Raw genomic sequence first — 115,343 nt, 5'->3', positions numbered from 1 at the left:
ATTTATTTGACTATTACTATTAAAAACTGGTATTATACTTATTGGACTAAATTTTGATACACTAGGAATTGTGTATATAATTAATTCTTTAAAATCATAAAGGAGGCTAACGATTAATGCCAACAATGAACCAACTATTACGTAAAGGACGTACAGATAAAAAATACAAATCTAAATCACCAGCGTTAAATGTTTCATATAATTCATTAACAAAAACAACTTCTTCAATTAGCAGTCCGCAAAAAAAAGGTGTAGCGCTTGTAGTTACTACAAGAACACCAAAAAAACCTAACTCAGCTTTAAGAAAAATTGTTCGTGCTCGTTTAACTAACGGTATGGAAGTTACTGCTTATATTTCTGGAGAAGGTCATAATTTGCAAGAACATGCTATTGTTGGAATCCGTGGTGGAAGAGTTAAAGACTTACCTGGAGTTAGATACCATGTTATTCGTGGGTATTCTGATACTGCCGGAGTAGTAAATCGTAATCAAGGTCGTTCTAAATACGGAACTAAAAAACCAAAAGATAAGAAATAAGGAGGTAAAACTAAATGCGTAAAAATCAAGCTATTAAAAGAGAATTAGTTGCTGATCCAATTTATGATTCAAAAATTGTTACTCAATTAATTAACGCCATTATGATTGATGGTAAAAAAAGTGTAGCTCAAAAAATTGTTTATAATTCTTTTAAAATTGTTGGAGAAAAAACCCAACAAGTACCATTAGAAGTATTTGAAAAGGCAATTGCTAATATTACACCACAATTAGAAATTAAAACTCGAAGAATTGGTGGTGCAAACTATCAAGTTCCTATTGAAGTTAGTGCTACTCGTAAGATAACTTTAGCAATTCGTTGATTAGTTTCTTATTCACAAGCAAGATATGGTAATAGTATGCAAGATAAACTTGCAGCTGAGATTATGGATGCTGCTACTGGTAATGGTTCATCAATTAAAAAACGTGATGAAATTCATCGTATGGCTGAAGCTAATAAAGCCTTTGCTCACTATAAATGATAATAAAGGAGAGAGAAAATGGCAGAAAAATCAGGTCGAGAATATTCACTAGCAAATACTAGAAATATTGGAATTATGGCTCATATTGATGCTGGTAAAACTACAACAACAGAAAGAGTTTTATATCATACTGGTAAAATTCATAAAATTGGTGAGGTACATGAAGGTGCCGCAACTATGGACTGAATGGAACAAGAACAAGAACGTGGTATTACTATTACTTCAGCTGCAACAACTGCTGTTTGAAGAAATAATCGAATAAATATTATTGATACTCCGGGTCACGTTGATTTTACTGTTGAAGTTGAACGCTCATTAAGAGTTTTAGACGGAGCAGTTGCTGTATTAGACGCGCAAACTGGAGTTGAACCACAAACCGAAACTGTTTGAAATCAAGCAACTAGGTATAATGTACCAAGAATTGTTTTTGCAAATAAAATGGATAAAATTGGGGCTGACTTTGCTCATTCAATTCAAACATTAAAAGATCGTCTTGGTGCTAATGCTCATTCAATTCAATGACCAATTGGTGCAGAAGATGCTTTTGATGGAATTATTGATATAATTGAGATGAAAGCATACCATTTTGATGGTAAACCAAATGAGGATTATAAAGAAATTGCAATTCCTGAAGAACTTAAAGATGTTATTGCAAGTAGACGTGAGGAATTATTAGAAGCACTTTCTCACTTTGATGATGATTTCTTTATGAAATATGCTGAAGGAGAAGTAACTGTTGCTGAAATTAAGACAGTAATTCGTAAAGCAACAATTGCTGCTGAGTTTTTCCCAGTATTATGTGGTAGTGCCTTTAAAAATAAAGGTGTTAAATTAATGTTAGATGCAGTTATTGATTACTTGCCTTCACCATTAGATGTACCTGCAATTAAAGGAATATTACCTGTTTCATCAAAAGAAGTAGAACGTCATTCTAGTGATGAAGAACCTTTCTCAGCGTTAGCATTTAAGATCATGACTGACCCTTTTGTTGGAAGATTAACTTTTTTTAGAGTATATTCGGGAACATTAGAATCTGGTAGTTATGTATTAAACTCAACTAAAGAAAAAAAAGAGCGTGTTGGTCGAATTTTACAAATGCATGCCAATAGTCGTGCCGAAATTAAAAAGGTTTATGCTGGTGACATTGCTGCTATTGTTGGTTTAAAAGATACAACTACTGGTGATACATTATGTGATGAAAAACATGAAGTTATTTTAGAAAAAATGGTATTTCCAGAACCAGTTATTTCATTAGCGCTTGAACCTAAAACAAAAGCTGATCAAGAAAAAATGAGTTTAGGTTTACAAAAACTTGCAGAAGAAGATCCAACATTCCGTGTTTCATCAGACAAAGAAACAGGACAGACAATTATTTCAGGAATGGGAGAACTGCATTTAGACATCTTAACTGATCGTTTAAAACGTGAATTTAAAGTAGCAACTAACATTGGAAATCCACAAGTTGCTTATCGTGAAACAATTAAAGCAGTTTGTGAACGCGCTGAGGGTAAATATATTCATCAATCAGGTGGTCGCGGCCAATATGGACATGTTATTATTAAATTTGAACCAAATCCAGATAAAGGATTCGAGTTTGTTGATAAAATTGTTGGTGGTAAAGTGCCACGTGAATACATTAAACCAGTACAAGAAGGATTAATTGAATCATTAGCTAATGGTTTAATTGCAGGATATCCAGTTATTGACGTTAAAGCAACATTATATGATGGTTCATTCCACCCTGTTGACTCTTCAGAACGTGCCTTTAATATTGCAGCTTCTAAATCTTTACAAGATAATAAAGATTTATTAAAACCAGTATTATTAGAACCAATTATGAATGTTGAAGTTATTATTCCAGATGAATATTATGGTTCTATTGTTGGTAAAATTTCTGGTAAAAGAGGTACTATCGAAGCAGATGAAATGCGTGGTAATAGTAAAGTTGTTAAAGCTAAAGTGCCTTTATCTGAAATGTTTGGTTATGCTACTGAATTACGTTCAATGACCCAAGGACGCGGAACATATACAATGTCTTTTTCACACTATGAAGAAGCACCAAAATCAGTTGCTGAAGCAGTTGCTGGTAAATATCAAAAAGGAAGAATTACTAAAAAATAAAATAATTTAATTGAAAGTATAATAACTTTACTTTAAAATTATCTTAGTGTTTAATTTAATTAAATAAAAATAAGTATTAATTATTTCCAAGGAGGAAACAAAAATGGCAGAAAAAGAAGTAAAAAAATCAAAGCCTGTATCAACAGGCCCAAAACAAAAATTTGAACGTACAAAACCGCACGTTAATGTTGGAACAATTGGTCACGTTGATCACGGAAAAACAACATTAACTGCTGCAATTACTAGTTATTGTTCAAAACATGAAGCAGATGGATATAAAGGTATGTTTAAGGACTATGCTTCTATCGATGCTGCTCCAGAAGAAAAAGCACGTGGTATTACTATTAATACAGCTCACGTTGAATATGAAACACCAACTCGTCACTATGCACACGTTGACTGTCCAGGTCACGCTGACTACATTAAAAATATGATTACAGGTGCAGCTCAAATGGATGGTTCAGTGTTAGTTGTTTCTGCAACTGATGGTCCAATGCCACAAACACGTGAACACATTCTATTGGCACGTCAAGTTGGAGTTAAAAAAATTGTTGTATTCTTAAATAAGTGTGATATGGAAAGTGTAGACGATGACGTATTAGAACTTGTTGAAATGGAAATTCGTGAATTACTAACTAAGTATGAATTTGAAGGTGATGATACACCAATTATTCGTGGTTCTGCAAGAGGAGCATTAGATGGTAAAAAAGAATGAGAAGCAAAAATTAAAGAATTATTAACAGCAATGGATGAATGAATCCCAACACCAAAAAGAGAAGTTGATAAACCAGTATTATTAGCTGTTGAAGATGTTTTCACTATTACTGGACGTGGAACAGTAGCTACTGGAAGAATTGAACGTGGAACTTTAAAAGTTAATGATGAAATTGATATTATTGGTATTAACAAAGGTCTTAAAAAAGTTGTTGTTACTGGTATTGAAATGTTCAGAAAATTATTAGATGAAGCACAAGCTGGTGATAACGTTGGAGTATTATTACGTGGAGTTAAACGTGAAGATATTCAACGTGGACAAGTTATTGCTAAACCAGGATCAGTTACTCCACATACTAAATTTAAAGGTGAAGTTTATATTCTAACTAAAGAAGAAGGTGGACGTCATACTTCATTTAATCCGGGATATCGACCACAATTTTATTTCCGTACAACTGATGTTACAGGAAGTATGGGAAACTTTATTAATAAAGGTGAAAAATCGGAATTAATTATGCCAGGTGATAACGTTACTATTACTGTTGAATTAATTCACCCAGTTGCCCTTGAGAAAGGTACTCAATTCTCAATCCGTGAAGGCGGAAGAACTGTTGGAGCCGGACAAGTTACTGAGGTTATTGAATAATCACATTAAATCAAAAATCTTTATTCTCAAAAGAGAATAAAGATTTTTGATTAAAAATATTTTAGTAGTAAAATTAATTTATAGAAAAGAGATGACAAATCAATGCCTTATGTTAAAGAACTGGAAAGTCTAATTTTAAATCGTAAATCAATTCGTAATTATGATCCTAGTAAAGTTATTAGTGATAGTAAAATTAACGATATTCTTAACTATGTGCGTCATACCCCATCTTCATATGGTTTAGAACCATGAAAAATTTTAGTTATTAGTAATTCTAAAATTAAAGCACAATTGCAACCAATCATAAATAATCAACAACAAGTTAGTACTTGTTCACATTTATTTATTTTATTAAGTTATAGTGGTGAAAATTTCAATACTAGTAATCAATGATTTGTTGATACTGTTATGAAAAGACGTAATTTAACAAAACCACAATACGAAATTTATAAATCAACATTTAATAATTTCTTTGATCATGACAAAAAAACACAAATAAATCATTGGGCACAATGTCAAACTTTTATTTTATTACAAAACCTTTTATTATTATTAACTGCTCATGAAATTGATAATGTTGTATTAGGTGGTTTTAATGAACAACAATTATTAACTTACTTAGAATCAAATAAGATTATTGAACCTAATAAGTATCATGTTACAATTTTAGTGTCTGCTGGTTATGGTTATCCATCAAAAACTAAAATTATTAAAAATGAAGTTAGTGAAATCAGTACGCTTATCAAATAAATGTATTAGAAAAGGTATTGCAATGGAAAAATTAAAAATAAATAACTTAGATATTGAATTAAATATTAATGTTATTGGTAAATTTTTAGATAAGATTGAATATCCAATTCTTATTTTTGATTTTGAGACTTTTCGTAATTTATTACATAAAAAAAAGAACAATTCGTATGCTCATGATTTTGAAAAAATTTTTTCAATTGCATTATTAATTATTAATAAAAAAGAAGATTTAAGTGTTAGTAATTTACAAAATAAAAAGTTACATTTATTCGTTAAAACTGTTATTCCACAACCAAATATTTTAAATGAAGATTTAAAACTTGTTAAACATCAACAACAGTTTTTTAAATTTTTAACTAATAAGTTATTAAAATATAACATTAAATCTTTGATTTTACTTGGTGCCAGAACTGAAATATTAATGTTAAAAAACTATTTGAGTTATCATAATGATGAAAGTAAATTCAAAAATAAAGTTAGTTATTTTTTTCAAAAACATAAAATTTTTGATTTATATGATATTTGAAATAATGATCAAGTTTTAAATTTACCTTTATATAAAAAAGGTTTACATCTTGATGTTGGTGCTACTAAAAAAACTTCAATACTAATTAAAAATAATAATGATTATTGTAAAATATTAAAAGAACAATTTTCATTAACAAATAATAATATTGGAAGAATTATTGATCAATTTTTTTTTAATAATATTTGTTTATTACCTAGTTTTACTACGCAAGTAGCAAATCATAATCAAAATGATGTTTTAATTGGTGCTGCAATCTTATCATTACTTTATACTTTTTGTGATAAATATTAAGAAAATAAAAAATATTAATTTAAATAATTAATATTTTTTATTACATTTTATTTTTTTAGTTCAAATTTTTTGGTATTTGTGAATTATATATTGTTGTATTTGTTGATAAAGGCATTAAATTATTAATTTCATTAACATTCAATCTTGTTTCACTATTTGAACTTACATCTTGAGTTTCTAAATTATCATTATTATTTGTTAATTTAAGTAAATTTTGAAATTGTTTTTCAAGTTCTGTTTTAGATTGACTAATTAAATAAGTATTTTCAAACACTAATTTTTTGCAAGGATATCAATATCCATCTTCATCTCAAATTAAAACATCTTCTTTAGTATATTTTACTTCTTTTTTAGTACCATTTGGACCCCAAGGTAGTGATAATTCTCTGCTTTTATTATCTTTATTAAGATTAACTATTTTTATTTTAGAATCGGGATTTGCTCAAGCTTCCCCCTTACTTATATTATTAATAACTGGAATATAAGTAGTTTTAAATTTTTTTTGTTTAACAACTCAATGTTCACCAATAACTCCTGTAATAATATAATAACCGCGATGACAAGTTACTGTTACTTTTTCTAGTGTTTCAATTTCTAATGGGTTATTATCTTGATGTAATTGAAATTCATATTTTACAGTAGGATTTTTAATACAAAATGTAACATTTGAATTTTCTGTATTTTCTTTAAATAACATATTTTCTCCTTCATCTTTTTGTTTTTTGAATAAATACTTTATTTTAAAAATAAACATATAGTAAATTTTAAATTTCAATATTTATCTTTATTTTTTTTAAAATAATTTAATAAAATTAAAAAAACTAATATAGATAAAAATATCTATATTAGTAATGAACATTTAATAAATTATTATTAATAATATCATTTTTTTATCTTTTTTAAAAATATTTTTGTAATTAAATTATTATATATAATTGTAAAATTATAAGTAAAAGTAGCAATATTATAAATTAAAATCATAATTTTATGATTTACTAACACCCAAACTAATACCTAATATAAGGTGTACTTATGTTATAATTACTATAGTATATTGTTGACTCTTCGTTAAAATTAAGTTTGAAAAGGAGTACTAACTATGAAAATTGGAATTATTGGAGCATCAGGAAAATCAGGACTTGCCTTAACTAAAGAAGCTTTAAAACAGGGATATCAAGTTGTTGCCATTACTAGAAATCCTATTAAAATGCCAATTCTTAATAATGATAATCGATTGACCATTAAAAAAGCTGATCTTACTCATAAAAGTAGTATTAAAGCGGTTGTTAATGATGTTGATATTTTAATTAGTGCTTACGGCCCTACTATTGATAATCCCCAAAATATTCATCAGCAAGTTTCTAAAAACTTAATTACTATCATGCATGAATGTCAAAATATTAAAAGGTTATTAATTGTTGGTGGTGCTGGTAGTTTGTTAAATGATAAGAATGAAATATTAGTAGAAACAATTGCATTTCCTGAAGCATGAAAAGAGCATGTACAACAACAAGTTCAAGCATTAGATACTTATCGTAGCAGTGACATTAATTGAACATATTTTAGCCCTTCTTTATACTATGACCCAGAATTACCAACTTTAGGCAAATTTAAAATTGGTAACAATCACTTAATTGTTAATAAAGAAGGAAAAAGTGAAATTAGTTATGGTGATGCTGCAATTGCTATTATTAATGAGATTAAAGAACAAAAATTTATTAAAAAACGTTTTACAGCGGGTTATAATTAATATTTTGTTTGAAAGGATATTAGACAAATGTTAAAACTTACAAAAGAACAAATTTTACAAAAAACGATAACTTTAAATAATGGTGTCAAAATTCCTCAATTTGGATTAGGTACATATTTAATGGTTGATAGTAAATCTATTTATAATTCAGTAATTTGTGCTTTGCAAAATGGTTATCGTCATATTGATACTGCAGAATATTATAAAAACGAGGAGATAATTGGTAATGCAATTAAAGATTTTTTAGCAGAAAATCCAGAAGTTAAAAGGGAATATTTATTTATTACTTCTAAAATTTGAAATGACAATCATGAATATGAACTTACTAAAGATGCTTTGCGTGGTATCCTGAATCGTTTAAAACTAGATTATTTAGATTTATGTTTAATTAATTGACCAACTAAACAAAGTTTTGAATGTTGAAGAGCCTTAGAAGAATTTTATGAATATGGTAAAGTTAGGGCAATTGGTGTTTCAAATTTTAATAGTTCACAATTGAAAGATTTTTTAAAAAAAATAAAAATAAAACCAGCAATTAATCAAATTGAAACACATCCTGGTTTTAATCAAAAAAACACAATAGATTTTTGTTACGAGAATAATATTGCTGTTACTTCATGAAGAACAATGCTAGGTGGTAGAGCAGATGAAATACCATTATTACAAGAATTAGCAAATAAATACAAGGTTACTACTAGTCACATTGCTTTAAGATGAGCTTGACAATTGGGTCAAGTAGTTATTCCTAAATCAACTAATCCAGAGCTAATTATTAGTAATCCCGATATTGGGGGTTTTCAACTAACAGAAGAAGAGATGTTAAAAATCCAAAAATTACCACAAACTGCTTTAGGGCCACAATCTAATGATAAAAAATTTTGAAAAGGAATTATGATGGATTAAATTAAAAAGGGGGTTAAATAATTGTGATTTGAAATGATTCAACTAAGGAATTAGCAAAAAAATTAAATACTAATTTTGTTACAGGTTTAACTGAAGAAGCCGCAGCTCAATTGCTAATAGAAATAGGACCTAATCAATTACCAGTTACGAAAAAAAAACCAATTTGAAAAATAGTTTTAGCACATTTTATTGAACCATTTGTTTTAGTATTAATTGCATTAGCAATTATTGCTACTGTTATTGGTCAATGACAAGAAGCATTAGTTGTTTTTTTAATTGTAATTGTTGATGCTACTTTGGCTACTTATCAAGAAGTAAAAGCTGCAGCTTCTTTGGACTCTTTAAAGAAATTAGTTTCTTCACAAGCAGTAGTAATTCGTAATGGTAATAAATACGATATTGATGCTAAAGATTTAGTGGTAGGTGATTTGGTTTATTTAGATGCGGGAATGTTTGTACCTGCTGATCTGCGTATTATTCAGTCTTATAATTTACGTACTAATGAATCACTTTTAACTGGTGAATCAACCTTAATTAGTAAAACTACTGAAGCATTAACTGAAGAAAAATTATCAATTGGTGAAAGAACTAATCTTGCTTTTATGTCTACTTCTATTGCGACAGGTAGTGGTCTTGGTTTAGTTTATGCAACAGCAAAAACTTCTGAAATTGGAAAAATAACTAAGTTATTACAAGAAGAAAAAGAACCTAAATCACCATTAACGCGACAAATGTCTTTTTTAATTAGAATAATTTCGGTTTTTGCTTTATTATTAGGTTTAGCTATGTTTTTATTACAATTTTTCTTAATTAAAGTACCTGCTATTAATTCTTTAATTTTTGGAATTGCTTTAACAATAGCAGTAATACCTGAAGGTTTGCAAGTTATTGTTACCGTTTCATTATCACTGGGAAGTTCAAGAATGGCAAAAAAACATGCTATTGTTAAACATTTACCTGCTGTTGAAACATTAGGTCAAGTTGATATTATTTGTTCTGATAAAACCGGAACTTTAACACAAAATAAAATGACTGTTAAAAAATATTATTTAACAAAATCAGTTAATGATAGTAATGACTTTAAAAAGAAAACTAAGCAAGAACAATTATTTTTAGATTGTTTAGTATTATGTAATAATAGTGAAGTTAGTAAAAATAAAACTATTGGTGATCCAACGGAAGCAGCACTTATTAATTGATCAGAAACATTAAAGTTTCCAACAAAGGCACTTAGTGATAAACATACTCGAGTTCATGAAATACCTTTTGATTCCAATCGTAAATTAATGTCAACAATTAATGAATACGATAAAGAAACTTATGTTTTTGTTAAAGGTGCGGTTGATAATATGATTAATATTTGTACTCATGCGCTTATTAATAACGAAAGGGTAGTATTAACTGCACAAATTAAAAAAGAAATAATTGCAAGTATGGAAGAAATGTCAAATTCAGCATTACGTGTTTTGGGAGCAAGTTATAAAACTGTTAATAATACGAAAGATTATAGTAATATTAGTGAAATTGAAAGTAATTTAACTTTTTTAGGATTAGTTGGAATGATTGATCCACCAAGAAACGAAGTTAAAGATTCTTTAGTTAAAACTAAAAAAGCAGGTATTGATACAATTATGATTACTGGTGATCATTTAAATACTGCTGTTGCTATTGGTCAAGAATTAGGTTTGATTGAAAATAAAACACAAGCACTTAGTGGTAATACGATTGATGATATTCCAGAAGAATCATTTAATGCTAATATTAATCAATATCGAGTTTTTGCTCGTGTTTCTCCTGAACATAAAGTTAAGATTGTTAAAGCATTGCAGAGTCATAATAAGGTTGTTTCGATGACTGGTGATGGTGTTAATGATGCTCCTAGTTTAAAAGCGGCAGATATTGGAGTAGCGATGGGTATTACGGGAACTGATGTTGCTAAAGAATCTTCACAAATAGTATTAACTGATGATAATTTTGCTACTATTGTTGATGCTATTGAAGAAGGACGCAATATTTACAGTAAAATTAAAAGAATTGTTATTTTTATTTTAATTACTAATATGGCCCAAGTATTTTCAATTGTTATTGGTGCTATTTTTGGATGAAATGAATTATTGCAACCAATTCAAATTTTATGAATTAATTTAATTGTTGAATCTGTTATTGCAATTCCAATGTCAATGGGACCTAATAACCCTGATTTAATGCTTAGAAAACCAACGAAACGGAATGATAGAATTCTTACTGGTAGTTGAGGATTTATTGGTATTGTTAGTATAATATTAAGTACCTTATTACTATTAGCTTTTCATTTTTTACCTCAAATTTTACGTGAAAATAATAGTGAAGGTTTTGTTTTTGTTATAATGACTAATGCTCCTGTTTTTTATGCATTTTCTTTTGTTTCAGGTGCTAATACAAGTATTTTTAATAAGATTACTTGAAAAAATAAATATATTTGAGTTGCGGCGATTAGTGCTTTTGCTATTAATACTTTTATTATTTTTACACCTGTTGTTAGCAATGCTTTTGGTATTGGTGCTGGTTTTCGGGCAGTTGATTGATTACTTTGTATTGCTTTATCAACAATACCAATGTGATTATTAGAAGTGTATAAAGGAATTAGACTTTTAGTTAATAAATTAATTAAAAAAGAACAAAATAAAGTAAAAGTTAAATAATATAGAATGGAAAATTAATAATGAGAATTATTCCGTATGAATTATTTAGTTATACACCAGATATGAGTTTAACTGCATTGCGTAAAGAACTACTAATGTATGATCATTGTTTAAATAAAAAAATTACAAATATGGCAATGCAACCATTTTTAGACTTGGAACGCAACTATTTTAATTTACTTTTATGTAAATGAGAATTAGAAATGAAAAAACGAAATCATTATGTTAATTCATTATTTAAATGTTATACTAAATACAATGATTTTGAATTTGTTGCAACTCTTGATTTTTTAATTATTGAATGTTGTATACAATGAGATTTAAAAGGTTTTCAACCATATAAATGTAATTTAAATTGATATGAAATTATGATGATGACAATTAAAAATAAAGATAAAATAAATAAAGATTTTTATGAACAACTTTCTTTGTGGTATAAAGAAATGTTTATGAAAATTAATGATAATGGTTCTTTTAAACCTAAGAAATTAAATATGAATGTTGTTTTTGAAAAAATAAGTAATTTTTTATTAACAGCATAATAGTTTTTGAAAAAAATTTTGATTTTATTTTATAATTTAATTATAAAAAACTCTAATAGAATGGAAATTTTATTTTTGAAATTAAACTAAATATGTTGTTGAATTGTTTCTATTTTAATTACCCTTTTTAAACAATTAACCCATTTACTTTGGTATAAAAGTAATGGGTTAAAATTATATATTGGATAGCAACTATATGTTATTAAATTTTGTGTATTTTCAATAGACTTCTTTCATCTTTGATTTAAAATTTACATTAGTTAATAATTTTAATAGCTTTTGGTAAAGTGACAGATATTAAATTAGTCATTCCAACAAAATCAATTGAATTTCATTGAGCAGTAATTTTAACTTTGACTATCTTACTAGTAGTTGATAAATCAATAGTAGTAATTCTATTAATACAATCTTCATCTATTATATCATATACATAATCAAGGTTTTTGATGACAATATCGCCATAACATATTTTTTGTACAGAATTATTGATGATTGAATCTAATGCATTTTCTATTTCTTCTTTTGTAACAGCATTTGGGTAAATAGCCTCAATTTGACTTGGACTATCAATATTAGTAATTTCGTTTAAATCATTTCATCATTGTAATAAGCAATAACTAATTGTAATATTATTTTTTTCTCCTTTAAATTTGGCTCCATTTTTAGCAACAATTTTAATATTTAAATTTAAAGTTAAAAAATCATTTGGTTTAAAAATATCAATAAAGTATAAATCTTTAAAGTAAAAATATTTTTCAAAAATTTTTATATAAACATCATAGTCATCACTTGTAATAGTTTTTAAACCTGATATTGCTACTAATTTTGCTTGTAATTTATTTAAAAATTCAGATTTTATATTTTTTTTAAATTTTAATGTATCTAAATTTATATTATTAGGAATTTTTGTTGAAATATCAATTTTTGTATCTTTTTTTTGAGTCTGGTGTATCGCAAGCAACTACAGTTAATGGTATTGGTGTTGATATTGCTAAAATTGATAATAATTTTAATAAATTTTTCATTTTATTTTTCTCCTTTAAATTCATTTACCTTCATATAAATTATATAAAATAAAACTTAAATACCATTATATAATATTATTCACGGCAATAAATAAGAATGACAAAAAATTTCTAAAATAAAGTGTAAAAATAATTAGTAGTTTTAATGATAAAAGTTATCAAAGTTCAATAATTATTGATATAACTAAACAAACAAATATTTCAGATATTTATATGCAAAATTATTTTGCAGAGAAAACTAAACCAGTAACATCAGATAAACAGCAGGCAATTGCAAATGTTACAGATAGTTTAAAGAAAATTCAAAAAAATGAATATCTTACTAAGTCAATTAGAAGTATGTATAAAGAAAAAAATGATTTTAATCAAAGTATAATGATTATACATTAAGATTTGGTAAGAGTCCTTTAATAAAAGGTATTATTGAAGGTAGAAATGTATTAGCGCATCAATTAATTTTTATTAGTCCATATCAAAAAATTAGTTATTTTCCTCACTTAATTTCTACTATATATTTAGTTTTGTGATATCTTTATGAAATAGATTACTAAAAATTTATTTAGATAATAATTGGAAATTAGATATCTTTACCACTTTTAATTGTTTTAATATCTTTTTTTAACTGCTCTTTTAAAAATTTAATATCATTCTCACTATTTTTTACTTTTTTTAATGCTTCAATTTTAACTTTAGTATCTTTTTTTAATGCTTGAATCTTATCATTTTTTTCAGATCTAATTAACAATTTGGCTCCAACTTTCTTTGTTAAAATGTGTAAACCCATAAAAGGGTATTTTTTTAATAAAAGTTTTTCATCTTCAATTAATTCTTGATTGCGAGAAGCAATAACAGTAGCTTGTAAACCACCAGAAATATTAACTGCAGTTCTGCCCATATCAAATAAACCATCTAAAGCACCAATAATACCATAAACAGCAGCATAATAGCTACCAAAACCAAGACCACCTAAAACACCAGCTGTTACAACAGCAGCAGTTCCTGGTACTCCCGCAATTCCTAATGAAGCAACTAATGTTACAATTAAGCTATTAATAAATAAAATAGCAATTGTTCAGTTGGGGAAATTACCAGGAAGGATAACACTAAATCATAAGAAAGATAAAATAATGCCAGCTTGCACTCCAGCACAGCCACTTAAACCTATTGTTGTTGAAAGTGGCATTACTGTAGTATCACTACCCTCTTCTTTCACTTTTAAATCTTCTTTTAAGGTATTCATAGCAATTGGTAAAGCGGCATTAGAAGACTGAGTTGTAAAACCAGCAATAATTGGTTTCTGTGCTTTTAATAATCAACGATAAGGATTAATACCAAATAAATATAATGATAATAAATGTCATAAGAAAGTAATAAGTAGTGCTAAATAAGCGACTCCAATAATAATGCCAATATTAGCAAGTGCACCAATTGGTTGATTAATAATTGCTGTTGCTAGCATACTCATAACAGCAAATGGCATAGTTTTAATAAACATCATTAATATTAAAATAATAATTTTTCACATTGTTTCTAAAGTGTTTCTTGCTTTGTCCATTCGTTCTTCATTATGCTTAGTTAGTTTTTTAATTGCAAATCCAATTAAAGCACCAAGGACAATGATTGGAATAATTAATGTTTGAGTAAAAACACCAATTAAGCTGCTAGGAACGTAACTAATAATAATTTCGGGAATTGTTTTGGCAGTAGTTTTATCGTAACTACCACCATCAGTTAAATTAAAACCTTGGCCAATTTTAAAAGCAATTCCTAGTCCAAAGGAATAGTAAAAGCAATAGCCACATTTATTAATAAAATAGTAATACCAACTCCTGAAACTTTAGTTATTGTTTTTGAGTTACTATTTTTTTTACTAGTAATTCTAGCAATAGCTAAAAATACTAATGGAATAGTTAACATAGTAATACCAATAATAAAAATAGTTTTTAATAATTCAATTCAGTGTACAATTTCTGCAACTCAGGATATATAGTCAGGATTAGGTTTTATTGGTGTTCCAGGTAAGTTAGGATAAGTAATGTTATGATTATTAAAACCAGTAATAACTTGGATAATAATACCAAAAATTAGTCCTAATCCCATTCCAGTAAAAATACGAATTGGAAATTTAGGTTTAGTTTTTTAATAAAAATAGAAAGTGCTAGGATAATACTAAAAAAGACAATTATCCCGATTAGAGTTTGTCAGTGTGAAATACCAACAAAGTCTCTTAATAAGTTAATATTGTCATTACTAAGAGTTGTCATAGTTGCTACCTCATTCTTTTTATTTTTTATAGGTTATGACGATGTTACTTTTCTGCTTGCTATATGAATAATATCACTAGTACGAGCAAAAGGAGGTGAATAAACTAAATCTAAATTTTGTAAATCACGGATGTCCATTTTATTTCAAATGGCAGTAGCAAGAGCATTAATTCTTAATGTGGCATGATTATAGCCTGCCATTTGTGCTGCCAGTAATTGGAAATTTGTTTTATCATAAAATAGTTTCAAGTATAAAGGACGAGATTGTTTTAAGTATCTTGGTAGATCATAATCTTTAATATAAACACTACCAATTTTATTTTTATCAATCGTATCAAAACTACCAGTTTTTGTTATTTCTAAATTACCAACACGTAAAATACTTGATCCTAAAGTTCCTGGATATTTATGTTCTGGGTTTTTAATATTATCAGCAATAATACGTGCCATTTTATTAGCATTAGTTGCCAAGGGAACATATATTGATGATTTATCAAATTGACTATATATTTGTGCACAATCACCACCACTATACATATTTGAAAACTTTTTTGTAACATTTTCTTTAGAAGGAATTTGACAGAATTCGTTAATAATAATTGCTTTATTTTTATTTAATTCAATGTTGCTATTTTGTAAAAAATTCGTATTTGGTTCAAAACCAACTGCTAGTATTACTAAGTCACAAGGTATTGTTTTTCCATTTTTTTTATCACTTACACTTCTTAAACGCAAATCATTAACATTATTATGAGTCATCATTAGTTCTTCAACTTGATAGTTTAGTAAAATAGTGGCATCGTTTTTTGATTTAGTTTTATGATTAATATTTTTTTTGGTTAGTTCATCATAAATTAATTGGCTAAATTCTTTATCAACAGCGTCTGCCATTAATCGATCTTTCATTTCAACGATTGTGACATCTTTTTTTTGTTTTAAGCATGCTTCTGCCATTTCCATGCCAATGAATCCACCGCCAATAATAACTATTTTTTTAGCATTTTTCATTGCTTTTTTTAGATTTATGGCATCTTCTTTAGTAAAAACATTATAAACATTATGTGGCAAAATACCATGACTAAAAGGTGGCGGAATTTTTGGTTTGGCTCCTGTTGCAATAACTAAGGCATGATAAGATACAACTTTTGCTTTAGTTTTATCGTCTGTTGTTTTTTTGACATGAATTTCTTGTTTTGCTGTATCGACTTTAATAACATTTTGATTTAAATGAATTTTAATTTTATTTTTATTATTAGTTTTTTCTGAAAAATCTTTTTTTGTACGATCATTTAAAAGTTTTTTATCTTTAAATTCATTAGCAATATAATAAGGAATACCACAAGCACCAAGTGAAATATAGTTTTTTTCTTGATAAACATGGATATCAAAATTTTTATCACTATTTTTTTCACTACGTAATAATTTACTCGCAACTCCCATCCCAGTCGCGCCAGCACCAATAATAATAACTTTAATTTTCATTTTTATAATCGCTCCACTCTCATTAATTATAATATATATTTAATAAAAATATCAATTAATAGTGTTTATCTTAAGTATTGATTCATTTTTGAACAAATTCTAAAGTAGTGTCACTAATACCTTTATCAGTTACTAAATTATATTCATTAACAACTGTGTGGTCTAAATCACCAATTAAAAAACTTTGACCGTGGTTAGCATCAAGGATAGTGTATAATGAACTTTTTTTTGGTATTTCATATCGAATTTTTTCTTGAAATAATTCGTTAGCATTAGTGTAGTTAATAAAGTGATCATTTTGACCATGAAGAAATAACATTGGCATATCAGGTATTAATTTTAAATATTTAATTGGTTGTATTTCTTGTAAACCATCGACACCAAATGTTTTTTGTGCTTTTTTCCGACTTAATTTCAGCATTAAATTAGTAGGTAAGAAAGCATAATTGTATAGTTTTTCACTATACGTACGATCTAAGCGACTAAATGTACAATCAGAAATAATGAATTTTACTTTTTGATTAATTTTATGTTTTGCATATAAATCGCTTCACATTACTACTGTTGCGCCACCTAATGAAAAACCATATAATCCTAAAGCAGTAGTTTCTTGCTTATATGTTTTACAACAGTATTCAATAATGTCTTGTAAATCTTGTGATTCTTTTAAACCAAAAGTTGTTGGTGATGCATCACTTTCACCATGGTTACGAGCATCATATCAAATAACATTATAGCCAGCACGTAAAAAAATGAAAGCCTGTTTAAATATTCAAAATCTTGTATTAGTTATTCCGTGTAATAAAATTATTGTTTTATTATTATTTTCATTTTTAAGGGGACTTTTTAAAAGATTACCGTATAATGTTAAATTGTCAATTGATGTTTTAATTGAAAAAGGAATTATATTTTCATGTTTTTCTAGGTATTCTCAATATTCAAAATACATTGGCCATTTTGCTAATTCAATTTTAACTTTCGGTTGAGATTGAGAATTATATTGCAAGCATGCTTTAAACATTTCAATTGAATTTATATTAACTTTTTGTCTTAATTTTATTCTATTAATACTACTTTGTTTCATTAGTTTTCCTCACATTTTAGGTCATACATTTTAATAGTCGATGTTATTTAGTATTGTTGGTTTTGGTTTACAACGAATATATTTTTTGTATTTTTTATAAGGTATAAATTTAATATATTTGTATTTGCTAACTACGTGTTGTCCATTATTTTTACTATTTCGTCGTAAACAAGGTTTTACTTTTTTGATTTTAAAAGTACCAAAATTAGAAATAGTAATTACTTTACCTAGTTGGTTAATATTTTTAATTTCTTCAATTACACAATTAAAAACTATTTCAATATCTTGAATGTTAAATTTAGTTTTATCTGATACTCTTGCAATTAATTCTTTTGCGTTCATAAAAATCAACCCTATCTGTTTGCCCATATCCTTCTAATATTATTTTATATTATTTTATTTATAAAATGTAATCTATAAATTTTTCGTACTTTGCTTATTAATAATTTTATATATAAAAGGCATTTTACATATTTAATTTGAATAATTTTAACATTAAAAATAATAAGAATCAAAGATAAAAATTTCTTTATTATATTCAATAGTATAAGTAAGTATATTCCTTAACTATAATTATAATTTCTATAAAATGTAATTACAAAAATAAAAGTGTTTGGCCATTGCTTTAGTTTTAAAGCAAGTGGTTTTTTATTTTTGAAAGAAAAGAAAGAGAGGTTTAAAATTATTCTAGAGATAGCGACAACAAATGTTTCAATAGGTGATATTGAAAATAAAATTAGAAAATTTAAAGAAAATTTAGAAATTTTTAAAAAAGAATTCACATTTTTCATAAATGAAAGTGTTGAGGAACAACGTAATTATAAACAAAGATATCAAGATATTTTATCAGAAGAAGAATTAGAGAATAGTAAATATGAAAAGGATTTATCTTATAAAGAAGATGATTTAAAAAACTTAAAAAGTCATATTGAAGATTTAACAAAAAGTAGGACTAATAATCAACTTAGAAATCAAACATTGGATGAAAAAATAGCAAAAGATCAAAAAGAATTAAAAAAAATAAGAAAAGAAATTAAAGCTTTGCAAAAAGATAAAGAAGAGTTTAAAGAAAAAAGCGCAAAGATAGATAAAGATACTTTTCAAGAAACTCAAAAAAATATTGAAGATTTCCAAGCTACTATGAGAACAAAAATAAAATATGTTGAAGTAGTATCAGCTTTAATTGAAGTTAATTCAAGTGATGCAAACATACAAAAGCATTGAGATGCATTATGAATCGATTATAATAATAAAGTTAAAAATGCAAAAGAAAGAATTCAAATTTTAGAAACAAAAATTTCAAGTTATAAAAAACAAATTTTAGAAAATGAAATTAGTATTAAAAGCCAAGAAAAAGAAATAATAGTATTAACGCAAGAACAATTAAAGTTAGAAATTGATATAAAAAAAATTAAAGATAAAATTGAAAAAAATATAAAAGAAATAAGGGATAAATTAAATGAAATTAATAATAAAATGAATAGTTGTTTTACTGAAAATAAATTGAATATAACCAAAAAGAGTAATGATATTATTAATTTATTTAATGAATTTAAAACTTTTCATGAAAAAATAAAAGAAGATTTTAAGTTTTTCATTACATTAAAAGAACAAGTAGATAAATTTTTAGGTGAATATTTTTTTATTAAAAACTCTAAAATTGAAAATTCTATATCAATAGTTGCTGATTATGATGCTGCACTTAAAATTATTATCAAGAATTTTACTACTTTTTTTGGAGAAAATAAATATGGTGAACTTTTAAAAAGTATAAAACAGTTTAATAACTATAAAGAAAGTAATGCTCAACAAGAATTACAACCATCAACTTCTAGTGATATCACTATTGATATCAATAATGAAAATAATGGTAAATGCAAATTATTTGATTTTGAAGAATTAAAATTAGAATCAGGATCAATAGTAAAAATGACTCTTAATTATTATAATTTTTTACAAGAATATAAAGGTCCATATTCTTATCTAATTTTTATTAAAGATGATAGTTTAAATGAAGGGAAGAATCAAAAAATAGCAAAAAACCTTTATTTTAATCCATTACTATTATTTGAAGATTGTAATGAAGAAGAACAAATGATTTTTAAAAAATTACAAAATAAAATGGCAAAAAATAGTAAAAAGAATTTTCTTTTTAATGAAAACAAAAAATTTGCTTTATTATGTACTAATGAAAATGATAGTTCGCAAAATCTTTTGTTTTTAATTGATTTTACAACGTTAATTAAAATTCCTAAAAAGTTTATTCCATTAATGTATGATTATCAAAAAAAATATAATTTAAATCAAAAAATATGTAAAAAAATAGTTAATAATTTTGAACAAAAAAATAAAAAAGATTATAAATTTATGTTTATAAAAGTTAGAGTACAAAATAATAATATTAAAAATTATATTAAAAATTTAGATTTATTATATGAAAAAATTTATCAACAAAAAGATCAATTACAAGAGTTAAAACATTTATTTTTTGAATTTAATGAATTTCTTGATTTAAATAAAAAACAGCAAAATATAAAAATAAGTGATTATGAAACGCAACAAACTAGCGAATTTCTTAAAGAAAATGATTTTGTATATAAAATGGTAAAAGAAATATCTAATATTTTAGATATAACATTAAATTCAATAAATTCAGATTGTTTGATAGGAAATTCTAATAATGTATTACAAATAGCAGATGTTGAATCAATAAATCAAGAAGTATCAGTTGGTCTAGTACTTTCTGAACAAAAGATAGCATTTACAAATAATATATAATCAAAAGTTTTAAACTTATAAATAATGCAATTTTCCAGATAATTTAATTATCTGGAATTTAAAATTAATAAGGAAAAAAAATAATAATTTAATTTTTTTATATAAATTTTGAAATACTTCTATTTTTAACATTGATTTCTTCTCATGATTTTTCATCATTAATTCTATTTTTAACATTGATTTCTTTTCATGATTTTTCATCATTAATATATTTTTTAAATAAGATTTCTGATCATAATGGTGCAAAATATGAGATTTGTTGTTCTGTAAATGATGCAATTTGTTCTTTTGTGAATGCTAGTATTTTTTCTATTGTAAATCAACTGATTTGTTCTTCTGTCAATGCTTGAATTTGTCAATCTGTAAATGCTTGAATTTGCTTTTCGGTAAATGCTGGTATTTGTTCTTTTGTGAGTGCTGGTATTTGTAATTTTGTAAAATGTGGAATTTGCTTTATTGTAAATCAGGTAATCTGTGCTGAGGTAAATGTTTCAATTTGTTGTTTGCTAAAGTATGGAATTTGTGTTGTTGCATTGAATGCTCGAATTTCTTTTTTAGTTAATTTTAAAATATTTAAAATATCATTTCCATTAATTGTGATTGGTTTAGGAACAAAATCCTTTGCTTTATCATTGTCTTTTCTTTCAAATATTATTGGTTTTCTTTTTTTTAAACTTTTTTCTTCAATATTTCTTTTGTCTGTTTCAGAAGTTCCTGACTCTTTATTTGAATCTTCACTATTTTTTTTTGTAATTTTTCTAGAACTTTTTTTTATCTTTTTTATCTTTCCTTTATTAGCATTTTTGGTAATCGTTGTTTTATTTTTTAATTTAATATTTATTTTTCCTTTTCCTCCGCTTTTTCCTTTTGCTCTCTTATTTCTATTGAGTAAAATTAATTCTTTTGCTATTGTTTCTAGTTCTATTTGATTGTATATTAAATTTTTTATTGATGTTATGTCAAATGTATTGTTAGAATCTATTTCATTATCAATTGACATAGTATTAGTACATTGCACTTTATTGTTAAAAAATGGTCCGATTAATATTCATAATTTAAATCAATAATTTGGATTAAAGTATTTCATAATTTTTGCCCTCCTTTGAAAGTAAATATTTTTTTATTTACTTTCAAAACAAAACAATTTTTAAATTTTATTATTTTAAAATAAAAATATGATTAAATTAGTTCTCTTTTATTATTAGATTATCAATTTAAGAAAACTTGAAATAGCGCTGTCAAGAAAGATGGACATTCAAAGTGAAATTTTATTAAGTTTTATAAATAATATTTGTAAATGTTAAATTGATAGTTATCAAGTTATTATTTAGTTTGTGATGAGTTTAATATTGATTAATTTTTTAAAATATATTGCTATTTATAATCATATTAGTACTTAATATACTAGTTAAAATTAGTATTACTAAATACTTAATTCTTTTTTATTTTCTTACTAAATTTAATTTATTTAATCTGTCAAAATCTTTATTTTAAATTATAAAACTTTAAAATAATTTTTCATGAAATAACTTTTGGAAATTATTAAAATTTTTAATATTTTTTAGGCAGTGTTTTTTTAAATTCAAAATTTTGTTCATAAATTTTTTGTAAAACTAAGTATCAATAGCGTTAATATTTAAAAGTAATAAAAAAGAGATTTAATAATTAAGTTTTTTGTTAAAAATTATCATATAATTAACAATGAACATCTTAATTATGGAGAAAAATATGAATAAGGATATGTATTTAATTAGAGCAGTAGAAATGGCGACAATTGCTGCTTATAAATTTATTGGTCGTAAAAATAAGAATGCTGTTGACTTTGCTGCTGTTGAAGCAATGACAATTATGCTAGATAATGTCCCTATTAAATGTCGTATTATCGTTGGTGAAGGTGAGTTAGATCAAGCCCCAATGTTATTTGTTAATCAAGAACTAGGAAAAGGAAAAACTTTAATTTATGATTTAGCAGTTGATCCAGTAGAAGGTACTTATCCTGCTGCTTATAATATTGCTGGTAGTATTGCTTGTTTAGCAGCAGCAACACCCAATACTATTTTAAAGTTACCAGAAATGTATATGGAAAAATTATTTGTTGGACCCGATTTACAAGATGCTATTAACAATGAAGATGATTTTATTACTAACATTAAAACTATGCAAAAAATGAAAAAACATAATGATTTAATTGGTATTGTTTTAGATAAACCAAGACATCAAAAAATAATTGAAAAGTTGCATGATTTAGGTATTATTGTTCGTTTAATTGGTGATGGTGATGTGCTTGCTGCTATTGATGTTATTAACAAGGAAGCAGATTTTGTTTATGGTATTGGTGGTGCTCCTGAAGGGGCATTAATGGCAGCATTAGCATTAAGTGCTGGTGGCAATATTAAAACTAAGTTAATTTCCTATCAAACAATCTGACCTACTGATGAAGACACTAAGATTCGTGTTAATATTGAAGATATTGCTATTAAAAAATATAAATTATCATATAATAAATATTATTTTGCTAAAGATTTAGTAAAAGATGAAAATGTCCGTTTTGTTGCAACAGGTTTAACAGCTGGTGGAAGTTTAAAAGCAATTAAATATTATTATGGTACATATTATTTAAATACTTTTTTTGTATCGCATGGTGTTGTTAGAAATATGGAAGTTACTTATAGTGTTAGTCAGGTTAATAAACTATTGCCAAGTGTTGAAAAAATTATGAAAATATATAATAGATATGTTTAAAAATATTTAAAGGAGAAAATTATGAATGATATTGATCGTTTACCTGCCATCCCAGTTTTAGAAAGTCAACGTTTAAAACTACGTCCTATTACTTTAAATGATGCACAAGCATTATTTAATTATGCGAAGAATGAAAATATGACAAAATATGTACCGTGAAAAGCTCATAAAAGTATTAATGATAGTATTGGTTTTATTAATTCTTTATTACAAGAATATAAACAATTAAGTTCTTTAATGTGAGCAGTGCAATTAAAAGATGATAAAACTAATACGATGATTGGTACTTGTGGCTTTATTAGATATTTTGCTCACACTAAATGTTTGGAAATAGGTTATGCTTTTAATCCAAAAGAATGGGGTAAAGGTTATGCCAAAGAGGCATTGTTAACTGCTATTAAGTGCGGATTTGAAAATACTGATAGTATTAGAATTGAAGGCAGTTGTGTTAAAGAGAACATTGCTTCAGCGAAAACGATGGAAAGTGTTGGTATGAAGTTTGAAGGAATTTCCCGTAGTAATTTTATTAAAGATGGTAAAGTTAGTGATTGTAAAATATTTAGTATTATTCGTAGTGAGTATTTTAAAGATAATAAATAATAAAAAATAGTAACTAGATAATAAAATTTTAATTATTATTTAATATTTTTTAGTATTTTTATATAATTAAAACGTGAATATTTTTGTTAAAATGTTTTTTTATTAAGAGGTATAAAATATTTAAAGGAGAGATTAAAATTGAAATCTTATACAGAAATAAGATTACTTCCACATAATCCAAGGTATACTAGATCTATTGAAATTGATTTACTTAATATAAATTATGGTTTAAATTATGACATTTATGAAAATATTAAAAAATTATTACAGTATGAAGGTGAATGAGATGATTTATTAGAACAATTAATGTTAGGCTACAATGCTGCTATGGATCAAATTTTTATTTTAGAAGGTAAAGATCAATTCTTTTATTCAATTGAAGGTAATAGAAGAATAATGTGTATGTATTTAATTACAGAATTTGATAAATATAAAACTATTTTAGAAAATTTTTCGGATAAAAAAAATTATTCAAAAGTTATTAAGATTTTACAATCGCCAGAAAAACCTAATTTTAATAAGTTGAATGTAACTGAAGTGCATTAGCAGATGTAAAGCATGAAGATGAAATTTGAAAAATAATATATACAAGACATGCTGGTGAAAATAAGGGTAAAAGATCTTGATCAAGACTAAAATATTTTTATGATTTAAAAGATATGTTTTTTAAATATAAAGAAAATAAATTTGAAAATAAAGAAATTAAACAAAAATTAAGTTATAGATTTAATAAATCAATTAAATCTTTAGATACAGATTTAAATAATGCCGTGTGAGTAATTGATATTGTTGAAACTTATAATAAGGATAAAAAAGATATAAATAAAATTAATATAAATGGAAATAGTGAAAGTATATCAGCTTTAGAATTGGCGAGGTCTGTTATTAAAATTGAATATAATGATGAATTAAAAACGTTATCTAAATTATTTAATATAGCAGTAACTGTAGAAAAATGAGAAGTTAAAATAACTCTTGTAGATAAACAAGATTTGTATAACTTTCTTGTAAAAAATTTAAAAGATGAAAATTATTCAACTCGTGGTTGAGAAGGAAACAAAATTTTTATTTTATATGAATTTGTTATAAAATATTTAGAGCCAAGTTCTATAGGTTCAAGTACTTTGAGGCAAGAAATTGAATTAGCAAATCAAACGCCCATTCATGATAGAACCCTTATTCAAGAACAATTAATTAAATATTATAATAATGTTAACTTTTTAAAAAATATACATAAACAATTACTAGATAATAAAGAAAAAATTACAGATATTAAATGAGGAATATTTCAAATATGAAAAAATAATACAAAACCTTTACTTGATACGTTAAAAATAAAGTCTGAAAATTATCCATTTTTAATTAGTTCTATAGTTATTAGGTCATCTTTAGAATTATTATCAATTTTTGCTATTTTAAAATCTCCCAAATTTAGATTTAAAATATTAGAAATTTGAGAAAATTTAAGTAAAGAAGAAAAGGAAATTTGAAATAATTCATATTCATTTACTAGTGATAAACTAGATTTTATAAGAAAAGATTCTAAAAAATTAGAACAAGAAATATTAAAATCATTTAGAAGTGATAATATTTTTTAAATTATTAAAAGAAATATTTCAATGAAAAAAATTAAATCTGTTGAAATATTAGATATGATTTATGAAGATATGAAAATTGATAAATTTTTAATAAAATATAAAATTTTACGAACTCACATTGGTTATTTAGATAATGTTGTTTTAGGAAAAAATAATAATATACCAAATATTATTATTCATAATTATTATTATTTGGAAAATAAAGAAAATTTTAATTTAGCTTGAGAATCATTAAATACTCAATTAGAAATATTGATAAAAATAATAAGGATATGGTTATTAAATAATCATTATGATAATTAAAAAAAAGAAGGGAAGTGAGTAGATGTTATTAGAAGGAGAAATAGTAATTCATCATAATTTTAGGAAATGTTTAGTAATCTGTGTAACTTACAAAAATAACTATGTTTAATTAATTCTAGTAAATATAATTAAATGACTAGAAAGAGTGAGTTACAGATGGCTAAAAAAGATAACTTTAATAATAATGATCCAATATCAAAAGCAGTAGATTTATTACTAGAAAATACTGAAGATTTAACAACAGTTTTTAAATCTGGCGGTTTATATAAAGAATTAACAAAAAGATTAGTTGAAAAAATGTTGAATTCTGAAATGCAAAATTATTTAGGATATGAAAAAAATCAACATAGTACTACTGAAAATGCTCGTAATGGTACAAGTTCAAAAAAATTAATAACTCAACAAGGTAAAATTGAAATTGATGTACCAAGAGATCGCAATAGTAATTTTACTCCTGTAATAGTTCCTAAAAGGCAAAGAAGATTTGATGGTTTTGATCAACAAGTTCTTTCCTTGTATGCAAAAGGAATGACATTATCTGACATTAGAATGCAGTTGCAAGAGTTATATCATGGTGCTGATATTAGTGAAAGTTTTATTAGTCAAATTACTGATGATGTTATTGATGATGTTAAAGCATGACAAAATCGACCATTAGAAAGTATTTATCATATTGTTTATTTTGATTGTATAGTAGTTAAAGTACGACAAGATAAACGGATTATTAACAAATCAGTTTATATAGCATTAGGAGTTGATTTAGAAGGCAAAAAAGATGTTTTAGGATTATGAATTAGTGAAAATGAAGGTTCTAAGTTTTGATTATCTAATTTCACAGAAATGAAAAATCGTGGCTTAAATGATATTCTTATTGCTTGTAGTGATAATTTAACAGGCATGTCAGAAGCAATACAATCAGTTTATCCTAAAACAGAACATCAATTATGCATTGTTCATCAAATTAGAAATAGTTTAAAATATGTTTCATACAAACATCGAAAAGGTCTAGTTGCAGATTTAAAACCAATTTATAGTGCATGTAGTGAAGAACAAGCAATGCAAGCTTTAGAATCGTTTGAAAGTAAATGAAATAAACAATATCCTCAAATTACTAAATCTTGATATAAAAATTGAGATAATTTAATGGTTTTTATTAGTTATCCAGTAGAAATCAAAAGAGTGATTTATACTACAAATGCTATTGAATCTGTTAATAGTCAATTACGAAAAATCATCAGAAATAAAAAAGTTTTTCCTAATGATATGGCAGTTTTCAAAATATTTTACTTGGCAATTGAAAATATAACAAAAAAATGAACATTGCCTATTCAAAATTGAAATACAGCAATTGCTCATTTTATGATAAAATTTGAAGACAGAATTAATCTAAATTAGTAACTTTGTAAAACAAAGATACACAGATTATTAAAAAGCCTCAAATCTGCAACTAGACCTTTTCGATGTTTGTATGAAACATATTTTAAACTATTTCTAATTTGATGAACAATGCATAATTGATGTTCTGTTTTAGGATAAACTGATTGTATTGCTTCTGACATGCCTATTAAATTATCACTACAAGCAATAAGAATATCATTTAAGCCACGATTTTTCATTTCTGTGAAATTAGATAATCAAAACTTAGAACCTTCATTTTCACTAATTCATAATCCTAAAACATCTTTTTTGCCTTCTAAATCAACTCCTAATGCTATATAAACTGATTTGTTAATAATCCGTTTATCTTGTCGTACTTTAACTACTATACAATCAAAATAAACAATAGGATAAATACTTTCTAATGGTCGATTTTGTCATGCTTTAACATCATCAATAACATCATCAGTAATTTGACTAATAACACTTTCACTAATATCAGCACCATGATATAACTCTTGCAACTGCATTCTAATGTCAGATAATGTCATTCCTTTTGCATACAAGGAAAGAACTTGTTGATCAAAACCATCAAATCTTCTTTGCCTTTTAGGAACTATTACAGGAGTAAAATTACTATTGCGATCTCTTGGTACATCAATTTCAATTTTACCTTGTTGAGTTATTAATTTTTTTGAACTTGTACCATTACGAGCATTTTCAGTAGTACTATGTTGATTTTTTTCATATCCTAAATAATTTTGCATCTCAGAATTCAACATTTTTTCTACTAATCTTTTTGTTAATTCTTTATACAACCCTCCCTCTTTAAAAACTTTTGTTAAATCTTCAGTATTTTCTAATAATAAATCTACTGCTTTTGATATTGGATCATTATTATTAAAGTTATCTTTTTTAGCCATCTGTAACTCACTCTTTCTAGTCATTTAATTATATTTACTAGAATTAATTAAACATAGTTATTTTTGTAAGTTACACAGATTACTAAACATTACCAAAAATTGAGATAATTTAATGGTTTTTATTAGTTATCCAGTAGAAATCAAAAGAGTGATTTATACTACAAATGCTATTGAATCTGTTAATAGTCAATTACGAAAAATCATCAGAAATAAAAAAGTTTTTCCTAATGATATGGCAGTTTTCAAAATATTTTACTTGGCAATTGAAAATATAACAAAAAAATGAACATTGCCTATTCAAAATTGAAATACAGCAATTGCTCATTTTATGATAAAATTTGAAGACAGAATTAATCTAAATTAGTAACTTTGTAAAACAAAGATACACAGATTATTAAAAAGCCTCGTACGCTCCCTATTTTTTTCTTCTCTTTCTCTTTCTTCTTTTTGTTTTTGTCTTTCTTCTCTTTCGGCTTTTAATCTAGCTTGGTCTCTTTCAATTTTTCGTAGTTGTTCTGCTTGTTTTTCGGCTTCTCTTTGTCTTTCTTTTTTTCTTGTTCTTCTTTTTGTCTTTTTCTTTCTTCTCTTTCGGCTTTTAATTTAGCTTGGTCTCTTTCAATTTTTCGTAGTTGTTCTGCTTGTTTTTCGGCTTCTTTTTGTCTTTCTTGTTCTTCTTTTTTATTTTTATTAAAATCTCACATTGTTTATGTCCCCTTTAAAATTAGAAAATAAAAACCCATTTTACTTTAAATGAAGCAACGGGTAAAACTTATATTAAGTTTACAATGATTATATAATGTTATATAAATTAATTGTTAAATAAATATAAATAAGAAAAATGATTTATTTTAAATTTTTAAAATCTAGAAAATAATGAATATGAAATTTAAATAATACATTTTTTATGATAAAAGTATTAAAAAAATATTATTGTTCTTTTGCAATAATAAATCAAAAATCGATTATAGAAAGATATTACATATATCAATTATGTTATACTATTTTTATAAGTTATTTTGTGGAGACTGTTAAGAGGTGATATTCTTATGATTAAAAATGGCATTAAAATATCAAAATCTCAATCTCGTGGTGATGAAGTTGGGTTACTTTTTTTCTTATTAGTAATCTTCTTTTTCCTAATAGTTAGTTTAACTAGATTTTCAATAATTGGTAAAGTACTTGATGATTTTCTTTTTTCTTTTTTATTTGGATGAGTGAAATATGCTGTTTATTTCTTTCTTTTTTTAATGATTATTCCTTTAGCTTTTGGTTATCGCATGCAATTTAAATTGAAGTATATTTTTGTTACTTTTTTATTTTTAGTGATTAGTTGTTGGACAACACAAACTTTAACTTTAATAATTTTAGGAAAGAATAATTTATGAACTAGTTATTATAATTTAAACCTATTAAATATTAGTGAAATATACGTTAAAACATGACGAAATACAAATGCTATAAATAATTATCTAGGTTTTTTTGCTTCACCAATTTCTTTTAAAGACTTTAGTGTTGAAACCTTTTTTCCAGCATATGCTACTGGTGGCATTATTAGTAATGTTTTAATAGGTATTTTTAATTATGGTTTTTTTGTTACTAATTTAATTGCAAACTTTATTAGTATTTTTTCTTTAACTTGTTTATTTATTTTTAATAAACCTTTTATTTTCTTTAGCAAAATGAAACAAATTATTAAACAAATTATTATTAATAATAAAAATAAAAAGCAAAAAAATAAAATAAATGCTGATTTAAAACAAAAACATATTAAGTTAAAAAAAGAAAAATTATTAATTGATAAACAAGTTAAAAAATATTTTAGAAAAGAAAATAATTTTAATAACGAATCAAAGAAGGAACCATCTATATCACCAGTAAAAAAAGCGGAAATAAAACAAAATGAAATAAAACAAAATGATAATAGCGACATTATCAATAAACCTTCTTCACCTATTGTTTATTTTAATGAAAATAGTTATTTAACTCCTTTTGGTAAAATTGACCCTGAAAAACAAAAAGATGTAATGAGTAATAGCAAAGGTACTCTGGTAGTTAAAAAAAGTTTAGAAGATAGTATTTTAAATCGTGAAATTATTAATGATAACTAGACTATTATTAATAACGAATCATAAGTAATTAATAATGAATAAAATTAAGAGTTTACTTTAGGATAAAACATTATATTAATGTTAAAATCAAAGTATCTTTTAATTTGTTAATAAATTTAGGTGAACTAATGGCAGAAAAATCTTTACTACAAATGAAAATTAAACTTTTACCTAATATTGCTGGATGCTATTTATTTAAAGATATACATAATAATTTAATTTATGTTGGTAAAGCTAATTCATTAAAAAAACGAGTAACTTCATATTTAAATAAAGCCAGTAATTTTAAAACAATGTTATTAGTTAATGATATTCATGATGTTGAATACATTACGACATCTAATGAAAAAGAGGCTTTAATTTTAGAACAAACATTGATTAAAAAACATCATCCTAAATATAATATTTTGTTAGCAGATGATAAAAAATATCCTTATATTCAAATCACTAATAATCGTGATCCACAATATCGTTATGTACGTAGTGCTACTAAAAAAGAGGGACATTATTATGGACCATTTCCCGATGGTACTGGTGCGCGTGAAATTTTAAAGTTATTGGAACGAATTTTTCCATTACGAAAATGTGCTGGTAATCTTGGTAAACCTTGTTTATATTATCATTTACAGCAATGTTCTGGCGCTTGTTTTAAATCAGTACCTATTACTTATTATGAAGATATGATTAGTAAAATTGATCAATTTTTCAAAGGGAATGTTACTGCTGTTAAAAAAATATTAATTAATAATATGAATATTAGTGTTGAAAACTTACAATTTGAAAATGCTAATCGTATTAAAATTTTGTTATCAAAAATAGATCTATTTTTATCACAACAAGTTGTTGAGTTTCAAGATTATGGAAATCGCGATTTTATTAATTTTTTAATTGAAAATGAAATGGTTGTTTTAATTACTTTATTTTATCGTAATGGTAAATTGCAAGCTAAAGATGAACAAATAGTTCAAAATAATTACTTAGAAATTCAAGATTTAATTCGTAATTATTGTCAACAACTATATAGTAAAAATACATTGCCAAATGAAATATATTTACCATCAAATATTGATTTAAAACAATTAAAATTATTATTTCCACAAATAAAATTTATTAATCCAATTAAAGGAACAAAAGAACATATTTTAACATTGGCAAAAACCAATGCCATTTATGTATGAAATAATTATTTACAGACTAATCAGTTTAATGCGCCGTTAAATATGATGAAAGTATTATCACAATGATTAAAAATTCCTAATTTAAATCATTTAGAGGTTTTTGATGTTTCTAATCTTCAACAAAGTGCTAGTGTTGGTGGTATGATTGTTTATAAGAATGGTAATCCTAGTTTTAATGATTATCGCAAATTTTTATTAGATCCAAAAATTGTTGATGATTATCATCGTTTTTGTGAAATGATTTATCGTAGATATCATCACTTAGTTATTAATAAATTGCCACTTCCTGATTTAATTATTGTTGATGGTGGAAAACCACAAATTAGTGCTACATTAGAACAACTAACATTATTAAACTTAACAATTCCTATTATTGGATTAGTTAAAAATAAAAAACATCAAACTGATAAAATTATAAATGATAAAATGCAAATTATTAATATTCCTAAGACTGATGCTTGTTTTTTATTTTTGAGTAAATTACAAGATCAAGTTCATAATTATGCAATTAAATATCATAAAGCAAAGCGAAGTCAATCAATGATAAGTAGTGTTTTATCATCAGTACCAGGAATTGGTTTACAATTACAAAATAAAATATTACAGCAATTTCCAACTTGACAATTATTGCAAAATGCTACAAAAACAGAACTTTTATCATTAGTTAAATCAAAAGTAATTTTAGAAAAACTATGAAAAGAATTACATAGTTTTGAATAATATGTTATTAAGAAATAAATAATAACGTAAATAAGATATTTATCTAAGTTACTAATGTAAAAATATCAAAAGTTAGATAAAAAATATCTTAATGTTTTAAGATATTGAAAATTTTAACGTATTGCTTTCGTTTGTGAAAGAATTTTGCATTTGTAAATCGATACTACTAATATGTTCTCAACTCTCAATACTATTTTTATCTTTTGGCATATAATAGTCAATAATTTTTTTTCTATTTTCACTAGCATTTTTATTAATTTCTTTTTTTTCAATTGGATTTCAATTTGGAGATGAAGGAATTAATTGTTTTATAAATACTTTATTTTTATAAGTTAATTGATGTTCTTTTTTAATAGTCAAAGTATTTTTTGGTTGTAATAACATACAAGCATGATTTCATGCCGAATTTCCCGAATTATCTTGATAATCAATATCAACTGGTCATTCATTTATTAAATAAGTTACTAATTTTTGTCAATCATTTAATACTGCTATATGTAATAATGAATAATTTTCTTTTCCAAACTTTAGAATATTAATAAAATCTTTTTTTAGAGAATGATTATTAAGTTCTGAATTAATATTTTTAAGTTTTTGATTTAAATTATGTTTATAGTTATCAATGATTTCAATAATTTCTTCTTGATTATTTTTTCAAATTTCATTATCATTTTGATTATCTTTTATTTCATTAGTTTTTTTTAGTTGTTCATTTAAAACATTATTAATGTTTAGTATCATTTCTTTAGCATTTATTAAATTTTCTGCCTTTAGTTGATTTAGTTGATTTATTTGCTCGATTATTCTTGCTATTTTTATATGGTTATTTTTATTGGCCATCATTAAAGCTGTATTACCATTTTGATTTGCATAATTAAGATTAGCGTTATTTTCTATTAAACTATTAACAATTTTTAAAAAACCATTTTCAGCAGCTAAGATTAAAGCCGTATCACCAACTTGATTTGTATGATTAACATTGGCGCCATTTTTTATTAAAGCATTAGTAATTTCTAAAAAACCATTTTCAGCAGCTATCATTAAAGGACTGTAACCAGATTGATCTGAATAATTAACATTAACATTTTTTGCTAGTAAAGTGTTAACTATTTCCAAATAACCTTTTCAAGTACTTCATATTAAAGCTGTATCACCTTTTTCATTTACATAATTAATATTGGTATTATGTATTATTAAACTATTAACTATATTTAGATAACCATTTCGCGCGCTTCATATTAAAGCATTATTATTTATTTGATTTGTATGATCGGCATTAGCATTATGCGCTATTATAACATTAGCTATATCTAAATATCCGTTTGTAGCGGCTCACTTGAAAGCAGTGTAACCTTCTATATTTTCATGATTAATATTAATATTATGTTGCATTATTAAGCTATTAACAATATTTAAGTGTCCGTTTCTGGCGGCTCATATTAAAGCTGTATCACCATAACGATTTTCATGATTAATATTAGCAAAATTATCGATTAAGAGATTAATGATTTCATGGTGTTCGTTTCTGGCAGCTAAGATTAAAGCGGTTTCATCATTATCTTCATTTATATGATTAACATTGGCATTATGTGTTATTAATACATTAACGATATTTAAGTGTCCGTTTTTAGCAGCTAGTGTTAAAGCAGTATTATTAAAATTATTAGGATGATCAATATTAATATTATGTTGCATTATTAAGATATTAACGATATTTAAGTGTCCGTTTTTAGCAGCTAGTGTTAAAGCAGTATTATTAAAATTATTAGGATGATCAATATTAATATTATGTTGCATTATTAAGATATTAACGATATTTAAGTGTCCGTTTTTAGCAGCTAAGATTAAAGCAGTTTCATTACCATTATTTTCATGATTAATATTAGCGTTATTTTCTATTAGTGTATTAACTATTTCAATATGATTATTTTCAGCAGCTAATAATAAAGCAGTATTACCAAATATATTAGCATGATTAATATTAGCATCATTTTCTAGTAAATTTTTAACGATATTTAAGTGTCCATTTCAGTCGGCTAGTGTTAAAGAACTAAAATTATTTATAGTTAAATAATTAACATCAGCAACATTATTTATCAGTAAAATATTAATTGTATCTAAATCGCCATTTCAAGCACTATTTATTAATTTTTCATTTAAATCGTCATTCATTTTTTTACTCCTTTAACAATAAAAAACCCATTTATTTTGTAAACATTAAAATAAGTAAGCGATAAAATTCTATAATCTTTATAAGATTATTATATTTATTTTTATAGCTGTTTTATTAATAATTAAAAATTATTAGTTAAATATTTATTTTAAATGTATTATCTTAAATTTTGTATAGAAACCTTTAACTTTAAATTATAAAATTGATTTAGTTCTTTTATCGACATTATCTTTAAATAAATAAATATATGATAAAATGAAAATGAAATAAATTGTAGTAAGGAGTTTTTTTTCATGGCAAATAAACCAAAAAACAGTGTTTATAATGAATCATCAATTCAAATTTTAGAAGGTCTAGAAGCAGTTAGAAAAAGACCTGGAATGTATATTGGTTCTACTGATAATCGTGGTCTTCATCATCTAGTTTGAGAAATTGTTGATAATGGTATTGATGAAGCATTAGCTGGTTTTTGTACTAGTATTGTTGTTACTATTAATGTTGATAAGTCAGTTACTGTTGAAGACAATGGTCGTGGTGTTCCAACTGGTATGCATGCTTCAAAAAAAAGTACTCCCGAAGTTATTTATACGGTTTTACATGCTGGTGGAAAATTTGACACTAATAGTTATAAAACCTCGGGTGGTTTACATGGCGTTGGTGCTTCAGTAGTAAATGCTTTAAGTAATTGAATGATTGTTACTATTCATCGTGATAAAAAAATTCATGAAATTAAATTTAAAAATGGTGGTAAGATTGATCAAAGTTTAAAAATGATTGGTAACACTTATAAAACAGGAACTAGGGTACAATTTTTACCTGATTTTCATCGTTTTTTTCTAGGTTGTGATTGAAATGTTCATTTATTTGAACAACATTTACGTGAAAGTGCTTTTTTAATTAATGATTTAAGTATTCAATTAATTGATAAGAGGACAGGTACTGAAGAAACTTTTCATTATAAAAATGGCTTAGTTGCTTTTATGCAATATTTAAATAAAGATAAAAAAAATTTATCACCAATTGTTAGTTTAAAAGGTAAACAAAATAATATTGACGTTGAAATTGTATTACAATATACGGAAGATTATAGCGAAACGTTAGTAGGGTTTGCCAATAACGTTAAAACTGTTGATGGTGGAAGTCATTTAGTTGGTTTTAAAAGTGGTTTAACAAAAGCTATTAATGAATATGCAAGAAAACAAGAATTATTAAAAGCAAAAGATAAAAATTTAGAAGGTAATGATTTGCGAGAAGGTTTGGTTGCTATTGTTTCGTTGCGTATTCCTGAAAATTTAATTCAATACGAAGGTCAAACAAAAGGTAAATTAGGAACGCCCGAAGCAAGAATTGTTGTTGATAATATTGTTAATGAAAGATTTTCATTTTGACTTCACGAAAATAGTGATGCTGCTAAAAAAATTATTGATAAAGCCATTAAGGCTCGTGATATTCGTAATGCTTTAAGAAAAGAACGTGAATCATTGCGTAATAAAAGTAAAGATACGCAAAAATTTTTAGTAGGTAAATTGGTGCCCGCACAAAGTAAAAATCCTAATATTAATGAATTATTTTTAGTGGAAGGAGATTCCGCTGGTGGCAGTGCCAAGTCAGGTCGTGATCGTAAGTTCCAAGCGATATTACCGTTAAAAGGAAAAGTAATTAATGCCGAAAAAACTAAAGTAATTGATCTTTTTAATAATGAGGAAATTAGTATGATTATTAATGCGATTGGTGCTGGTGTTGGTAACGAATTTAGTATTGAAAATTGTAATTATAATAAAGTCATTATTATGACTGATGCCGATACTGATGGTGCCCATATTCAAATTTTATTACTAACTTTTTTCTATCGTTATATGCGAGATTTAATTACTTCGGGTAATATTTATATTGCATTACCGCCTTTATTTAAAATTTCTTTTAAAGAAGAAGAGCAAGAGAAACATGTATATGTTTGAAATGAGTTAGAATTAAAAGATAAAGTTGAAACAATTAAAGGTAAATATGACCTGCAACGTTATAAAGGTTTAGGAGAAATGAATGCTGAACAATTATGAGAAACAACTATGGACCCAAACGTCCGTCAATTAATTAAAATTACTATTGAGGATGCTCTATCAGCAGAAACAGAAATTCAAATATTAATGGGTGATAAACCAGAAAAAAGACGAAAATGAATTGAAGAAAATATTTCTTTTGAAGCTAGTGATTATTAAGAAAAAAAGGAGTTTATAAGTTATGAATAGTAAAGAAGAGATTCAACAAAATAATGAACAAATTTTATCTTATCCTATTGATGATATTGTTGCAGAACGTTTTGGTCGATATGCCAAATATATTATTTTAGAACGAGCATTGCCCGATGTCCGTGATGGTTTGAAGCCAGTTCAACGTCGAATTTTGCATGCTATGAATGATTTGGGTTTAACCAATGATAAAGCATATAAAAAAGCAGCTCGTGTTGTTGGAGAAGTAATTGGTAAATATCATCCTCATGGTGATACAGCGGTTTATGCTGCGATGTGTAGAATGGCACAAGAGTGAAAGGTAGCATGACCATTAGTACAAATGCACGGTAATAAAGGTTCAATTGATGGTGATAATCCTGCTGCGATGCGATATACAGAAGCACGTTTATCATTAATTTCAGAATTATTATTGAAGGATATTAAGAAAAATACTATTAGTTTAATTAAAAATTTTGATGAATCAGAAACAGAACCAACAGTTTTACCTGCCTATTTTCCAAATTTATTAGTAAATGGTGCTTCTGGAATTGCCGTTGGAATGGCAACTAATATTCCACCTCATAATTTACAAGAAGTAATTAATGCAATTGTCATGAGAATTAATAATCCACAATGTAATTTAAGCGAATTAATGCGTGTTATTAAGGGTCCTGACTTTCCAACCGGAGGAATTATTCAAGGTATTAAAGGTATTAAAGAAGCTTATCGTTCTGGTAAGGGGCGAATTGCAATTCGTGCCAAAACTCATATTAATAATGAAGGTGAAATTCCACAAATAATTATTACCGAAATTCCATTTGAAGTTATTAAACAAGATTTAATTAAAAAAATTGATGATGTTAAAACATTAGCAAAAATTCATGGTATTAAAGAAGTACGTGATGAAACGGATCGTTTTGGTTTACGAATAGTTATTGATTTAGTAGAAGATAGTAAACCACAAGAAATTTTAAATTATTTATTTAAAAATACCAATTTACAAATTTATTATAACTTTAATTTAGTAGCAATTGCTAACAAAAAACCAGTACAAATGAGTTTAATTAATATGTTAGATTTTTATATTAATCATCAAATTGATGTTGTTACTAAGCGTTCACAATATGACTTAGCACAATTAGAACGAAGATTAGAGATTGTTAATGGTTTAGTTATTGCATTAAGTGAAGTTGATAAAGTAATTAAAATTATTAGAACATCAACTGACCGTATGCAAGCAAAATTAAATTTAATATCAGCTTTTAATTTTACTGATATTCAAGCAGAAGCAATTGTACAATTGCGTTTATATCGTTTAACTGCTACTGATATTCAATCATTAGTTTTAGAAAAAGCAGATATTGAAAGTAAAATTATTGTTTTACAAGAAATTCTTAATAATGAAAATTCACTACGTCAAGTTATTATTACTGAGTTAGAACAAATTAATTCTCATTTTTCTGGATTAAGAAAATCACAAATTCAAGGTGAAATTTCTGAAATTACAATTGATGAAAAAGCAACATTGCGACAAGAAAATGTATTTGTTAGTATTAGTTATGATGGTTGAATTAAGGTAATAAGTAGTAAAGTATTTTTACAAAATCTTGATTATCAAGATTTTGGGCGTAAGCCAAATGATGTTATTATTGGTGGAGCAATGTTCAATAATTTTAATAATTTATTATTTTTTACAAATAAAGGTAATTATTTTTTAATACCAATTTTTAAATTAGAAGAAAATAAATGGAAAGATAATGGTATTCATGTTAATACGTTATGTAAACTTGAAGGAAATGAAAAAATTATTAGTGTTGCGCAAGTTAATAGTTTTGAACAGCCAAATGTAAATATAGTAGTCGCTACTAGATATGGTTTAATTAAAAGAATGCCACTTTTAGAGTTAGCAACTACCAGATTTAATAAAACCGCCAAATATGTTAAGTTAAAAGAGAACGATAGTGTTATTAGTGTTAATAGTACTACCGGTCATGATTTTATTGTTACTAGTACTCGCAAGGGTATGACTTTAAAATATTTAGAAACGAAAGTTCCATTATTAACTAAAACTGCAACAGGTGTTAAAGCTTTGAAAATTAATTCTGAAGAAGATGAAGTGGTAGGAATGGCTTGTGGTAATAGTAATGATATTTATGCAATGTTAACATCAGTTGGAACAATTAAACGAATGTTATTCAATACTATTGAACAAACTTCACGAACAACAAAAGGTAATAAAGTAATAAAAGTTCCTAAAAGTAAAAGTATTAGTATTATTAAAACTTTCTTATCACCAGCAACATCTTTTATTAATATATTAACGAAAAAAGAAAAATGATTAGTGATTAAAGCAAGTGACATTAATCTTAGCAAGGTAAATGAAGGAACTGGCAAAGTAGTTGCTGATGATATTATTGCTGGCGGTAGTAATTTAGTGATTGATTTAAAAACTGATGTTATTGATGCTGATATATCATCAATATCAGAAAATTTTGATGGAAAAGAAAGCAACAATGGTATTTAAAATAAACTTTTTTGTTGAAAATTATGGACTTTTTAAAGAATTAGTTTTTTTGATTTTCATAATATAAATTTAAATAATAATTTTAGTTAAGAGTGAATAGGATATGACTTATATCAATGCTATAATTATTATGGTAGTGATTTAAGGAGGAAGTATAGATGACAAATAATATTATTAAATATCAATCTCTAATTAATGGTGAGTTGTATGAAAATGGTAATTGAATATCAGTTATCAATCCCACCACTAATAAAATAGCAGGCCAAGTTCCTGCCTTAACTAAAGTTGAAATTAAAAAAGTATATGAATCTGCAAAATTTGCTCAAAAAAATTGAGAACAAATGCCTATTTTAAAAAGAATTTCTTTTTTAAATTCTTGAAAACAATTAATTATTCGCGATAAATTAATACTTGCTGAATTAATGACTAATGAAATTGCTAAAGGCACAAAAGCAGCTTGCAGTGAAATTGATAGAACAGTTGAATATATTGAATATACTTTACAAGAAGCATTACGTCTTCATCCTGAATCTTATACAGGTGATAGTTGAGGAAGTATGAACAAATTAGCTGTTTTTGAATACGTACCAAAAGGAATTGTTCTTGCTATTTCCCCTTTTAATTATCCGATAAATTTATCAGTCTCTAAAATATTTCCAGCACTTGTGACTGGTAATAGTGTTGTTTTTAAACCCGCAACACAAGGATCATTGGTGGGATTACACTTAGCTAAATTAGCTAAAGAAGCTAACATTCCTAATGGTGTTTTTAATGCTATAAGTGGTAAAGGTAGTGAAATTGGTGATAGTTTAGTTGAAAATGAAGCAATTAATGTTATTTCTTTTACTGGTAGTGCTGTTGTTGGTAATCGTATTTCACAGAAATCTTTAAAAGCTGATTTGATTTTAGAATTAGGAGGTAAAGATCCAGCAATAGTGCTTAATGATGCTGATCTTGAAGATACAGCAACCAAAATCATTAAAGGTGCATTTAGTTATTCAGGACAACGCTGTACTGCTATTAAAAGAGTGTTAGTACAAAGAACAATTAGTAGCAAATTAATTCCAATTTTAAAAGAAAAAGTTGAAAAGTTAACTGTTGGTTTGCCCACAGATGATTGTGATATTACTCCTGTTATTGATCAACCAACAGTTGATAATGCTAAAAAATTAATTAAAGATGCTTTAGATAAAGGAGCCAATTGTTTAGTTGGTAATAAATTTAAAGAAAATTTAATGTGACCAACTATTATTACTGACGTAACAACAAAAATGAATTTAGAATGAGAAGAACCTTTTGCACCATTGTTGCCGATTATTATTTTTGATGAAGTAAAAGAAGCAATTAATATTGCAAATGATTCACAATATGGTTTACAAGCTTCTGTTTTTACTACTAATATTAATAGTGCAATGAGTATTGCTAAATTATTAGAAGTTGGAAGTGTTAATATTAACGATCAGTCACAACGTGGTCCCGATCACTTTTCTTTTGTTGGTGTTAAGGATTCGGGTCTTGGCGTACAAGGTATTCGTCCTTCGTTACTTGCTTTTACTAGACCAAAAGGGATTGTTATTAATTGAAAAACAAAAATTTAAAAGAAAAAATAAAACTTATTTTTTTATTAAAATAGTGGTAAGATAAAAATGTAATAAATTTTGGGAGCGTACCGATGTTGTCAATAATATTCAAATTTGTCTTTAAATTATAAGATTAGACGAGAATCAATATGCAATTGTATGTTAATCTTAACACTTGTAAAATATTAGTCAACAATAATACTTACTTTTATAACTCAAAAATTCTTATTAAATTTTACTTTAATAAGTTTTATTTTATTTTTAGTTATCTTTAAATTGAAATGGTTAATTTATAATAATTGTATTGCTGTATTTATTTGATAACATTTAAAATTAACCATTTTGGTATACATATCAATGTTATAAGTTCTATCACCAATCATATGCTTTAAAATTTGTTTAATATTAGTTTCAGTAAAGCAACCAATATTTTCAACTAATGCTTGATTTAATACGCCATCTTTTGCATTAACAAAATAACCAACTTTTAATTTTTTATATTGTAAAGTCAATGATTGTAAAAAATCAATTAATTCATAATATTGACCTTTGGAAAATAAATTTATTGCATTTTGATAGTGTAATTTAGCAATTTTATTTTTTCTTCTTCCAGCCATTATGCCAAGAAATAAAACATGAAAAGCATGGAATTTATCTAAAATAAATTTAGCATTTAAAATTGTAGCAGTTTTTCTAATTCATTTTGCACTATCTCCACAAACTATTAAATTTGCTTGGTCAAAATTTTCAAAAAATAAATTACCATATTTTTCAATTAATTTGGCAGTTTTTTCAGCACCAATTTCTGTTTTTGATACTCTAATTTTACATACAGCTCTTTTATTAATTAATTTTCCATTCTTCTTTTTACCAGTACAAAATACTAATAATCTCATTGAACATTTTTTACAATTTTTAGTATTATGTTTTTCATTAAACTTAAATTTTCTATGTCCATCATCAATATTTACATATAAATTTTGATATGGTTGTAATGGTATTTTGAGGATATTGGCTTTTGGTAATTGAAACTTTTTATATGTTCTACAAACTGTACTATTACTTATTAAACCTTCAATAAAAGTATCACAAACATCATGATACTTTTTACCATCTGCAAAATATTTCAAAATTTGTTTAATAACATTAGGTGCAAGTTTACTATATTTTTTAACACCAAGATAATTATCTAACAATGAAAGAAATTCCATTTTTTGTGTTTTTGGGTTATAATATGTACAAATACGTCGTTTATAAGTTAATAAACCTTTTTTTGTTTTTAATTTTCTTTTTCTAAATCTATATGACTTATATACAGATTTATCACATGCATTTCATAAATAATCATCTATTTTTTTAAATAATTCTTCTGTTTGTTGTAAATTTAATTCATCTTGATTAAAATTGTGTTTGTCTCAATCAAAATGATTTACAAATGGTAATATAAACATTTTTAATGTTCCTTTCAAAATTTTATTTGTTAATAATTTAAGTTTAATTTTTTTTAAAAATAAGGAGTAAATATGGCTTTTATCACTAGTTATGTACAATTAAATAAAAAATATAATCTTAATTTTAGTGATAATAATTATGGTTTTAGTTGGGATATTTTTAAAGAATTTGTTGGTGATGAATGAGCAGAATATTTTACTACCAATTGTTTTTATCGTTTTGTACCAACAGCACGTGGAACAAGAAAAACTTGAAATTGTTTAGCATTTGATTTATTTATATGTTGTAATTTTAGTGATAGTAGTGTTCAAGAAGTAAGAAGATATGAAAATACTCATAGTGAAACTACAATTGGTGCTTTAATGAATGTTTGTCAAGTTTTATTAGATACATATAATATTAATTTATTACCTAATAATCCACATGGTATTAAATGAAAAATAACTAAGGATGGTGGATGTATTATTTTTCCTAATAATCAACAAATTGACTTTATTGGTTATGCTAATGGTAATAAGATTTTTGGAAAAGAAGCCGGTGGTTCAAGTTTTTTAGGTTCAAGAACAGATGAAATTATTATGGCAGAAGAAAAAGAAACACTAACAGAAAAGCAATTAACATATCGATATGAACGTTTACAAAACTCTATGTTTAGAAGTAATCGTATTAAAGTATCAAAAGAACCTATTAAAGAATGAAGTTGAACGTTTATTGATAAAAATATATATAGTCCTAATTTTGGAAAAAAAATTACTCGCTATTTTTATAAAAGTTTCTTTATTACTTTTACATGTAATCCTTATGATAAATATCATCCATTTTATTTAAAATACTGTACGCCATTTTTACCATTAAATGATAAAGTGATGGAAAATCTTAAAAAAAATGGCAAAATTTATTATGAAAATCAAGATATGTTTAGTGGTTTAGGTTTATTTGTTTTAAGATTTACTATTCAACCATTTTGAAATAAATTACCAGATATTCAAAAAAGAACATTATTAGAAATGAAAAAAAGTAATCCTGATGAATTTAATACTGTTTTTTATGGTTTTGAATTTTTAGATAGTGATGCAACAATTTTCCCATTTCAAAAAACTGTAAAGTGCTGACAACCATATGATTTAAAAGAATTTTATAATTCAAAAAAAGATATGTATAAATTTGATTTTTATTCAGTTGGTGTGGATTGAGCAACTGGTCATAAAGACCATACTGTATTTATAGTAGTGGGTTTTAAAGAATATAATAATACTGGTTATTATGATGCTTATATTATTTGTGAATTAGTAGTTACTCCAAATGATTTTATAAATGAAAATGAAAAAATTAATGCTTATGTTAATGAAATTTTAGGATTAATTGATAATTTTGAAAATTTTGAACAAGCAATTTATTTTTATGATGATAAAGCACGAACTGCCATTGATTGATTAAATCAAAAATTAATAGATGAACATAATACTATTTTAATCACACAAACTGCTATTAAACATGCTTCAAATTTAAATCAAGAAGCAGGATTAACTAATAGAGTAGTTTGAATGAGAAACATTATGAGTTATGGAAACTTTTATGCAAATAAAGATGATTTACCAAAGACTACTCAATGTTTAGAAGAATTACGTTATGACCAAACCAAAACTAACATTCCTGATAAAAATATGTATCAAGACCCGTATGATGGATTATTTTATGCATTGTATCCATATAAAAATGTAATTAGGGGTAAAAATAATGCTACTGTGAAAAAAAGCATCTTCACATTTGCCATATAATAAACAACTACAATATCATTAATAGTATAGGTATCACAAAATAAACGCCTTTTATTTAGGCGTTATTTTGCGTTTAAAAACGTACTTGTAAAAATAATCAAAAATAGTACAGTTTATAAGTAAAATCAAGGAAAAAAGGAGTAATTTAATATGAAAACATGAATAAAAGCAAATTTAAGTAAAATAACATTAGCATTAGCACTAACTGGTGCTACAACTGGAACAATAGGATTAATCATGGGAGGTGCTTACCCATAATCTTAGTGGACTTAAATATTATTTAAATTCATATAAAAAACCTATAATGGGTGTTCAGAAAATATGAATGTCTGACATTCATGGTATTTCAGTTTCTATAAAAAGTGAATTTAAAATATACTTTGCTGATAATCCTAAAAAAACAAAATTTTATAATGGTGGAGATACTATTGAAAGAATAGATATACCATGAGATGGCAATTATCCATATGGTTATTTTAATAAATAACATTTAAATTTCTAAATTAATATAAGAAATATTTTCATTATATTTGTCAAATAAATTAATATTAGTTAAGTTTATTTCTTGTTTGTCAGTTATTAAAATTAAATAATAATTACCAGCACCAAATATTCCACTAATTTCAATCCGATTTAAATTATTAATTGGATTTTTAATTTGCAATTCAAATTCATTTTTATTATCAATTTGTAATATCTCTTCATAAAATTCTAATTTAGAAAATAATTGAGATTTATTTGAACCATATAAATTTAAAGCATTCTCAATTTTATTGTTACTAATAATTACTCTTGTAAAGTATTTTCCATATTCGCCATTTCCTAATGTTCAATCTGCTGGAATTAATGACGGAATATTATTGCTTTCTAATTCATTTGTAATAGATAATCAATTAAATTGATTATCATCAAGTTTAAATAATTCATTTTGACTAATATCATTATTTTTTAATTTAATATTATTCATATCTGTAAAATCAAAATATTCAGATTTTAGTATTACTTTTACATCTTTATATTTTCAACTATTATCCTTATTAGAATGTATAGGATTTGATTTTAATTCAAAATAATAAGGTAATAAAATTTTATTATCATCATTTAGACCTTTATTTATTGATAATGTTGAATAAATATACTTTGATAACATAATAAATACTTGTTTAAATATTTTAACTTGTTGCAAATTTATGTAATTTGGATAATCAAGTTCTCATTTTCTAAATAAATTAGTAATAACTTCATCAGGTTTTTGACCTGAGAATTTATCACGTAATTTTGCTATTTCATTTTTATCATCATAATCTGCGCCATCAAAATTACGATTATAATTATAGGTATAACTTAGCATATCTAATAATAATTGTTGTAAGCTATCAATAGTTGGTGCATCTTTAATTTCAATTTCAATATCATTAAATTTATTATTAGTTGCAATATAACTATAAAATTGACTTTCACCTACAAAATCTCAAACTTCTTTATCCTTTAATTCTTTTTGACTTTTTAATGGTCATTTACCACCTAAAACATTACTAAACTCATATCCTAATCAAGCATGAGTTATTCTTGCATTATTAATAACTTCTCTTCTTGTTACAGAACCACTACTAATTTTAATTAAATCTAAAACTGATTTTTCTTGTCCGATAAATTGTTTTGCTAAATTTCAAGGTAATATTTGCTCACTAAATCATTGTTGTAAAATTCTAACTTTTGGTTGAGTTTCAATAGGCATTGATAACAGCGGAAATGCTATCTTATTTTTAACAAATAACTTTGGGTATACTTCCATATTGTCAACTTCACCAAGTACCTTTATATTGCCAAAAATCATGCTTCTAGGGGCTTTAATTTTTAAACCAGTAACTTTTGTATCTTTATCTAATGGTTTTTGTAATTTAATAATGATTGGATAACCATCTCTTGTTTTAAAATCTTTAATTTTAATAATAGTTATACTTTTAGTACTTCTAGTTTTTGGATTTTGATAAGGTTGTGAATAATTATTAATTATATATAAATTATCAATATTATTTTCAGTTAAAGGTTCATTTATACTAACTGCACATAACTTAAATTGATTTAATAAATTTATTTCTTGAAATATTAAATTTTTAATATCAGTCATACTATATTCAATTGTATTATCATTAATATTAGTACTTGCTCTTTGATTTAATTGCATAGTAAAATCAGATGTTTCAACAGCAGTAGTTTTTAATACTTTATCAATATCAATAAAACCTATTTTAATAGTATTTGCTGAAAATTTTAAACTATTATTTTCATTATTTTTAAATAAACGTTCAATTTCATAAATATATATCGTTCTTTTTTTAAATTCATCATATGCTCTATTAATATCTGGGTCACTAGTAGCACGCATCATATTAGTAAAGTCATAAGGAATGTTATCAATTAAATAATCATTTTCTACTTCTGCTTGATTAAGTTTAGTTTGTTTCTGTGGAAATTTCGTTTGTGGTTTGTTGTTGTTTTCCATTGTTCTCTCCTATTAATTGGTTATTTTCGGGATTAAATAATTTTAATTTAACTGTTAAATTATTAATTTCTTGATCATCATTAATATTAAATGTTTTACTATTTAATAAATCTTTATCTACACTTACTAATATTTGAATAAATTTAAGAATATCAATATTAAATTGTCATAATTTTTGTTCAATATAATTAATAGTTGAAATATTTACTGCTGTACTTTCGGGAACTGATTGTTGTGCTGATTTCTTTTGACTTGGTATATGAATACCACAACGTTTAAATATTTCATTAACATTTCAATCATATATATCAGTTAAATTTTTACCTTTAAAATTACTATTTGTCATATTGATATTTTCGTTTTGTTCATTATTATCTCCACCGCTTTTAAATATGTAATTTTTAGTAACTAATGTTCTTACTGCGTCTTCTATTAAAGATTGAACATTGCCATAAGTTTGACTAAATATAAATTTAGGTGAGTTTAAAATAGTATCTAAAACAATTTGTTCATAAATAACATCTAATGCTTTAATTTTATCCATTACTTTATTACAATCTGCTAGCTCATTTGCTTTATTTCTCATAATTGCTATTGGTATATAGTTAATATTTAGTGTTTGTTCTTGTGCTAAATTAGGGTTATTAATGAATGATTTAAAATCTAATGGAAATTGTTTTTTATTATCACTAATACTATAAATTGCACGATTAATAGTTATTTGTTCATTATTTAATGTATAAACTTCAAATAATCTTACCATTTGTGCATTTTGTTCATAACTATCATAAAAAATAGTACATTCAATTAATTTACCAGTAATATCATAAACTCTTTGTTGTATATCTACTACTTGAAAATATAAGTCATCATTAGCAATATAAATTAAATAAGCACTAATTCCTAATTTACTTAATTTAAAAATTGAATTTCAATTTTTTCTGTAAAATTCTTGTTGAATTAAATATTGTTTAATAGTTTCATTATTAATATCTAATGGAGCATTATATAAATTAGCATTATTTTCTGCTACAAAATCAGTGAAATAAGTTTCATGGTTAAAATCATTAAAACCAAAATAATTTAAAATTGAAGCATGAGTACTTTTATTTTTATTAGTTAAAAATTTTACTTTTTCATTTTGATTATCACTAATATTACTTTTTTCATTTCTTTTAAATAGACTTAACATAATATTCACCACCTTTTTTTAAAATATTTGATTAATTTTTAATACAATTTTTATAATAATAAATATAATTAAACCTGCTGTTGCTGATGATAAAATTACTCCTATTAAACCTAAAATAATTTTTATAATTTTAAAAAACATAATATTATTCCTGTAATTCTTCTAATTTTTTAAAAATATAATCTCTACCCATACCCCGCATTATTCTATTATTATAAATATTAATTTCAGTATCCGCATTAACATTATTATTTGATATTCATAAACTACTTTTTAAAACATTTGTATCTAATTGATAATAAAAATTAATTATTTGTCAACTATAATTTTTATTATTTTCTTTACTAGTATAATCACCAAAACTATAATATATTCTATAATGTGTTTTATCTTTAAATATATATTCTATATGTGTAATATTATTTTTATCTACTACGACTTTACCTACTTCTTTTCAATTTGAACCACTTGGACTGGGTTGTGGTTGTTTTTCTAATATTTCATTAATTGCTTGTAATAATTTTTTATTTTGAGTTTTTAATAATTTATATTCATTATTTTCTAATAAATCTTTACAAAGTAATGAATTTTCTTCATCATTTAATGCAATTTCATTTGTTTCAGTATTATATTTAAAATAATCATTTGAAAATTTTTTATCTTTTATTTTTTCTTTTAATTCATTAATAGCACCGGCAATAGTTTTATCAGTAGTTTCTAAATTAGGAATTTCTGCACTAATAGCATTTATTTGAAATGCAATAGGAAATTGTGATTTTACATCTTCTAATTTTTTATCTACTTCTTCTTTTTTATAATAATCAGATAAATTAGGAATTTTATTATTGATTTCATTAATTGCAGGAACTATTTGTTTAGAAACTTTTTGTAAAGCATCATCATTGATATTTTGCTTTTTATCTAATAAATTATTAGTTTCTAGTTTTGTGTAATAATCATGTTCAGTACTTTCTTCTGTTATAAATTCAGTTGGTGTATCTATTCCTTGATATTGATATATTTCTTGTATATCACCAATTAAATTAATTTTTCCACGTTCAGGATAGGAATTACCTCCACCACTAAATTTTTTATTTCTATTGTCATAGTAAATAGTTCCAATATTTAAAATATTTTCATTTTGTATTTGTTCTTTATAAGTCATGGAATCAACATTTAACAATTCAAATTCATGAAAAATATTATTTAAATAAATTTTAATTATTTTATAAAATTTCATAAAGTTATTTTCTGTTGAATAGTGATAACTGATTTTAATAAAATATCATTTCAACATTTCTATATTATTATTTTCAACTTTTTTTCATAAAGGACTAGTTTCAATATTAAATCAATTATTTTTGATATCATCAATGTTTTCATTTGTTTTAGTTAATTCACTATTTAATTTGGTAATTTCATTTTCATTAGTAGTAATTCGTTTTTGTTGTTTAGCAGAAAAATCACAAGTTGGTGCATGAGTAAAATCACCAATTTGCGGATTATTTTGTAATGCTTCTGGTGGTAATGTTCCAATTTCATCTGGTCAATCTAAAATCATTGTTTCAGTTTCTTTATCATAACCAGTTGCAACATAACCTTTATTAACAAATTTACTAATAGGACCTCTATATATTTCATTTTCATTATCATCAACTAAATCATCATATAATTTAATTTGTTTTAATAATGTAAATTCTTTTTGTTCTTTAATTAATTCATCAACTTGATTTCTAGTATAAAATGCTTTTAAGTCAATTTTTTCAACATCTATTTCATCATTATTATAACTTGAAAATATTTGTTTTAATTCTGTTAATCTTGCCCATATTTTCATTCTACTAGGTGCTAAATCTCAAACATTAATTGTAGGAGTACTATTTGCACTAAATTGATTACCATTATTAAATTGAATAGTAGCATCAACATTAAATTCAATTGGTGTACGATTAAATACTCAATGTTCAACCATAACATAAACCATATCTCTTAATGTTTCTTTAATTAATTCATCTTTAAAACTATCAAAAGGAAATTTAGATAAAATAAAATCAAGATAAGCATTAATATCATTTTGCGCGCGAATAGCAAAAGTTATAAATCAATCATTAATATTTGATCATGTTTGTATATATTGTTGTGGAGTTTCTGTAATTTTTCCAGTTAATGGATATCAGTTATTATAATTTTCAAGACTGACATCAGTTCAAAGTTTATTAATCATAATTTATCATTCCTTAAAAAATGCTTGTTTATAATGATGAGTATGTTTTTTTGTTTTTTTATGTGTTATATGTTCAATTTCTTTTTGTATTTTATTTTTTTCTTACTTTTTGTTACAACTTGACTATATGCAAACTTTTCTAAATGATGTAATAATCCAGTACCAAATAAAGTATTAACACTAAATTTTAAACCAACATTTTTAAATGATTTGTTAATATTTTCAATAGGATTATTAATAACATTTACTACTTTATGATAAGTTCTAATAGTTCTAAATATTTCTCTATATACTTTAAAACTATCTCTAATTACTTGTTGCACCACTGGTGGAGCAAATGCTATTGCTTTTAATCATTTATTTTGATTAACTCCATAACCAATGTATCAACCACTATATCAACGATATCAATGGAATGGATGTATTTGAGTAACAAAAGTTTTTGCTTTAAGAATACTATCAACAACTGTAATTGGGTTATATTTAGGATTGCGATGATAAATAGTAATTGCACATTTATCTAATGACAAAGGTTGAATTTTACAACCCATAAATACTGGTGAATTTAATGGAATTAATTGTGCGTGTTTAATTGCTCTTTTTTCTGCACTAGTAAATAAATCAGTTGCTTTTTCTTTTAATTTCTGAATTTTTTCAAATACTTGTTTTTCTAACTTTTCAAATTTTTCTTGTAATTTATATATACTTTCTCGTATTTTTTCAAAATATGGTGTATCTTTTCAAAATTTATTTAAACCTTTTTTTAAATAAAATCTAATATCAAAATATTTAAAAGTTTGATTTGCTTTTAAAACAAGTTGATGAATAACATTATTTTTAAAATTAAATTTAATAGCATTAGCACGAATTTTTTGTAAATCTAAAATTAAAGTTTTTCCATATCTATTTTCTGTATGTATTGTATGAACTAAATTTAATCAATCATGTTGATTCATTTTTAATACTTCTTTTAAATCAGTATTAAATTTTTTTAAAAAGTTATTTGCTTTTTCAATATCTTTAATTTTAAATTTAGGAGTTAATTGTGGACTTAATTTTATTAATGTATTTTGTAATAATAAGTGTTCCATTAATTTTTCTGTTTCTAGTTTTTGAAAATTATTCTTATATTGTCTTTCAGCAACATATCCTAAATCTCGTAATACTGTTTCACGATTAGGAGTAAAACTATACTTCATTAAATAACGTTTATTACCAATAATTTTATCTGTTAAAATTTCTTTTCCACTTACTTGACTAATAATTTCTTGTAAGTTTTTTGCTTCTTTAATACCAACTTGTTCTAATGTTTTAGTTTTTTGTGCTAACTTAATAAATTTAGTTGTACGATAACCACGACTAATTTTATTAAGTCCAGCAAATGCTGGTAATATATTAAAAAAAGTATTTAATGGTGTTACATTTCCTTTTAAATAATCATAAACTTGATTAATAGTAAAATCAGTTAAAAATTCTACACCAACAGCACTAATACTAGCAATTAAATCACTTGCACCTAATCCAAGTGCTAAATCTTCACTTAAACCACCAGTAAAAGGAGCAAGTGCTACTGCTATAACTTGTACACCAATCATTTCTAAAATTTCTCATCATAAACTTTTATGTTCTTGTTGTTGACTAATTCTGGTATGTTTGGGTTTATTTATTTTTAAGAGTGTGGCTGTATTTGCTGTACCAATAGGCATAATTAATGTCCTTATTATTTAAGAGTTATTTTTATAGGATTTGTTGAACCTTGATAATTTGCATCATTAATATCTGCAGTAATAATTACATATAAATCTCCTGCTTTTTGATTTTGATTACTTACATCAGTTTTGCCTTGTGCATCACTAAAATATTTAATATTTGCATGTACTAAATCTAATGCTGGATTCAAACCAGTAATTTCTCTTGCATTTTTTATTGCTGTATCTAGTAATTGATTTTTTCTATTCGTATTAGCAGTAATATCAGTTGTTAAAATTGTAAGTTTACTACTTAAATCTGTTTTAGTAATAATTCCACATAGCATTCAACGTGATGTTGTTTCTTTTTTTGACATATAAGGAATTGATTGACCTAGTACTTCACCACCAACTTTATATGCTCTACCAAGTTTGCCATCAGCAATTTCTTGAACATAAACAATTGTTTGTTGTAACATATATCTTTTCATTGCTCTTGGTGTTGCTAAAATAAAAGGTATAATTTGTTTTTTATTTTCACTATCAGTAAATGTCATATAATCATCCATTACAATTTGACATAATACACCTTTTATATATAAATCATTACCATTTAATCTTAGTTGTTGAGCAATTTGGTTATCTGTAATTAAACCTTTATTATTAGCCAAATAAACAATAGTATCATAAAGATTATTTGTAATAAAGAAACGACAATTTGCACTATTTCTTAATTGAAATAAAGTATTTCAAGCAGATAACATTGCCTGTATATGCCCTGTTGGTGATGTGTCACTAATTATTACTTTAGTTCCGTTATCGCTAATTACTTGTATATCATCAGTTGCTAATTTATCTGCTAAATCATTAGCGACTTCATATTGCATACTTTCTAATAAATTTTGTCCATTTTCAGCATTTAAGTCAACTGCTGCAATAGTTTCACCAGCAACATATAATTTTTCAATTATTTTTGGAATAGTATCAGTTTGTGCATAAGTTACATCTATTCTTTGACTTTTATCATTTCATGCAATAACTTTAATTGATGGGTCTTTCGGAACTTTAATAATAAATTCTATTTTAGTAGAATTAACTATTTCAATAGGAAAAAAGTTTGCTCATGGACTATTTGATTGTTTGAAAAATTCAATAAATTCTGGTGCTTCAACTAGTTTTTCTGTATTATTTAAGTTTGTTTGAATATTAATTGCCATTTTTATTTTCCTTTCTGTTATAAATTATTTTTCTTTTTATAATCCAATAAACTACTTTTTATTGAATTCGATTGATTTGTTAATATTGTTTCTTGTTTACCACCTGTATTAATTGGTTCTTTAAATACTGGTTGTTCTTTAATCATTTTTTTAATAGTGTCTTCTACTTTTGAATTTTCTATATTACTTGTTTTAAATTTTAAAAAATCATAAAATTCTTTTTTAACTTGATATTTTTTAAATATATTAAGCATTTCTTTTTCTTTAATTTCTTCATTAAGTTTATTTAACTTATTTTCTAATTCAACAATCTTAGTTTCTTGTTCTTTTTGCAAATCATTATTTTCAGTTAAAGGTTCAGTTGTTTCTTGAACATTAGTTTCATTTTCTAACATTTACATTACACCTTTATTTATTAATTTTTTCATTTAATTTTGCTAATTTTTTTTTATGTTTTATTACTTTATTATTTGCTCGAACATGTTTTGGAGTTGTAATAAATCGTTTAAATCAAACAATTAATTCTCTGCAAATTAATGTTCCTACACTTGTTCCAATAATGATTAATTCATGCAATAATTCTTTCATTTCAATATTTTCCTTTCAATTATTTATTTTTTAATTATTCGTCAAATTGACCACCATTAATTCTTTCAACCATTGACTGATAATTACTTATAATAGTTACTAATAAAGAAATTTCTTTATTTAATTGTTCCATCCTTTCTTTATGTATTTTTATTTCGTGATTATAATATTCAATTAATTTTTCTTTATTCATAAATTACTCACCTCCTTTATAAACTGTCATAATATGTAGTTGGTCTATATACTGGTGATATTCTATCTACAACATCATTAATTAATCTTGCATTTTCACTAGTAAATGTTGTTTCTTGCATTTCTTCAACATGATTAGTTGTTTCCATTGGTAGTAAATTATGGATAATTTCAGATGCACCAGCAATAATAGTCGGAACTGCATAAGCATTCATAAAATCATTATTAATACCCATAGCAACACCACTACTAATCAAACAACCACCAGTTGCCATATTTGCTATTTTACGTATAGTTTCAAATTTACTTGGTATTAATTCTGTAATTCCAGCAACCAAATTTGCAATACCATATGAATTTAAAGATATATAAGTATCTCAATCCATTAAAGATTGGTCATTAACATTATTATTAGTTACTGATAATGTTAATGCTGGTCATGGCGGAGTTTCTGTAGTGGTTGTAGTTGGGGTGATAGGATTTATTGTTTCAGTAAATTTACTATAATTTGCTAAACCAATTGTTCCTAATCCTAATGCTATTTTTTTACTTGAATTTAATAGTTTACTTTTTAAATTTGGCATTTGATTTAAATTTCATATATCAATTCCTAATTTTTTAGAAAATAATAAAGCATTTATACTACCTAATATTGGATTACCAATAAGTTGACCATAGTATGCAGAAGTTCCTATCATACCAAATAATGGACTTGCTCCAGTTCTTATTAATTTTAATAAATTGTAATTACTTGATTGTACAGTTATGTCATTTGGCATTTTCTTCTACTTCTTCTACTTTCTGTTTAATAAAAAATTCTATTCAACCTTGATAATTAAAGTTATCTCCAACTAAAATTGCAGTATTAGCATGTGGTTGAGAAACAATTAAATATTTAGCAATAACATTGGGATATTTTCATAAAATCAATGCTTTTATATCATTACTATCTGTTAAATCTTTGGGATTTGGTGAAAATATTTCTATTTTATCTTCACCAAATAAATCTTTTAATTTAATCATTATCAAATTCTCCATTTTCAATTCTTTCTTTTAAAGAAAAGACATATTCTGTATAAGTTCTATGTGGATTTTTATCATTTATAATTTCATCGATATCTAAAATTAATTTTTCTTTATATTCATTAATATATTTTTGGGCAATTTTTCTTCTTATATTTTCAACTTTTATCATATGTTTATCACAAAAATATCTTACTTGAACATTATCTTTATCTAATTTTGTTGGTAAATTATTACAATTTGTTATATGTTTACCAAGTTCATTAACTTCACTAAAACAACATGGTATATTTTCTTTATTCATTATCAATGTTTCCTAAATTTCTTCAACTTCTTCTATTTCATTTATTAACTGATTCTAATCAACAACTATTACAGGTATTGGATAAAAAGTTTTCTTTTACTTTATTGTACATAGAACATTTATCTTCATATTTCATATTATTTCTCCTTATTTTCAATTTGATTAGCAATTTCACTTAATATTTTTAATACTTTATATTCATTTTTTAATTCTTTACTAATAAATATTAAAAATATTATTAGTGTTATGCTTGTTATTAATATTGGTACTATTAATAAAATTTTTCATAATATCATTTTTTACTCTTTTCATTTTTTAAATCATTTAACATTTATTGAACAAAATGCACGATTTTTAGGAATATTTAAAGTGTTAAAAATTTGACCAGTTACAATAATTTCATCGTTTTTGTTTAATAAAATACAGCGTCTATAAAATTTTGTGTTGTTAAAAATTAAAGTAACATAGTTTAATCCATTTCATTGACCTCGAACACTATAATATAATTCTTTATTACCTTTTTCGTAATATTTTGTTTCAATAGTGTTACTCAGTTTTACTGTTAATTTGACACAATTGGCTTTCTCTTTCATTTTTATAATTCCTTAAATAATATTTAATATGCTTATATGCATCTTGTTCATGTTTTGTTAATTTTATATTTCCTTTATAATTTTCTATTTTGTTTTTATTTTTTGGTTCACTTTCTAAATAATCTCAATTCATAACATCTTCTGCTAATACTATTAAAGCACCAATAATTTTAGGAGTTGCTAATGGATTTGTTAATAATTGTTTTGAATTTAAAAAGAAATTTTCTACAATAACTAATATTTTTTTATTATCAAAATGTTTTTTAATTAATAAAAAGTATTCTTTAAATAGATTTTTGCTTTTTAAAACTGTTTTAGTTTTAAATGTTTCATTAAAAACAATATTATTAGTTTCATTTGAGTATATAATAATTCCATTACTACCAATACCAGCAGGGTCAATTCCAATAATTAAGTCATATTGCATTAATCAAATTAACCTCTAACAATTGTTTTAATAATTTCTAAATCACAATTACTTCAGCAATATTTACATTCTTCGATAAACTCTTTATGTCCACAAACTAAATTATTTTTTTGTAAACTATCAATTTGTTTGATTAATCCTACTTTATATTCAATAATCTTTTTTTCCATTATGTAAATCATCCTTTTCAATTATTTTTGCTGTTTGTTTAAGGTATTTAGGTATTTTGTTATAACAACTGTCACATATTAAATAAGGTATTGGTCAATTTTTATATTTAATAGTTTTAGTAGAATTATTAATACATTCTTTTCAAACTTTATCCATACAAACTCTTAATTCACATTTTTTATTTTTATTATTCATAGTTTTTTTCTTTATAAATAAAATATCTTTTCATTATGAGTTAAAATATGTTTATAAGAAGTGACTATATAATTAATTGACAAATCATTATGGTTATATGGATTATTTAGTTTAAAACCTTTTCTGTTTTCTTCTCATGTAACATTATATTTAAAACAAGGATTAGTAATCTTTGTTTTACTATCAGTTATTTCACCAATAAATCAACTATTATGCTGTTCATAAAATGTTAATGGTTCAAGTTTTATATCATTAAGATAATATTCTTTGGGTGTTTCTGGTTTATTAACAGTTATTTTCTGTTCAGAAATATATGGTTCTAATAATTTTGTTAATTCATCACCATTTAATTCTCTTTTAATATTTTCAGAATTAAAAACCCAATATGTGTAATTATTATCAACAATAAAAGAATTATTTTTAATCATTCATTTTGGAAGTGATAATTTATATTCAACATAATCAATAAGAATAGATTGTGGTTTATCTTTAACAATTTGTTCTTTTTTAAATTCTATTTGCATAATAATCCTTTCCTAATATGTCCTGTTGCTTCTAGCATAAAGGACATATATTTTGATTTTTAAATTATTAATAATACTATTATTAGTTTTATTCATTCCAGAAATTCTGGGCTCAAAAATTTTTCAAAAAAAATAAAAAATAAAACCAACACTTGCTCACTGGTGAGTGGCAAGGTTGGTTAAATAAAGAATAGAATTAATATAGTAGGTTCCCTAAGCAGGTCTATATATACTAGTTTCCAATCCGCTCCCACCCCAAGAATTACCATTAAATGGTTAGTATATTTTATTAGGTATCACTCCACTTTTTATTTATCCATGCAAGTCCACATGCTAGCTACTATTTTTAACAACTGTGTTGTAGTTCACTTTTTTAGTTCCCTAACACGTGTTGATAATAGCGTTAAAGAGGGTTATTAAAAATTTTAAAATTTTACAATTACAAAAAAAGACAAGATTTTTATTCTCATCTTTTGTCATTTATTTTTAATTTAAGGATTTAAAAAAGAAAGGAGCTATTTTTAAAACTTTTTAGTTATCGACATCTTCGGTACGCTCCCAAAATTTTTGTCCTTGTTAATTAGATTTTTATTTTTTTAACATTCTTATATAAAAAGCATAATAAAAATATTACATATCATTGTAACTTTTATTTTAAAAAGTAAGTTATTAAAATAGTGCCGAGGATAAAGTACTGTTACATGAAATGCAAAAAATATGGAGGTAAATATGGCAAAACGAAAAATTGTCCTTGTTGGATGTGGAGCTGTTGGTAGTAGTTTTATTTACAGTGCCATTAATCAAGGTTTAGCCCAAGAATATGTATTAATTGATGCTTTTGAAGGTATAGCTGAAGGTAATGCGATTGATTTTGCTGATTGTCAAGCAGCTTTAGATCATCCTTTTATTTCAATTAAGGCGGGAAATTACAGCGATTGTAAAGATGCTGATATTATTTTATTACTGCCGGAAGACCACAAAAAGATGGTGAAACAAGATTAAATATGGTAGCAGATAATGCCAAAATTATGAAGAGCATTGCTTTAGAAATTAAAAAATCAGGATTTAAAGGTGTTACTATTATTGCATCTAATCCTGTTGATATTATGACAACTGTTTATCAAAAAATTACACAATTTGATTATCATCAAGTATTAGGTTCTGGTACAATTTTAGATACCTTACGTTTACAATATTTAATTGGAGAAAAAATTGCAGTTAATCCAAAGTCAGTTGCTGCTTATGTAATTGGTGAACATGGTGATTCTTCAATGATTCCTTGAAGTTCGGTTTCGGTAGGTAATAAAACTATTTATCAACAAATTACTGAAGGTAGAATTAAAGAAAAAGATTTAGAAGAATTAAGAAAAGAAGTAGCACAAAGAGCTTATAAAATTATTAAATTAAAGCGTGCAACTTTTTATGGTATTGGTGCAGCATTGGCATTATTAGTAAGAAATATCCTTGAAGGACAAAATCACGTTTTAGTAGCAGGTGCTTATTTACAGGGAGAATATGGACAGCAAGGTTTTTATATTGGTGTACCAACAATACTTTACGAAAAAGGTTGAAAAAGAGTAGTTCAGTTACCATTAACGAAAGAAGAGCAAACGGCATTTGATAAATCTTGTGCAATTATTAAAGAAACTTTAGAAACAGCTTTTGCTGCTATTAAATAAAAGATAGGAGTATTTTATTCGTGAATACAAGTGTAGAAAATATCAATAATGAAGAAACATTAACAAGTATTGAAACTTATATTGCTGTTTATAAGTATGCATTAAAGAAAGCAGAAAGTCCGTTATTAAAAACTTTTTTAATGGGTATTGCGGCTGGACTTTTTGTTGGTATTGCTTATATTGCGGCTATTTTTGGTAGTAGAGGATTAAGTGATAATGGTATTAAAAATTTAACATTTGGTTTTATTTTTACTTTAGCAATTACTATGATTGTCTTTATGGGTGGTGAACTTTTTACTTCTAATTCCATGATATTTATGCCATTAATAAAAAAACAAGTTAAGTTAACAAGAATGTTAATTAACTTACTAGTAGTATTAATTGGTAATTTTATAGGTTGTTTTATTCTTTCATTATTTACATGATGAGCAGGATTTTTTGATAATCAAGCTTTTTTGGATAATGCTGTTAGTATTTTTAATCATAAATTAGTAATGTCTTGATGAAAAGCCTTTTTTAGTAGTATATTATGTAATTTTTTAGTAGCAGGAAGTGTTTATATTTCTCATGCCACTCGTTCATCTACTGCTAAATTTTTATTAATAGGATTAGTAATTATGGTTTGCCTTATCTGGTTTTTCTCACGTTGTAGCAAATTCTTATGTTTGAGGATTAGGGCCTTTATTTAATATTTATGGAATTCATAGTGGATTTAATGACTTTTTACAATTTGGTTATCAAGTACAACTTCCAACCTTATTTGGTAATTTTATTGGTGGTGGTATTTTATTACCTGGTATGTATTATTTAATCTTTAGAAAAGAATTACCAAAAATAACATTATAAATATATTATTAGTTTAATATAAAAATTAATCCATTACTTTAGTTTTAAGTAATGGATTTATTAATTTTATGAAAATAAATTAATTGTAAATAGAAGTTATTTGATAAGTATATTTTAAAATTTGTCAAATTAAAGATTTTAAAAAGGAGAATGGTTTTGATAAAAAATATTTTTTAGAAAATAGATTAGAATACTTTAATATTAATTTTTTATTGCATTTATTTTTTTTGAAAATTAAAATGTAATTAACTTCTTAAATTTAAGAAGTTAATGGGGAAAAAAGGGGGTTTTCATCATGAAAGCATTATTAAAAACATTAAGTGTTTTAACACTTGCAACAACTGTTAGCAGTTTAAGTAGTATTTTAAATACTAATAATATAGGTACGAATGCTAATCAGTTACAAGATTTAAAATATAATCTTCAACAAAGTAAAGATGATATTTCTTTAATTAATTTGAATAAAAAAGGTAAATTTTATTTTTTTAATAATAATCTTGGTTTAGTGATTAATGGAAATCAATTATGATTTTTAGATAAAGATAAGAAGTTTCAAGAAATTTCTAATCCTGATCATATAAGATTCACTGAATTCACTAATGGTCAAGGAGGAAATTACGGAATTTTAACAGAAAAATTTACCAAAAACCTGTATTTATTAACTTCTAATGGTGTTTTAACTTCATTAAAAATAGAAATATTTAAAGAATTTAATCTTTATGGCAAGGTAACAGCAATTAGTAATACAAAATTTTTAATTGAAACAAAAATTTTAAATCACACTATACTTACTCTTGGAGAAATAAAAGATCAAAAATTAATGCCATTAAAATTTGTTTCTTTATTTCATACAATAAAAGAAATTAACTATATTCGTGATGATGAAGTTATTATTAAGTCAGATAATGGAGACTATAGTCTTTTAGTAAGTAATTCCGATTTTACTATTAATAAATTATCGTGAACAGCAAAATATTTTTTTAAAACTAATAGAGAAGTTTGAGTAATTAAAGATGATAATAATCAAGTATTAATTTATGATTATGTAAGTAATACATATTCTGAATTAGATCTTTATGGAATTGATATTATTAGATTAAATAGTAAAACATATATTTTAAAAGAAGATAGTAAAAATATTCAAATTATTGATTCATCAGGTCAAGTTATTAAAGGAAAATATAATTTTGAAATTTCTGATGATTATGATTTATTGAATATTAATAGTCAATTATTACTTTTATTTGATCGACAACAAAAAATGACAGTTAGAATAATTGAGAGAAATCTTAATTCTGAAAATGAATTAGTTGTATTAAAAACAATAAATTTAACTAATGAAATAAGTGAAATAAAATTATTAAATAATCAAGAAAATAAGGGTAAATCTTCAACTAATTTTTTCGTTAAAACATTAAATAATCCAAATTATGTTCTTAATATTGATGCAAATATAAACAAAATTGAGAATTTAGAAGTTAATACTAAAAGTATTCCTGATGGAATGAATGGCGAAATTAATAGATATAATAAAACAGTTAGTATTTTTACACAGTATAAAACTGATGACTTATATTGATATCAAGTATTTTAAATAATATTATTTAAATAATTACCTAGTTACTGATATTTTGTATTTTTAATATTAGTAACATTTTTTCATATAAGGAAGTTTAAAAATAATTCCTTTATTTAATTGAACTAACTATTTAATTATGCAATAATATTGTATTGTATATAACTCAATTATTATTAAGGAGGCGCACAATGCGTGATGGATTAACTTTAAGATGTGAAGTTTGCAAAGAAGAAAATTATATTGCTGATCGTAATAAAAAAACTAAGCCTGAAAAATTAGAAACAAAAAAACATTGTTCTCGTTGTAATCAACATACACTACATAAAGAAAAGAAATAAGTTTTACTTATTTCTTTTCTTTAATTTGCAGTACAATATACTTAGTTATTAATTAATGATTTATTAAAAGGATTGAATTTAAAATGAAAAATTTAAATAAAAAAGAAATTATTGAAACAATATTAACCAAAAATAAAATAGATGCTATGTTATTTTACTCTCCCGAAAATTGCTTTTGATATAGTGATTTTATTTCAACGTTAGGTTATTTATTGATTAGCAAAAATGATGCAAATTTATTATTAGATGGAAGATATATTACTGAGGGAAAAGAAAATGCCAAAAATGTTAAATGCATTCAATTTAGTAATATTTTTTCTTCGTTGAAAGATTTATTAAAATCACAAAAAATTAAAAAAATTGGTTTTGAAGCAGAATATATTACTATTGCTCAATTAGAAAGTTGAAAGCAAGAAATTAAAGATATTGAATTTGTTCCAATTTATGTTAGTTCATTAAGAATGATTAAAGATGAAATCGAAATTGCACGAATTGCAAAAGCTTGTGCTATTGATGATTTGGCTTTTAATGAAGTTTTAAGCTTTATCCGACCTGGTGTTAGTGAAAAAGATGTTGAAGATATAATATTACGTTCATTTGTTAAAAATGGTGCAACAAAAGCATCATTTGATACTATTGTTGCTTCTGGAGAAAGAGGAGCAATGCCTCATGGTAAAGCTAGTAATAAAAAAATTGGCAATAATGAGTTAATTACTTGTGACTTTGGTTGTGTATATGAAGGTTTTTGTTCAGATATGACTAGAACTTTTGCGATTGGTAAAGTTAATCCAAAATTAATTGAAATTCATGAAATAGTTAAATCAGCACAAATGGCAGGAATTAAGGCTGTAAAACCAGGTATAGCTATTGGTGAAATTGATAAGATTTGTAGAGAATATATTAAAGAAAAGGGTTATGAACAATATTTTACTCATGGTACTGGTCATGGACTTGGTATTGAAATTCATGAATCGCCTTGAGTTATTAAAAATGAATCTACTATTTTAGTTCCGGGAATGGTTATTACTGTTGAACCAGGTATTTATATTCCTAATTTAGGTGGTGTTAGAATTGAAGATGATATTTTAGTTACCAAAGATGGTTATCAAATTTTAACAAAATCATCTCGTGAAATTGACATTTGAAAGGAGAAAAAATAAAAATGATTAACGTTAATGATTTTAAACCAGGAATTACTTTTTTACATAATAAAACTGATATTTTAATAGTTATTGAATCAGCACATTCTAAAAGTGGACGTGGACAAGCGCATGTGAAGGTAAAAGCAAAAAATTTAAGGACACAAGCTATTATTAGTATTACTTTTACCGGTGGTGATACAGTTTATCCAGCTATTATTGATAAACGACCAGCAATTTATAGTTATGATGATGGTATGTATTCAGTTTTTATGGATAATGAAGATTATAATGAAATTAGGATTGATCAATCACGCTTATCATGAGAAAAAAAATTTTTAGTTCCTGGTAATGAAGTATCATTAAGGGTTTATAAAAATTTAGAAATATTAGGTATTGATTTACCTCCTTCGGTAGTATTAGCGGTTGTTGATGCTCCACCAGGAGTCAAGGGAAATAGTGTTTCTAATACGACAAAAACAGCTATTTTAGAAAATGGTTTACAATTACAAGTACCAATGTTTATTAATAATGGTGATAAAATTGTAGTAAGTACAGATGAAGGGAAATACAAAACTCGCGCTTAAGAAAGGTGAATATTATGGAAATACTTATTGAAGAAAGTAAAGTTGGAACATTAAAATTATCTTCGTTAGTTATTAAAAAATTTATTTATATGTTATTAATTAATGATAACTATCAATTAACATTAGAAGATGTTGAAGTTCTAATGTTAGAAACAAATGATATTATTGCTATTAATAATAATATTGTTGTGCGAATAAAATTAATTGTTAATCCAAATGAAGATTTAGTAAATTTAAAAAATAAAATTAATAATTTAATTTTAAGACGTACTGAATCAGCTTTAAATTTATTTTTATTAAATATTTATATAATATTTATTGCTAAAACTAAGGAAGTAGAAATCAACAATGCAAGAACAAAAGAAGATAACCCAGCATCATAAAAGAATTGGCATGATGGAAGTATTATATCAATATTTCCTTGAAGGCCAATCACAACAAGCATTTAAACAATTTCTTTTTGAAGAAGAAGGTAAGAGTTTAATTACTGAACAATGTGAGATATTAAATAAAATAATTGATTATGAATATGATTTAATAGATTTAATTAATAAAAATTTAAAACAAGGATGAGATTTTGAAAATTTAAAACCAATTGAACAAGCAATTTTAATTTTAGCAGTGTATGAAATTGTCCATACTAAAACAGATAAAAAAATTATTATTAATGAAGCTATTATTATAACTAAAGCTTATTGTCCAAATGATGCTTATAAATACATTAATGGTGTTTTAGATAAAATAAATAAGTAATTATAACTAGTATATGATTGAATTTAGTTAATAACTATATTTCTAATATAAATATATTATCTTATTTTAAAGATATTTTTTATGTTATAATGTAATATTTTTGTTCAATGTAACTATTTTTTAAAAATTAATAGTTAAAAAATAAAAAAATAAAGTATAATATACTTTAATAAACTTAATATAAGTTTTTACCCATTGTTTTTAAAAAGGAGAAGTATATATGCCATTAACTAAAGAAGAATCTTTTTTACTATTAGATAAAGAAATTAATAAATTAGATGAAAAAATATCTTATATTGATAAAAAAAATACAGAATTAAAATTAAATATTTCATTAATCGAAGAGGAGGAATTTTTTACATTAGATGAAGAAATCAATGAATTAACTGGACAAATATTTGATGAAGAAGATAAAAATATAAAATTAATAGGAGAAATTAAAGTATTAGAAAAAAATATTAAAGTTCTAGAAAAACAAAAAAAAATTGAAAACTAACTTTTTTAAATGTATTTACTTTTGGTATTTTTAAATATTATAAAAACAAAAATATTGATAAGCAAATTAAAGAAATAAAAATTAAGAGAGAATGTTTGAAACAAACGATAAATAATAATAAAAATATTATTAAATTGTTAAAAATTAAAAAATTAAAAATTATTAAAAAAACTAATATTCTTTTAAAAAACTTATTTTTTGTTAACAATCGATTAATTAAAATTAATAAAGAATTTTTTCAACAGTTAGATAATTTAAAAAATCAAATAGCAAAAATAGTAGATCCTATTAATAATGATTCTTCATTAGAACAAAATTCTTCTGGATATAATAGTGATGATGATAGTCATATTGAAGTACTTTCTGAATCTGAGAAAAAAGATGATATTTTAAAAATATCTTTAAATAAAAAAAGTATCTTTAGTGAAGAAATAGAAGTAGATGTTACTGTTAATAAATTAAATTTTAATGATGATGATAGTGATATTGAAGTACTTTCTGAATCCGAGCAAGAAGATGATATATTTTTAAGTAAAGATAGTGGTTTTGATGAAGATGATGATAGTGATATTGAAGTACTTTCTGAGTTAGAACAAGAAAATGATAATGTAAAAATATATTCAAAGTCAAGCACTATCAATTTTGAAAGACAATTATCAGATATACCAGAAGAAGAAATTACAATAACATCTTCAAATAAGGATAGTAGTTTTAATGAAGATGATGACGGCAGTGATATTGAAGTACTTTCTAAATCAGTGGAAGAAGAAGATGCTAAAATATTTGGAAATTGTTGTTTTAGTCAAAATTTAATAAACAATTTCGCGAAAAGTTTTTCTACAGTACCTCCTATTTTACAAAAAAGCAAAAGAAGAATTGGATAAAGAAATATTTTTTATTGAGAAAAAAAGTGAAGAAATAGTTGAGCAAATTGAATCTTTAGAAAATAAAATTAAACGTTTAAAAAAATTAAAAAAAATACAACTATTTTCAAATATTAATAAACAAATTAAAAAAACAGAATTAAATATAAAAACTTTAATAGAAGAAATTGATGAAAATGAAAAAAATGCACAACCATTTAAAAATTCAAAATTAAATATTTTAAAAGAAATTATTGATTTACAAGGTCAGTTATATGAAAATAAAGTTAAGAGATATAAAGAAATATTTGAACAATTAGATTTTATTTTAAAAAATAAAAACTTTGAAGAATTAGAACATTCTATATATCCATCTAAGAAAAATCCTTTTGAAGAAGATGGTGATACAGAATTATTTGATAGTATTAGTTTCTCAGCAATTCAAATTAAGGATTTAGAACAAAAAATATTTGATTTTGAAGAAAAAAATAAAGAAATATTAGATAAAATTGATTTACTTGAACGTGATATTCAAGATTTAAGAGAAAAAAAAGCAGAAAAAAATTGACAAATAACTTTTGTAAATACTATTAGTTTTGGTATTTTTAAATATGTTAGAAACAAAAAAGTTAATAAAGAAATTAAAGAAATAAAATTGAAAACAAGAAATTTAAGAGAAGAAATAAATGAAAATGAAAAAAATATTAAACCACTTAAAGTTTTAAAATTAAATATTTTTGAAAATATTATTAATTTACAAGTCAGTTTGATTAATAAAATTACAAATGAAAAAAATGAAGAAATTTTTGATAAATTAAATTTAATTTCAGAAAATGAAATATCAAAGCAATTTGATGAAAAGAATCCTTTTTCTAGTAAAAAAGAATTAATTTCAAGAGTTAATAGTCAATATAGTGATCTTGGTTTTGAAACAGATATTGAAAAAAATCAATCTTGTTTTAGTTTGCCAAATGAAGATAAAGCAGAAGAAAAATTAAGTTCTTCTTTGAGATTAATAAATTCTTTATAAGAAAAAAAGATTTTAGTTAAGAATGGATTTAAAAAGTTATTATTTAAAATAACTTTTTAAATTTATATATTAAATATAATTAATTATCAATGATATTATTGGCAATTAAATATAATAAATAAGTAACATTATGTACTTATTTATTTCAATGTTATAATTATTTTAAGATTAAATTTAAAAATATATAATTAGATTGGAAGTAAAAAATGATTCCCGAATATCGATTATTTAACCATCTTTTGCTTTTAAAAAGTAATTATTTTTTTAAGCGCGAAATTAAAAAAAAAATAGGTCATTTAAAAGCAAAAGATTATCGTAATACTTATAACTTAATATTTAATAGTAATCAAAATTTAATGTTTATGAAAATAATAAGTGTTTATTTATATTTCAATAAAATTTCTTATAAAGAATATTTAAGATTAGTTGCAAATTTTATATTAACTATTTCTGCTTTAATTCCTACTTTTAAGCGTCAAGAAAAACAGTTAGATGATTATCAAAATGCCAAGGAACTTTTATTATTACTTGGATGTAAAGATCAAATAAAAGTTTGGTTTGATGATACTTCAAAAGTAGTATTACCTGATTTTTTGATAAATAATTCTAATTTGAAAAAAGAAAGTTTGCTAATAATTAAAAGATTGGTAAATATTAGTGGTAATATTTTTATTAATTTAACTAAGAATGAAACAAAAATAAAAAATAATTATGAGTTTGGAAGTTTATTAATGTTATTTTATTTGTTGGATTTAGAAACCAGAAAAACATTGCTGACAAAAGATAGTACTGATTTAAATTTAAAAGCTTTTTTTTCATATGAAACTTTATTTACTAATAAGTTGATAATTTTAGATGAATTGGTTAAATGCGCTATGCGCTTAGAACAAACTAATTTTAATTTTTATATTAGAATAATGAATTATTCTTTGTTAGGAAATTATCAATAAATTAAGGATAAAAAATATGAATAATTATGATGTAAAAGTTGATAATATTAAAAGTAAAATTTTAAATATTAATAAAGATATTATTATTGCTTTACCTTCTATTTATGATCAAAATATTGCTTATGAAGTTTATTTAGTTTTTGATGGTAAAGATATGTTACTTAATAGTAATAGTAATATTTTATTTGAAAATAATAGTAATTGTATTTTTATTGGTATTGGTAGTACCAATAATATGACTCGTTTTAATGATTTAGCAAATTATACCAATGATGATGTAAAAATATTAATGACAAAATATTTTCCTGAATTAAAAAAAAGTAACATTGATTTTCTTGGTGGTAATGGTAAAAATTACTTAGAATTTATTATTAATGAGGTTATACCATTTGTTATTAAAAAGTTTAATTTAAAAATTAAAAATTTAAATGCCATTGGTTGTTCTTTGGGGGCATATTTTTGTTTACAAATGTTATATTTATCAAAATTACAATTTACAAAATTATTATTATTTTCGCCAGCAATTTGATTTAATTCACAAATTATTGAAGATTTAAAAACTAAAGTTTTAAATAATAATCAACCTTTAATAGTTGAACTATGGGTAGGAAAAAAAGAACCAAAGTTTTTTGAAGGCAAATTAGTAACAAATTATGAAAGTAATACTATTGAATTAAAAAAAATATTAACTAATAGAAAAATTACTACTAATCTAGTAATTGATGAAAATGGTGCTCATGGTTTTAAATGATGAATTAAATATATTAATGAAAATCCTTTAATTCTTATTAGCTAATTGAAACTATGGTTTTTCTTTTTTTCTAAAAATATTATTAATTTTTAGAATTAAAATAATACTTGCAAAAAATAATACAATAGTATTAGTTGTAATAATAGCAGGTTGATTAGACAATATTGCAAAAATAATTCATGTTATTGCTGATAGTACAAAAATAATATACATATATAATGATAATGATTTTGTATCTCTGGTGCGAATTATTTTAAAACTTTGGGGAATTAAAACAATACTAGTTAAAATTGCTCCAATTCAAGATAAAATATTAATTGTAAGTTCCATATCTTTCTCTCCTAAATTCTTACTATATTTTAGTATTCTAAATTTTATTATAAGATATGGGAGCGTACCGAAGATGTCGATAACTAAAAAGTTTTAAAAATAGCTCCTTTCTTTTTTAAATCCTTAAATTAAAAATAAATGACAAAAGATGAGAATAAAAATCTTGTCTTTTTTTGTAATTGTAAAATTTTAAAATTTTTAATAACCCTCTTTAACGCTATTATCAACACGTGTTAGGGAACTAAAAAAGTGAACTACAACACAGTTGTTAAAAATAGTAGCTAGCATGTGGACTTGCATGGATAAATAAAAAGTGGAGTGATACCTAATAAAATATTGGATGGGTTACACTTTATTGGACACTAATTACATAGACAAGTGAACAAATTAGTTAAAAGAAAGGAATTATAATTATGGTCACTATTAACTCATATTCAGATGAATTTAAAAAACAAATAGTAGCTTTATATCAAAGTGGCAAATCAGTATCTTGCCTTGTTAAAGAATACAATGTTACAAGAGCAGCTACTTACAATTGAATTAAGCAATTTACTAATTCAGGTAGTTTTAAAACTAAAGATAATCTTTCAGATTTAGAAAAACAATTAATTCAAGCAAATAAAGAATTAAAACAGTTACGAATGGAAATTGATATTTTAAAGCAAGCAGCACTAATAATAGGCAGAAAGTAGAGATTATTGCAAATAATAAATCTAAATATAAAATTCGCACAATGTGTCATTTTTTAAAACTCTCTAAATCAACATATTATTTTAATTTAAAGAAAAAAAATAAAATTCAAAATAATATTTATGAACAAGCTGTTATTAGTGCTTTTAAAGAAAATAAAGAAGTTTATGGTACTAGAAGATTAAAATTCATACTAGCAAACCAAGAAATTTATTTATCACGCAGAAAAATTAAAGAAATTATGAATAAGCATAATTTAATATCAAAATACACTAAATTATCATTCAAAAATTATCATAATAAAGTCAATGATAGTCAAATAACCAATCTTGTTAATAGAAACTTTAATAATAGAATTAAAAATGAAGTTATTGTTAGTGATTTAACTTATGTTCAAGTTAATGGTAAATGAAACTATATTTGCCTATTAATCGACCTATTTAACCGCGAAATTATTGGACATAGTGTTGGAGTTAAAAAAGATGCATCATTAGTATATCAAGCATTTATGCAATCAAATCACTGTTTAAAAGATATTGAAATATTTCATACTGATCGCGGTAATGAATTCAATAATAAAACTATTGATAAACTTTTATTAGCTTTCAACATAACTCGATCTTTAAGCAAAAAAGGATGTCCTTATGACAATGCTGTTGCTGAAGCAACTTTTAAAACTTTCAAAATTGAATTTATTAATGATAAAAATTTTACATCATTAATCCAATTAAAATTAGAATTATTTGATTACATCAATTGATATAACAACATAAGAATTCACAGTACTCTAAACTACCTAACTCCAATTAGTTATCAAAAACAAATGTCTACCAAAAAATAGTCCTAAAAAGGGTTGCCATTCCAGATTTGTCAATTAATTATATAGTCACTTCTTATAAACATATTTTAACTCATAATGAAAAGATATTTTATTTATAAAGAAAAAAACTATGAATAATAAAAATAAAAAATGTGAATTAAGAGTTTATATGGATAAAGTTTGAAAAGAATGTATTAATAATTCTACTAAAACTATTAAATATAAAAATTGACCAATACCTTATTTAATATGTGACAGTTGTTATAACAAAATACCTAAATACCTTAAACAAACAGCAAAAATAATTGAAAAGGGATGATTTACATAATGGAAAAAAAGATTATTGAATATAAAGTAGGATTAATCAAACAAATTGATAGTTTACAAAAAAATAATTTAGTTTGTGGACATAAAGAGTTTATCGAAGAATGTAAATATTGCTGAAGTAATTGTGATTTAGAAATTATTAAAACAATTGTTAGAGGTTAATTTGATTAATGCAATATGACTTAATTATTGGAATTGACCCTGCTGGTATTGGTAGTAATGGAATTATTATATACTCAAATGAAACTAATAATATTGTTTTTAATGAAACATTTAAAACTAAAACAGTTTTAAAAAGCAAAAATCTATTTAAAGAATACTTTTTATTAATTAAAAAACATTTTGATAATAAAAAAATTGGAATGGCAACCCTTTTTAGGACTATTTTTTGGTAGACATTTGTTTTTGATAACTAACTGGAGTTAGGTAGTTTAGAGTACTGTGAATTCTTATGTTGTTATATCAATTGATGTAATCAAATAATTCTAATTTTAATTGGATTAATGATGTAAAATTTTTATCATTAATAAATTCAATTTTGAAAGTTTTAAAAGTTGCTTCAGCAACAGCATTGTCATAAGGACATCCTTTTTTGCTTAAAGATCGAGTTATGTTGAAAGCTAATAAAAGTTTATCAATAGTTTTATTATTGAATTCATTACCGCGATCAGTATGAAATATTTCAATATCTTTTAAACAGTGATTTGATTGCATAAATGCTTGATATACTAATGATGCATCTTTTTTAACTCCAACACTATGTCCAATAATTTCGCGGTTAAATAGGTCGATTAATAGGCAAATATAGTTTCATTTACCATTAACTTGAACATAAGTTAAATCACTAACAATAACTTCATTTTTAATTCTATTATTAAAGTTTCTATTAACAAGATTGGTTATTTGACTATCATTGACTTTATTATGATAATTTTTGGAAATGTTTAGTAATCTGTGTAACTTACAAAAATAACTATGTTTAATTAATTCTAGCAAATATAATTAAATTACTAGAAAGAGTGAGTTACAGATGGCTAAAAAAGATAACTTTAATAATAATGATCCAATATCAAAAGCAGTAGATTTATTACTAGAAAATACTGAAGATTTAACAACAGTTTTTAAACCTAGCGGTTTATATAAAGAATTAACAAAAAGATTAGTTGAAAAAATGTTGAATTCTGAAATGCAAAATTATTTAGGATATGAAAAAAATCAACATAGTACTACTGAAAATGCTCGTAATGGTACAAGTTCAAAAAAATTAATAACTCAACAAGGTAAAATTGAAATTGATGTACCAAGAGATCGCAATAGTAATTTTACTCCTGTAATAGTTCCTAAAAGGCAAAGAAGATTTGATGGTTTTGATCAACAAGTTCTTTCCTTGTATGCAAAAGGAATGACATTATCTGACATTAGAATGCAGTTGCAAGAGTTATATCATGGTGCTGATATTAGTGAAAGTGTTATTAGTCAAATTACTGATGATGTTATTGATGATGTTAAAGCATGACAAAATCGACCATTAGAAAGTATTTATCCTATTGTTTATTTTGATTGTATAGTAGTTAAAGTACGACAAGATAAACGGATTATTAACAAATCAGTTTATATAGCATTAGGAGTTGATTTAGAAGGCAAAAAAGATGTTTTAGGATTATGAATTAGTGAAAATGAAGGTTCTAAGTTTTGATTATCTAATTTCACAGAAATGAAAAATCGTGGCTTAAATGATATTCTTATTGCTTGTAGTGATAATTTAACAGGCATGTCAGAAGCAATACAATCAGTTTATCCTAAAACAGAACATCAATTATGCATTGTTCATCAAATTAGAAATAGTTTAAAATATGTTTCATACAAACATCGAAAAGGTCTAGTTGCAGATTTAAAACCAATTTATAGTGCATGTAGTGAAGAACAAGCAATGCAAGCTTTAGAATCGTTTGAAAGTAAATGAAATAAACAATATCCTCAAATTACTAAATCTTGATATAAAAATTGAGATAATTTAATGGTTTTTATTAGTTATCCAGTAGAAATCAAAAGAGTGATTTATACTACAAATGCTATTGAATCTGTTAATAGTCAATTACGAAAAATCATCAGAAATAAAAAAGTTTTTCCTAATGATATGGCAGTTTTCAAAATATTTTACTTGGCAATTGAAAATATAACAAAAAAATGAACATTGCCTATTCAAAATTGAAATACAGCAATTGCTCATTTTATGATAAAATTTGAAGACAGAATTAATCTAAATTAGTAACTTTGTAAAACAAAGATACACAGATTATTAAAAAGCCTCACAGATTATTAAAAAGCCTCTAATTTTTGAATGATAATTTAGTGTATTTTGATATTAAATTATGCTTATTCATAATTTCTTTAATTTTTCTGCGTGATAAATAAATTTCTTGGTTTGCTAGTATGACTTTTAATCTTCTAGTACCATAAACTTCTTTATTTTCTTTAAAAGCACTAATAACAGCTTGTTCATAAATATTATTTTGAATTTTATTTTTTTTCTTTAAATTAAAATAATATGTTGATTTAGAGAGTTTTAAAAAATGACACATTGTGCGAATTTTATATTTAGATTTATTATTTGCAATAATCTCTACTTTCTGCCTATTATTAGTGCTGCTTGCTTTAAAATATCAATTTCCATTCGTAACTGTTTTAATTCTTTATTTGCTTGAATTAATTGTTTTTCTAAATCTGAAAGATTATCTTTAGTTTTAAAACTACCTGAATTAGTAAATTGCTTAATTCAATTGTAAGTAGCTGCTCTTGTAACATTGTATTCTTTAACAAGGCAAGATACTGATTTGCCACTTTGATATAAAGCTACTATTTGTTTTTTAAATTCATCTGAATATGAGTTAATAGTGACCATAATTATAATTCCTTTCTTTTAACTAATTTGTTCACTTGTCTATGTAATTAGTGTCCAATAAAGTGTAACCCATCCAGTTACTTTAATTTTTAACAACCCAAAATTTTATAGACGCTGTATTTTATTAAACAAAAACGATGAAATTATTGTAACTTGTCAAATTTTTAACACTTTAAATATTCCTAAAAATCGTGCATTTTGTTCAATAAATGTTAAATGATTTAAAAAATGAAAAGAGTAAAAAATGATATTATGAAAAATTTTATTAATAGTACCAATATTAATAACAAGCATAACACTAATAATATTTTTAATATTTATTAGTAAAGAATTAAAAAATGAATATAAAGTATTAAAAATATTAAGTGAAATTGCTAATCAAATTGAAAATAAGGAGAAATAATATGAAATATGAAGATAAATGTTCTATGTACAATAAAGTAAAAGAAAACTTTTTATCCAATACCTGTAATAGTTGTTGATTAGAATCAGTTAATAAATGAAATAGAAGAAGTTGAAGAAATTTAGGAAACATTGATAATGAATAAAGAAAATATACCATGTTGTTTTAGTGAAGTTAATGAACTTGGTAAACATATAACAAATTGTAATAATTTACCAACAAAATTAGATAAAGATAATGTTCAAGTAAGATATTTTTGTGATAAACATATGATAAAAGTTGAAAATATAAGAAGAAAAATTGCCCAAAAATATATTAATGAATATAAAGAAAAATTAATTTTAGATATCGATGAAATTATAAATGATAAAAATCCACATAGAACTTATACAGAATATGTCTTTTCTTTAAAAGAAAGAATTGAAAATGGAGAATTTGATAATGATTAAATTAAAAGATTTATTTGGTGAAGATAAAATAGAAATATTTTCACCAAATCCCAAAGATTTAACAGATAGTAATGATATAAAAGCATTGATTTTATGAAAATATCCCAATGTTATTGCTAAATATTTAATTGTTTCTCAACCACATGCTAATACTGCAATTTTAGTTGGAGATAACTTTAATTATCAAGGTTGAATAGAAGTTTTTATTAAACAGAAAGTAGAAGAAGTAGAAGAAAATGCCAAATGACATAACTGTACAATCAAGTAATTACACTTTATTAAAATTAATAAGAACTGGAGCAAGTCCATTATTTGGTGTGATAGGAACTTCTGCATACTATGGTCAACTTATTGGTAATCCAATATTAGGTAGTATAAATGCTTTATTATTTTCTAAAAAATTAGGAATTGATATATGAAATTTAAATCAAATGCCAAATTTAAAAAGTAAACTATTAAATTCAAGTAAAAAAATAGCATTAGGATTAGGAACAATTGGTTTAGCAAATTATAGTAAATTTACTGAAACAATAAATCCTATCACCCCAACTACAACCACTACAGAAACTCCGCCATGACCAGCATTAACATTATCAGTAACTAATAATAATTTTAATGACCAATCTTTAATGGATTGAGATACTTATATATCTTTAAATTCATATGGTATTGCAAATTTGGTTGCTGGAATTACAGAATTAATACCAAGTAAATTTGAAACTATACGTAAAATAGCAAATATGGCAACTGGTGGTTGTTTGATTAGTAGTGGTGTTGCTATGGGTATTAATAATGATTTTATGAATGCTTATGCAGTTCCGACTATTATTGCTGGTGCATCTGAAATTATCCATAATTTACTACCAATGGAAACAACTAATCATGTTGAAGAAATGCAAGAAACAACATTTACTAGTGAAAATGCAAGATTAATTAATGATGTTGTAGATAGAATATCACCAGTATATAGACCAACTACATATTATGACAGTTTATAAAGGAGGTGAGTAATTTATGAATAAAGAAAAATTAATTGAATATTATAATCACGAAATAAAAATACATAAAGAAAGGATGGAACAATTAAATAAAGAAATTTCTTTATTAGTAACTATTATAAGTAATTATCAGTCAATGGTTGAAAGAATTAATGGTGGTCAATTTGACGAATAATTAAAAAATAAATAATTGAAAGGAAAATATTGAAATGAAAGAATTATTGCATGAATTAATCATTATTGGAACAAGTGTAGGAACATTAATTTGCAGAGAATTAATTGTTTGATTTAAACGATTTATTACAACTCCAAAACATGTTCGAGCAAATAATAAAGTAATAAAACATCAAAAAAAATTAGCAAAATTAAATGAAAAAATTAATAAAGAAAATAAATAAAGGTGTAATGTAAATGTTAGAAAATGAAACTAATGTTCAAGAAACAACTGAACCTTTAACTGAAAATAATGATTTGCAAAAAGAACAAGAAACTAAGATTGTTGAATTAGAAAATAAGTTAAATAAACTTAATGAAGAAATTAAAGAAAAAGAAATGCTTAATATATTTAAAAAATATCAAGTTAAAAAAGAATTTTATGATTTTTTAAAATTTAAAACAAGTAATATAGAAAATTCAAAAGTAGAAGACACTATTAAAAAAATGATTAAAGAACAACCAGTATTTAAAGAACCAATTAATACAGGTGGTAAACAAGAAACAATATTAACAAATCAATCGAATTCAATAAAAAGTAGTTTATTGGATTATAAAAAGAAAAATAATTTATAACAGAAAGGAAAATAAAAATGGCAATTAATATTCAAACAAACTTAAATAATACAGAAAAACTAGTTGAAGCACCAGAATTTATTGAATTTTTCAAACAATCAAATAGTCCATGAGCAAACTTTTTTCCTATTGAAATAGTTAATTCTACTAAAATAGAATTTATTATTAAAGTTCCAAAAGACCCATCAATTAAAGTTATTGCATGAAATGATAAAAGTCAAAGAATAGATGTAACTTATGCACAAACTGATACTATTCCAAAAATAATTGAAAAATTATATGTTGCTGGTGAAACTATTGCAGCAGTTGACTTAAATGCTGAAAATGGACAAAATTTATTAGAAAGTATGCAATATGAAGTCGCTAATGATTTAGCAGATAAATTAGCAACTGATGATATACAAGTAATTAGCGATAACGGAACTAAAGTAATAATTAGTGACACATCACCAACAGGGCATATACAGGCAATGTTATCTGCTTGAAATACTTTATTTCAATTAAGAAATAGTGCAAATTGTCGTTTCTTTATTACAAATAATCTTTATGATACTATTGTTTATTTGGCTAATAATAAAGGTTTAATTACAGATAACCAAATTGCTCAACAACTAAGATTAAATGGTAATGATTTATATATAAAAGGTGTATTATGTCAAATTGTAATGGATGATTATATGACATTTACTGATAGTGAAAATAAAAAACAAATTATACCTTTTATTTTAGCAACACCAAGAGCAATGAAAAGATATATGTTACAACAAACAATTGTTTATGTTCAAGAAATTGCTGATGGCAAACTTGGTAGAGCATATAAAGTTGGTGGTGAAGTACTAGGTCAATCAATTCCTTATATGTCAAAAAAAGAAACAACATCACGTTGAATGCTATGTGGAATTATTACTAAAACAGATTTAAGTAGTAAACTTACAATTTTAACAACTGATATTACTGCTAATACGAATAGAAAAAATCAATTACTAGATACAGCAATAAAAAATGCAAGAGAAATTACTGGTTTGAATCCAGCATTAGATTTAGTACATGCAAATATTAAATATTTTAGTGATGCACAAGGCAAAACTGATGTAAGTAATCAAAATCAAAAAGCAGGAGATTTATATGTAATTATTACTGCAGATATTAATGATGCAAATTATCAAGGTTCAACAAATCCTATAAAAATAACTCTTAAATAATAAGGACATTAATTATGCCTATTGGTACAGCAAATACAGCCACACGTAGAGGGAGCGTACCGAAGATGTCGATAACTAAAAAGTTTTAAAAATAGCTCCTTTCTTTTTTAAATCCTTAAATTAAAAATAAATGACAAAAGATGAGAATAAAAATCTTGTCTTTTTTTGTAATTGTAAAATTTTAAAATTTTTAATAACCCTCTTTAACGCTATTATCAACACGTGTTAGGGAACTAAAAAAGTGAACTACAACACAGTTGTTAAAAATAGTAGCTAGCATGTGGACTTGCATGGATAAATAAAAAGTGGAGTGATACCTAATAAAATATACTAACCATTTAATGGTAATTCTTGGGGTGGGAGCGGATTGGAAACTAGTATATATAGACCTGCTTAGGGAACCTACTATATTAATTCTATTCTTTATTTAACCAACACTTGCCACTCACCAGTGAGCAAGTGTTGGTTTTATTTTTTATTTTTTTTGAAAAATTTTTGAGCCCAGAATTTCTGGAATGAATAAAACTAATAATAGTATTATTAATAATTTAAAAATCAAAATATATGTCCTTTATGCTAGAAGCAACAGGACATATTAGGAAAGGATTATTATGCAAATAGAATTTAAAAAAGAACAAATTGTTAAAGATAAACCACAATCTATTCTTATTGATTATGTTGAATATAAATTATCACTTCCAAAATGAATGATTAAAAATAATTCTTTTATTGTTGATAATAATTACACATATTGGGTTTTTAATTCTGAAAATATTAAAAGAGAATTAAATGGTGATGAATTAACAAAATTATTAGAACCATATATTTCTGAACAGAAAATAACTGTTAATAAACCAGAAACACCCAAAGAATATTATCTTAATGATATAAAACTTGAACCATTAACATTTTATGAACAGCATAATAGTTGATTTATTGGTGAAATAACTGATAGTAAAACAAAGATTACTAATCCTTGTTTTAAATATAATGTTACATGAGAAGAAAACAGAAAAGGTTTTAAACTAAATAATCCATATAACCATAATGATTTGTCAATTAATTATATAGTCACTTCTTATAAACATATTTTAACTCATAATGAAAAGATATTTTATTTATAAAGAAAAAAACTATGAATAATAAAAATAAAAAATGTGAATTAAGAGTTTATATGGATAAAGTTTGAAAAGAATGTATTAATAATTCTACTAAAACTATTAAATATAAAAATTGACCAATACCTTATTTAATATGTGACAGTTGTTATAACAAAATACCTAAATACCTTAAACAAACAGCAAAAATAATTGAAAAGGGATGATTTACATAATGGAAAAAAAGATTATTGAATATAAAGCAGGATTAATCAAACAAATTGATAGTTTACAAAAAAATAATTTAGTTTGTGGACATAAAGAGTTTATCGAAGAATGTAAATATTGCTGAAGTAATTGTGATTTAGAAATTATTAAAACAATTGTTAGAGGTTAATTTGATTAATGCAATATGACTTAATTATTGGAATTGACCCTGCTGGTATTGGTAGTAATGGAATTATTATATACTCAAATGAAACTAATAATATTGTTTTTAATGAAACATTTAAAACTAAAACAGTTTTAAAAAGCAAAAATCTATTTAAAGAATACTTTTTATTAATTAAAAAACATTTTGATAATAAAAAAATTGGAATGGCAACCCTTTTTAGGACTATTTTTTGGTAGACATTTGTTTTTGATAACTAACTGGAGTTAGGTAGTTTAGAGTACTGTGAATTCTTATGTTGTTATATCAATTGATGTAATCAAATAATTCTAATTTTAATTGGATTAATGATGTAAAATTTTTATCATTAATAAATTCAATTTTGAAAGTTTTAAAAGTTGCTTCAGCAACAGCATTGTCATAAGGACATCCTTTTTTGCTTAAAGATCGAGTTATGTTGAAAGCTAATAAAAGTTTATCAATAGTTTTATTATTGAATTCATTACCGCGATCAGTATGAAATATTTCAATATCTTTTAAACAGTGATTTGATTGCATAAATGCTTGATATACTAATGATGCATCTTTTTTAACTCCAACACTATGTCCAATAATTTCGCGGTTAAATAGGTCGATTAATAGGCAAATATAGTTTCATTTACCATTAACTTGAACATAAGTTAAATCACTAACAATAACTTCATTTTTAATTCTATTATTAAAGTTTCTATTAACAAGATTGGTTATTTGACTATCATTGACTTTATTATGATAATTTTTGGAAATGTTTAGTAATCTGTGTAACTTACAAAAATAACTATGTTTAATTAATTCTAGTAAATATAATTAAATGACTAGAAAGAGTGAGTTACAGATGGCTAAAAAAGATAACTTTAATAATAATGATCCAATATCAAAAGCAGTAGATTTATTACTAGAAAATACTGAAGATTTAACAACAGTTTTTAAATCTGGCGGTTTATATAAAGAATTAACAAAAAGATTAGTTGAAAAAATGTTGAATTCTGAGATGCAAAATTATTTGGGATATGAAAAGAATCAACATAGTAATAGTGACAATGCTCGTAATGGTACAAGTTCAAAAAAATTAATAACTCAACAAGGTAAAATTGAAATTGATGTACCAAGAGATCGCAATAGTAATTTTACTCCTGTAATAGTTCCTAAAAGGCAAAGAAGATTTGATGGTTTTGATCAACAAGTTCTTTCCTTGTATGCAAAAGGAATGACATTATCTGACATTAGAATGCAGTTGCAAGAGTTATATCATGGTGCTGATATTAGTGAAAGTGTTATTAGTCAAATTACTGATGATGTTATTGATGATGTTAAAGCATGACAAAATCGACCATTAGAAAGTATTTATCCTATTGTTTATTTTGATTGTATAGTAGTTAAAGTACGACAAGATAAACGGATTATTAACAAATCAGTTTATATAGCATTAGGAGTTGATTTAGAAGGCAAAAAAGATGTTTTAGGATTATGAATTAGTGAAAATGAAGGTTCTAAGTTTTGATTATCTAATTTCACAGAAATGAAAAATCGTGGCTTAAATGATATTCTTATTGCTTGTAGTGATAATTTAACAGGCATGTCAGAAGCAATACAATCAGTTTATCCTAAAACAGAACATCAATTATGCATTGTTCATCAAATTAGAAATAGTTTAAAATATGTTTCATACAAACATCGAAAATGTCTAGTTGCAGATTTAAAACCAATTTATAGTGCATGTAGTGAAGAACAAGCAATGCAAGCTTTAGAATCGTTTGAAAGTAAATGAAATAAACAATATCCTCAAATTACTAAATCTTGATATAAAAATTGAGATAATTTAATGGTTTTTATTAGTTATCCAGTAGAAATCAAAAGAGTGATTTATACTACAAATGCTATTGAATCTGTTAATAGTCAATTACGAAAAATCATCAGAAATAAAAAAGTTTTTCCTAATGATATGGCAGTTTTCAAAATATTTTACTTGGCAATTGAAAATATAACAAAAAAATGAACATTGCCTATTCAAAATTGAAATACAGCAATTGCTCATTTTATGATAAAATTTGAAGACAGAATTAATCTAAATTAGTAACTTTGTAAAACAAAGATACACAGATTATTAAAAAGCCTCACAGATTATTAAAAAGCCTCTAATTTTTGAATGATAATTTAGTGTATTTTGATATTAAATTATGCTTATTCATAATTTCTTTAATTTTTCTGCGTGATAAATAAATTTCTTGGTTTGCTAGTATGACTTTTAATCTTCTAGTACCATAAACTTCTTTATTTTCTTTAAAAGCACTAATAACAGCTTGTTCATAAATATTATTTTGAATTTTATTTTTTTTCTTTAAATTAAAATAATATGTTGATTTAGAGAGTTTTAAAAAATGACACATTGTGCGAATTTTATATTTAGATTTATTATTTGCAATAATCTCTACTTTCTGCCTATTATTAGTGCTGCTTGCTTTAAAATATCAATTTCCATTCGTAACTGTTTTAATTCTTTATTTGCTTGAATTAATTGTTTTTCTAAATCTGAAAGATTATCTTTAGTTTTAAAACTACCTGAATTAGTAAATTGCTTAATTCAATTGTAAGTAGCTGCTCTTGTAACATTGTATTCTTTAACAAGGCAAGATACTGATTTGCCACTTTGATATAAAGCTACTATTTGTTTTTTAAATTCATCTGAATATGAGTTAATAGTGACCATAATTATAATTCCTTTCTTTTAACTAATTTGTTCACTTGTCTATGTAATTAGTGTCCAATAAAGTGTAACCCATCCAGTTACTTTAATTTTTAACAACCCAAAATTTTATAGACGCTGTATTTTATTAAACAAAAACGATGAAATTATTGTAACTTGTCAAATTTTTAACACTTTAAATATTCCTAAAAATCGTGCATTTTGTTCAATAAATGTTAAATGATTTAAAAAATGAAAAGAGTAAAAAATGATATTATGAAAAATTTTATTAATAGTACCAATATTAATAACAAGCATAACACTAATAATATTTTTAATATTTATTAGTAAAGAATTAAAAAATGAATATAAAGTATTAAAAATATTAAGTGAAATTGCTAATCAAATTGAAAATAAGGAGAAATAATATGAAATATGAAGATAAATGTTCTATGTACAATAAAGTAAAAGAAAACTTTTTATCCAATACCTGTAATAGTTGTTGATTAGAATCAGTTAATAAATGAAATAGAAGAAGTTGAAGAAATTTAGGAAACATTGATAATGAATAAAGAAAATATACCATGTTGTTTTAGTGAAGTTAATGAACTTGGTAAACATATAACAAATTGTAATAATTTACCAACAAAATTAGATAAAGATAATGTTCAAGTAAGATATTTTTGTGATAAACATATGATAAAAGTTGAAAATATAAGAAGAAAAATTGCCCAAAAATATATTAATGAATATAAAGAAAAATTAATTTTAGATATCGATGAAATTATAAATGATAAAAATCCACATAGAACTTATACAGAATATGTCTTTTCTTTAAAAGAAAGAATTGAAAATGGAGAATTTGATAATGATTAAATTAAAAGATTTATTTGGTGAAGATAAAATAGAAATATTTTCACCAAATCCCAAAGATTTAACAGATAGTAATGATATAAAAGCATTGATTTTATGAAAATATCCCAATGTTATTGCTAAATATTTAATTGTTTCTCAACCACATGCTAATACTGCAATTTTAGTTGGAGATAACTTTAATTATCAAGGTTGAATAGAAGTTTTTATTAAACAGAAAGTAGAAGAAGTAGAAGAAAATGCCAAATGACATAACTGTACAATCAAGTAATTACACTTTATTAAAATTAATAAGAACTGGAGCAAGTCCATTATTTGGTGTGATAGGAACTTCTGCATACTATGGTCAACTTATTGGTAATCCAATATTAGGTAGTATAAATGCTTTATTATTTTCTAAAAAATTAGGAATTGATATATGAAATTTAAATCAAATGCCAAATTTAAAAAGTAAACTATTAAATTCAAGTAAAAAAATAGCATTAGGATTAGGAACAATTGGTTTAGCAAATTATAGTAAATTTACTGAAACAATAAATCCTATCACCCCAACTACAACCACTACAGAAACTCCGCCATGACCAGCATTAACATTATCAGTAACTAATAATAATGTTAATGACCAATCTTTAATGGATTGAGATACTTATATATCTTTAAATTCATATGGTATTGCAAATTTGGTTGCTGGAATTACAGAATTAATACCAAGTAAATTTGAAACTATACGTAAAATAGCAAATATGGCAACTGGTGGTTGTTTGATTAGTAGTGGTGTTGCTATGGGTATTAATAATGATTTTATGAATGCTTATGCAGTTCCGACTATTATTGCTGGTGCATCTGAAATTATCCATAATTTACTACCAATGGAAACAACTAATCATGTTGAAGAAATGCAAGAAACAACATTTACTAGTGAAAATGCAAGATTAATTAATGATGTTGTAGATAGAATATCACCAGTATATAGACCAACTACATATTATGACAGTTTATAAAGGAGGTGAGTAATTTATGAATAAAGAAAAATTAATTGAATATTATAATCACGAAATAAAAATACATAAAGAAAGGATGGAACAATTAAATAAAGAAATTTCTTTATTAGTAACTATTATAAGTAATTATCAGTCAATGGTTGAAAGAATTAATGGTGGTCAATTTGACGAATAATTAAAAAATAAATAATTGAAAGGAAAATATTGAAATGAAAGAATTATTGCATGAATTAATCATTATTGGAACAAGTGTAGGAACATTAATTTGCAGAGAATTAATTGTTTGATTTAAACGATTTATTACAACTCCAAAACATGTTCGAGCAAATAATAAAGTAATAAAACATCAAAAAAAATTAGCAAAATTAAATGAAAAAATTAATAAAGAAAATAAATAAAGGTGTAATGTAAATGTTAGAAAATGAAACTAATGTTCAAGAAACAACTGAACCTTTAACTGAAAATAATGATTTGCAAAAAGAACAAGAAACTAAGATTGTTGAATTAGAAAATAAGTTAAATAAACTTAATGAAGAAATTAAAGAAAAAGAAATGCTTAATATATTTAAAAAATATCAAGTTAAAAAAGAATTTTATGATTTTTTAAAATTTAAAACAAGTAATATAGAAAATTCAAAAGTAGAAGACACTATTAAAAAAATGATTAAAGAACAACCAGTATTTAAAGAACCAATTAATACAGGTGGTAAACAAGAAACAATATTAACAAATCAATCGAATTCAATAAAAAGTAGTTTATTGGATTATAAAAAGAAAAATAATTTATAACAGAAAGGAAAATAAAAATGGCAATTAATATTCAAACAAACTTAAATAATACAGAAAAACTAGTTGAAGCACCAGAATTTATTGAATTTTTCAAACAATCAAATAGTCCATGAGCAAACTTTTTTCCTATTGAAATAGTTAATTCTACTAAAATAGAATTTATTATTAAAGTTCCAAAAGACCCATCAATTAAAGTTATTGCATGAAATGATAAAAGTCAAAGAATAGATGTAACTTATGCACAAACTGATACTATTCCAAAAATAATTGAAAAATTATATGTTGCTGGTGAAACTATTGCAGCAGTTGACTTAAATGCTGAAAATGGACAAAATTTATTAGAAAGTATGCAATATGAAGTCGCTAATGATTTAGCAGATAAATTAGCAACTGATGATATACAAGTAATTAGCGATAACGGAACTAAAGTAATAATTAGTGACACATCACCAACAGGGCATATACAGGCAATGTTATCTGCTTGAAATACTTTATTTCAATTAAGAAATAGTGCAAATTGTCGTTTCTTTATTACAAATAATCTTTATGATACTATTGTTTATTTGGCTAATAATAAAGGTTTAATTACAGATAACCAAATTGCTCAACAACTAAGATTAAATGGTAATGATTTATATATAAAAGGTGTATTATGTCAAATTGTAATGGATGATTATATGACATTTACTGATAGTGAAAATAAAAAACAAATTATACCTTTTATTTTAGCAACACCAAGAGCAATGAAAAGATATATGTTACAACAAACAATTGTTTATGTTCAAGAAATTGCTGATGGCAAACTTGGTAGAGCATATAAAGTTGGTGGTGAAGTACTAGGTCAATCAATTCCTTATATGTCAAAAAAAGAAACAACATCACGTTGAATGCTATGTGGAATTATTACTAAAACAGATTTAAGTAGTAAACTTACAATTTTAACAACTGATATTACTGCTAATACGAATAGAAAAAATCAATTACTAGATACAGCAATAAAAAATGCAAGAGAAATTACTGGTTTGAATCCAGCATTAGATTTAGTACATGCAAATATTAAATATTTTAGTGATGCACAAGGCAAAACTGATGTAAGTAATCAAAATCAAAAAGCAGGAGATTTATATGTAATTATTACTGCAGATATTAATGATGCAAATTATCAAGGTTCAACAAATCCTATAAAAATAACTCTTAAATAATAAGGACATTAATTATGCCTATTGGTACAGCAAATACAGCCACACGTAGAGGGAGCGTACCGAAGATGTCGATAACTAAAAAGTTTTAAAAATAGCTCCTTTCTTTTTTAAATCCTTAAATTAAAAATAAATGACAAAAGATGAGAATAAAAATCTTGTCTTTTTTTGTAATTGTAAAATTTTAAAATTTTTAATAACCCTCTTTAACGCTATTATCAACACGTGTTAGGGAACTAAAAAAGTGAACTACAACACAGTTGTTAAAAATAGTAGCTAGCATGTGGACTTGCATGGATAAATAAAAAGTGGAGTGATACCTAATAAAATATACTAACCATTTAATGGTAATTCTTGGGGTGGGAGCGGATTGGAAACTAGTATATATAGACCTGCTTAGGGAACCTACTATATTAATTCTATTCTTTATTTAACCAACCTTGCCACTCACCAGTGAGCAAGTGTTGGTTTTATTTTTTATTTTTTTTGAAAAATTTTTGGGCGAGAAAATAAATTTCAAACTTGTAAAAAACATTGAGCGGTGCCGGTTCAATTAAAATATTAATTTGCTAAATGCAAATTAAATAAATATTGAATCGAATGCCTCAATGTTTTTTAAAATTTCACAATTTATTTTTGAGCCCAGAATTTCTGGAATGAATAAAACTAATAATAGTATTATTAATAATTTAAAAATCAAAATATATGTCCTTTATGCTAGAAGCAACAGGACATATTAGGAAAGGATTATTATGCAAATAGAATTTAAAAAAGAACAAATTGTTAAAGATAAACCACAATCTATTCTTATTGATTATGTTGAATATAAATTATCACTTCCAAAATGAATGATTAAAAATAATTCTTTTATTGTTGATAATAATTACACATATTGGGTTTTTAATTCTGAAAATATTAAAAGAGAATTAAATGGTGATGAATTAACAAAATTATTAGAACCATATATTTCTGAACAGAAAATAACTGTTAATAAACCAGAAACACCCAAAGAATATTATCTTAATGATATAAAACTTGAACCATTAACATTTTATGAACAGCATAATAGTTGATTTATTGGTGAAATAACTGATAGTAAAACAAAGATTACTAATCCTTGTTTTAAATATAATGTTACATGAGAAGAAAACAGAAAAGGTTTTAAACTAAATAATCCATATAACCATAATGATTTGTCAATTAATTATATAGTCACTTCTTATAAACATATTTTAACTCATAATGAAAAGATATTTTATTTATAAAGAAAAAAACTATGAATAATAAAAATAAAAAATGTGAATTAAGAGTTTGTATGGATAAAGTTTGAAAAGAATGTATTAATAATTCTACTAAAACTATTAAATATAAAAATTGACCAATACCTTATTTAATATGTGACAGTTGTTATAACAAAATACCTAAATACCTTAAACAAACAGCAAAAATAATTGAAAAGGATGATTTACATAATGGAAAAAAAGATTATTGAATATAAAGTAGGATTAATCAAACAAATTGATAGTTTACAAAAAAATAATTTAGTTTGTGGACATAAAGAGTTTATCGAAGAATGTAAATATTGCTGAAGTAATTGTGATTTAGAAATTATTAAAACAATTGTTAGAGGTTAATTTGATTAATGCAATATGACTTAATTATTGGAATTGACCCTGCTGGTATTGGTAGTAATGGAATTATTATATACTCAAATGAAACTAATAATATTGTTTTTAATGAAACATTTAAAACTAAAACAGTTTTAAAAAGCAAAAATCTATTTAAAGAATACTTTTTATTAATTAAAAAACATTTTGATAATAAAAAAATATTAGTTATTGTAGAAAATTTCTTTTTAAATTCAAAACAATTATTAACAAATCCATTAGCAACTCCTAAAATTATTGGTGCTTTAATAGTATTAGCAGAAGATGTTATGAATTGAGATTATTTAGAAAGTGAACCAAAAAATAAAAACAAAATAGAAAATTATAAAGGAAATATAAAATTAACAAAACATGAACAAGATGCATATAAGCATATTAAATATTATTTAAGGAATTATAAAAATGAAAGAGAAAGCCAATTATGTCAAATTAACAGTAAAACTGAGTAACACTATTGAAACAAAATATTACGAAAAAGGTAATAAAGAATTATATTATAGTGTTCGAGGTCAATGAAATGGATTAAACTATGTTACTTTAATTTTTAACAACCCAAAATTTTATAGACGCTGTATTTTATTAAACAAAAACGATGAAATTATTGTAACTGGTCAAATTTTTAACACTTTAAATATTCCTAAAAATCGTGCATTTTGTTCAATAAATGTTAAATGATTTAAAAAATGAAAAGAGTAAAAAATGATATTATGAAAAATTTTATTAATAGTACCAATATTAATAACAAGCATAACACTAATAATATTTTTAATATTTATTAGTAAAGAATTAAAAAATGAATATAAAGTATTAAAAATATTAAGTGAAATTGCTAATCAAATTGAAAATAAGGAGAAATAATATGAAATATGAAGATAAATGTTCTATGTACAATAAAGTAAAAGAAAACTTTTTATCCAATACCTGTAATAGTTGTTGATTAGAATCAGTTAATAAATGAAATAGAAGAAGTTGAAGAAATTTAGGAAACATTGATAATGAATAAAGAAAATATACCATGTTGTTTTAGTGAAGTTAATGAACTTGGTAAACATATAACAAATTGTAATAATTTACCAACAAAATTAGATAAAGATAATGTTCAAGTAAGATATTTTTGTGATAAACATATGATAAAAGTTGAAAATATAAGAAGAAAAATTGCCCAAAAATATATTAATGAATATAAAGAAAAATTAATTTTAGATATCGATGAAATTATAAATGATAAAAATCCACATAGAACTTATACAGAATATGTCTTTTCTTTAAAAGAAAGAATTGAAAATGGAGAATTTGATAATGATTAAATTAAAAGATTTATTTGGTGAAGATAAAATAGAAATATTTTCACCAAATCCCAAAGATTTAACAGATAGTAATGATATAAAAGCATTGATTTTATGAAAATATCCCAATGTTATTGCTAAATATTTAATTGTTTCTCAACCACATGCTAATACTGCAATTTTAGTTGGAGATAACTTTAATTATCAAGGTTGAATAGAAGTTTTTATTAAACAGAAAGTAGAAGAAAATGCCAAATGACATAACTGTACAATCAAGTAATTACAATTTATTAAAATTAATAAGAACTGGAGCAAGTCCATTATTTGGTATGATAGGAACTTCTGCATACTATGGTCAACTTATTGGTAATCCAATATTAGGTAGTATAAATGCTTTATTATTTTCTAAAAAATTAGGAATTGATATATGAAATTTAAATCAAATGCCAAATTTAAAAAGTAAACTATTAAATTCAAGTAAAAAAATAGCATTAGGATTAGGAACAATTGGTTTAGCAAATTATAGTAAATTTACTGAAACAATAAATCCTATCACCCCAACTACAACCACTACAGAAACTCCGCCATGACCAGCATTAACATTATCAGTAACTAATAATAATGTTAATGACCAATCTTTAATGGATTGAGATACTTATATATCTTTAAATTCATATGGTATTGCAAATTTGGTTGCTGGAATTACAGAATTAATACCAAGTAAATTTGAAACTATACGTAAAATAGCAAATATGGCAACTGGTGGTTGTTTGATTAGTAGTGGTGTTGCTATGGGTATTAATAATGATTTTATGAATGCTTATGCAGTTCCGACTATTATTGCTGGTGCATCTGAAATTATCCATAATTTACTACCAATGGAAACAACTAATCATGTTGAAGAAATGCAAGAAACAACATTTACTAGTGAAAATGCAAGATTAATTAATGATGTTGTAGATAGAATATCACCAGTATATAGACCAACTACATATTATGACAGTTTATAAAGGAGGTGAGTAATTTATGAATAAAGAAAAATTAATTGAATATTATAATCACGAAATAAAAATACATAAAGAAAGGATGGAACAATTAAATAAAGAAATTTCTTTATTAGTAACTATTATAAGTAATTATCAGTCAATGGTTGAAAGAATTAATGGTGGTCAATTTGACGAATAATTAAAAAATAAATAATTGAAAGGAAAATATTGAAATGAAAGAATTATTGCATGAATTAATCATTATTGGAACAAGTGTAGGAACATTAATTTGCAGAGAATTAATTGTTTGATTTAAACGATTTATTACAACTCCAAAACATGTTCGAGCAAATAATAAAGTAATAAAACATAAAAAAAAATTAGCAAAATTAAATGAAAAAATTAATAAATAAAGGTGTAATGTAAATGTTAGAAAATGAAACTAATGTTCAAGAAACAACTGAACCTTTAACTGAAAATAATGATTTGCAAAAAGAACAAGAAACTAAGATTGTTGAATTAGAAAATAAGTTAAATAAACTTAATGAAGAAATTAAAGAAAAAGAAATGCTTAATATATTTAAAAAATATCAAGTTAAAAAAGAATTTTATGATTTTTTAAAATTTAAAACAAGTAATATAGAAAATTCAAAAGTAGAAGACACTATTAAAAAAATGATTAAAGAACAACCAGTATTTAAAGAACCAATTAATACAGGTGGTAAACAAGAAACAATATTAACAAATCAATCGAATTCAATAAAAAGTAGTTTATTGGATTATAAAAAGAAAAATAATTTATAACAGAAAGGAAAATAAAAATGGCAATTAATATTCAAACAAACTTAAATAATACAGAAAAACTAGTTGAAGCACCAGAATTTATTGAATTTTTCAAACAATCAAATAGTCCATGAGCAAACTTTTTTCCTATTGAAATAGTTAATTCTACTAAAATAGAATTTATTATTAAAGTTCCAAAAGACCCATCAATTAAAGTTATTGCATGAAATGATAAAAGTCAAAGAATAGATGTAACTTATGCACAAACTGATACTATTCCAAAAATAATTGAAAAATTATATGTTGCTGGTGAAACTATTGCAGCAGTTGACTTAAATGCTGAAAATGGACAAAATTTATTAGAAAGTATGCAATATGAAGTCGCTAATGATTTAGCAGATAAATTAGCAACTGATGATATACAAGTAATTAGCGATAACGGAACTAAAGTAATAATTAGTGACACATCACCAACAGGACATATACAGGCAATGTTATCTGCTTGAAATACTTTATTTCAATTAAGAAATAGTGCAAATTGTCGTTTCTTTATTACAAATAATCTTTATGATACTATTGTTTATTTGGCTAATAATAAAGGTTTAATTACAGATAACCAAATTGCTCAACAACTAAGATTAAATGGTAATGATTTATATATAAAAGGTGTATTATGTCAAATTGTAATGGATGATTATATGACATTTACTGATAGTGAAAATAAAAAACAAATTATACCTTTTATTTTAGCAACACCAAGAGCAATGAAAAGATATATGTTACAACAAACAATTGTTTATGTTCAAGAAATTGCTGATGGCAAACTTGGTAGAGCATATAAAGTTGGTGGTGAAGTACTAGGTCAATCAATTCCTTATATGTCAAAAAAAGAAACAACATCACGTTGAATGCTATGTGGAATTATTACTAAAACAGATTTAAGTAGTAAACTTACAATTTTAACAACTGATATTACTGCTAATACGAATAGAAAAAATCAATTACTAGATACAGCAATAAAAAATGCAAGAGAAATTACTGGTTTGAATCCAGCATTAGATTTAGTACATGCAAATATTAAATATTTTAGTGATGCACAAGGCAAAACTGATGTAAGTAATCAAAATCAAAAAGCAGGAGATTTATATGTAATTATTACTGCAGATATTAATGATGCAAATTATCAAGGTTCAACAAATCCTATAAAAATAACTCTTAAATAATAAGGACATTAATTATGCCTATTGGTACAGCAAATACAGCCACACTCTTAAAAATAAATAAACCCAAACATACCAGAATTAGTCAACAACAAGAACATAAAAGTTTATGATGAGAAATTTTAGAAATGATTGGTGTACAAGTTATAGTAGTAGCACTTGCTCCTTTTACTGGTGGTTTAAGTGAAGATTTAGCACTTGGATTAGGTGCAAGTGATTTAATTGCTAGTATTAGTGCTGTTGGTGTAGAATTTTTAACTGATTTTACTATTAATCAAGTTTATGATTATTTAAAAGGAAATGTAACACCATTAAATACTTTTTTTAATATATTACCAGCATTTGCTGGACTTAATAAAATTAGTCGTGGTTATCGTACAACTAAATTTATTAAGTTAGCACAAAAAACTAAAACATTAGAACAAGTTGGTATTAAAGAAGCAAAAAACTTACAAGAAATTATTAGTCAAGTAAGTGGAAAAGAAATTTTAACAGATAAAATTATTGGTAATAAACGTTATTTAATGAAGTATAGTTTTACTCCTAATCGTGAAACAGTATTACGAGATTTAGGATATGTTGCTGAAAGACAATATAAGAATAATTTTCAAAAACTAGAAACAGAAAAATTAATGGAACACTTATTATTACAAAATACATTAATAAAATTAAGTCCACAATTAACTCCTAAATTTAAAATTAAAGATATTGAAAAAGCAAATAACTTTTTAAAAAAATTTAATACTGATTTAAAAGAAGTATTAAAAATGAATCAACATGATTGATTAAATTTAGTTCATACAATACATACAGAAAATAGATATGGAAAAACTTTAATTTTAGATTTACAAAAAATTCGTGCTAATGCTATTAAATTTAATTTTAAAAATAATGTTATTCATCAACTTGTTTTAAAAGCAAATCAAACTTTTAAATATTTTGATATTAGATTTTATTTAAAAAAAGGTTTAAATAAATTTTGAAAAGATACACCATATTTTGAAAAAATACGAGAAAGTATATATAAATTACAAGAAAAATTTGAAAAGTTAGAAAAACAAGTATTTGAAAAAATTCAGAAATTAAAAGAAAAAGCAACTGATTTATTTACTAGTGCAGAAAAAAGAGCAATTAAACACGCACAATTAATTCCATTAAATTCACCAGTATTTATGGGTTGTAAAATTCAACCTTTGTCATTAGATAAATGTGCAATTACTATTTATCATCGCAATCCTAAATATAACCCAATTACAGTTGTTGATAGTATTCTTAAAGCAAAAACTTTTGTTACTCAAATACATCCATTCCATTGATATCGTTGATATAGTGGTTGATACATTGGTTATGGAGTTAATCAAAATAAATGATTAAAAGCAATAGCATTTGCTCCACCAGTGGTGCAACAAGTAATTAGAGATAGTTTTAAAGTATATAGAGAAATATTTAGAACTATTAGAACTTATCATAAAGTAGTAAATGTTATTAATAATCCTATTGAAAATATTAACAAATCATTTAAAAATGTTGGTTTAAAATTTAGTGTTAATACTTTATTTGGTACTGGATTATTACATCATTTAGAAAAGTTTGCATATAGTCAAGTTGTAACAAAAAGTAAGAAAAAAATAAAATACAAAAAGAAATTGAACATATAACACATAAAAAAACAAAAAAACATACTCATCATTATAAACAAGCATTTTTTAAGGAATGATAAATTATGATTAATAAACTTTGAACTGATGTCAGTCTTGAAAATTATAATAACTGATATCCATTAACTGGAAAAATTACAGAAACTCCACAACAATATATACAAACATGATCAAATATTAATGATTGATTTATAACTTTTGCTATTCGCGCGCAAAATGATATTAATGCTTATCTTGATTTTATTTTATCTAAATTTCCTTTTGATAGTTTTAAAGATGAATTCATTAAAGAAACATTAAGAGATATGGTTTATGTTATGGTTGAACATTGAGTATTTAATCGTACACCAATTGAATTTAATGTTGATGCTACTATTCAATTTAATAATGGTAATCAATTTAGTGCAAATAGTACTCCTACAATTAATGTTTGAGATTTAGCACCTAGTAGAATGAAAATATGAGCAAGATTAACAGAATTAAAACAAATATTTTCAAGTTATAATAATGATGAAATAGATGTTGAAAAAATTGACTTAAAAGCATTTTATACTAGAAATCAAGTTGATGAATTAATTAAAGAACAAAAAGAATTTACATTATTAAAACAAATTAAATTATATGATGATTTAGTTGATGATAATGAAAATGAAATATATAGAGGTCCTATTAGTAAATTTGTTAATAAAGGTTATGTTGCAACTGGTTATGATAAAGAAACTGAAACAATGATTTTAGATTGACCAGATGAAATTGGAACATTACCACCAGAAGCATTACAAAATAATCCGCAAATTGGTGATTTTACTCATGCACCAACTTGTGATTTTTCTGCTAAACAACAAAAACGAATTACTACTAATGAAAATGAAATTACCAAATTAAATAGTGAATTAACTAAAACAAATGAAAACATTGATGATATCAAAAATAATTGATTTAATATTGAAACTAGTCCTTTATGAAAAAAAGTTGAAAATAATAATATAGAAATGTTGAAATGATATTTTATTAAAATCAGTTATCACTATTCAACAGAAAATAACTTTATGAAATTTTATAAAATAATTAAAATTTATTTAAATAATATTTTTCATGAATTTGAATTGTTAAATGTTGATTCCATGACTTATAAAGAACAAATACAAAATGAAAATATTTTAAATATTGGAACTATTTACTATGACAATAGAAATAAAAAATTTAGTGGTGGAGGTAATTCCTATCCTGAACGTGGAAAAATTAATTTAATTGGTGATATACAAGAAATATATCAATATCAAGGAATAGATACACCAACTGAATTTATAACAGAAGAAAGTACTGAACATGATTATTACACAAAACTAGAAACTAATAATTTATTAGATAAAAAGCAAAATATCAATGATGATGCTTTACAAAAAGTTTCTAAACAAATAGTTCCTGCAATTAATGAAATCAATAATAAAATTCCTAATTTATCTGATTATTATAAAAAAGAAGAAGTAGATAAAAAATTAGAAGATGTAAAATCACAATTTCCTATTGCATTTCAAATAAATGCTATTAGTGCAGAAATTCCTAATTTAGAAACTACTGATAAAACTATTGCCGGTGCTATTAATGAATTAAAAGAAAAAATAAAAGATAAAAAATTTTCAAATGATTATTTTAAATATAATACTGAAACAAATGAAATTGCATTAAATGATGAAGAAAATTCATTACTTGGTAAAGATTTATTAGAAAATAATGAATATAAATTATTAAAAACTCAAAATAAAAAATTATTACAAGCAATTAATGAAATATTAGAAAAACAACCACAACCCAGTCCAAGTGGTTCAAATTGAAAAGAAGTAGGTAAAGTCGTAGTAGATAAAAATAATATTACACATATAGAATATATATTTAAAGATAAAACACATTATAGAATATATTATAGTTTTGGTGATTATACTAGTAAAGAAAATAATAAAAATTATAGTTGACAAATAATTAATTTTTATTATCAATTAGATACAAATGTTTTAAAAAGTAGTTTATGAATATCAAATAATAATGTTAATGCGGATACTGAAATTAATATTTATAATAATAGAATAATGCGGGGTATGGGTAGAGATTATATTTTTAAAAAATTAGAAGAATTACAGGAATAATATTATGTTTTTTAAAATTATAAAAATTATTTTAGGTTTAATAGGAGTAATTTTATCATCAGCAACAGCAGGTTTAATTATATTTATTATTATAAAAATTGTATTAAAAATTAATCAAATATTTTAAAAAAAGGTGGTGAATATTATGTTAAGTCTATTTAAAAGAAAAGAAAAAAGTAATATTAGTGATAATCAAAATGAAAAAGTAAAATTTTTAACTAATAAAAATAAAAGTACTCATGCTTCAATTTTAAATTATTTTGGTTTTAATGATTTTAACCATGAAACTTATTTCACTGATTTTGTAGCAGAAAATAATGCTAATTTATATAATGCTCCATTAGATATTAATAATGAAACTATTAAACAATATTTAATTCAACAAGAATTTTACAGAAAAAATTGAAATTCAATTTTTAAATTAAGTAAATTAGGAATTAGTGCTTATTTAATTTATATTGCTAATGATGACTTATATTTTCAAGTAGTAGATATACAACAAAGAGTTTATGATATTACTGGTAAATTAATTGAATGTACTATTTTTTATGATAGTTATGAACAAAATGCACAAATGGTAAGATTATTTGAAGTTTATACATTAAATAATGAACAAATAACTATTAATCGTGCAATTTATAGTATTAGTGATAATAAAAAACAATTTCCATTAGATTTTAAATCATTCATTAATAACCCTAATTTAGCACAAGAACAAACACTAAATATTAACTATATACCAATAGCAATTATGAGAAATAAAGCAAATGAGCTAGCAGATTGTAATAAAGTAATGGATAAAATTAAAGCATTAGATGTTATTTATGAACAAATTGTTTTAGATACTATTTTAAACTCACCTAAATTTATATTTAGTCAAACTTATGGCAATGTTCAATCTTTAATAGAAGACGCAGTAAGAACATTAGTTACTAAAAATTACATATTTAAAAGCGGTGGAGATAATAATGAACAAAACGAAAATATCAATATGACAAATAGTAATTTTAAAGGTAAAAATTTAACTGATATATATGATTGAAATGTTAATGAAATATTTAAACGTTGTGGTATTCATATACCAAGTCAAAAGAAATCAGCACAACAATCAGTTCCCGAAAGTACAGCAGTAAATATTTCAACTATTAATTATATTGAACAAAAATTATGACAATTTAATATTGATATTCTTAAATTTATTCAAATATTAGTAAGTGTAGATAAAGATTTATTAAATAGTAAAACATTTAATATTAATGATGATCAAGAAATTAATAATTTAACAGTTAAATTAAAATTATTTAATCCCGAAAATAACCAATTAATAGGAGAGAACAATGGAAAACAACAACAAACCACAAACGAAATTTCCACAGAAACAAACTAAACTTAATCAAGCAGAAGTAGAAAATGATTATTTAATTGATAACATTCCTTATGACTTTACTAATATGATGCGTGCTACTAGTGACCCAGATATTAATAGAGCATATGATGAATTTAAAAAAAGAACGATATATATTTATGAAATTGAACGTTTATTTAAAAATAATGAAAATAATAGTTTAAAATTTTCAGCAAATACTATTAAAATAGGTTTTATTGATATTGATAAAGTATTAAAAACTACTGCTGTTGAAACATCTGATTTTACTATGCAATTAAATCAAAGAGCAAGTACTAATATTAATGATAATACAATTGAATATAGTATGACTGATATTAAAAATTTAATATTTCAAGAAATAAATTTATTAAATCAATTTAAGTTATGTGCAGTTAGTATAAATGAACCTTTAACTGAAAATAATATTGATAATTTATATATAATTAATAATTATTCACAACCTTATCAAAATCCAAAAACTAGAAGTACTAAAAGTATAACTATTATTAAAATTAAAGATTTTAAAACAAGAGATGGTTATCCAATCATTATTAAATTACAAAAACCATTAGATAAAGATACAAAAGTTACTGGTTTAAAAATTAAAGCCCCTAGAAGCATGATTTTTGGCAATATAAAGGTACTTGGTGAAGTTGACAATATGGAAGTATACCCAAAGTTATTTGTTAAAAATAAGATAGCATTTCCGCTGTTATCAATGCCTATTGAAACTCAACCAAAAGTTAGAATTTTACAACAATGATTTAGTGAGCAAATATTACCTTGAAATTTAGCAAAACAATTTATCGGACAAGAAAAATCAGTTTTAGATTTAATTAAAATTAGTAGTGGTTCTGTAACAAGAAGAGAAGTTATTAATAATGCAAGAATAACTCATGCTTGATTAGGATATGAGTTTAGTAATGTTTTAGGTGGTAAATGACCATTAAAAAGTCAAAAAGAATTAAAGGATAAAGAAGTTTGAGATTTTGTAGGTGAAAGTCAATTTTATAGTTATATTGCAACTAATAATAAATTTAATGATATTGAAATTGAAATTAAAGATGCACCAACTATTGATAGCTTACAACAATTATTATTAGATATGCTAAGTTATACCTATAATTATAATCGTAATTTTGATGGCGCAGATTATGATGATAAAAATGAAATAGCAAAATTACGTGATAAATTCTCAGGTCAAAAACCTGATGAAGTTATTACTAATTTATTTAGAAAATGAGAACTTGATTATCCAAATTACATAAATTTGCAACAAGTTAAAATATTTAAACAAGTATTTATTATGTTATCAAAGTATATTTATTCAACATTATCAATAAATAAAGGTCTAAATGATGATAATAAAATTTTATTACCTTATTATTTTGAATTAAAATCAAATCCTATACATTCTAATAAGGATAATAGTTGAAAATATAAAGATGTAAAAGTAATACTAAAATCTGAATATTTTGATTTTACAGATATGAATAATATTAAATTAAAAAATAATGATATTAGTCAAAATGAATTATTTAAACTTGATGATAATCAATTTAATTGATTATCTATTACAAATGAATTAGAAAGCAATAATATTCCGTCATTAATTCCAGCAGATTGAACATTAGGAAATGGCGAATATGGAAAATACTTTACAAGAGTAATTATTAGTAACAATAAAATTGAGAATGCTTTAAATTTATATGGTTCAAATAAATCTCAATTATTTTCTAAATTAGAATTTTATGAAGAGATATTACAAATTGATAATAAAAATGAATTTGAATTGCAAATTAAAAATCCAATTAATAATTTAAATCGGATTGAAATTAGTGGAATATTTGGTGCTGGTAATTATTATTTAATTTTAATAACTGACAAACAAGAAATAAACTTAACTAATATTAATTTATTTGACAAATATAATGAAAATATTTCTTATATTAATTTAGAAATTTAAATGTTATTTATTAAAATAACCATATGGATAATTGCCATCTCATGGTATATCTATTCTTTCAATAGTATCTCCACCATTATAAAATTTTGTTTTTTTAGGATTATCAGCAAAGTATATTTTAAATTCACTTTTTATAGAAACTGAAATACCATGAATGTCAGACATTCATATTTTCTGAACACCCATTATAGGTTTTTTATATGAATTTAAATAATATTTAAGTCCACTAAGATTATGGGTAAGCACCTCCCATGATTAATCCTATTGTTCCAGTTGTAGCACCAGTTAGTGCTAATGCTAATGTTATTTTACTTAAATTTGCTTTTATTCATGTTTTCATATTAAATTACTCCTTTTTTCCTTGATTTTACTTATAAACTGTACTATTTTTGATTATTTTTACAAGTACGTTTTTAAACGCAAAATAACGCCTAAATAAAAGGCGTTTATTTTGTGATACCTATACTATTAATGATATTGTAGTTGTTTATTATATGGCAAATGTGAAGATGCTTTTTTTCACAGTAGCATTATTTTTACCCCTAATTACATTTTTATATGGATACAATGCATAAAATAATCCATCATACGGGTCTTGATACATATTTTTATCAGGAATGTTAGTTTTGGTTTGGTCATAACGTAATTCTTCTAAACATTGAGTAGTCTTTGGTAAATCATCTTTATTTGCATAAAAGTTTCCATAACTCATAATGTTTCTCATTCAAACTACTCTATTAGTTAATCCTGCTTCTTGATTTAAATTTGAAGCATGTTTAATAGCAGTTTGTGTGATTAAAATAGTATTATGTTCATCTATTAATTTTTGATTTAATCAATCAATGGCAGTTCGTGCTTTATCATCATAAAAATAAATTGCTTGTTCAAAATTTTCAAAATTATCAATTAATCCTAAAATTTCATTAACATAAGCATTAATTTTTTCATTTTCATTTATAAAATCATTTGGAGTAACTACTAATTCACAAATAATATAAGCATCATAATAACCAGTATTATTATATTCTTTAAAACCCACTACTATAAATACAGTATGGTCTTTATGACCAGTTGCTCAATCCACACCAACTGAATAAAAATCAAATTTATACATATCTTTTTTTGAATTATAAAATTCTTTTAAATCATATGGTTGTCAGCACTTTACAGTTTTTTGAAATGGGAAAATTGTTGCATCACTATCTAAAAATTCAAAACCATAAAAAACAGTATTAAATTCATCAGGATTACTTTTTTTCATTTCTAATAATGTTCTTTTTTGAATATCTGGTAATTTATTTCAAAATGGTTGAATAGTAAATCTTAAAACAAATAAACCTAAACCACTAAACATATCTTGATTTTCATAATAAATTTTGCCATTTTTTTTAAGATTTTCCATCACTTTATCATTTAATGGTAAAAATGGCGTACAGTATTTTAAATAAAATGGATGATATTTATCATAAGGATTACATGTAAAAGTAATAAAGAAACTTTTATAAAAATAGCTAGTAATTTTTTTTCCAAAATTAGGACTATATATATTTTTATCAATAAACGTTCAACTTCATTCTTTAATAGGTTCTTTTGATACTTTAATACGATTACTTCTAAACATAGAGTTTTGTAAACGTTCATATCGATATGTTAATTGCTTTTCTGTTAGTGTTTCTTTTTCTTCTGCCATAATAATTTCATCTGTTCTTGAACCTAAAAAACTTGAACCACCGGCTTCTTTTCCAAAAATCTTATTACCATTAGCATAACCAATAAAGTCAATTTGTTGATTATTAGGAAAAATAATACATCCACCATCCTTAGTTATTTTTCATTTAATACCATGTGGATTATTAGGTAATAAATTAATATTATATGTATCTAATAAAACTTGACAAACATTCATTAAAGCACCAATTGTAGTTTCACTATGAGTATTTTCATATCTTCTTACTTCTTGAACACTACTATCACTAAAATTACAACATATAAATAAATCAAATGCTAAACAATTTCAAGTTTTTCTTGTTCCACGTGCTGTTGGTACAAAACGATAAAAACAATTGGTAGTAAAATATTCTGCTCATTCATCACCAACAAATTCTTTAAAAATATCCCAACTAAAACCATAATTATTATCACTAAAATTAAGATTATATTTTTTATTTAATTGTACATAACTAGTGATAAAAGCCATATTTACTCCTTATTTTTAAAAAAAATTAAACTTAAATTATTAACAAATAAAATTTTGAAAGGAACATTAAAAATGTTTATATTACCATTTGTAAATCATTTTGATTGAGACAAACACAATTTTAATCAAGATGAATTAAATTTACAACAAACAGAAGAATTATTTAAAAAAATAGATGATTATTTATGAAATGCATGTGATAAATCTGTATATAAGTCATATAGATTTAGAAAAAGAAAATTAAAAACAAAAAAAGGTTTATTAACTTATAAACGACGTATTTGTACATATTATAACCCAAAAACACAAAAAATGGAATTTCTTTCATTGTTAGATAATTATCTTGGTGTTAAAAAATATAGTAAACTTGCACCTAATGTTATTAAACAAATTTTGAAATATTTTGCAGATGGTAAAAAGTATCATGATGTTTGTGATACTTTTATTGAAGGTTTAATAAGTAATAGTACAGTTTGTAGAACATATAAAAAGTTTCAATTACCAAAAGCCAATATCCTCAAAATACCATTACAACCATATCAAAATTTATATGTAAATATTGATGATGGACATAGAAAATTTAAGTTTAATGAAAAACATAATACTAAAAATTGTAAAAAATGTTCAATGAGATTATGGAATGGCAACCCTTTTTAGGACTATTTTTTGGTAGACATTTGTTTTTGATAACTAACTGGAGTTAGGTAGTTTAGAGTACTGTGAATTCTTATGTTGTTATATCAATTGATGTAATCAAATAATTCTAATTTTAATTGGATTAATGATGTAAAATTTTTATCATTAATAAATTCAATTTTGAAAGTTTTAAAAGTTGCTTCAGCAACAGCATTGTCATAAGGACATCCTTTTTTGCTTAAAGATCGAGTTATGTTGAAAGCTAATAAAAGTTTATCAATAGTTTTATTATTGAATTCATTACCGCGATCAGTATGAAATATTTCAATATCTTTTAAACAGTGATTTGATTGCATAAATGCTTGATATACTAATGATGCATCTTTTTTAACTCCAACACTATGTCCAATAATTTCGCGGTTAAATAGGTCGATTAATAGGCAAATATAGTTTCATTTACCATTAACTTGAACATAAGTTAAATCACTAACAATAACTTCATTTTTAATTCTATTATTAAAGTTTCTATTAACAAGATTGGTTATTTGACTATCATTGACTTTATTATGATAATTTTTGAATGATAATTTAGTGTATTTTGATATTAAATTATGCTTATTCATAATTTCTTTAATTTTTCTGCGTGATAAATAAATTTCTTGGTTTGCTAGTATGACTTTTAATCTTCTAGTACCATAAACTTCTTTATTTTCTTTAAAAGCACTAATAACAGCTTGTTCATAAATATTATTTTGAATTTTATTTTTTTTCTTTAAATTAAAATAATATGTTGATTTAGAGAGTTTTAAAAAATGACACATTGTGCGAATTTTATATTTAGATTTATTATTTGCAATAATCTCTACTTTCTGCCTATTATTAGTGCTGCTTGCTTTAAAATATCAATTTCCATTCGTAACTGTTTTAATTCTTTATTTGCTTGAATTAATTGTTTTTCTAAATCTGAAAGATTATCTTTAGTTTTAAAACTACCTGAATTAGTAAATTGCTTAATTCAATTGTAAGTAGCTGCTCTTGTAACATTGTATTCTTTAACAAGGCAAGATACTGATTTGCCACTTTGATATAAAGCTACTATTTGTTTTTTAAATTCATCTGAATATGAGTTAATAGTGACCATAATTATAATTCCTTTCTTTTAACTAATTTGTTCACTTGTCTATGTAATTAGTGTCCAATAAAGTGTAACCCATCCATTATTAGTATTTTGTACTGGTAAAAAGAAGAATGGAAAATTAATTAATAAAAGAGCTGTATGTAAAATTAGAGTATCAAAAACAGAAATTGGTGCTGAAAAAACTGCCAAATTAATTGAAAAATATGGTAATTTATTTTTTGAAAATTTTGACCAAGCAAATTTAATAGTTTGTGGAGATAGTGCAAAATGAATTAGAAAAACTGCTACAATTTTAAATGCTAAATTTATTTTAGATAAATTCCATGCTTTTCATGTTTTATTTCTTGGCATAATGGCTGGAAGAAGAAAAAATAAAATTGCTAAATTACACTATCAAAATGCAATAAATTTATTTTCCAAAGGTCAATATTATGAATTAATTGATTTTTTACAATCATTGACTTTACAATATAAAAAATTAAAAGTTGGTTATTTTGTTAATGCAAAAGATGGCGTATTAAATCAAGCATTAGTTGAAAATATTGGTTGCTTTACTGAAACTAATATTAAACAAATTTTAAAGCATATGATTGGTGATAGAACTTATAACATTGATATGTATACCAAAATGGTTAATTTTAAATGTTATCAAATAAATACAGCAATACAATTATTATAAATTAACCATTTCAATTTAAAGATAACTAAAAATAAAATAAAACTTATTAAAGTAAAATTTAATAAGAATTTTTGAGTTATAAAAGTAAGTATTATTGTTGACTAATATTTTACAAGTGTTAAGATTAACATACAATTGCATATTGATTCTCGTCTAATCTTATAATTTAAAGACAAATTTGAATATTATTGACAACATCGGTACGCTCCCTACTACTGTTAATGTTGATGATAGCGATTGTCAAGCAAAAATGGAAAAATTAAATAAAAAATTACAAGAAACAGCTAATGAATTAGAAGAAATAATTAGTCTTTATGCAAAATCAGTAAAAGAATCATTAGATAAATCAAAAAAAATTAAAGAACTAGAAGATAAAATTAATGAATTAGAAGCACAATTAAAAGCATGTAGAGAAAAAAATAAAAAATTAGATGAAAGTAAAGGACAATGAATTCCTGGTGAATATAAATGAATGCCTGTTGGATCAAAAATGCCAGAAGGTTGAGTAAAAGTAGATCTTGCTAAAGGTTTAACAATAGTTCAGAGTGATAAAGAAGGACAAACATCAGGAAGTGTTGGAAAGCATAATCATACATTTTTAAATAATGGTCAGGTATGAACCACTCCTGCTTCAGCAAAACTAGCTTTTATTAATGAAAGAACTTCAGGATCATTAGGTTCTAAATATGTACCATTCTTAGGTAGTTATAATGATCTTTTGCGAACTAAAACAACTGCTGATACTGGAAAAGGCATCTCTAATACCGAGAATAATTTAGCTGCTGGAATATTTGCTGAACTTTGACAATATCAAGGAGAAAATAGTAGTAGTTAAAGTTAATAAAAAAGAAAGAAAAAAATAATATAAATAAAGTTAATGGATAAATTTATATAATTTAAGTAAATAAAATTATTCCAATTATTTTTTATTAGAAAAAATATTGGAATATAACATTTTTTAGTAATAATTAATTCTAATTTTTAAATTTTATTATAAAATGAGCAATTGCTGTATTTCATTTTTGAATATATATTGTTCATTTTTTTGGGAAATGTTTAGTAATCTGTGTAACTTACAAAAATAACTATGTTTAATTAATTCTAGTAAATATAATTAAATGACTAGAAAGAGTGAGTTACAGATGGCTAAAAAAGATAACTTTAATAATAATGATCCAATATCAAAAGCAGTAGATTTATTACTAGAAAATACTGAAGATTTAACAACAGTTTTTAAACCTGGCGGTTTATATAAAGAATTAACAAAAAGATTAGTTGAAAAAATGTTGAATTCTGAAATGCAAAATTATTTAGGATATGAAAAAAATCAACATAGTACTACTGAAAATGCTCGTAATGGTACAAGTTCAAAAAAATTAATAACTCAACAAGGTAAAATTGAAATTGATGTACCAAGAGATCGCAATAGTAATTTTACTCCTGTAATAGTTCCTAAAAGGCAAAGAAGATTTGATGGTTTTGATCAACAAGTTCTTTCCTTGTATGCAAAAGGAATGACATTATCTGACATTAGAATGCAGTTGCAAGAGTTATATCATGGTGCTGATATTAGTGAAAGTGTTATTAGTCAAATTACTGATGATGTTATTGATGATGTTAAAGCATGACAAAATCGACCATTAGAAAGTATTTATCCTATTGTTTATTTTGATTGTATAGTAGTTAAAGTACGACAAGATAAACGGATTATTAACAAATCAGTTTATATAGCATTAGGAGTTGATTTAGAAGGCAAAAAAGATGTTTTAGGATTATGAATTAGTGAAAATGAAGGTTCTAAGTTTTGATTATCTAATTTCACAGAAATGAAAAATCGTGGCTTAAATGATATTCTTATTGCTTGTAGTGATAATTTAACAGGCATGTCAGAAGCAATACAATCAGTTTATCCTAAAACAGAACATCAATTATGCATTGTTCATCAAATTAGAAATAGTTTAAAATATGTTTCATACAAACATCGAAAATGTCTAGTTGCAGATTTAAAACCAATTTATAGTGCATGTAGTGAAGAACAAGCAATGCAAGCTTTAGAATCGTTTGAAAGTAAATGAAATAAACAATATCCTCAAATTACTAAATCTTGATATAAAAATTGAGATAATTTAATGGTTTTTATTAGTTATCCAGTAGAAATCAAAAGAGTGATTTATACTACAAATGCTATTGAATCTGTTAATAGTCAATTACGAAAAATCATCAGAAATAAAAAAGTTTTTCCTAATGATATGGCAGTTTTCAAAATATTTTACTTGGCAATTGAAAATATAACAAAAAAATGAACATTGCCTATTCAAAATTGAAATACAGCAATTGCTCATTTTATGATAAAATTTGAAGACAGAATTAATCTAAATTAGTAACTTTGTAAAACAAAGATACACAGATTATTAAAAAGCCTCTTTTTTTGTAATTTAAGTTTTTATATATTTTCTTTTGCAATAAATAATTTTAAAATTTTAAATATTGATTTAGATAATATTTTAAACTAATTATAATTGATATTCTTTAATATTAATTAGCAATAATGCTATTAAAGTTAACTATATATAGTATATAATTAATTAGAAAGAGCATATAAGTGGAGGAATAAATGACAGATAATCAAAAATATATTACTGTTAAAGGTGCACGTGAACATAATTTAAAAAATGTTAATATTAAAATTCCAAAGTATAAGTTAGTAGTTATTACTGGTGTCTCAGGAAGTGGTAAATCATCATTAGCTTTTAATACAATTTATGCAGAAGGAAGACGAAGATATGTTGAATCACTTTCAGCCTATGCTCGTCAATTTTTAGGAAACAGCGAAAAACCTGATGTTGATGCTATTGATGGTTTAGCACCAGCAATTTCTATTGATCAAAAAACTACAAGTAATAATCCTCGCAGTACTGTTGGTACTGTTACTGAAATTTATGATTATTTGCGTTTACTTTATGCACGAATTGGAACTCCTTATTGTAATAAGGGTCATGGTCCAATTAGCACGCAAACTTTAAAAGAAATGGTTAATAAAATTAAAACGTTAGAAGATAATACTAATATTGAAATTTTAGCACCAGTTATTAATGCTAAAAAAGGTAGTCATCAAGATTTATTAGCAAAATTAAAACAAGAAAATTTTTTGCGAGTTAAAATTAATAATAAAATATATAGTTTAGATGAACCAATTGAATTGAATAAATCATTACGTCATGATATTGATATTGTTATTGATCGTATTAAATTTACCAATGATGATAATACTATTTCACGAATTCATGATGCTTTAGAAGTTGCTTTAAATCATAGTAATGGTTTAGCAAAGGTTATTTTATCGCAAACAAATGAAACGTGATTATTTTCTCAAAAATATGCTTGTAAAATTTGTGGATTTTCAATTCCCAGTTTAGAACCGCGTTTATTTTCTTTTAATGCACCAAGTGGAGCGTGTTTTGATTGTAAAGGCTTGGGAGTAAAATTAAAAGTTGACGAAGAATTATTAATGCCAGATTTAAAACTATCAATTAATGATGGTGGCATTGAGTATTATAAAAACTTAGTTGGTACTAGTAATTTAGAATGACAAAAATTAAAAGTTCTTTGTTATCATTATTTAATTGATTTGAATCAGCCATTAAAAAATTTAACAAAAACACAACTTAATTATATTATGCGTGGTAGTGATGAAGCCATTACTTTCAGTATTACTTCGGCAAATGGTCGTAAATATCCTAATCATGATTATATTGAAGGCATTGCCACTTTAATTGAAAGACGTTTTTTAGAAACAACTAGTGATTTTGCCCGTGATTATTATCGTAAATTTATGAGTGAACGCACTTGTTTAACTTGTCAAGGAACAAGATTAAATGAATTTGCATTGGCAGTTAAAATTAAAGATGAAAATAATAAAGAAATGAATATTAGTCATTATACTAATTTAGACATCGAAGAAAGTTTAACATTTATGTTAAATATTAAATTATTAGCTTATCAACAAGAAATTGCTAAATTAATATTAGTAGAAATCATTAATCGTTTAAGTTTTTTAACTAATGTTGGTTTAGGTTATTTAAACTTATCACGAATGGCACAAACTTTATCTGGTGGTGAATCACAACGAATTCGATTAGCAACTCAAATTGGTTCACAATTAACGGGAGTATTGTATGTTCTTGATGAACCTTCAATTGGTTTACATCAACGTGATAATGTTAAGTTAATTGAAACTTTAAAACAAATGCGAGATCTTGATAATACATTATTAGTAGTAGAACACGATGAAGATACAATGTGAGCAGCAGATTGATTAATTGATATTGGTCCAAAAGCCGGAATTTATGGTGGTGAAGTAATTGCTGAAGGTACACCACAGCAAGTTGCTAATAATCCTAATTCAATTACTGGAAAATATTTAAATGGTGAAAAATTTATTGCGTTACCTAAATCAAGAAGAAGTGGTAATGGTAAAGTTATTGAAATTCAAGAAGCACAAGCTAATAATTTACGTAAAATAAATGTTAAATTACCTTTAGGTAAATTTATTTGTGTTACTGGTGTTTCAGGAAGTGGTAAATCAACGCTTGTTAATGATATTTTATATACTAGTATTCAAAAGTATTTGGGTTTAAAGGGACAACGACCAGGAAAACATAAAGCAATAAAAGGGATTGAATTTATTGATAAAATTGTTGCTATTTCGCAAGAACCAATTGGCAGAACACCAAGGAGTAATCCGGCTACTTATACTTCAGTTTTTGATGATATTCGTGATTTATTTACACAAACACCAGAAGCAAAAATTAGAGGATATGCTAAAGGTAGATTTTCATTTAATGTACCAGGAGGAAGATGTGAACGTTGTTCTGGCGATGGTGTTATTAAAATTGCGATGCATTTTTTACCAGATGTTTATGTAACTTGCGAAATTTGTGAAGGAAAACGTTATAATAGTGAAACATTACAAGTTAAATATAAAGGTAAAAATATTTATGATGTACTAGAACTGCCTGTTGATTTAGCATTAACTTTTTTTGCTAATCATCCAAAAATCCATAAAAAATTAGCAATGATACAAGAAGTGGGATTAGGATACGTAAAATTAGGGCAACCTGCTACTGAATTATCTGGTGGTGAAGCACAAAGAGTGAAACTAGCTAAAGAATTACAAAAACGTGCTACTGGCAAAACTATGTATATTTTAGATGAACCAACTACTGGTTTACACGTTGATGATATTAAAAGGTTAATTGAAGTTTTAAATAAAATCGTTAATCATGGTGATACTGTTGTTGTAATTGAACATAACTTAGAAGTTATTAAAGTTGCTGATTACATTATTGATCTAGGACCTGAGGGTGGTAAATTTGGTGGTGAAATCATTGCTACAGGAACACCAGAACAAGTAATAACAAATCCTAAGTCTTATACTGGACAATATTTAAAAGCAGTTATTAATCGCGATTTGAATAGAAAATAATTAAAATATTTTCTGTAGTATTCTTGAATTTTAACAAAAGAAGTGGAGAAATAAAATGTCTTTAGAAGTAGTACCAAATTTAAAAGAAATACTTATAAATTCAACTATACAAAATGTTAAAAGTAATATAATAAAGTTAAAAGAAGTTTTTAGTACTTCTTCTAATATACAATACTTAGAATATTGATTTATTTTTTTTGAAAAAGATTTTTTTAAAAAAAATTTAAAAATAATGGAAAAACAGTATCAATGAATGCAAAAATTTTTAGTGAAAGTAAAAGACGAAGTAATTAATGATGAAAGAAAAGAACTTGAATTTCTTTCTTTTAAGTTTGAAAAAGAAAATTTTTTCCCATGAGATAAAGAACTAGAGTTTGAATTACTTGAATTTACTTTAATATGAGAGGAACAAAAACAGAAGGAAAAGGATAAACTCATTGATAAAATTACAGCATTAAAAATAGAATTAAATTGTAAATTAAGTAGTAAAAAATGAGAATTGAAAGAGAAATTATATAAAATTAATAATCAACAAGAAATTATTTTAAATTTTCATAATAATAGTCTTAAAAAATTAGAAGTTTTTCAAAAACAAAAAACAAGTAAGATTTTTAAATTTAAAAGTAAATTAGTTAAGTTTTTAACTTTTGGTTATTATAATTTTGAAATAAGATTAGTTAATAGAATAGAATGTGAAAAAGTTGTTTTAAATAATCAAAAAGAGCAACTTTATAAAATTGGATTAAAAATTTGTAATATCAAAAAAAGTTTGAATAAAGTTGAAATAAAAATTAGAAAAAAAAGACAAAGACTTAATTTATTTAAAGAAAATATTGTCTCTCTTGTTAAGGAAATAAATTCAATTAATGTACAAAATATTGAAATTTCAACAAACAATAGATTAATAACACAATTATAGTTATTCTTTTTATTTATTTGTAATCTAAAATTGGAGAAAATATATCCATTTATATGATAAAATGTTACTTATATATAGACATGATAGACATGAAAGGATTTGTCACTTTGGAAAAAAGAGTATATTTTTTAAAGTTTAATAAAAAAATTCTTAAAATGGATTTAATAAGTTTTGGAACTGGTTTAATAGGTATTTTTTTGGGAATTCTAAGTATTTTAGGAAATGTTTAGTAATCTGTGTAACTTACAAAAATAACTATGTTTAATTAATTCTAGTAAATATAATTAAATGACTAGAAAGAGTGAGTTACAGATGGCTAAAAAAGATAACTTTAATAATAATGATCCAATATCAAAAGCAGTAGATTTATTACTAGAAAATACTGAAGATTTAACAACAGTTTTTAAACCTGGCGGTTTATATAAAGAATTAACAAAAAGATTAGTTGAAAAAATGTTGAATTCTTAAATGCAAAATTATTTAGGATATGAAAAAAATCAACATAGTACTACTGAAAATGCTCGTAATGGTACAAGTTCAAAAAAATTAATAACTCAACAAGGTAAAATTGAAATTGATGTACCAAGAGATCGCAATAGTAATTTTACTCCTGTAATAGTTCCTAAAAGGCAAAGAAGATTTGATGGTTTTGATCAACAAGTTCTTTCCTTGTATGCAAAAGGAATGACATTATCTGACATTAGAATGCAGTTGCAAGAGTTATATCATGGTGCTGATATTAGTGAAAGTGTTATTAGTCAAATTACTGATGATGTTATTGATGATGTTAAAGCATGACAAAATCGACCATTAGAAATTATTTATCCTATTGTTTATTTTGATTGTATAGTAGTTAAAGTACGACAAGATAAACGGATTATTAACAAATCAGTTTATATAGCATTAGGAGTTGATTTAGAAGGCAAAAAAGATGTTTTAGGATTATGAATTAGTGAAAATGAAGGTTCTAAGTTTTGATTATCTAATTTCACAGAAATGAAAAATCGTGGCTTAAATGATATTCTTATTGCTTGTAGTGATAATTTAACAGGCATGTCAGAAGCAATACAATCAGTTTATCCTAAAACAGAACATCAATTATGCATTGTTCATCAAATTAGAAATAGTTTAAAATATGTTTCATACAAACATCGAAAAGGTCTAGTTGCAGATTTAAAACCAATTTATAGTGCATGTAGTGAAGAACAAGCAATGCAAGCTTTAGAATCGTTTGAAAGTAAATGAAATAAACAATATCCTCAAATTACTAAATCTTGATATAAAAATTGAGATAATTTAATGGTTTTTATTAGTTATCCAGTAGAAATCAAAAGAGTGATTTATACTACAAATGCTATTGAATCTGTTAATAGTCAATTACGAAAAATCATCAGAAATAAAAAAGTTTTTCCTAATGATATGGCAGTTTTCAAAATATTTTACTTGGCAATTGAAAATATAACAAAAAAATGAACATTGCCTATTCAAAATTTAAATACAGCAATTGCTCATTTTATGATAAAATTTGAAGACAGAATTAATCTAAATTAGTAACTTTGTAAAACAAAGATACACAGATTATTAAAAAGCCTCGGAGTAAAATTACTATTGCGATCTCTTGGTACATCAATTTCAATTTTACCTTGTTGAGTTATTAATTTTTTTGAACTTGTACCATTACGAGCATTTTCAGTAGTACTATGTTGATTTTTTTCATATCCTAAATAATTTTGCATTTAAGAATTCAACATTTTTTCAACTAATCTTTTTGTTAATTATTTATATAAACCGCCAGGTTTAAAAACTGTTGTTAAATCTTCAGTATTTTCTAGTAATAAATCTACTGCTTTTGATATTGGATCATTATTATTAAAGTTATCTTTTTTAGCCATCTGTAACTCACTCTTTCTAGTCATTTAATTATATTTACTAGAATTAATTAAACATAGTTATTTTTGTAAGTTACACAGATTACTAAACATTTCCTTAAATAATCATTTTCTACTTCTGCTTGATTAAGTTTAGTTTGTTTCTGTGGAAACTTCGTTTGTGGTTTGTTTTTGTTTTCCATTGTTCTCTCCTATTAATTGGTTATTTTCGGGATTAAATAGTTTTAATTTAACTGTTAAATTATTAAGTTCTTGTTCATCATTAATATTAAATGTTTTACTATTTAATAAATCTTTATCAATTTTCACTAATATTTGAATAAATTTAAGAATATCAATATTAAATTGTCATAATTTTTGTTCAATATAATTAATAGTTGAAATATTTACTGCTGTACTTTCGGGAACTGATTGTTGTGCTGATTTCTTTTGACTTGGAATATGAATACCACAACGTTTAAATATTTCATTAACATTTCAATCATATATATCAGTTAAATTTTTACCTTTAAAGTTACTATTTGTCATATTGATATTTTCGTTTTGTTCGTTATTATCTCCGCCACTTTTAAAAATATAATTTTTAGTAACCAAAGTTCTTACTGCTTCTTCTAATGTTGATTGAACATTACCATAAGTTTGACTAAAAATAAACTTTGGTGAGTTTAAAATAGTATCTAAAACAATTTGTTCATAAATAACATCTAATGCTTTAATTTTATCCATTACTTTATTACAATCTGCTAACTCATTTGCTTTATTACGCATAATTGCTATTGGAATATAATTAATATTTAATGTTTGTTCTTGTTCTAAATTGGGATTATTAATATATTCTTTAAAAGATAATGGAAATTGTTTTTTACTATCATTAACACTATAAATTGCACGGTTAATTGTGACTTGTTCATTATTTAATGTATAAATTTCAAATAATCTTACCATTTGTGCATTTTGTTCATAACTATCATAAAAAATAGTGCATTGAATTAATTTACCAGTAATATCATAAACTCTTTGTTGTATATCTACTACTTGAAAATATAAGTCATCATTAGCAATATAAATTAAATAACCACTAATTCCTAATTTGCTTAATTTAAAAATAGAGTTTCAATTTTTTCTATAAAATTCTTGTTTAATTAAATATTGTTTAATAGTTTTATTATTAATATCTAATGGAGCATTATATAAATTAGCATTATTTTCTGCTACAAAATCAGTAAAATAAGTTTCATGATTAAAATCATTAAAACCAAAATAATTTAAAATTGAAGCATGTGTACTTTTATTTTTATTAGTTAAAAATTTTACTTTTTCATTTTGATTATCACTAATATTACTTTTTTCTTTTCTTTTAAATAGACTTAACATAATATTCACCACCTTTTTTTAAAATATTTGATTAATTTTTAATATGATTTTTACAATGATAAATATAATTAAACCTGCTGTTGCTGATGATAAAATTACTCCTATTAAACCTAAAATAATTTTTATAATTTTAAAAAACATAATATTATTCCTGTAATTCTTCTAATTTTTTAAAAATATAATCTCTACCCATACCCCACATTATTCTATTATTATAAATATTAATTTCAGTATCCGCATTAACATTATTATTTGATATTCATAAACTACTTTTTAAAACATTTGTATCTAATTGATAATAAAAATTAATTATTTGTCAACTATAATTTTTATTATTTTCTTTACTAGTATAATCACCAAAACTATAATATTGGATGGGTTACACTTTATTGGACACTAATTACATAGACAAGTGAACAAATTAGTTAAAAGAAAGGAATTATAATTATGGTCACTATTAACTCATATTCAGATGAATTTAAAAAACAAATAGTAGCTTTATATCAAAGTGGCAAATCAGTATCTTGCCTTGTTAAAGAATACAATGTTACAAGAGCAGCTACTTACAATTGAATTAAGCAATTTACTAATTCAGGTAGTTTTAAAACTAAAGATAATCTTTCAGATTTAGAAAAACAATTAATTCAAGCAAATAAATAATTAAAACAGTTACGAATGGAAATTGATATTTTAAAGCAAGCAGCACTAATAATAGGCAGAAAGTAGAGATTATTGCAAATAATAAATCTAAATATAAAATTCGCACAATGTGTCATTTTTTAAAACTCTCTAAATCAACATATTATTTTAATTTAAAGAAAAAAAATAAAATTCAAAATAATATTTATGAACAAACTGTTATTATTGCTTTTAAAGAAAATAAAGAAGTTTATGGTACTAGAAGATTAAAAGTCATACTAGCAAACCAAGAAATTTATTTATCACGCAGAAAAATTAAAGAAATTATGAATAAGCATAATTTAATATCAAAATACACTAAATTATCATTCAAAAATTATCATAATAAAGTCAATGATAGTCAAATAACCAATCTTGTTAATAGAAACTTTAATAATAGAATTAAAAATGAAGTTATTGTTAGTGATTTAACTTATGTTCAAGTTAATGGTAAATGAAACTATATTTGCCTATTAATCGACCTATTTAACCGCGAAATTATTGGACATAGTGTTGGAGTTAAAAAAGATGCATCATTAGTATATCAAGCATTTATGCAATCAAATCACTGTTTAAAAGATATTGAAATATTTCATACTGATCGCGGTAATGAATTCAATAATAAAACTATTGATAAACTTTTATTAGCTTTCAACATAACTCGATCTTTAAGCAAAAAAGGATGTCCTTATGACAATGCTGTTGCTGAAGCAACTTTTAAAACTTTCAAAATTGAATTTATTAATGATAAAAATTTTACATCATTAATCCAATTAAAATTAGAATTATTTGATTACATCAATTGATATAACAACATAAGAATTCACAGTACTCTAAACTACCTAACTCCAGTTAGTTATCAAAAACAAATGTCTACCAAAAAATAGTCCTAAAAAGGGTTGCCATTCCATTCTAAATCACAATTACATCAACAATATTTACATTCTTCAATAAATTCTTTATGACCACAAACTAAATTATCTTTTTTTAAATCATCAATCAGTTTAATTAGCCCTATTTTAAATTCAATATCATCACTGTCTGGTATGCAAATCGTTCCTCTTTTAGTTAAATATTCTTTATCCATATTTATACCTCCTACTTAACTTAATATTTAAAATACAGTCATAACAAATTGCTTTACTATTTTTATCTCTTAAAAAATATTCTCTTGTTTTTATATCATTAGTATTAAAGAATAAATAATCTAATTTATTTTGTTTACATGTTCAACAAAAATACTTTTTCATTATGATTTGAAATTCCTTTCCTAATATGTTCTGTTGCTTCTAGCATAAAGAACATATATTTTGATTTTTAGATTATTAATACTACTACTATTCGTTTTATTAATTCCAGTAATTCTGGGCTCAAAAATAAATTATGAAATTTTAAAAAACATTGAGGCATTCGATTCAATATTTATTTAATTTGTGTTAAACAAATTAATATTTTAATTGAACCGGCACCGCTCAATTTTTTTTACAAGTTTGAAATTTATTTTCTCGCCCAAAAATTTTTTAAAAAAAATAAAAAATAAAACCAACACTTGCTCACTGGGGAGTGGCAAGGTTGGTTAAATAAAGAATAGAATTAATACAATAGGTCCCTACAACAGGTCTATATATACTAGTTTCCAATTCGCTCCCACCCCAAGAATTACCATTAAATGGTTAGTATATTTTATTAGGTATCACTCCACTTTTTATTTATCCATGCAAGTCCACATGCTAGCTACTATTTTTAACAACTGTGTTGTAGTTCACTTTTTTAGTTCCCTAACACGTGTTGATAATAGCGTTAAAGAGGGTTATTAATTATTAACTTTCTCCTACTTGGTCACTGCGTGTAGTAGATATTTAAAGGATGTTAATAATAAAAATTTTAAAATTTTACAATTACACAAAAAAAGACAAGATTATTTCTTGTCTTTTTCCTTTGAGAATAATTTTTTTAAATGTATATTTTTTAAAATACGTCGAATATAAATTTAAGGGTAAAAGAGAATTTAATTTGTCTATCATCATTTTTAAATGGTAATTTTGGAAATAAGTTACTAATATAATAATTAATTATTTCGTAAATTTGACAACCGCCCATTTTAATTTTGTAACTATCTTTATTAGTATCTAATTCAATTCTTTGTAATGTTTTGGTAATTAAATCATCATTTATTTTTAGCAATTGATGATAGTCTGTTAATAAATTAATTCAAAAATTATTAAATTTTTCAATTTTATAGTTGAAATTTGTTATTCATTTTTGCATAAATGTTTTATTATTTAGATTAATATTATTATAAATAGATTCAATTTCTTTAAATAAAGTACTTTCTTCTTCACTACTATTAAAATTTGTTTCAAGAAAATTACTACCAGTATTTTCAATTTGTGTAAAAGTATCTTCAGCAAAGTTAAAAAAATTCTTAATTATTTCTGACTTAATATCACTAGTAGCAATTTTCACCATTGCAAAAACTAACCTACTTAAGTAACTTTTACCAGTATCATTAACACCAGCAATAATAGTAATATCACCAATATTTAAAGAAGTAT

General features: G+C 24.2%; 126 protein-coding genes and 5 pseudogenes (1 of these 131 only partly in view). 87 read left to right on the top strand and 44 right to left on the bottom strand.

Annotated elements, in window-relative coordinates:
- Window positions 1-116 precede the first annotated feature (116 nt).
- From rpsL to AACK94_RS06735, 6 genes are all read left to right on the top strand, one after another.
- Entirely contained in the window at window positions 117-536 is a 420-nt protein-coding gene (gene rpsL, locus AACK94_RS06760; protein ID WP_252320120.1) for a 30S ribosomal protein S12, read from the top strand.
- A 14-nt stretch (window positions 537-550) separates the two neighbouring features.
- Window positions 551-1,018: a 30S ribosomal protein S7 gene (rpsG, locus tag AACK94_RS06755; RefSeq protein WP_174481359.1), complete on the top strand. Its 468-nt coding sequence runs from the start codon at window positions 551-553 to the stop codon at window positions 1,016-1,018.
- Between the two features lie 15 nt (window positions 1,019-1,033).
- Window positions 1,034-3,136 carry an elongation factor G gene (gene fusA, locus AACK94_RS06750; protein WP_338975629.1) on the top strand — a complete coding sequence of 701 codons (2,103 nt, stop codon included), beginning with the start codon at window positions 1,034-1,036 and terminating at the stop codon, window positions 3,134-3,136.
- A gap of 103 nt (window positions 3,137-3,239) precedes the next feature.
- Window positions 3,240-4,496: an elongation factor Tu gene (gene tuf, locus AACK94_RS06745; RefSeq protein WP_338961656.1), complete on the top strand. Its 1,257-nt coding sequence runs from the start codon at window positions 3,240-3,242 to the stop codon at window positions 4,494-4,496.
- Between the two features lie 102 nt (window positions 4,497-4,598).
- On the top strand, window positions 4,599-5,246 hold the full coding sequence (locus AACK94_RS06740; protein ID WP_338961659.1) for a nitroreductase family protein: 648 nt from the start codon (window positions 4,599-4,601) through the stop codon (window positions 5,244-5,246).
- A 22-nt stretch (window positions 5,247-5,268) separates the two neighbouring features.
- A complete protein-coding gene (locus AACK94_RS06735; RefSeq protein WP_338975628.1) occupies window positions 5,269-6,066 on the top strand; it encodes a hypothetical protein in 798 nt (265 codons plus the stop codon).
- A 55-nt stretch (window positions 6,067-6,121) separates the two neighbouring features.
- On the opposite strand, the gene AACK94_RS06730 is transcribed toward AACK94_RS06735, so the two are convergent.
- Window positions 6,122-6,763: a PGDYG domain-containing protein gene (locus AACK94_RS06730; protein ID WP_338975626.1), complete on the bottom strand. Its 642-nt coding sequence runs from the start codon at window positions 6,761-6,763 to the stop codon at window positions 6,122-6,124.
- A gap of 402 nt (window positions 6,764-7,165) precedes the next feature.
- On the opposite strand from AACK94_RS06730, the gene AACK94_RS06725 reads away from it, so the two are divergent.
- The 4 genes from AACK94_RS06725 to AACK94_RS06710 are packed head-to-tail and all read left to right on the top strand — an operon-like array spanning window position 7,166 to window position 11,942.
- On the top strand, window positions 7,166-7,816 hold the full coding sequence (locus tag AACK94_RS06725) for an NAD(P)-dependent oxidoreductase (RefSeq protein ID WP_338975625.1): 651 nt from the start codon (window positions 7,166-7,168) through the stop codon (window positions 7,814-7,816).
- A gap of 27 nt (window positions 7,817-7,843) precedes the next feature.
- On the top strand, window positions 7,844-8,719 hold the full coding sequence (locus AACK94_RS06720; RefSeq protein ID WP_338975624.1) for an aldo/keto reductase: 876 nt from the start codon (window positions 7,844-7,846) through the stop codon (window positions 8,717-8,719).
- A gap of 23 nt (window positions 8,720-8,742) precedes the next feature.
- Window positions 8,743-11,400 (top strand): cation-translocating P-type ATPase, encoded by a 2,658-nt coding sequence (locus AACK94_RS06715; RefSeq protein ID WP_338975623.1) that lies wholly within the window; start codon window positions 8,743-8,745, stop codon window positions 11,398-11,400.
- Between the two features lie 20 nt (window positions 11,401-11,420).
- Window positions 11,421-11,942 carry a hypothetical protein gene (locus tag AACK94_RS06710; RefSeq protein ID WP_338975621.1) on the top strand — a complete coding sequence of 174 codons (522 nt, stop codon included), beginning with the start codon at window positions 11,421-11,423 and terminating at the stop codon, window positions 11,940-11,942.
- 256 nt (window positions 11,943-12,198) lie between these two features.
- On the opposite strand, the gene AACK94_RS06705 is transcribed toward AACK94_RS06710, so the two are convergent.
- On the bottom strand, window positions 12,199-12,903 hold the full coding sequence (locus tag AACK94_RS06705; protein ID WP_338975620.1) for a hypothetical protein: 705 nt from the start codon (window positions 12,901-12,903) through the stop codon (window positions 12,199-12,201).
- Window positions 12,904-13,180: 277 nt separating this feature from the next.
- On the opposite strand from AACK94_RS06705, the gene AACK94_RS06700 reads away from it, so the two are divergent.
- Window positions 13,181-13,357 (top strand): hypothetical protein, encoded by a 177-nt coding sequence (locus AACK94_RS06700; protein WP_338975618.1) that lies wholly within the window; start codon window positions 13,181-13,183, stop codon window positions 13,355-13,357.
- 187 nt (window positions 13,358-13,544) lie between these two features.
- On the opposite strand, the gene AACK94_RS06695 is transcribed toward AACK94_RS06700, so the two are convergent.
- The 5 genes from AACK94_RS06695 to AACK94_RS06675 form a co-directional block, all read right to left on the bottom strand.
- Window positions 13,545-14,702 (bottom strand): cation:dicarboxylate symporter family transporter, encoded by a 1,158-nt coding sequence (locus AACK94_RS06695; RefSeq protein WP_338976376.1) that lies wholly within the window; start codon window positions 14,700-14,702, stop codon window positions 13,545-13,547.
- A gap of 32 nt (window positions 14,703-14,734) precedes the next feature.
- Window positions 14,735-15,067: a cation:dicarboxylate symporter family transporter gene (locus AACK94_RS06690; protein ID WP_338975617.1), complete on the bottom strand. Its 333-nt coding sequence runs from the start codon at window positions 15,065-15,067 to the stop codon at window positions 14,735-14,737.
- Between the two features lie 197 nt (window positions 15,068-15,264).
- Window positions 15,265-16,713 (bottom strand): FAD-dependent oxidoreductase, encoded by a 1,449-nt coding sequence (locus AACK94_RS06685; RefSeq protein ID WP_338975616.1) that lies wholly within the window; start codon window positions 16,711-16,713, stop codon window positions 15,265-15,267.
- A 70-nt stretch (window positions 16,714-16,783) separates the two neighbouring features.
- Window positions 16,784-17,797, bottom strand: a complete 1,014-nt coding sequence (locus AACK94_RS06680; protein WP_338974433.1) for an alpha/beta hydrolase — start codon at window positions 17,795-17,797, stop codon at window positions 16,784-16,786.
- A gap of 30 nt (window positions 17,798-17,827) precedes the next feature.
- Window positions 17,828-18,139 (bottom strand): HU family DNA-binding protein, encoded by a 312-nt coding sequence (locus tag AACK94_RS06675; RefSeq protein ID WP_338975615.1) that lies wholly within the window; start codon window positions 18,137-18,139, stop codon window positions 17,828-17,830.
- A 312-nt stretch (window positions 18,140-18,451) separates the two neighbouring features.
- Between AACK94_RS06675 and AACK94_RS06670 the strand changes: the two genes are divergently transcribed.
- Window positions 18,452-20,575, top strand: a complete 2,124-nt coding sequence (locus AACK94_RS06670; protein ID WP_338975614.1) for a hypothetical protein — start codon at window positions 18,452-18,454, stop codon at window positions 20,573-20,575.
- A 97-nt stretch (window positions 20,576-20,672) separates the two neighbouring features.
- On the opposite strand, the gene AACK94_RS06665 is transcribed toward AACK94_RS06670, so the two are convergent.
- Entirely contained in the window at window positions 20,673-21,662 is a 990-nt protein-coding gene (locus AACK94_RS06665; protein WP_338975613.1) for a hypothetical protein, read from the bottom strand.
- 641 nt (window positions 21,663-22,303) lie between these two features.
- On the opposite strand from AACK94_RS06665, the gene AACK94_RS06660 reads away from it, so the two are divergent.
- The 6 genes from AACK94_RS06660 to AACK94_RS06635 all read left to right on the top strand — a co-directional run bounded on the left by AACK94_RS06660 (window position 22,304) and on the right by AACK94_RS06635 (window position 27,213).
- Window positions 22,304-23,317, top strand: a complete 1,014-nt coding sequence (locus AACK94_RS06660) for a fructose-bisphosphatase class II (protein ID WP_338975612.1) — start codon at window positions 22,304-22,306, stop codon at window positions 23,315-23,317.
- A gap of 21 nt (window positions 23,318-23,338) precedes the next feature.
- Complete coding sequence (locus AACK94_RS06655) at window positions 23,339-23,917, top strand: GNAT family protein (RefSeq protein WP_338975611.1); 579 nt, start codon at window positions 23,339-23,341, stop codon at window positions 23,915-23,917.
- A 138-nt stretch (window positions 23,918-24,055) separates the two neighbouring features.
- Complete coding sequence (locus tag AACK94_RS06650) at window positions 24,056-24,463, top strand: hypothetical protein (RefSeq protein WP_338975610.1); 408 nt, start codon at window positions 24,056-24,058, stop codon at window positions 24,461-24,463.
- Window positions 24,464-24,576: 113 nt separating this feature from the next.
- Window positions 24,577-25,515 (top strand): hypothetical protein, encoded by a 939-nt coding sequence (locus AACK94_RS06645; protein WP_338975609.1) that lies wholly within the window; start codon window positions 24,577-24,579, stop codon window positions 25,513-25,515.
- 21 nt (window positions 25,516-25,536) lie between these two features.
- A complete protein-coding gene (locus AACK94_RS06640) occupies window positions 25,537-25,818 on the top strand; it encodes a hypothetical protein (protein ID WP_338975608.1) in 282 nt (93 codons plus the stop codon).
- 156 nt (window positions 25,819-25,974) lie between these two features.
- Window positions 25,975-27,213, top strand: coding sequence for an IS256 family transposase (locus tag AACK94_RS06635; protein WP_338976375.1), 1,239 nt, complete (start codon window positions 25,975-25,977; stop codon window positions 27,211-27,213).
- Window positions 27,214-27,251: 38 nt separating this feature from the next.
- Here AACK94_RS06635 and AACK94_RS06630 read toward each other — a convergent pair.
- Window positions 27,252-28,118, bottom strand: a pseudogene (locus tag AACK94_RS06630) (IS256 family transposase); the annotation flags it as partial.
- A gap of 28 nt (window positions 28,119-28,146) precedes the next feature.
- Between AACK94_RS06630 and AACK94_RS06625 the strand changes: the two are divergent.
- Window positions 28,147-28,482, top strand: a complete 336-nt coding sequence (locus tag AACK94_RS06625; RefSeq protein WP_338976373.1) for a transposase — start codon at window positions 28,147-28,149, stop codon at window positions 28,480-28,482.
- 112 nt (window positions 28,483-28,594) lie between these two features.
- Here AACK94_RS06625 and AACK94_RS06620 read toward each other — a convergent pair whose 3' ends face one another.
- A complete protein-coding gene (locus AACK94_RS06620) occupies window positions 28,595-28,819 on the bottom strand; it encodes a hypothetical protein (RefSeq protein ID WP_338975605.1) in 225 nt (74 codons plus the stop codon).
- A 345-nt stretch (window positions 28,820-29,164) separates the two neighbouring features.
- Here AACK94_RS06620 and AACK94_RS06615 point away from each other — a divergent pair, with 345 nt between their 5' ends.
- Window positions 29,165-30,226, top strand: a complete 1,062-nt coding sequence (locus tag AACK94_RS06615; RefSeq protein WP_338975603.1) for a hypothetical protein — start codon at window positions 29,165-29,167, stop codon at window positions 30,224-30,226.
- A 128-nt stretch (window positions 30,227-30,354) separates the two neighbouring features.
- Window positions 30,355-32,124, top strand: coding sequence for an excinuclease ABC subunit UvrC (gene uvrC / locus AACK94_RS06610; protein ID WP_338975601.1), 1,770 nt, complete (start codon window positions 30,355-30,357; stop codon window positions 32,122-32,124).
- Window positions 32,125-32,220: 96 nt separating this feature from the next.
- On the opposite strand, the gene AACK94_RS06605 is transcribed toward uvrC, so the two are convergent.
- On the bottom strand, window positions 32,221-34,296 hold the full coding sequence (locus AACK94_RS06605; RefSeq protein WP_338975600.1) for an ankyrin repeat domain-containing protein: 2,076 nt from the start codon (window positions 34,294-34,296) through the stop codon (window positions 32,221-32,223).
- Between the two features lie 294 nt (window positions 34,297-34,590).
- Between AACK94_RS06605 and parE the strand changes: the two genes are divergently transcribed.
- The 3 genes from parE to AACK94_RS06590 all read left to right on the top strand — a co-directional run bounded on the left by parE (window position 34,591) and on the right by AACK94_RS06590 (window position 40,647).
- The gene (parE, locus tag AACK94_RS06600; RefSeq protein WP_338975599.1) at window positions 34,591-36,513 is read left to right on the top strand and encodes a DNA topoisomerase IV subunit B; all 1,923 of its coding nucleotides are present in this window, start codon (window positions 34,591-34,593) and stop codon (window positions 36,511-36,513) included.
- A 22-nt stretch (window positions 36,514-36,535) separates the two neighbouring features.
- Window positions 36,536-39,049, top strand: coding sequence for a DNA topoisomerase IV subunit A (gene parC / locus AACK94_RS06595; RefSeq protein WP_338975598.1), 2,514 nt, complete (start codon window positions 36,536-36,538; stop codon window positions 39,047-39,049).
- Between the two features lie 158 nt (window positions 39,050-39,207).
- Entirely contained in the window at window positions 39,208-40,647 is a 1,440-nt protein-coding gene (locus tag AACK94_RS06590) for an NADP-dependent glyceraldehyde-3-phosphate dehydrogenase (RefSeq protein ID WP_338975596.1), read from the top strand.
- 272 nt (window positions 40,648-40,919) lie between these two features.
- Here AACK94_RS06590 and AACK94_RS06585 read toward each other — a convergent pair whose 3' ends face one another.
- The gene (locus AACK94_RS06585; RefSeq protein WP_338975594.1) at window positions 40,920-42,080 is read right to left on the bottom strand and encodes an Mbov_0401 family ICE element transposase-like protein; all 1,161 of its coding nucleotides are present in this window, start codon (window positions 42,078-42,080) and stop codon (window positions 40,920-40,922) included.
- 72 nt (window positions 42,081-42,152) lie between these two features.
- Here AACK94_RS06585 and AACK94_RS06580 point away from each other — a divergent pair, with 72 nt between their 5' ends.
- A complete protein-coding gene (locus AACK94_RS06580) occupies window positions 42,153-43,859 on the top strand; it encodes a hypothetical protein (RefSeq protein WP_338975593.1) in 1,707 nt (568 codons plus the stop codon).
- A 244-nt stretch (window positions 43,860-44,103) separates the two neighbouring features.
- Window positions 44,104-44,346 carry a hypothetical protein gene (locus AACK94_RS06575; protein ID WP_281749131.1) on the top strand — a complete coding sequence of 81 codons (243 nt, stop codon included), beginning with the start codon at window positions 44,104-44,106 and terminating at the stop codon, window positions 44,344-44,346.
- 3 nt (window positions 44,347-44,349) lie between these two features.
- On the opposite strand, the gene AACK94_RS06570 is transcribed toward AACK94_RS06575, so the two are convergent.
- From AACK94_RS06570 to AACK94_RS06495, 16 genes are all read right to left on the bottom strand, one after another.
- Window positions 44,350-46,365 carry a hypothetical protein gene (locus AACK94_RS06570; RefSeq protein ID WP_338975552.1) on the bottom strand — a complete coding sequence of 672 codons (2,016 nt, stop codon included), beginning with the start codon at window positions 46,363-46,365 and terminating at the stop codon, window positions 44,350-44,352.
- Window positions 46,316-47,557 (bottom strand): hypothetical protein, encoded by a 1,242-nt coding sequence (locus AACK94_RS06565; protein ID WP_338975591.1) that lies wholly within the window; start codon window positions 47,555-47,557, stop codon window positions 46,316-46,318. Before AACK94_RS06565 ends, AACK94_RS06570 begins: the two co-directional genes overlap by 50 nt.
- Before the next feature lie 145 nt (window positions 47,558-47,702).
- Entirely contained in the window at window positions 47,703-49,781 is a 2,079-nt protein-coding gene (locus AACK94_RS06560) for a hypothetical protein (RefSeq protein ID WP_338975590.1), read from the bottom strand.
- 65 nt (window positions 49,782-49,846) lie between these two features.
- Window positions 49,847-51,487 carry a hypothetical protein gene (locus AACK94_RS06555; protein WP_338975589.1) on the bottom strand — a complete coding sequence of 547 codons (1,641 nt, stop codon included), beginning with the start codon at window positions 51,485-51,487 and terminating at the stop codon, window positions 49,847-49,849.
- Between the two features lie 14 nt (window positions 51,488-51,501).
- On the bottom strand, window positions 51,502-52,686 hold the full coding sequence (locus tag AACK94_RS06550) for a hypothetical protein (protein WP_338975556.1): 1,185 nt from the start codon (window positions 52,684-52,686) through the stop codon (window positions 51,502-51,504).
- A gap of 17 nt (window positions 52,687-52,703) precedes the next feature.
- Window positions 52,704-53,081 carry a hypothetical protein gene (locus tag AACK94_RS06545; protein ID WP_338975557.1) on the bottom strand — a complete coding sequence of 126 codons (378 nt, stop codon included), beginning with the start codon at window positions 53,079-53,081 and terminating at the stop codon, window positions 52,704-52,706.
- 13 nt (window positions 53,082-53,094) lie between these two features.
- Window positions 53,095-53,274, bottom strand: coding sequence for a hypothetical protein (locus tag AACK94_RS06540; protein WP_338975558.1), 180 nt, complete (start codon window positions 53,272-53,274; stop codon window positions 53,095-53,097).
- A 34-nt stretch (window positions 53,275-53,308) separates the two neighbouring features.
- Complete coding sequence (locus AACK94_RS06535) at window positions 53,309-53,467, bottom strand: hypothetical protein (protein ID WP_174480523.1); 159 nt, start codon at window positions 53,465-53,467, stop codon at window positions 53,309-53,311.
- A 16-nt stretch (window positions 53,468-53,483) separates the two neighbouring features.
- Complete coding sequence (locus AACK94_RS06530) at window positions 53,484-54,245, bottom strand: hypothetical protein (RefSeq protein ID WP_338975559.1); 762 nt, start codon at window positions 54,243-54,245, stop codon at window positions 53,484-53,486.
- The gene (locus tag AACK94_RS06525; RefSeq protein ID WP_338975588.1) at window positions 54,214-54,489 is read right to left on the bottom strand and encodes a hypothetical protein; all 276 of its coding nucleotides are present in this window, start codon (window positions 54,487-54,489) and stop codon (window positions 54,214-54,216) included. Before AACK94_RS06525 ends, AACK94_RS06530 begins: the two co-directional genes overlap by 32 nt.
- Window positions 54,482-54,793: a hypothetical protein gene (locus tag AACK94_RS06520; RefSeq protein WP_338975561.1), complete on the bottom strand. Its 312-nt coding sequence runs from the start codon at window positions 54,791-54,793 to the stop codon at window positions 54,482-54,484. The genes AACK94_RS06525 and AACK94_RS06520 overlap by 8 nt, the downstream gene beginning before the upstream one ends.
- A gap of 137 nt (window positions 54,794-54,930) precedes the next feature.
- Window positions 54,931-55,089 (bottom strand): hypothetical protein, encoded by a 159-nt coding sequence (locus tag AACK94_RS06515; RefSeq protein ID WP_174480528.1) that lies wholly within the window; start codon window positions 55,087-55,089, stop codon window positions 54,931-54,933.
- Window positions 55,090-55,092: 3 nt separating this feature from the next.
- Entirely contained in the window at window positions 55,093-55,386 is a 294-nt protein-coding gene (locus AACK94_RS06510; RefSeq protein WP_338975587.1) for a hypothetical protein, read from the bottom strand.
- Window positions 55,340-55,813: a hypothetical protein gene (locus AACK94_RS06505; RefSeq protein ID WP_338975223.1), complete on the bottom strand. Its 474-nt coding sequence runs from the start codon at window positions 55,811-55,813 to the stop codon at window positions 55,340-55,342. The genes AACK94_RS06510 and AACK94_RS06505 overlap by 47 nt, the downstream gene beginning before the upstream one ends.
- An 8-nt stretch (window positions 55,814-55,821) precedes the next feature.
- On the bottom strand, window positions 55,822-55,983 hold the full coding sequence (locus AACK94_RS06500) for a hypothetical protein (protein WP_338975224.1): 162 nt from the start codon (window positions 55,981-55,983) through the stop codon (window positions 55,822-55,824).
- A 207-nt stretch (window positions 55,984-56,190) separates the two neighbouring features.
- Window positions 56,191-56,703: a hypothetical protein gene (locus AACK94_RS06495; RefSeq protein WP_338975225.1), complete on the bottom strand. Its 513-nt coding sequence runs from the start codon at window positions 56,701-56,703 to the stop codon at window positions 56,191-56,193.
- A 729-nt stretch (window positions 56,704-57,432) separates the two neighbouring features.
- Between AACK94_RS06495 and AACK94_RS06485 the strand changes: the two are divergent.
- The 13 genes and pseudogenes from AACK94_RS06485 to AACK94_RS06425 all read left to right on the top strand — a co-directional run bounded on the left by AACK94_RS06485 (window position 57,433) and on the right by AACK94_RS06425 (window position 67,759).
- Window positions 57,433-58,382, top strand: a pseudogene (locus AACK94_RS06485) (L-lactate dehydrogenase).
- A 20-nt stretch (window positions 58,383-58,402) separates the two neighbouring features.
- A complete protein-coding gene (locus AACK94_RS06480) occupies window positions 58,403-59,071 on the top strand; it encodes a formate/nitrite transporter family protein (RefSeq protein ID WP_338975584.1) in 669 nt (222 codons plus the stop codon).
- A 452-nt stretch (window positions 59,072-59,523) separates the two neighbouring features.
- The gene (locus AACK94_RS06475; RefSeq protein ID WP_338975583.1) at window positions 59,524-60,822 is read left to right on the top strand and encodes a hypothetical protein; all 1,299 of its coding nucleotides are present in this window, start codon (window positions 59,524-59,526) and stop codon (window positions 60,820-60,822) included.
- A gap of 173 nt (window positions 60,823-60,995) precedes the next feature.
- Entirely contained in the window at window positions 60,996-61,145 is a 150-nt protein-coding gene (rpmG, locus tag AACK94_RS06470; protein WP_174481164.1) for a 50S ribosomal protein L33, read from the top strand.
- An 83-nt stretch (window positions 61,146-61,228) separates the two neighbouring features.
- Complete coding sequence (locus tag AACK94_RS06465; RefSeq protein ID WP_338975582.1) at window positions 61,229-62,305, top strand: aminopeptidase P family protein; 1,077 nt, start codon at window positions 61,229-61,231, stop codon at window positions 62,303-62,305.
- 2 nt (window positions 62,306-62,307) lie between these two features.
- On the top strand, window positions 62,308-62,871 hold the full coding sequence (efp, locus tag AACK94_RS06460; RefSeq protein WP_338975581.1) for an elongation factor P: 564 nt from the start codon (window positions 62,308-62,310) through the stop codon (window positions 62,869-62,871).
- Between the two features lie 14 nt (window positions 62,872-62,885).
- Entirely contained in the window at window positions 62,886-63,254 is a 369-nt protein-coding gene (locus tag AACK94_RS06455; RefSeq protein ID WP_338975579.1) for a hypothetical protein, read from the top strand.
- Window positions 63,220-63,624 carry a transcription antitermination factor NusB gene (gene nusB / locus AACK94_RS06450; RefSeq protein ID WP_281748253.1) on the top strand — a complete coding sequence of 135 codons (405 nt, stop codon included), beginning with the start codon at window positions 63,220-63,222 and terminating at the stop codon, window positions 63,622-63,624. Before AACK94_RS06455 ends, nusB begins: the two co-directional genes overlap by 35 nt.
- 220 nt (window positions 63,625-63,844) lie before the next feature.
- On the top strand, window positions 63,845-64,120 hold the full coding sequence (locus AACK94_RS06445; RefSeq protein ID WP_338975578.1) for a hypothetical protein: 276 nt from the start codon (window positions 63,845-63,847) through the stop codon (window positions 64,118-64,120).
- 95 nt (window positions 64,121-64,215) lie between these two features.
- Entirely contained in the window at window positions 64,216-65,004 is a 789-nt protein-coding gene (locus AACK94_RS06440; protein ID WP_338975576.1) for a hypothetical protein, read from the top strand.
- The gene (locus AACK94_RS06435; protein ID WP_338975575.1) at window positions 64,997-66,013 is read left to right on the top strand and encodes a hypothetical protein; all 1,017 of its coding nucleotides are present in this window, start codon (window positions 64,997-64,999) and stop codon (window positions 66,011-66,013) included. Before AACK94_RS06440 ends, AACK94_RS06435 begins: the two co-directional genes overlap by 8 nt.
- Before the next feature lie 206 nt (window positions 66,014-66,219).
- The gene (locus tag AACK94_RS06430) at window positions 66,220-66,963 is read left to right on the top strand and encodes a hypothetical protein (protein ID WP_338975574.1); all 744 of its coding nucleotides are present in this window, start codon (window positions 66,220-66,222) and stop codon (window positions 66,961-66,963) included.
- Window positions 66,964-66,979: 16 nt separating this feature from the next.
- Complete coding sequence (locus AACK94_RS06425) at window positions 66,980-67,759, top strand: alpha/beta hydrolase-fold protein (RefSeq protein ID WP_338975573.1); 780 nt, start codon at window positions 66,980-66,982, stop codon at window positions 67,757-67,759.
- A gap of 6 nt (window positions 67,760-67,765) precedes the next feature.
- Here the strand turns inward: AACK94_RS06425 and AACK94_RS06420 are convergent, their stop codons facing one another.
- Window positions 67,766-68,044 (bottom strand): SemiSWEET family sugar transporter, encoded by a 279-nt coding sequence (locus AACK94_RS06420; protein WP_286641432.1) that lies wholly within the window; start codon window positions 68,042-68,044, stop codon window positions 67,766-67,768.
- A 413-nt stretch (window positions 68,045-68,457) separates the two neighbouring features.
- On the opposite strand from AACK94_RS06420, the gene AACK94_RS06415 reads away from it, so the two are divergent.
- The 3 genes from AACK94_RS06415 to AACK94_RS06405 all read left to right on the top strand — a co-directional run bounded on the left by AACK94_RS06415 (window position 68,458) and on the right by AACK94_RS06405 (window position 70,276).
- Window positions 68,458-69,575, top strand: a protein-coding gene (locus tag AACK94_RS06415; RefSeq protein WP_338975572.1) for an IS3 family transposase whose coding sequence is annotated in 2 segments (ribosomal slippage) — window positions 68,458-68,728 and window positions 68,728-69,575 — 1,119 coding nt in all. Because the reading frame shifts where the segments join, the coding sequence is not laid out codon by codon here.
- 306 nt (window positions 69,576-69,881) lie between these two features.
- Window positions 69,882-70,043 carry a hypothetical protein gene (locus AACK94_RS06410; protein ID WP_338975224.1) on the top strand — a complete coding sequence of 54 codons (162 nt, stop codon included), beginning with the start codon at window positions 69,882-69,884 and terminating at the stop codon, window positions 70,041-70,043.
- Between the two features lie 8 nt (window positions 70,044-70,051).
- Window positions 70,052-70,276, top strand: a complete 225-nt coding sequence (locus AACK94_RS06405; protein ID WP_338975568.1) for a hypothetical protein — start codon at window positions 70,052-70,054, stop codon at window positions 70,274-70,276.
- Here the strand turns inward: AACK94_RS06405 and AACK94_RS06400 are convergent.
- The gene (locus tag AACK94_RS06400; protein WP_422397385.1) at window positions 70,263-70,877 is read right to left on the bottom strand and encodes an IS3 family transposase; all 615 of its coding nucleotides are present in this window, start codon (window positions 70,875-70,877) and stop codon (window positions 70,263-70,265) included. The genes AACK94_RS06405 and AACK94_RS06400 overlap by 14 nt on opposite strands.
- Window positions 70,878-70,911: 34 nt before the next feature.
- Here AACK94_RS06400 and AACK94_RS06395 point away from each other — a divergent pair, with 34 nt between their 5' ends.
- Window positions 70,912-72,150 (top strand): IS256 family transposase, encoded by a 1,239-nt coding sequence (locus tag AACK94_RS06395; RefSeq protein WP_338975571.1) that lies wholly within the window; start codon window positions 70,912-70,914, stop codon window positions 72,148-72,150.
- A gap of 61 nt (window positions 72,151-72,211) precedes the next feature.
- Here AACK94_RS06395 and AACK94_RS06390 read toward each other — a convergent pair whose 3' ends face one another.
- Both AACK94_RS06390 and AACK94_RS06385 read right to left on the bottom strand, forming a co-directional pair.
- The gene (locus AACK94_RS06390; RefSeq protein ID WP_338975567.1) at window positions 72,212-72,463 is read right to left on the bottom strand and encodes an IS3 family transposase; all 252 of its coding nucleotides are present in this window, start codon (window positions 72,461-72,463) and stop codon (window positions 72,212-72,214) included.
- A gap of 41 nt (window positions 72,464-72,504) precedes the next feature.
- Window positions 72,505-72,783, bottom strand: a complete 279-nt coding sequence (locus tag AACK94_RS06385) for a transposase (protein WP_338975565.1) — start codon at window positions 72,781-72,783, stop codon at window positions 72,505-72,507.
- Window positions 72,784-73,027: 244 nt separating this feature from the next.
- On the opposite strand from AACK94_RS06385, the gene AACK94_RS06380 reads away from it, so the two are divergent.
- The 11 genes from AACK94_RS06380 to AACK94_RS06330 all read left to right on the top strand — a co-directional run bounded on the left by AACK94_RS06380 (window position 73,028) and on the right by AACK94_RS06330 (window position 78,351).
- Window positions 73,028-73,186 carry a hypothetical protein gene (locus AACK94_RS06380; protein WP_174480528.1) on the top strand — a complete coding sequence of 53 codons (159 nt, stop codon included), beginning with the start codon at window positions 73,028-73,030 and terminating at the stop codon, window positions 73,184-73,186.
- Between the two features lie 137 nt (window positions 73,187-73,323).
- A complete protein-coding gene (locus tag AACK94_RS06375; RefSeq protein WP_338975561.1) occupies window positions 73,324-73,635 on the top strand; it encodes a hypothetical protein in 312 nt (103 codons plus the stop codon).
- Entirely contained in the window at window positions 73,628-73,903 is a 276-nt protein-coding gene (locus AACK94_RS06370) for a hypothetical protein (protein WP_338975564.1), read from the top strand. The genes AACK94_RS06375 and AACK94_RS06370 overlap by 8 nt, the downstream gene beginning before the upstream one ends.
- Window positions 73,872-74,633: a hypothetical protein gene (locus AACK94_RS06365; protein ID WP_338975570.1), complete on the top strand. Its 762-nt coding sequence runs from the start codon at window positions 73,872-73,874 to the stop codon at window positions 74,631-74,633. Before AACK94_RS06370 ends, AACK94_RS06365 begins: the two co-directional genes overlap by 32 nt.
- A gap of 16 nt (window positions 74,634-74,649) precedes the next feature.
- Complete coding sequence (locus AACK94_RS06360) at window positions 74,650-74,808, top strand: hypothetical protein (RefSeq protein WP_174480523.1); 159 nt, start codon at window positions 74,650-74,652, stop codon at window positions 74,806-74,808.
- A 34-nt stretch (window positions 74,809-74,842) separates the two neighbouring features.
- Entirely contained in the window at window positions 74,843-75,031 is a 189-nt protein-coding gene (locus tag AACK94_RS06355; RefSeq protein ID WP_338975562.1) for a hypothetical protein, read from the top strand.
- A 13-nt stretch (window positions 75,032-75,044) separates the two neighbouring features.
- Entirely contained in the window at window positions 75,045-75,422 is a 378-nt protein-coding gene (locus AACK94_RS06350) for a hypothetical protein (protein WP_338975557.1), read from the top strand.
- A 17-nt stretch (window positions 75,423-75,439) separates the two neighbouring features.
- Complete coding sequence (locus tag AACK94_RS06345) at window positions 75,440-76,624, top strand: hypothetical protein (protein ID WP_338975556.1); 1,185 nt, start codon at window positions 75,440-75,442, stop codon at window positions 76,622-76,624.
- 611 nt (window positions 76,625-77,235) lie between these two features.
- Complete coding sequence (locus tag AACK94_RS06340; RefSeq protein WP_338975225.1) at window positions 77,236-77,748, top strand: hypothetical protein; 513 nt, start codon at window positions 77,236-77,238, stop codon at window positions 77,746-77,748.
- Window positions 77,749-77,956: 208 nt separating this feature from the next.
- Entirely contained in the window at window positions 77,957-78,118 is a 162-nt protein-coding gene (locus tag AACK94_RS06335) for a hypothetical protein (protein ID WP_338975569.1), read from the top strand.
- Window positions 78,119-78,126: 8 nt separating this feature from the next.
- Window positions 78,127-78,351, top strand: a complete 225-nt coding sequence (locus AACK94_RS06330; RefSeq protein ID WP_338975568.1) for a hypothetical protein — start codon at window positions 78,127-78,129, stop codon at window positions 78,349-78,351.
- On the opposite strand, the gene AACK94_RS06325 is transcribed toward AACK94_RS06330, so the two are convergent.
- The gene (locus AACK94_RS06325; RefSeq protein WP_422397409.1) at window positions 78,338-78,808 is read right to left on the bottom strand and encodes a transposase; all 471 of its coding nucleotides are present in this window, start codon (window positions 78,806-78,808) and stop codon (window positions 78,338-78,340) included. The genes AACK94_RS06330 and AACK94_RS06325 overlap by 14 nt on opposite strands.
- Before the next feature lie 178 nt (window positions 78,809-78,986).
- On the opposite strand from AACK94_RS06325, the gene AACK94_RS06320 reads away from it, so the two are divergent.
- Window positions 78,987-80,225, top strand: a complete 1,239-nt coding sequence (locus AACK94_RS06320) for an IS256 family transposase (RefSeq protein WP_338976371.1) — start codon at window positions 78,987-78,989, stop codon at window positions 80,223-80,225.
- Between the two features lie 61 nt (window positions 80,226-80,286).
- Here the strand turns inward: AACK94_RS06320 and AACK94_RS06315 are convergent, their stop codons facing one another.
- A complete protein-coding gene (locus tag AACK94_RS06315) occupies window positions 80,287-80,538 on the bottom strand; it encodes an IS3 family transposase (RefSeq protein WP_338975567.1) in 252 nt (83 codons plus the stop codon).
- Window positions 80,539-80,579: 41 nt separating this feature from the next.
- A complete protein-coding gene (locus tag AACK94_RS06310) occupies window positions 80,580-80,858 on the bottom strand; it encodes a transposase (RefSeq protein ID WP_338975565.1) in 279 nt (92 codons plus the stop codon).
- A gap of 244 nt (window positions 80,859-81,102) precedes the next feature.
- On the opposite strand from AACK94_RS06310, the gene AACK94_RS06305 reads away from it, so the two are divergent.
- The 24 genes from AACK94_RS06305 (at window position 81,103) to AACK94_RS06190 (ending at window position 97,793) form a co-directional block, all read left to right on the top strand.
- Window positions 81,103-81,261: a hypothetical protein gene (locus AACK94_RS06305; protein WP_174480528.1), complete on the top strand. Its 159-nt coding sequence runs from the start codon at window positions 81,103-81,105 to the stop codon at window positions 81,259-81,261.
- Window positions 81,262-81,398: 137 nt separating this feature from the next.
- The gene (locus AACK94_RS06300) at window positions 81,399-81,710 is read left to right on the top strand and encodes a hypothetical protein (protein ID WP_338975561.1); all 312 of its coding nucleotides are present in this window, start codon (window positions 81,399-81,401) and stop codon (window positions 81,708-81,710) included.
- Window positions 81,703-81,978, top strand: a complete 276-nt coding sequence (locus AACK94_RS06295; protein ID WP_338975564.1) for a hypothetical protein — start codon at window positions 81,703-81,705, stop codon at window positions 81,976-81,978. The genes AACK94_RS06300 and AACK94_RS06295 overlap by 8 nt, the downstream gene beginning before the upstream one ends.
- Entirely contained in the window at window positions 81,947-82,708 is a 762-nt protein-coding gene (locus AACK94_RS06290) for a hypothetical protein (protein WP_338975563.1), read from the top strand. Before AACK94_RS06295 ends, AACK94_RS06290 begins: the two co-directional genes overlap by 32 nt.
- Window positions 82,709-82,724: 16 nt before the next feature.
- Window positions 82,725-82,883 carry a hypothetical protein gene (locus AACK94_RS06285; RefSeq protein WP_174480523.1) on the top strand — a complete coding sequence of 53 codons (159 nt, stop codon included), beginning with the start codon at window positions 82,725-82,727 and terminating at the stop codon, window positions 82,881-82,883.
- Window positions 82,884-82,917: 34 nt separating this feature from the next.
- Window positions 82,918-83,106 carry a hypothetical protein gene (locus AACK94_RS06280; protein WP_338975562.1) on the top strand — a complete coding sequence of 63 codons (189 nt, stop codon included), beginning with the start codon at window positions 82,918-82,920 and terminating at the stop codon, window positions 83,104-83,106.
- Between the two features lie 13 nt (window positions 83,107-83,119).
- Window positions 83,120-83,497 carry a hypothetical protein gene (locus tag AACK94_RS06275; RefSeq protein ID WP_338975557.1) on the top strand — a complete coding sequence of 126 codons (378 nt, stop codon included), beginning with the start codon at window positions 83,120-83,122 and terminating at the stop codon, window positions 83,495-83,497.
- Window positions 83,498-83,514: 17 nt separating this feature from the next.
- Window positions 83,515-84,699: a hypothetical protein gene (locus tag AACK94_RS06270; protein WP_338975556.1), complete on the top strand. Its 1,185-nt coding sequence runs from the start codon at window positions 83,515-83,517 to the stop codon at window positions 84,697-84,699.
- Window positions 84,700-85,448: 749 nt separating this feature from the next.
- Entirely contained in the window at window positions 85,449-85,961 is a 513-nt protein-coding gene (locus tag AACK94_RS06265; RefSeq protein ID WP_338975225.1) for a hypothetical protein, read from the top strand.
- A 207-nt stretch (window positions 85,962-86,168) separates the two neighbouring features.
- Window positions 86,169-86,330, top strand: a complete 162-nt coding sequence (locus AACK94_RS06260) for a hypothetical protein (protein ID WP_338975224.1) — start codon at window positions 86,169-86,171, stop codon at window positions 86,328-86,330.
- Between the two features lie 8 nt (window positions 86,331-86,338).
- Window positions 86,339-86,812, top strand: a complete 474-nt coding sequence (locus tag AACK94_RS06255) for a hypothetical protein (RefSeq protein ID WP_338975223.1) — start codon at window positions 86,339-86,341, stop codon at window positions 86,810-86,812.
- Window positions 86,766-87,059, top strand: a complete 294-nt coding sequence (locus AACK94_RS06250) for a hypothetical protein (protein WP_338975222.1) — start codon at window positions 86,766-86,768, stop codon at window positions 87,057-87,059. Before AACK94_RS06255 ends, AACK94_RS06250 begins: the two co-directional genes overlap by 47 nt.
- Before the next feature lie 3 nt (window positions 87,060-87,062).
- Window positions 87,063-87,221, top strand: coding sequence for a hypothetical protein (locus AACK94_RS06245; RefSeq protein WP_174480528.1), 159 nt, complete (start codon window positions 87,063-87,065; stop codon window positions 87,219-87,221).
- Between the two features lie 137 nt (window positions 87,222-87,358).
- Window positions 87,359-87,670 (top strand): hypothetical protein, encoded by a 312-nt coding sequence (locus AACK94_RS06240; protein WP_338975561.1) that lies wholly within the window; start codon window positions 87,359-87,361, stop codon window positions 87,668-87,670.
- Complete coding sequence (locus tag AACK94_RS06235) at window positions 87,663-87,929, top strand: hypothetical protein (protein ID WP_338975560.1); 267 nt, start codon at window positions 87,663-87,665, stop codon at window positions 87,927-87,929. The genes AACK94_RS06240 and AACK94_RS06235 overlap by 8 nt, the downstream gene beginning before the upstream one ends.
- On the top strand, window positions 87,898-88,659 hold the full coding sequence (locus AACK94_RS06230; RefSeq protein WP_338975559.1) for a hypothetical protein: 762 nt from the start codon (window positions 87,898-87,900) through the stop codon (window positions 88,657-88,659). Before AACK94_RS06235 ends, AACK94_RS06230 begins: the two co-directional genes overlap by 32 nt.
- A gap of 16 nt (window positions 88,660-88,675) precedes the next feature.
- Window positions 88,676-88,834 (top strand): hypothetical protein, encoded by a 159-nt coding sequence (locus AACK94_RS06225; RefSeq protein WP_174480523.1) that lies wholly within the window; start codon window positions 88,676-88,678, stop codon window positions 88,832-88,834.
- Window positions 88,835-88,868: 34 nt separating this feature from the next.
- The gene (locus AACK94_RS06220; protein ID WP_338975558.1) at window positions 88,869-89,048 is read left to right on the top strand and encodes a hypothetical protein; all 180 of its coding nucleotides are present in this window, start codon (window positions 88,869-88,871) and stop codon (window positions 89,046-89,048) included.
- A gap of 13 nt (window positions 89,049-89,061) precedes the next feature.
- Entirely contained in the window at window positions 89,062-89,439 is a 378-nt protein-coding gene (locus AACK94_RS06215) for a hypothetical protein (protein ID WP_338975557.1), read from the top strand.
- A 17-nt stretch (window positions 89,440-89,456) separates the two neighbouring features.
- Entirely contained in the window at window positions 89,457-90,641 is a 1,185-nt protein-coding gene (locus AACK94_RS06210) for a hypothetical protein (protein ID WP_338975556.1), read from the top strand.
- 14 nt (window positions 90,642-90,655) lie between these two features.
- Window positions 90,656-92,296, top strand: coding sequence for a hypothetical protein (locus tag AACK94_RS06205; protein WP_338975555.1), 1,641 nt, complete (start codon window positions 90,656-90,658; stop codon window positions 92,294-92,296).
- Window positions 92,297-92,361: 65 nt separating this feature from the next.
- Window positions 92,362-94,440, top strand: a complete 2,079-nt coding sequence (locus tag AACK94_RS06200; RefSeq protein WP_338975554.1) for a hypothetical protein — start codon at window positions 92,362-92,364, stop codon at window positions 94,438-94,440.
- Between the two features lie 145 nt (window positions 94,441-94,585).
- The gene (locus AACK94_RS06195) at window positions 94,586-95,827 is read left to right on the top strand and encodes a hypothetical protein (RefSeq protein ID WP_338975553.1); all 1,242 of its coding nucleotides are present in this window, start codon (window positions 94,586-94,588) and stop codon (window positions 95,825-95,827) included.
- A complete protein-coding gene (locus AACK94_RS06190; RefSeq protein ID WP_338975552.1) occupies window positions 95,778-97,793 on the top strand; it encodes a hypothetical protein in 2,016 nt (671 codons plus the stop codon). The genes AACK94_RS06195 and AACK94_RS06190 overlap by 50 nt, the downstream gene beginning before the upstream one ends.
- 3 nt (window positions 97,794-97,796) lie before the next feature.
- On the opposite strand, the gene AACK94_RS06185 is transcribed toward AACK94_RS06190, so the two are convergent.
- Together AACK94_RS06185 and AACK94_RS06180 are read right to left on the bottom strand one after the other, a co-directional pair.
- Window positions 97,797-98,039, bottom strand: a complete 243-nt coding sequence (locus AACK94_RS06185) for a hypothetical protein (protein WP_281749131.1) — start codon at window positions 98,037-98,039, stop codon at window positions 97,797-97,799.
- Window positions 98,040-98,283: 244 nt separating this feature from the next.
- On the bottom strand, window positions 98,284-99,990 hold the full coding sequence (locus AACK94_RS06180) for a hypothetical protein (protein WP_338975551.1): 1,707 nt from the start codon (window positions 99,988-99,990) through the stop codon (window positions 98,284-98,286).
- 72 nt (window positions 99,991-100,062) lie between these two features.
- Here AACK94_RS06180 and AACK94_RS06175 point away from each other — a divergent pair, with 72 nt between their 5' ends.
- Window positions 100,063-100,647 (top strand): UPF0236 family transposase-like protein, encoded by a 585-nt coding sequence (locus tag AACK94_RS06175; RefSeq protein ID WP_338975550.1) that lies wholly within the window; start codon window positions 100,063-100,065, stop codon window positions 100,645-100,647.
- 2 nt (window positions 100,648-100,649) lie between these two features.
- Here the strand turns inward: AACK94_RS06175 and AACK94_RS06170 are convergent.
- Both AACK94_RS06170 and AACK94_RS06165 read right to left on the bottom strand, forming a co-directional pair.
- Window positions 100,650-101,767, bottom strand: a protein-coding gene (locus tag AACK94_RS06170; protein WP_338975221.1) for an IS3 family transposase whose coding sequence is annotated in 2 segments (ribosomal slippage) — window positions 100,650-101,497 and window positions 101,497-101,767 — 1,119 coding nt in all. Because the reading frame shifts where the segments join, the coding sequence is not laid out codon by codon here.
- A 39-nt stretch (window positions 101,768-101,806) separates the two neighbouring features.
- Window positions 101,807-102,115, bottom strand: a complete 309-nt coding sequence (locus AACK94_RS06165; RefSeq protein ID WP_338975548.1) for a hypothetical protein — start codon at window positions 102,113-102,115, stop codon at window positions 101,807-101,809.
- A 1-nt stretch (window position 102,116) separates the two neighbouring features.
- Between AACK94_RS06165 and AACK94_RS06160 the strand changes: the two genes are divergently transcribed.
- The 6 genes and pseudogenes from AACK94_RS06160 (at window position 102,117) to AACK94_RS06135 (ending at window position 110,398) form a co-directional block, all read left to right on the top strand.
- Window positions 102,117-102,443 carry a hypothetical protein gene (locus AACK94_RS06160; protein ID WP_338975547.1) on the top strand — a complete coding sequence of 109 codons (327 nt, stop codon included), beginning with the start codon at window positions 102,117-102,119 and terminating at the stop codon, window positions 102,441-102,443.
- Window positions 102,444-102,621: 178 nt separating this feature from the next.
- Window positions 102,622-103,278 carry a hypothetical protein gene (locus AACK94_RS06155; protein WP_338975545.1) on the top strand — a complete coding sequence of 219 codons (657 nt, stop codon included), beginning with the start codon at window positions 102,622-102,624 and terminating at the stop codon, window positions 103,276-103,278.
- A gap of 307 nt (window positions 103,279-103,585) precedes the next feature.
- Window positions 103,586-104,824 (top strand): IS256 family transposase, encoded by a 1,239-nt coding sequence (locus tag AACK94_RS06150; RefSeq protein ID WP_338976314.1) that lies wholly within the window; start codon window positions 103,586-103,588, stop codon window positions 104,822-104,824.
- 233 nt (window positions 104,825-105,057) lie between these two features.
- The gene (uvrA, locus tag AACK94_RS06145; protein ID WP_338975544.1) at window positions 105,058-107,928 is read left to right on the top strand and encodes an excinuclease ABC subunit UvrA; all 2,871 of its coding nucleotides are present in this window, start codon (window positions 105,058-105,060) and stop codon (window positions 107,926-107,928) included.
- Between the two features lie 55 nt (window positions 107,929-107,983).
- The gene (locus AACK94_RS06140; RefSeq protein ID WP_338975543.1) at window positions 107,984-108,847 is read left to right on the top strand and encodes a hypothetical protein; all 864 of its coding nucleotides are present in this window, start codon (window positions 107,984-107,986) and stop codon (window positions 108,845-108,847) included.
- 312 nt (window positions 108,848-109,159) lie between these two features.
- Window positions 109,160-110,398, top strand: a pseudogene (locus AACK94_RS06135) (IS256 family transposase).
- Between the two features lie 41 nt (window positions 110,399-110,439).
- On the opposite strand, the pseudogene AACK94_RS07480 reads toward AACK94_RS06135, so the two are convergent.
- The 3 genes and pseudogenes from AACK94_RS07480 to AACK94_RS06115 all read right to left on the bottom strand — a co-directional run.
- Window positions 110,440-110,739 (bottom strand): annotated as a pseudogene (locus AACK94_RS07480) (transposase); the annotation flags it as partial.
- Window positions 110,740-110,786: 47 nt separating this feature from the next.
- Window positions 110,787-110,918 (bottom strand): hypothetical protein, encoded by a 132-nt coding sequence (locus tag AACK94_RS06120; RefSeq protein ID WP_338975539.1) that lies wholly within the window; start codon window positions 110,916-110,918, stop codon window positions 110,787-110,789.
- Window positions 110,869-112,110, bottom strand: a complete 1,242-nt coding sequence (locus AACK94_RS06115) for a hypothetical protein (protein WP_338975537.1) — start codon at window positions 112,108-112,110, stop codon at window positions 110,869-110,871. The genes AACK94_RS06120 and AACK94_RS06115 overlap by 50 nt, the downstream gene beginning before the upstream one ends.
- A gap of 447 nt (window positions 112,111-112,557) precedes the next feature.
- Here AACK94_RS06115 and AACK94_RS06110 point away from each other — a divergent pair.
- Window positions 112,558-113,675 (top strand): annotated as a pseudogene (locus AACK94_RS06110) (IS3 family transposase).
- Window positions 113,676-113,677: 2 nt separating this feature from the next.
- Here AACK94_RS06110 and AACK94_RS06105 read toward each other — a convergent pair.
- Together AACK94_RS06105 and AACK94_RS06100 are read right to left on the bottom strand one after the other, a co-directional pair.
- Complete coding sequence (locus tag AACK94_RS06105) at window positions 113,678-113,875, bottom strand: hypothetical protein (RefSeq protein WP_338975536.1); 198 nt, start codon at window positions 113,873-113,875, stop codon at window positions 113,678-113,680.
- Window positions 113,876-114,756: 881 nt separating this feature from the next.
- Window positions 114,757-115,343: the 3' portion of a hypothetical protein gene (locus tag AACK94_RS06100; RefSeq protein WP_338975534.1), read on the bottom strand. It continues 37 nt past the right edge of the window; 587 of the gene's 624 nt are visible here — the last part of the coding sequence; its start codon lies off the right edge, out of view; its stop codon occupies window positions 114,757-114,759.

This window comes from Spiroplasma endosymbiont of Monopis laevigella, from assembly GCF_964019975.1.
Classification (GTDB): domain Bacteria; phylum Bacillota_I; class Bacilli_A; order Mycoplasmatales; family VBWQ01; genus Spiroplasma_E; species Spiroplasma_E ixodetis_A.
This window is presented reverse-complemented; position numbering and strand designations above follow the sequence as displayed.